The sequence below is a fragment of the Tenacibaculum sp. TB-53 genome (genome assembly GCF_059716285.2).
This window is the reverse complement of record NZ_CM202790.1, coordinates 1,904,899-2,020,241: the sequence shown is the minus strand read 5'-3', so window position 1 is coordinate 2,020,241 and position 115,343 is coordinate 1,904,899. Positions and strand designations below refer to the sequence as shown.

The following is a 115,343-nucleotide window of genomic DNA, read 5'->3' as shown; positions in this document are numbered from 1 at the left end:
AGAGGTAGATTATTTAAATGAAGAATATGGTTTAGGAATTCCTAAAGAAGAAGCTTATGAAACCTTAGGAGGTTTTATTTTAAACCATACAGAAACAATACCATTACAAGATGAGGTATTAGATATAGAAAACTTCCAAATCAAAATTTTAAAAGTAAGTGCAACTAAGATTGATGAAATTTATTTTAAAGTAATTTACAAAGAAGATTAAGCTAGCCTCTTTTACTTAGAACTCCCTCAAAAACAGCGTAAAAAAACATTGCATTATTTAATGTGAAATTGTATTTTCGCACACTGTTAATAAAATAAATTACGTATGGCAATTTTATCGAAAATTAGAGAACGTTCAATGTTCTTAATTCTTGTAATTGGTTTAGCACTTTTTGCTTTTGTATTAGACCCTTCTACAATATCAGATTTTTTCAGCGCAAGTAAAGTAAACGAAATAGGTGAAGTAAATGGAGAAGCCATTTCTCGTCAAGAGTTTGCTGAAGCACTAGAAGCTTACAAAGCGCAAACAGGAAATAGTATGTCTGAGATGCAAGCAGCAAAGGCAGTATGGAATAATTTAATCCGTCAAAAAATATACAAAAAACAATTAGAAGAAGCTGGAATTACTGTAGGAGATGTAGATATTTTAAATGCCTTATATGAAACTCCTGTAGTTCAAAATGATGCTAGATTCCAAACTTCAGGTATTTTCGATAAAAACAAGTTAAAAGAACATTTAGCTACTATAAAAGAAGAAAATGGACAAGAATGGGCTGCATGGCAAAATTACATGGCTTCTATTAAAAGTAACATAGAAAAAACAACATACGACAACTTAGTCGCTGCTGGTTTAGGAGCTTCTTTAAAAGAAGGGGAGTCTAGATATTTAACTGAAAACACAAAAGTATCTGGTAGGTATGTATATGTACCTTATACAACAATTGCAGATAGCTTAGTAACTTTAAAGAAAAGCGATATTCAAAATTATATAAACCAACATCAAGATGCTTTTCAAGTAGAAGCTTCAAGAGACATTAACTTTGTAAAATTTAATATCGAACCTTCAACAAAAGATGAAGAAGCTATTAAAGCTAATGTGGCCAAATTAATTGATGATTCTGTAGTAAATAACACTCCAGTTAAAGGGTTAAAAAATACTACTAACTACAATGAATTTTTAGAAGAAAATGATTCTGATTTAAGATTAGATAATAGTTATAAATTTAAAATACAAGTTCCTCAAGTAATTGCAGAAGAGGTTTTCAATGGAAATGAAGGTGATGTATTCGGACCATACAAAGATGCAGGATTCTTTAAGTTATCTAAAATTACTGAGGTAAAACAATTACCAGACTCTGCGAAAGCAAGTCATATTTTAATTCCTTTTGTTGGTTCTGCTAGTGCTGATGCTACTGTTGTTCAAACGGAAGAGGAAGCTAAGAAAACAGCAGATAGCTTATTAGCTGTTGTTAAAGCAGATAAATCTAAGTTTGCAGATTTAGCTAAAAAAATGTCATCTGATCAAGGTTCTGCTGAAAAAGGAGGATTTTACGATTGGTTTGCTTACAATAGAATGGTACCATCATTCAGAGATTTCGTTTTTGAAGGCAAAGAAGGAGATATGGGAGTTGTAAAGACTCAATTTGGGTTCCATGTAATTAAAATTGATGGGCAAAAGAATTTTCAACCAGTAGTGAAGTTAGCTACTTTTGGACGTAAGATAGAAGCTTCAGAAGAAACGGAGAATGCAGTATTCCAAAATGCAGAAACATTTGCTTTAGAATTAGCTAATGGAAAAGCTTTTGAAGAAGCTGTAAAAGAAAAAAACTTAACTTCACTACCAGCAGTAGGATTAAAATCTTTAGATGAAAACGTACCAGGAGTTGGTAACGAAAGACAAATTATTACTTGGGCTTTTGAACCAGAGACTGAAGAAGGAAGTTACAAGCGTTTTGATGTTGAAGGAGGATATATTGTAGCGGTACTAACAGCAAAAACAGCTAAAGGTTTAATGCCTGTTGATAAGGCAATTACTTCTGTTCGTCCTATATTAACAAACGAAAGAAAAGCCAAAATGATTGAAGATAAGATGAGCGGAGCTACTTTAGAAGAAATCGCAAAATCTGTGAATCAGTCAGTGAGAGCAGCAACCGATGTAAACTTACAATCACCAACAATTTCTGGTGTAGGATTTGAGCCTAAAGTAGTAGGAGCAATGATGAACGCTAAAGAGAACAAGGTGGTTAAAAATGTTGCAGGAGACAAAGGTGTATTTGCTTTTGTAGTAGAAAAGAGAGAAGATCCAACAGCATTACCTAACTACGACACATATAGAAAGCGTATTGTTGCTGAAAGACAGAATAAGACATTTCAAATGTATGAGGCGGTTAAAAAAGCGTCTGAAATTAAAGATAACATGAGTTCTTTTTACGGAATTCAATAAGAAATAACGTCATACCAATAAAAAAATCCCGAACTATTTAGTTCGGGATTTTTATTTGTTATTTTATCTTTAATTTCAAACTTAAATTTAAAACATCATTTTTCAACTTTTTGAGACTTTCTGTTCTACTTTTTTGAGTGTTGTAGTATGATATATTCGTTGGAGATTCATCGTTTAATAACAAGTCATTTTTTAAATTTTTAATCCAGCTTTTTCGAATACTTTTATTGTCAGTCTCAAATGAAAGTTCATTGATTAGAGATTTAGTTTCTTTTGAAAGTTCACTTTCGTTTACCATATTAATAAATCTTTCTAGCTCAATACTCAATTGATTGATTTCATCGTAATTAACCTCTTTATCTCTTAGATGTCTGTCACATTCGTTAGAAATATATTTTAAATATTTATGAATAGTTTCTAATATCAAATTTATTATAACTTTTAAAAGAATGATTCTTGTTTTTATATTAACGAAGTTAATTTAAGTAAAGTAAAAAAGCAACCTCATACGAGATTGCTTTTTAAAGTATGTTTAAAGCTTTTTTATTAAGCGTTTAATGGTTTACCATCCCAAGCTGCTTTCGCTGCTTCTTTTACAGCTTCAGAGTAGGTTGGATGTCCATGACAAATACGAGCTAAATCTTCCGCAGAAGCTCTGTATTCCATTGCTACAGCTGCTTCCATAATCAAGTCAGCAACACGAGCACCTACCATGTGAACTCCTAATACTTCATCAGTGTTTTTATCAGCCAATACTTTTACAAATCCGTCTAAATCTCCACTTGCACGAGAACGCCCTAATGCACGCATTGAGAATTTTCCAGACTTATAATCAACACCAGCATCTTTTAATTCTTGTTCAGTTTTACCAACAGCCGCTACTTCTGGCCAAGTGTAAACAATACCAGGAATTAAGTTATAGTCAATATGAGGTTTTTGTCCAGCTAAATATTCAGCAACCACAACACCTTCTTCTTCTGCTTTATGCGCTAACATAGCTCCACGAACTACATCTCCAATTGCATAAATGTTAGAAACATTAGTTTGTAAATGACCATTTACTTCAACCATTCCTCTTTCAGTAACTTTTACACCCGCTTTTTCTAAAGCTAATCCTTCAGTATACGGACGACGACCTACAGAAACTAAACAGTAATCTCCGGTGAAAGTAACCTCTTCACCTTTTTTATTAGTAGCTTTTACTACAACCTCGTCACCATTTCTTTCAACAGAAGTAACTCCATGGCTAGCATTAATTTTCATTCCTTGTTTCTTTAAAACTTTAGTCAGTTCTTTAGAAACATCTTTATCCATGGTTGGAGTAATTGTTGGAGCGTACTCGATAACAGTTACCTCAGCACCTAAACGCTTGTAAACAGAACCTAACTCTAAACCTATAACACCACCACCAATAACTAATAAGTGCTTAGGAACTTCAGGAAGTTTTAAAGCTTCTGTAGAAGTAATTACACGCTCTTTATCAATAGTAATAAATGGTAAAGAAGATGGTTTAGAACCAGTAGCTATAATAATGTTAGTACCTTCAATTACTTCTTCAGTACCATCATTTTTAGTGATTTTTACGTGCGTAGCATCTTCAAAAGATCCTAAACCTTCGTAAACTTCAATATTATTTTTATCCATTAAATATTTGATACCTCCAGTTGTAGTTTCTACTACATTTGCTTTACGAGCTACCATTTTTTCGAAGTCAAAAGAAGGTTTCTCTACAGAGATACCGTGCTCTTCGAAATGATTTACTGCATCATAGTAATGGTGCGAAGAATCTAATAAAGCTTTTGAAGGAATACATCCAACATTTAAACAAGTTCCACCTAAAGTTGAGTATTTTTCAATGATAGCAACTTTAGAACCTAATTGAGCGGCTCTGATAGCAGCGATATATCCTCCTGGACCAGAACCAATAACGATTAAATCGTATTTCATGAGTTGTGTTTTATAATTTCATCTATTTATATTGCACAATGTCCATTACTAATAGTTCAACTATTTGTGTTTATGTTAACCATTGTTTGCAATTGCCCATTTTGGGCTTTCGTAAAAATGAAGTACAAAAGTACAATTATTTGTCGATAAAATTAGTTTTCATATCTTTAAAACTTAAACGCATTGTATGAAAATTTTTAAAAAAATAATCATAGTTTTATTACTATTGTTAGTAATAGTACAATTTTTTCAACCAGAAAAAAATGAAGGAGAAATTACTTCTGTTCAGTGTTTTATAGAAGAAACCAAGCCAAATGATGCAGTGCATAAAATTTTAAAAACGGCTTGCTTTGATTGTCATAGTAACTCAACACGTTATCCTTGGTATAGCAGTATTACGCCTGTGAATTATTGGTTGGCAGATCATGTAAATCACGGAAAAGAAGAATTGAATTTTTCTGAATGGGCTACCTATTCTTTAAAAAGAAAGGAACACAAAATGAAAGAGGTTTGGGAAGAAGTTGAAAAAGGAAAAATGCCATTAGATTCATATACTTGGATGCATGCCGATGCTCGTTTGTCTAAAGAAGAAGTACAACAAATCACTGAGTGGGCAAAAAGCGTTCAAAATAACTACCAAACGCAATTAGCGAACTAAATTAATGCAACAACTTTTAATTATTGGGTATGTTTGGGTAGAAAAAACAACAGGAGCTGGTAACCGAATGCTACAGCTAATCAATGTTTTTAAAAACCATAATTATACCATTACTTTTGCCACACCAGCTCAAAAAACTGAAAACTCTTTAAACTTAGCTGAATTAGGAATTGAAGAAAAATCTATCGAATTGAATTCAAGTTCTTTTGATAATTTTATTACGGAACTTCAACCTGATGTTGTGTTGTTCGATCGTTTTATGATGGAAGAGCAATTCGGTTGGCGTGTTGCAGAATATTGCCCGAAAGCTTTACGAATTTTAGATACAGAAGATTTACACTTTTTACGTAAAACACGTCATCAACAATTAAAAAAAGGAAAACAATTTTCAACAGAAGCTTTGTTGAAATCGAATGAAGCAAAACGAGAAATAGCTGCTATTTTACGTTGCGATATGAGCCTGATTATTTCAGCTTATGAAATCCAGCTTTTGAAGGAAGTTTTTAAGATTGATAAAGCTTTGTTATATCATTTACCTTTTTTGTTGGATACAATAGATGCTGAAACTACTCAGAAATGGAAATCTTTTGAAGAACGAAAACATTTTGTGTTTATAGGTAACTTTTTTCATGCTCCAAATGTTGATGCTGTTTTGCAATTAAAAACAATATGGAAGCAGATCAGAAAACAACTACCCAAAGCAGAAGTACATATTTACGGAGCCTATGTTACGCAACAAATTCAACAATTGCATAAACCAAAAGAAGGATTTATAATTAAAGGTTTTGCAGAAGATGCGCTCGAAGTAGTTAAAAATGCTAGAGTCGTGTTAGCTCCCATTCGTTTTGGTGCGGGAATTAAAGGAAAGTTAACCGAAGCAATGGAATGTGGAACTCCAAGTGTTACTACTTCGATAGGAGCAGAAGGAATGTATGACAACTTACCTTGGAACGGATTTATAGAAGATAATTTTGAGAAGTTTGCTAACAAAGCTATAGAGTTATATACTTATGATATTCTTTGGAAAAAGTCTCAACAAAAAGGTATAGAAATAATTAATTCACTATATGATAAAGACAAGTTAGGTGTTTCTTTTATTAGGGGGATTAAAAAAATCCAAGAAAATTTTGAAATACATCGTACACAAAATTTTCTTGGAAGTTTGTTGCAACATCAAACCTTACAGACTACTAAGTTTATGAGCAAGTGGATTGAAGAGAAGAATAAAAAATAGAACTTATTCAATTTTAATATCTACAGAGGTTCTACTTTGCCATCCAGTAACATCAATTACAGAAATTTGACAATGGTAATCACCAGAATCAATATCAGTAGGAATTGTAATGTTTTGTGCTATTTCATATTCTTTACGATTATTATCAATTGTGTAATTTTCCATAAAAATTAAAGGAGAAACAGGATCTTTTATAGGAGATAATTCACAATTAGAACCTTGGTCATCGTGCGTGTGATGATCAAAATTATGGTGGATATCAATAGCATAAGTGGCCAAAGCTATGTTGTCAGACACTTTTACACGTATTGTGTACTCTTTTCCTTTTTCTAATACAGCACACGATTTAGGAAACCCTTCGTTGTAATTTATGGTAATAGTTGGTTTTTCAGTATCTGGCTCTTCAGAATCACTACTACAACTAAAGTTTACCAAAGTTAAGAAGAGTAAAGCGCTTGTTATTTTTAATAATTTCATGGTAGTTTATTATTTATAAAAGACTACTTGAGAAAATCAAGTAGTCTTTAATTAGTTATAATTATTTTATTTCAAGAGGAATAGACAGCTTTACTGTTTCACTTTCACCACTTTCTTTAGCGTAAATGTTTAACCAGTAGTTTCCTACAGGAGCTCCAGGAATTAAATCGTAGTGATAATGTATGTGTGGGTTTTTAACTCCTTCATATAAATTTTTAGGTAAAACAGTAATTACTTTGTCCCACTTTCCAACTTCAACATTCTGTCCTTCTCTCCATTCTTCGAACCAAAACTCATATTTAATTTCAGTAACAGTATTATTACCAGAAACATATTCAAACTCTGTGTGTAACTCATCTTTTCCAAAAGCGATTGAGTTGTTCTCACCAATTTCTAAGTCTTTAAATTTTTGAATGATATGTAACTTTTTAGTAATAGCACTTTTAGTTCCGTCTTCATGTTCAACAGTAATTTTGAATTTATAAATCCCTTCAGCAGGTGTAAAAGAAGGAGTGTACTTGTTCTCTTCATCAAAATATACATGGTAATGTATGTGAGGGTTTAATTGGCCTTCATATCGGTCAACAGGTACTAAATGGTTTTTTAACTCCCAAATTAGTTCACCGTTTTTAACTTTTGGAACATCGTAAGCTTCTACGTCAAAATAAATTTTAGAAACTTTGCTAGTACCCTCATAGCCAAATTCAATATGAACATCTATGTTCGATTGTGGTAAAACAAAATCAGAATTACCTAACTCCAAGCCTTTGAAATTTTCTGTATTAATATTTTCATCAAAAGTATCTGGGATGTTATCTTCATCACTACAAGAAATGATTAAAAGACTTACGAAAAATAAGATTGCTGATTTAAATGTGTTTTTCATGATTAAAAAAATTAAATAATTAAAATGTTTGTATAATTGTTATTGAAAAGTTTCTTCCAGGTTCAGGAACCTCTATCAGTCTGTAGAAGCTTGTATGGTCGAATACTTTGTTATTTAAAATATTATTGAGCCTACCTTGAATTTTAAGAGGCTGCTTTTTTGAGAAAAGATCTATACTAGTATGTAAACCGATGTTAAATAAAGAATACCCTCCTGTAGTTTTTTCAGGAGGAACAATATTGTTTTGATCCGAAACTAATCGTATACTAGAGAATATTTTAGTTTCTCCAAAAGTAGACCAAGGATTCAATGTGTATTCAAGCGAAACAACTCCTGTTAATGGAGGGGAAAAAGGAAGTGTGAAGTTTTTCTTTTTTCCACTTAACTGTCTTGCTTTTACATATTCTAAAGAACCTGTAATAGATAATTTATCAATAGGTTCATACTGCGCCATAATTTCGCCACCATATCTAAAAACACGACTTTGATTGTATTGATACTTCTGAAGTGTTTCGTAATACTCTGACGTTGGACTTAAATAAATATAATTATCAAAATAATTGACAAATGGCGTGATTTGAATAGATCCTCTACTAAAGTTAGCTTTAAACTCTCCATCTATTTGATAAGAACTTTCAGGTTCTAAGTCAAGACTTCCTTCTTCGTATCGATACATGTGATAGTTTACTCCGTCTGAAGCCAATTCGTTTGCCAGTGGAATTCTAAAACTCTTGCCTATATTTATTTTATATGATGTATTTTTAAGTCCATAACTTAATCCAGCTGAAGCACTAAAACTTCCAAAAGTTAAGCTCTTTCTTTTTGAACGCTGTAGTTGTTGCTGAGTAGTGTTTCCGTTTTCGTCAGTAACAGGAGATAAAAACCACTCGTAATATGGCTGTGTTTTTATTATACCATAATCGTAACGTACACCACCATCTAAATATAATTTGTCGTTGAGTTTTATTTGATCGTACACAAAAGCCCCAGCTGTAAAACGAGTATATTCAGGAATAAGAAATCCCCAGCCATCAATAGTATTATCTTGATACTCTAAGTTTATACCAGCGGTAACTTTATGTTCTTCAAAATAGTGTAATTGACTTTTTGCATTAAGACTGTAAGTGTTCTTCTTAAACAAGCGTTCCATTGTAGATGACGGCTTGGGCATATAACCATGCGGAACAGGTTCTGAGTGTTCTTCGCGATGATTATTTTGAAGCCCAAGCTCAACATCTAATGTGTAATTTGGAAACAGAAAACTGGTATTATTTGTTATTTTAAAATGATTGACCTTGTGGTGAGGTAAGTCAATATCTCTATGGTCAGCATCGTAATCTATTTTTGAGGTTCTCACCTCCAGACCATGTGCATTAGCGAAAAAACCATTTTTAGAATTTACATTACTAAATGAAGTTATAGAACTAATATTATCTGATACATAACCTATAGAAATCCCAACATTATGATTAAATCCTGCTGTGTTACGTAAGTAATTTTTATGCAAGTCAAAAATGTAATTATCGTAGGTAATCTTTTTGGTAGGAACTTTATAGTCGCCATAATCTTCATGAGTAATTCTAGCTTTATAATACCAATGATTATAACGTTGTTTAACTCCCAAAGAAACTCCATAAAAATCGTTGTTACTTCTGTTGGTGAGGTTTAGTTCACCTGAAAAAGAATTAACATCAGGTAGTAAGTTATTTTTCAAGCTAATTACCCCAGATATTGCATCAGAACCATAGAGTAGAGAAGCGGCTCCTTTAGTAACTTCTATATTGTCAATATTATATTGGTCTATTTCTAAACCATGATCGGCTCCCCATTGTTGAGCTTCGTGTTTTATACCGTTTTCAACAACAACAACTCTATTAAAACCTAAACCTCTAATGGTAGGTTTGGATTGACCAGAACCTATAGTTATTGTACTAACTCCTGGTATGTCTTTAAGAGTTTGCATTAAACTATTATCCCTGTTTTTCTCTAAAAAGTCAACATCAATCCTTTGTGTGTTGCTAGAGAACTTTGTTAGTGTTTTTTTAGGGTTTTGTGCAATAACCACCTCATTTAATACTGAATTGTCTTGTATTAGAGGAATAACTATTACTGAATTAGTAGGAGAAATACTTTCTTTATAAGTAACATACCCAACATGAGTAACAGTTAAGAGGTATTCTTTGTTTAAAAGTTTAAAAAAAGTACTACTTCCTCTAGTGTTTGTGTATGCGTGCTTTGAACCGATACTCACGTGAGCATTGGGTAACTCACTTTGTGTTGTTGCATCAATAACCTTAATAGTAACAGAATTAGTGTTCTGACCAAAAAGAATAGTATGAAACAATACACAAAATAAAGCACCTAAGCTTTGTTTTGTCATTGTAAATAGAATTAAACGAATTGTAGTAGTTGAACTGTAAGCGCTCAACTATTGATTAAATAATATAGAACAGATAGTTAACTAATAGAAAAAGTAAGTGGTAAATACAGTACAGACTTAGTAGGTTTATATGCATATATATTTACAACAATTCTTAATACAAGAAAGTTAAGTATGTTCTAAATTTAGTATGTTATGAGTAAGTTGGAGGTCCTCTAAGCTTTCTATTCAGACATTGGTAAGAAGGTAAGATAATTGACTTGTAATTATCTACTATCGTCTTGCTAGGAAGAATAGCTAAAGCTGGTGAGAAATTTTGTGTAGGTACATCAAAAGAAGCAAAAGAAAAATAACAAATATCACAATGGTCGTTTACCGATTCGTGTAAGTGAGTAGATTTTTCTTTACAGTTATGGTGGTGTGCTTCATTATCATGATGATGAGTAGCTTTTATAAGAATAGGAAGCATAAGAAGAACCACCAATGATAAAGAGGTGATTTTACGAAATATGCTATTTTTATATAAGCTCATTTTTTATAACTGATAAATGGCAAAAATAAATGCTTGTTGTATTTTTTTATATTAAATTATGTTAATTTTTATTAAAAAAAACAGCTTCTTCTTTCTAATAAGAGGAAGCTGTTTTTGTTAGATAAAGTAATAAAGAGATTTAGCTCATTAATCCAGCACGTCTTAATAAAGCATCAGGTTTTGGTTCTCTACCTCTAAAACGTTTGTATAACTCCATAGGCTCTTCTGTTCCGCCTTTAGATAATACATTGTTTTTAAATTTATCTGCAACTTCTTTATTAAAAATACCTTCCTCTTTAAAATATTCAAAAGCATCGGCATCTAAAACCTCTGCCCATTTATATGAATAATATCCAGCTGAGTATCCGCCTTGAAAAATATGAGAAAAGGAAGTACTCATACAATTTTCTGCTACATCAGGATATAATTTAGTCTCAGCAAAAGCATTCGTTTCAAACTCTTTTACATCAGTAATGGTTTCAGGAGAATCTCCAGAGTGCCAAGACATATCTAATAATCCGAAGCTTAATTGACGCAGGGTTTGCATTCCTTCATGGAAACTCGCAGATTCTTTGATTTTCTCAACGTATTCCATAGGAATAATTGCTCCAGTTTCGTAATGTTTTGCAAACAATTCCAAGGCTTCTTTTTCGTAACACCAGTTTTCTAAAACTTGACTTGGTAATTCCACAAAATCCCAAGAAACAGAAGTTCCTGATAAGCTTTTATAAGTAGTATTTGCCAACATTCCGTGTAAGGCGTGACCAAACTCGTGGAATAAGGTAGTAACCTCGTTAAAAGTTAATAAAGAAGGCTTGGTTTGTGTAGGTTTGGTAAAGTTACAAACGATAGAGACTTGTGGTCTTTCGTTTGTACCATTACTCCTATATTGTGATTTGTAAGAAGTCATCCACGCACCATTACGTTTTCCCGGTCTTGGATGAAAATCAGCATAAAAATAAGAAACAAAATTACCATCAGTATCTGTTACAGCATACGTCTTAACATCTTCATGATACTTATCAATAGTGTCAATTTCTTCAAACTGTAAGTTGTACAATTTGTTAGCCACAGTAAACACACCGTCAATTACATTTTCTAACTTAAAGTAAGGCTTTAATAACTCTTGATCTAAGTTAAACAACTCCTTTTTTAGTTTTTCAGAATAGTAAGCACCATCCCATTTTTGTAACTGGTCTATTCCGTCTAGTTTTTTAGCATAGGCCTCTAAATTATCAAATTCACGTTGTGCGGCAGGTTTCGCTTTTTCTAACAATTCATTTAAAAACTCCATAACCTTTTCAGGAGTTTCAGCCATACGCTCTTCTAATACAAAATGAGCGTGGGTTTTATACCCTAATAGGTTTGCACGTTTGTGGCGTAGGGTTACAATATCTTTTACAATTTGCTCATTGTTGTATTCATTTTGTTGAAATCCTTTTTTACCAAAAGCTATGGCTAACTTTTTTCTCAATTCTCTATTATCAGCATAGGTCATAAAAGGAATATAGCTTGGATAATCTAAGGTAATCATCCAACCCTCTTTACCTTTTGAGTTCGCAAGTTCTTTAGCAGCTTCTTTAGCGCTTTCAGGTAAGCCAGCTAAATCATCTTCATGGGTAATTAATAATTTAAAAGCATTGGTTTCAGCCAATACATGCTCCCCAAACTGTAACGATAATTTTGCTAACTCAGCATCAATTTTGCGAAGCTCAGCTTTGTCAGTTTCATTTAAATTCGCTCCATTACGTGCAAAACTTTTGTATTGTTTATCTAACAACATTTCTTGTTCAGGAGTCAAGTTTAAATCAGGTAATTGATCGTATACAGTTTTTACACGTTTAAACAACCCCTCATTTAAAATCATATCGTTTCTAAACTCACTTAACCAAGGAGAAATATCTTTCGCTATTTTTTGAATTTCTTCATTTGTTTCAGCAGAGTTTAAGTTGAAAAAGATAGAAGTAGCTCTATCTAACTTATTACCTGTATTGTCTAAAGCGACTGTAGTGTTTTCAAAAGTTGGAACTTCAGAGTTTTCTACAATAGCATCAATTTCGTCTTTAGCTATTTGTATAGCTTCTTTTATAGCGGGCTTATAATCTTCTTCTTTAATTTGAGAAAAAGGGGGCGTATTAAAATCTTGTAAAAGTGGATTTTTAGTCATGAAAATTTAGTTTAAAAAATTGAAGAAACCTCACAAATAAAAAATCTGTGAGGCCTTCAAGTTAATATTGTACTAAGGTACTTATTTTTTTACGCTTTCAGAAGCTTTTTCAACTTTCAGTTTTAAACCTTCTTTATAAGCGATAATTTTGTCTAACACACATTTGTCTGAAGCTCCAATAATTTGAGCAGCTAAGATTCCTGCATTTTTTGCTCCATCTAAAGCAACTGTAGCCACAGGGACCCCCCCTGGCATTTGAAGAATAGATAACACAGAATCCCAACCATCAATAGAGTTTCTACTTTTTACAGGAACTCCAATTACTGGTAGCGGACTCATACTGGCTACCATTCCAGGTAAATGAGCAGCACCTCCAGCACCAGCAACAATAACTTGTATACCACGCTTGTGTGCATTGTTAGCGTAATCGAATAATTTTTCAGGAGTTCTGTGTGCAGATACGATATCTACTTCTACTTGAATATCAAAACTCTCTAAAATATCAATTGCTTCTTGCATAATTGGAAGATCTGAATCGCTTCCCATGATAATTCCTACCATAATTTTATGTTTTTGTCATCTCGAGCATAGTCGAGAGGTTATTTTGCTATTACCTTAATGGTTTCTTTTACTTGTTGAGCGATTTTTCTCGCTTCATTTACATCTTCATTCACAATAGTTACGTGTCCCATTTTACGGAAAGGTTTGGTTGTCTTTTTTCCGTAGATGTGAGGAGTAACTCCGTCAATCTTTAAAATCTCTTCAATGTTTTCATATACGACATCACCAGTATAGCCTTCTGCACCTACTAAATTCACCATAATTCCAGCAACTTTACTTTCGGTATTTCCTAACGGAAGGTTTAAGATGCTACGTAAGTGTTGTTCAAATTGGCTAGTATAACTTGCTTCAATAGAATAATGCCCTGAATTGTGAGTTCTTGGAGCAGCTTCATTAACTAAAATTTCGTCATTTTCAGTTTGGAACATTTCCACAGCTAACAATCCAACGAAATCAAATGCATCTGCAACTTTTAAAGCAACCTCGCGCGCTTTTTTAGCAACTGCATCTTCAATTCTTGCAGGACAAATTACATATTCTACCTGATTTGCTTCTGGGTGAAATTCCATTTCAACTACAGGATAAGTTTTGGTTTCTCCGCTTGCATTTCTTGCAACAATAACAGCTAATTCATTTTTAAAAGGAACTAGTTTTTCAGAAATACACTCACCAGTAGGTAGGTTTTCTAAATCGCTGATGGCACGAACTATTTTTACTCCGTTACCATCGTATCCAAATCGAGCTGATTTCCATACAAAAGGATATGTAACAGCTTCATTACTTATAGCATGTTTTAATTCTTCTAAAGAAGTAAATCTAGAAAAATCAGCAGTAGGGATGTTATTATCGTGATAAAACACCTTTTGATGTGCTTTGTTTTGAATAGTTCTTAAGTTTTTAGGCTTTGGAAAAATGGTTAGTCCCTCAGCTTCTAAAGCATCTAAAGCATCAATATTTACGTTTTCAATTTCTATGGTTAACAAATCTACTTGCTTTCCAAAATTGTAAACAGTATCATAATCTAATAAATCTCCTTGATGGAATTCGTTACATATCTGAGCGCAAGGAGCATCAGCGTTTCCGTCTAAAATAACAGTATAAATGTCGAATTTTTGCGTTTCGGTAAGCAACATTCTTCCCAATTGGCCGCCTCCTAGAACACCCAATTTAAAGTCTGAAGAAAAGTAGTTTTTCACGATAAATGTGTTAATTGTGTTGTTGTTGCTGCAAAAATAAGAATCTAATTGTTAGTACAAATAGTATTAACGAGATATTCTTAACTGATTGTTACTAATAGGAGTAACAAAATACATTAATGCATTACAGCCCTCACCATCTAAAGGAGCTCCACCAGAAAGGTAGTTGTATTTTTTATCATCGCAAGGGCAGATAATCTCTACTCCGTTAAAAGTCATTAAAGAGTTACAGTTTTGTTCAGGACATTGTTGATCAAAAGCTCTGTAACCAGAAGTTCCTGTTCTAAAAATAAAAACATTTCGCCCTTGTATCACGTTTTGCGATTCTCCTCCAGGAACTAATAAACCACTAAACTCAGGAAGAGATAAATCAATAATAGCATTCATTTTTATTCCAGAAAAACAGTTGTTAATAGGAGTGTTATCACTACAGCTAAAACAAATTATAACAAGAAATAAATAAAATATTTTTTTCATTTTTTAGTATAGAAGTTGTTATTGTAACGCAACGAAGTTACAAATATTTTGTACATTTGTAAGACAATCTCATTCCTAACGGCGTGAGATTTTTAAATTTAACCCACAGGGTTATAGGAAGAAAAGTTATATGCTTCTTACAAAACGTTAAAGAAAGCGTATAAAAGTTTGTTGATTTTAAAAAGAGAGAAGAGATGAGTAATGTATCATATTATACGGAAGAAGGATTAAAGAAACTTAAAGAAGAATTAGCGCATTTAGAGCAAGTAGAAAGACCACGTGTTTCTCAAGAAATTGCAGATGCTCGTGATAAAGGAGATTTGAGTGAGAATGCAGAATACCACGCTGCAAAAGAAGAGCAATCGTTGTTAGAAACAAAAATTGCAAAATTAAAAAACGTAGTAGCTAACGCTCGTATTATTGATGAAAGTCAGTTGGATACCTCAAAAATTTTAATCCATTCAATAGTGAAGATTAAAAATACAGTTAATGGAATGGAGTTTACGTATACGCTGGTAGCAGATAGCGAAAGTGATGTTAGAAACGGAAAATTATCTGTTAACTCACCAATAGGTAAAGGATTGTTAGGTAAAAAAGTAGGTGATGTTGCCGAAATACAAGTGCCTAACGGAATTATGAAGTTTGAAGTAATGGAGATTTCTCGATAAGAGAAAAAACAAATACAAAAAGAGTAAAGATTTATTCGGGTTTTAGCTTCGCTAGAACCCGATTTCTTTTTTACTTTTACTGTAAAATTAAATTAATAAAGACATGGCAAGTATTTTTACAAAGATTATAAACGGAGAAATTCCATCGTATAAAATAGCTGAAGATGATAACTACTTTGCTTTTTTAGACATCAACCCAAATGCAAAAGGACATACGTTAGTAATTCCTAAACGTGAAGAAAATAAATTATTTGACTTATCGAAAGAAGAGTACGACGGATTAATGTCTTTCTCTTACAGAGTAGCCAAAGCGATTGAGAAAACTATTCCGTGTGAACGTGTAGGGATGAGCGTAATTGGTTTAGAAGTGCCTCATGTACATGTACACTTAATTCCGTTGCAAACGATGGAGGATATCCGATTTGTAAAGAAAGAAAAATTAACAAATGAAGAGTTTGTAGCAGTAGCAGAAGATATTGCTAAGAATTTTGAATAAATAAAAAAGAGCTATGAAAAAGTGGATAAAAGAGGGGATAGCCTGGGGAGTAATTATGTTTATAATAATGGTAATATTCTTTCCGTGGTATGATGGAGAAGAAATTACATTAAAAAGAATGCTTGTAGGAGCGCTTATATGGGGAGCAGGAGGCTTCTTTTACGGTTTTTTAATGAACAAACTAAAGAGAGACAGTTAAACCTTATTCAATAAGATTTCAAAAGTAGTTCCTTTTCCTAGTTCAGATTTTAACACATGTATTCTTCCGTTATGGTAATCTTCGATAATACGCTTAGAGAGCGATAAACCCAGACCCCAGCCACGTTTTTTTGTGGTAAATCCTGGGTTGAATATTTGTGAAAATTGTGTTTTAGGAATCCCTTTACCAGTATCTGAAATTAAGATTTTTACATTTTTAGAACTTTCACTAATGCTAACAGATAGACTTCCTTTGCCTTGCATAGCATCAATAGCGTTTTTAATTAAGTTCTCTATTACCCAACCATATAATTCGGTATTTATATTGATTCGGATTTCTTCAGTTTCGGTAGTAAAAGAAAAAGAAATTTGTTTAGAACTTCTATTTTCTAAGTAGTCATAAGCAGTTTTAGTAATCGATACAACGTTATTGGGTTTTAACTCAGGAAGAGACCCTATTTTAGAAAAACGATTTGCGATGGTATTTAAGCGTCGCACATCTTTTTCAATTTCATCAACATAATCGTTACTTACATTTTCAGCACGTAAAATAGTTATCCAGCCTAATAATGAAGAAAGTGGCGTTCCTATTTGGTGTGCCGTTTCTTTAGCCATTCCTGTCCACAACTTATTTTGTTCAGCTACTTTGTTAGACTTGTACACCATGTAAATGATGGTAAGAAACAACCCTAAAATTAGTACTAAGGCAAGTGGATAGTATTTGAGCTTGTATAAAAGGTCAGAATTTCTATAGTAGATATGTTCTTTAATTCCTAAGTATTCTATCGCAATTGGCTCATTTTGCTTTTTCATGATGCTCAATTGCTTTTGAAGGTATTTAGGATCCGTAGACTTTATAGAGTCTAAGTTATGAAACTGTTTTATTTCGCCATCTTTACCAACCAAAATAGAAGGAATGTTCTCTATGGTTTCATAAACTTTGTTTACTAAATTAAAGTTGCCATCAGAGTCAGGGTTTGAAGCTACCTCCTTAATTGCAGTAGCATAAATCTCCATTTTAGCGCGTTCATCTTTTTTAAATTTTTGAAAAAACACATAGGTATTCCATAAAATAAATAAAACGATAAGTAAGGAAATACTAATTGCAATTCGCTTTACCCAATAAGTGTTTGTAAAAAAAGCCATCAATCAAATATAAACTATTCTCTAGAATAACTAAATTTATAAATAGGTAGTATATTTACACTAAAATTATATAGAATGTTATCAATAAATCCTAAAGATATACCAACTTCTAAACTGCATGGATATTTATTAGGAGCTGTAGCTCCAAGACCTATTGCTTTTGCAAGTACTGTAGATGCAGATGGAAATCCAAATTTATCACCATTTAGTTTTTTTAATGTATTTGGGGCAAACCCACCAATTATGATTTTTTCTCCAGCACGTAGTGTAAGAGGAAATAAAACCAAACATACGTTAGACAATGCTGAAGCAACCAGAGAAGTGGTTATTAATATTGTAAATTACGATATTGTTCAGCAAATGTCGTTGAGTAGTACGATGTATCCTAAAGGAGTTAATGAATTTATAAAAGCTGGTTTTACAATGTTACCTTCAGATGAGGTAAAGCCGTTTAGAGTAGCAGAATCTCCTGTACAATTTGAGTGTAAAGTAAAAGACATTATTTATACAGGTGAAGAAGGCGGAGCAGGAAACTTAATTGTGTGTGAAGTAGTAAAACTACACGTAAACGAAAATGTGTTAGCAGAAGATGGTAGTATAGATCAACATAAAATAGATTTAGTAGCCAGAGCAGGAGGAAATTATTACAGTAGAGCCAGAGATGGCTTTTTTGAAATACCAAAACCACTAACTACCTTAGGAATTGGAGTAGACCAAATACCTGCTGAAATAAGAAACAGTAGTATATTAACAGGAAATAATTTAGGGATGTTAGGTAATGTAGAACAGCTACCTACAGAAGAAGCTGTTAATAACTTTGCAAAAGAACATTCACAATTTGTGGGTATTTCAACTGAAAAAAAACATACTTTTGCACAAGAGTATTTACAAAACAATGATGTAGAAAGTGCTTGGAAGGTACTTTTAATTAAATAGATAAGAAATGGAAGTAATAGGGAAAATCAAATTAATTAACGAAACGCAAACATTTGGATCTAACGGATTTAGAAAGCGTGAAATGGTTGTAACTACTGATGAGCAGTACCCACAAATGATAATGATTGAGTTTATTCAAGATAAATGTGATTTATTAAATAATTATCAAGTAGGGCAAGATGTAAAGGTTTCTATTAATTTAAGAGGAAGAGAATGGATTAACCCACAAGGAGAAGCAAAATACTTTAATTCTGTTCAAGGATGGAGAATTGAAAACTTAGCACAAGCAGCTCCTCAAAACATTCCACCTGCTGATCAATTTGAACCAGCTCCAGATTTATCTGCAAACGAACCAGATGACCTACCTTTCTAAGAATACTTAGAAAAAATATGAATACAACAAAAAAGAGCGCAAAATTTGCGCTCTTTTTATGTTTTTGCGGAAAACTACATATTTACTTACGGTTATCCCTTTTAATAAGTTGAAAATCAGTTATATATTTGTAGTATAATCATTCAATAAATAATTATTGATTGAAAAATTTAAGGGGAAATAAAAACCTTCTGATATTAAATCAGAAGGTTTTTTAATTATATAAGTGTTAGTGGTGTGGTTACTTTTTTGTTGGCTTTTTCTCAGGCATCGGACCTCTTAAATGAATAATTAATCCGTTTAAAAAGTTACGTAAAAACTGATCACCGCATTCCATATACTTAGGGTGATCTTCTTTTCTAAAAATAGCGTTGATTTCCGATTTAGAAACTTTAAAATCTACCAAAGAGCAGATGTCAATAATATCAGTATCTCTTAATTTATGTGCTACTCGTAGCTTTTTAAAAATATCGTTGTTAGTTAGTCCCATAATTATTTTAAGTTAATTTACTACTGAAAAAATAGCCCATGCATAAATAGCAAAACGAGCAAAACGAAATAAGCCTACAAAAACTACATTTTTAAAAGGATATTTAATCATACCAGCAGTTAAACAGCTAATGGCAAAGGGTAGTGGTAATAGTGCACCTACCAAAATTAAAAAACCTCCCCATTTACTTGTGTTTTTAAGGTTTTTAGCCATTTTAACCTCTAAATAATTTCTTACAGAGTCAATCTTTAAAGAAGCTCTTCCTATAAAATAAGCACACAAACCTCCTAAATAAGATAAGGTAGCTAACAAAGAAATATTTACAATAGGATCTTCAGTTTTCTTAGACCATGCGATGAAAATTTCTGGCGGAATTAATCCTAAAATTGTTTCAGAGATAAAAAAAGTAATTAAAACTCCTGTTCTAGAAAAGGTTTCGGTCATGGTTTGTAAACCATCGTTAATATTATAAACATACTTGTTAAATAATAATAACCCTACAATAACGCCTACAATTGGCCAGAAAGCTTTTTTTAAGCTTACCCATATAAACATATAAAAACCAGTGCGATTATAATAGTTGTGTAAACGTTTATAATGCGGTTTATCTATTTTCTTTTTGTTATTTTTTTTATTCTTTTTACTCATCGCTAAAAAAAGCATCTAATTTTTAGGAATAGCAAAAGTACGAGGTAATTAGAAATTACACTAACAAATAGTTGTTAATTATTACAGGTTTGTAATAGCAGCCTCAGCACAACGTTCACCGTCCATAGCAGCTGAAATAATACCACCGGCATAACCACCACCTTCACCACAAGGAAAGAGCCCATCAATTTGTGGATGTTCAAGGTTTTCTTTTCTAGGAATATTTACAGGCGATGAGGTTCTAGATTCCACCCCAACAATGTTTGCTTCCGCAGTATAATACCCGTGCATCTTTTGTCCGAAAGCCGCAAAACCTTTACGCAATCTGCTTCCAATTAATTTAGGAAGTAACGAATGTAGCGGAGAAGAATTTAATCCGGGTTGATACGAACAGTCATTTAAAGAAGAAGACAATCTACCTTCCACAAAATCGGTTAAACGTTGCGCTGGAGCAACTTGACTTCTTCCGCCTGCGTTAAACGCTAACTTTTCTAAATCTTTTTGATATTGTAAGCCTTTTAAAACTCCGTATTTTTCATACTTAGGTAAATCTTTATCAACATTAATTTCAACGACAATACCCGAGTTGGCAAACTTGTTATTACGACGCGAAGGCGACATTCCGTTTACCACCACTTCACCATTAGCAGTTGCCGCAGGAACAATGAATCCACCAGGACACATACAGAAAGAATACACTCCACGGTTTCCTACTTGGTGTACTAAACTATATGCAGCAGCAGGTAATAACTCATCACGTTTACCTGAACAACTATATTGAATTTGATCGATAATTTCTTGCGGATGTTCTACACGAACTCCCATCGCAAACGATTTCGCTTTTAGCAAAATGTCTTTTTTATGCAATAGTTCGTATATATCTCTTGCAGAATGCCCAGTAGCCAAAACAACAGCATTTACAGCCATTTCAGTCCCGTTTTGTAACTGTATAGCTTGTAGTTTATTGTTTTTAACGATAAAATCGGTCACACGGGTTTCAAAATGAACTTCACCCCCATGTTTTAAAATCGTTTCGCGGATATTTTGAATAATCTTCGGAAGTTTGTTCGTTCCTATGTGCGGATGTGCATCGACTAAAATTTGATCGGTAGCACCGTGATATACTAAATTTTCAAATATTTTACGAACATCACCACGCTTTAAACTACGGGTGTATAATTTTCCGTCAGAATACGTTCCTGCACCACCTTCACCAAAACAATAGTTAGAATCTGGGTTTACTTCATGAAATTGGTTAATAGCACGTAAATCTCTACGACGATCTTGTACATTTTTACCACGTTCAAGTACAATAGGTTTATAGCCTAACTCAATACAACGAAGTGCTGCATACATTCCCGCAGGACCAAAACCTACAATATGAATTTCTTTCGCATTCGATACGTCTTGATATTCAAAAATATAATCAGGAGTATCAGGTTGCGGTTCGTTAACGTATACCGCTACCTTATAGTTAAAAATAACTTCTTTTTTACGTGCATCAATCGATTTACGTAACACCTTTACGCTAGTAATATCAGCTATATTAATACCTAGCTTCTTAGCAGCTTTTAGCTGTAAAATATTGTCTTTGCGTTCTTCTACTAAATTAACACGTAATTGAAGTTCTTTTACCATATTGCAAAACTAGGTAAAAAACTATTTATTCTATTTGATTATTTTTAGCAAATCAAACTTTAAACAATGAAGATTACGCAGGTTATAGAAAATGTTTTTAAAAAATATTTACCCTCACCTTTTACCATCGCTATATTATTAACACTGGTAACTCTTTTATTAGCACTGTTTTTTACAAAACCAGCAGAAAGTTCAGTAGTAAACTATTCTTTAGAGGTGTTACAATTTTGGGAAAACGGAATTTGGTCTAACGGATTACTCGTTTTTGCCTATCAAATGATGTTGATTTTGGTATTAGGGCATGTGTTGGTGTTGAGTAAGCCTGTGAGTAATTTAATTTTAAAAGTAACAAAATTCTGTACCAACACAGCAAACAGTGCAGCTATTGTAAGTTGTACTACTATGTTGGTAGCTTTCTTTAATTGGGGGCTAGGACTCATTTTTGGTGCTTTGTTGGCACGTAAAGTAGCAGAACATGCTCAACAACACAATATCAAACTAAATTACCCAATTATTGGAGCGGCGGGTTATATGGGATTGATGGTTTGGCATGGTGGAATTTCTGGATCGGCACCGATAAAAATTAACGAAAGCGGACATATTAAAAGTATTATGCAATCGGTTTCTTCGGATGAGGTTTTAGCTCAAATACCTGATGTGATTGATTATTCTCAAACCATTTTTAGTTGGTGGAATTTGCTGATTTTTTCCGTGGTAGTAGCTGTGGTGTCGGCAACCTTTTATTTTTTAGGAAAGAAAGCAGCTCCAACGGCGATTAATTTACCAGAATATAAAATGCATACTGATGAAAAGGTTAGCACACAAGCAGAAAGATTGGATAGTTCTCAATGGTTAGCAATTGTTTTTGGTGTGCTGATTTTAGTAGCGTTTGGTTATCGTTATTGGGCAGATATTCAACAGTTAAAAATTACACCGAATCTCATAAACTTTTTTATGTTAGGGTTAGGAATTATCCTTCACGGAAGTTTTAAAAAGTTTACGAACGCTGTGGGAGAATCGATTAGTGATGTTTCCGGAATTTTAATTCAGTTTCCATTGTATTTTGGTATTATGGGGGTGATGAAAAGCACGGGAATGGTTACTTTAATTTCTGACTTTTTCGTGTCGATAGCAACTGCAACGACCTTACCCATATTTACGTTTTTTAGTGCAGGTTTGGTTAATGTTTTTGTGCCGAGTGGGGGAGGACAGTGGATTGTACAAGGACCTATTGTGGTAGAAAGTGCGTTAAAATTAGGGGTTCCGTTGCCTAAAGCAATTATGGCACTAGCATACGGAGACCAAATAACTAACATGTTACAGCCTTTTTGGGCATTACCTTTATTAGGAATTACAAAACTAAAAGCAAAAGAAATTTTACCCTACACGTTAATTGCAATGGTGGTAGGTAGCGTAATTTATTTGTTAGGACTTACCTTGTTTTAAGAGTTTATTGAGGAAACCTCAGCGCGTCACGCTAATGGTTCCGTTGTGTTGAGGAAACGTCAGCGCGTCACGCTGAAGGTTTCGTTGTGTTGAGGAAACGCCAGCGCGTCACGCTGATGGTTTCGTTGTGTTGAGGAAACGCCAGCGCGTCACGCTGATGATTCCGTTGTGTTGAGGAAACGCCAGCGCGTCACGCTGATGGCTCCGTTATGTTGAGGAAACGTCAGCGAGCTTCGCTGATGGTGACTATACTTTGTTTTATTGAATAGTCTCTTTTATTGATAAAACGTTGATGTTGAATTGGCGGATATAGTATTTTTGTAAAAAAGAATATAACGAATGATTTGGCTTTCTGAAAAAATAGAGTTTCCTCCGTATGAGTTGGCTACTGATGATGGTTTACTGGCTTTGGGCGGTGATTTATCGGCTGAACGATTGGTGTATGCCTACCAACATGGAATTTTTCCGTGGTTTAATGAAGGGGAGCCGATTGTTTGGTATTCTCCATGGGAGCGTATGGTGTTATTTCCTGAGGAAGTGAAGATTTCCAAATCAATGAAACAGGTATTACGAAAAGGTGGTTTTATGATAACGGAAAACAAGGCTTTTGACGAGGTGATTTTTAATTGCCGACACATCAATCGTTTTGATCAATTAGGTACTTGGATTACCGATGAAATGGAAGATGCTTATATTAATTTACACGATAAAGGCTATGCAAAATCTATTGAAGTATGGATAGATGACAAACTAGTTGCAGGTTTGTACGGAGTAGATTTAGGAAATGGGGTGTTTTGTGGCGAAAGTATGTTTAGCAAAGTAAGTAATATGAGTAAAGTAGCTTTTATCCATTTAGCACAAAAGGGAGGTTACAAACTCATCGATTGCCAAGTATATAACGACCATTTAGCAAGTTTAGGCGCGAGAGAAATTCCTAGAGAGGAGTTTTTGAGGTGGTTGTGAACGTGTTTGAAGTAACTAATTTAGTAAATACAAACCGAATAGAAAATCCGCTAGGATATTCGAAAGTGAGCCTTTAGTAGTAATGGATTATACACAGTGTTAGCTACTGGTTTTTTCGTTAAATGTATATTTTCCAAGCCTTAAAATACAGAAAAAAACTAATGTTACAGCCTGTAAATTATAATCTGAGAATTGTAGAAATGAATGAGCAATATTATTTCTCAAGTTCTTTCCTTTTTGAGTAAATGTAAATTTAAAAAGCTCTATGTCCTTTTCCGTAAAATATTTTTTCGTTGTATCGTTTTCCAAAAGTTCTTCAAGTAGTTGTTCCTTTATTTCTCCTCTTTTTGATGTTGATGTATTTCCTCCAGATAGTCTAATAAAATCTCTTAGCGCTCCTTCAAATTTTAATGTCAAAGAATCCATTGCTAAAATGAAGTTGTTGATTTTATTGGTGTTCATTAATACCGAAAGTTCAAATTGGGCTATAAGATTATGAATTCCAGGTGCAAGCATTGTTAACCAATTTGAATTTTGGTCAATTTCATTATCGGTCATACCTCTTTTGAATTTAGTGCCGTACCAAGTTTGTGATTCAAAAAAGTCGTAGATTTTATAATAGTTCAGTTTACCAGTTAAAATTCCATCAACGAAAACTTTCAGAAAAAGACTAAAGCATTTAACCCCATGAGAAATGGTATAGCTCTGAATAACTTCTTTATCAATTTTTTCTGAATCTTCTAAGTTCTTGAAGTTGCTATTTATATCAAAGACACTTGTGCTAAATAGACTACGTATAGAGTTTTTAATCGTTTTCTCAGCGTTTTTTAGATTTTCTTCAGGGTCAACAAGAATATCTTCGTTAATAGAGAAGAATGCAAGTACTCCTTCTGTTGGCATATCTAATATGACTTTTGATTTCATATCAAGATACTTGTTGAACATTTCAGTTTCCTTTTCCCCAAGTTGCCAACTTACTTTTCCAAGTTTTACGGTTTGCTTCAGTCTATTATACTCTTTAAGATTATCTTCAGCTTCCTCCAATTTGCCTGCCAGTCTTAAATATTTAGCTTTTGTTCCAATTGTTGTATACTTGACAAAGTCTGTGTCCTCCTGATGTTGTTCTAGAATTAAATCTTCATTTTTTGCTAGTAGTTCATATAGTTGATTAAGTGGAAGTTCTAGTAACTTATAAAGTTGTATTCCTGCTTCTAATTTTTGCTTATTTGCAAAATATGAAACTGGGTTTTCATCTTCAACCCAGCTTGGTACTTTTAAAGCAATATCATTTAATTCTTCTTTTGAAAAAATGTTATTTTCTAAGATAGAGTTTAAAATATTTGGCTTAAACCAATTTGGTAAATCATTAATGAGGGTAATAGCTACTTCTTTTGCGACCTCTAACTTCTTCTTTGTTTTCTTTGAAATAAACAAAATTGCTGAAAGAATAATTGGTAATTCTCGAGATTCTTCTGCCTTAATTCTATTAATTGTAGCAATATAATTATCAATGGCAACTTCAGCATATTTATTATGCCTTATTTCTTGCCAGAGTAAATGAGAATATCTTGATTTTAGCCAAGAATTTTGAGTGAAGTCTAGTCGCTCTTTCAGATATTCAATGTCTTCCTTTTCTAAACCAATACTTGTTATTTGTCCTTGTGAATCTGTGACTTGCACATTCGTAAGTAACTCTCCTTTATTTAGATTGTAATTCAGAGACTTTCTTTCTACAATAACTTTCTTTTTCCAATCTCCTTCTATTTTAGCTGTTACTTTCAGTTCTCGATGAATATTCCATATGGTCAATGAATTCAGGTTTTCAATTGAGTCATAAAAGTCTTTTAATTTATCTGGAATTTGATTCATAGGTTTAGGTTAAACTTGCAGCTAACAGTTTTCTATAAGTACTTTTCATCCAAATATAAAAAAATAAAAAGAGTACTAAGAGTTTAATTTAATAGGGTTAGTTAAATAAGCGTCTTTAAAACAGACGCTTATTTAATAGTATATATTTTAAACCCCACTAACAGCACTAGCAAGTGGAGTTTGAGCAGGTTTGGCAATTCCGTAAATCACTACAACACCAGAGCCTCCACCCCAAGTAGAATAAGCAGGGTCAGGTTTTGCTTCCATTACCGTTTGAGGTAGGTTCCAGTTATACATCGGTCAGCATTTGTATACTACCAGAATGAATGGTGTGAATCACCTCTCCTGTAGTAGCGTTAAAAAGTTCTAATAGGAGGGATTATCACCTAGTATTTTAAATTAAACTCAAAGATCAATTTTTGTGTCTAGATTTATATAAGATTGTTTTATCGTTTAAAAGTCTTCAACTTTAATTTCAATTTTTTTATTGGTATTGTAGTCTTTTCCGTAAAGAATAACCGATTTTATTTCAGTACTTAAACCAGTTCCATTAATATTTAAGAACATTCTGTCTAGGTATATTTTTGTTGTATTATGGTTTACAAAAATTTTGTAACGATTGTTTTTTTTCTCTAAATTAAAAACAAGTTTTGAAGAAGCAGCTAGCCTAAATTTAAAAGAATTATCATCTGCATTAAGCAATACCATACCATAAGCAAGCCTTTTTTGTGTTGGAGTTAGAGGCTTAACTTCAGCATTTTTGGTATATAGTATTCTGTATTCTTTGATAGGCTTTTTGGTGTTTAACTTAGAGTTTTTAAGATTAACATCGTATACATATGTGTTAAAATTATTGCTGTGTTGTATGTAAAAAAGGCTATTAGAGTTTTTAGGAGGAACAGGGTAATTCTCTTGTCCGTATGTTATAAAATGAAAGTTTAAAAAAAGAAGGAAAAAATATTTTTTAGGCACAGTTAGTTTTTTTGAGAATAAAATAATAATTTAATTGGCTAGTTTTAGTCCTACTATTCCAAATACAATTAATGATGCAGAAATAAGACGCCAAATGTTGGCTGAGTCTCCTAAAAATATAATACCAACAAGTAAAGTGCCTACAGCGCCTATACCTGTCCAAACAGCATAAGCTGTTCCCATAGGAATTGTTTTTTGAGCTAACCATAAAAAATATCCACTGGTAGCCATACAAATAATAGCCATACAAATGCCTAAGAATTTATATTGAACGTTTTGAGAAAGCTTTAAGCCTAAAGGCCATCCTATTTCAAAAATACCAGCTATAATTAAATAAATCCAGTTCATAAAATACATTATTATTTAAAGATAAAGGTACGTATTGTTATTTAGAGTTATAAATTCTAAAATAAAAAAACTCACAATACTTAAGTGTTGTGAGTTTTTAAATAGAAAAAAGTTTGTTGTTATTTTAACACTGTAAATTCTATACTAGAATCGGTAAATACTGAGTGTGTTTGTGTTTTAAAATCTTTTTCGTCTGCTTTGTAAATATTATCTACATAGGTTTGCGGATTCAAATCAATTAAAGGAAACCAAGTACTTTGTACTTGTATTTGCACTTTATGTCCTTTTTTAAACGTATGGAAAACATCTTGTAGTTTAATATTTACGGCTGTTTTCTTATTTGGTGTAAAAGGTTCTGGATTTGAAAAACTATTTCTAAAACGTCCACGCATTACTTCACTACGTACCATTAAGTGGTAGTTGCTTAGTTTTAAATGTGATTGCATTTCTTTGTTGTCGTTTTTTAAATCAGCAGGATGCACATCAACAACCTTCACAATCCAATCGGCTGCTGAACCTGTAGTAGCTACTTGTAGCTTTGCTAAAATATCACCAGCAAGGGTAAAATCTTCTGTTAATACCTCTGTTTCAAATACCAATACATCAGGTCTTCGAGCAGCAAAACGCTGATCATCTGTCATATATTTACGCGGAGTAAATACCGTTTTGATATCTTCTGAATAAGGCACAGGACGTTTAATATCACTTATAAAATTGACAGGCTTTATGTATTTTTTATGAGCTGGGGGAATGATTGATAAGTTTTGGTTTTCTGAAAGGAAAAATGTTTGTTTTTGAGCATTTTTTGGTGGCCATACATCGTATGATTTCCACGTTTTTTTACCTGTATCAAAAACATAGGCTTCTGGTAATCCTGAGTTTTTAGTACCATCACCTTTTAAGAAGTGATTAAAGAATTTTGTTTCTACTTCTTTTTGGAATTTTAAAGAGATGGAATCTCCAAAGTAGTAGTTACCAACTTTGTTAGCTACTTTATTTCTAGACCATCCGCCATGATCCCAAGGTCCAAAAACAATTGTATTATAGTTGTTTGGTTGATTTTTTTCAATGTTTTTGTAAGTTTCTAAAGGCCCGTATAAGTCCTCTGCATCAAATTCACCTCCAACAATCATTGTTGCTACTGTAGAAGGAACTTTATCTAAATGTTGAATGATTCCTTTGCTTTGCCATACCGAGTCGTAATTAGGGTGTTCTACAATTTCCTTCCAAAAGAAATCATCAATACGCTCTTTGTTATCGGCAACTTTGGTATCTAGCTTATCGTATTGAAAATATTCGTTTAAGTTTTTTAATGGCCCTTTATCTAAGAAAAACTGATATTGGTCTTGAGTTTTCATGTCAGGAAACGAGTACCAAGCAGAATCAGTTGGTTGATCTTTGTAAGTTCCGAATAAAGAAATAGCTTTGAAATAGCTTAATAAAAAAGCTCCGTTATGATGAAAATCGTCAAAAAAGAAATCACCAATACACGCTTGTGGTGAAGCAGCTTTTAAAGCAGGGTGTGCATCAATGGTTGAAACAGTAGCATAATGACCAGGGTATGAAATTCCCCATGTACCTACCTTACCATTATTGTTAGCTACATTGTTCACTAGCCAATCGATAGTGTCATAGGTATCGGTAGTTTCATCGGTTTGTTTTTCTGTTTTATTAGGAATGTAAGCACGCATATTGTCATACACTCCTTCACTCATCCAACGTCCGCGAACATCTTGATATACTATGATGTTTCCTTCTTTCATTAAAACTGGGTTTGGACCAATTTTCCTTCTAAATTTATCTTCTCCATAAGGTTGGCAACTATACGGAGTACGTTGTAGTAAAATAGGGTAGGTTTTACTAGTGTCTTTTGGTGAATAGATAGTGGCGTGTAGTTTTACACCATCTCTCATTGTAATTTTCACCTCTTTTTTAGTGTAATGGTCTTTAACGTAAGTGTTTTCTTTCTTTTCAGCTTTCTTTACTGTTGTTTTTTTAGTACAACTAGCAAATGAAATTGCAACTATAAAGAATAGAATTAAGTTTTTTTTCATTTGGTTTTGTTGATGTATAATAAAAGTATAAAAATAACAGCAATCTACTAGATTGCTGTTATGTAAGAAAAATTAGTTGTTTGGGTTTAGAATAGTGTCTATTCTATCTGCTGCATCTTGTAAGTGGTAACGGGTTATTGTGTTACGAGTAGAAGGAATACTACGTTTAATATCTTTTTGTAAACGTTTTAGCTCTCCTCTTACCACAGGTTTAATATCTGATTGATTAATAGTAACCGCTGTTTGTTTAAAATAGCCTCTATCACTTCTTGGTGCTTTTTGGTCTTTTGCTTTGTTTAGTAAAAAGTCCAATCTGTCTAAATGTGCACGTTGTAAATTTCTACGATACGGATCAATGGTTTTGTTAGCGTATACTTCACTCCAAATACCTTTACGTAAATCTCCCATCATTTCAATAAGAGAATATGCTTTAGTTCCGTTTAAAGTTTCATTCTCAATCATACGTGTTAATCTTCCAGTTTTTAAAACCCTATTTAAGGTTTGTACTTGTAAACCTCTAATACGCTCAATAATTCCTGAGTGTTGTGTTTTACTGATGATGTTTTCATCAATTAACCAAGTAGGAGTTTTAAACAATTCGTTATTTACAAATTGTAAAGCTCTTTTTTGATGCTCTTTTGGAACATGAATGTATACAGCACCGTCTTGATCGGCAGTTTTAAAGTATTCATATACACCACCAATATTAGAACTTACGTGTCCCATATATCTGTTAAACTGTCCAACTACTTGTCCGTACATAGTTTTTAACTCTTCGTAAGTTTCACCATCTTCAGTAGTCCACTCTTCTAAACGAGGTAAAATACGTTGTAAGTTTTTAATACCATAAGCACTTGCTTTCATGGCATCGTCACCTAAATCTTCTGTTTGAGAACTAGGGTCAATGATATTACGAACTTGTTGGTGTCCGAATCTATACACAGGATTTCCTGCTTTTTCTTTAATCCACTGATTTAAGATTGTTTTTTCATCTTCAGCTGATTTATCTAAGATTGGTCTGTATCCCCAGTTGATAGCATATTTATCGTAAGGTCCAATATTAGGCATTAAAGCAACTCCTTTGTCTTCTGGTTGTGCTACATAGTTAAAACGAGCATAATCCATGATTGAAGGAGCTGTTCCGTTCTTTTTAGTAAATTCAGCAGAACGTAAAGAATCTACAGGATATGCAACAGAACTTCCCATGTTATGAGGGAGTCCTAATGTATGTCCAACTTCATGAGAAGAAACAAAACGGATTAAACGCCCCATAACTTCATCTTTAAATTGATTTCCTCTTGCATCTGGATTGATTGCAGCTGTTTGTACAAAAAACCAGTTGTGTAATAAGGTCATTACATTATGATACCAGTTAATGTCAGATTCTAAAATTTCTCCTGAACGAGGGTCACTAACGTGAGGTCCATTCGCATTAGGAATTGGAGAAGCTAAATAACGAACTACAGAGTAACGTACATCTTCGGGGCTCCAATCAGGGTCTTCTTCTTTAGTAGGAGCATCTTTAGCGATGATGGCATTTTTAAATCCAGCTGCTTCAAAAGCAATTTGCCAATCTTCAATACCTTGTTTGATGTACTTACGCCATTTTTTTGGTGTAGCCCTGTCAATGTAGTATACGATTTGTTTCTTAGGCTCTACTAATTCACCTCTTTTAAACTTTTCTAAATCTTCGTCTTTTACTTCTAAACGCCATCTGTCTAAATAGGTAACTGATTTACTTTTTTGAACATCTAAACCATAATCTGTTTGAGAACTCGTAAACCATCCTACACGTTCGTCAAAATAACGTCTTTTCATAGGTGTTTTAGGAAGTAAAATCATAGAGTTACTCAATTCCATAGTTACAGAACCTACACTTGAGTTTGATGGAGGATTCCCAGCAATGTAAGTTTTTACATTTCTAACTTCTATGTTTTGAGGATAACTACTAATTCTGTCAATATAAGATCTTGTTTTATCCATTTTAGAAATCTTATAACGTTTTCTGCTTCTTTGTGGAAAAGTAATTGCTTTTACATCAGCTTCAAAAAGTGGACTAGCATCAATTACAGTAGCTGTTGAGTCTTTGCTAAATGCTTTGATTGGAAAAGCAAATAGGATAGGTTCAAAATTAGAGTTTACAACGGCTTCGTGTACCGGTAAAATGGTGTCTGCTACAACATTGTGAGAAACTACTTTTAGTAAAATTTGTTTCTTGTTTTTTACCCAACGCAACACTTGTGTATTTTGTTTTCCACCACCAAAACCAATACCGCTAGCTGTTTTGGCAATTCTAGTCACCATAAGCATTTCACGATTAAGAAGAGAATCTGGAATTTCAAATAAATAGTTAGCGTCTTTTGAGTGCACCTTAAACAAACCTTCGTCTGTTTTGTGTTTTTTGGTAACTACCTTTTCATAAGGTTGTATACCGCCTTTTTTAGGTTTGTCTTTTTTAGCGGGAGTCTCTTTTTTTGTGTTTTTTTTCTTCTTTCGTTGTGCTTCTGCATTCAAAGAAACTCCTAAAGCAAGAAATACCACTAAAATAGTTGAAAGTATTTTTTTAGTCATTGTAAAAATTAATTGAATAAATAAGTGCGGAATTTAGCAAAACTACTACCAGAATTATCTTAATTAATTGTTAAAGAGATGTTTTGATGTATAGTTTTTTCTTTATTTATGGCTAGTTTTCAGTTTTTTACTGTATTGTAGTGTAAATAAAACCCCGTACCTTTGCAGCGGCATGAGAATTAGACGACTTTCAGATTGGTTACCGACTACGAAAAAGGAGGTGAAGTTAAGAGGATGGGATGAATTAGACGTAATCCTATTCAGTGGAGATGCATATGTAGATCATCCATCATTTGGTCCTGCAGTAATTGGACGTATTTTAGAGAGTTATGGCTTGCGTGTGGCAATTGTTCCGCAACCAAGTGTACACGATAATTTACAAGATTTTGAAAAGCTAGGAACTCCAAGATTATTTTTTGCAGTTACCGGTGGTTGTATGGATCCCATGGTTAGTAATTACACGGCTAGTAAGCGCCGTCGTGATAAAGATGCTTACACTCCTAATGGAGATAAAGGATTTAGACCTGATTATGCGACTTCAGTATATTCTAAAATTTTAAAAGAAAAGTTCCCAGATGTTCCTGTATTAATTGGAGGAATTGAGGCTTCGTTACGTCGTGTTACGCATTACGATTATTGGTCTGATAAATTATTACCAACGATTTTAGAAACTTCTAAAGCCGATATGTTGGTCTACGGAATGGGAGAGCAGCCACTAAGAGAAATTGTTGAGTTGTTGCAAAAAGGTGTACCATTTTCGAGCTTAAAAACAATTAAGCAGACAGCAGTTTTATTAGATGGCAATGAAAAAACTCCGAAAAATAAGAACTGGGATGATGTAGAAATTAGCTCGCATGAAACTTGTTTGAAGGATAAGAAAGCCTATGCTTCTAATTTTAAAGTGATAGAGCAGGAGTCGAACAAACTATATGCACGTCGTATTTTTCAAAAGGTTGGGAATAAAAAGTTGATGATTAATCCGCCGTTTCCAACAATGACAGAGGAAGAAATTGATGCTTCGTTTGATTTGCCTTTTACACGATTACCGCATCCAAAGTATAACAAACGCGGACCTATTCCTGCGTTTGAAATGATTAAGTTTTCTATTAATATTCACCGTGGATGTTTTGGAGGGTGTAGTTTTTGTACTATTTCAGCACACCAAGGAAAGTTTATTGCGAGTAGGAGTCAAGAATCTGTTTTAAAAGAAGTAGATCAAGTTGCCCAAATGGATGATTTTAAAGGGTATTTATCTGATATTGGTGGGCCTTCTGCGAATATGTATAAAATGAAAGGTAAAGTACAATCGATTTGCGACAAATGTGTTGCTCCGTCGTGTATTTCACCCGTAATTTGTAGTAATTTAGATACCTCACACAAACCATTAACTGAATTATATCAAGCTGTTGATGCACATCCGAAGGTGAAAAAATCATTTATTGGTAGTGGTATTCGACACGATATGTTAGTGCCTGAGTTCAATAAAAATGCGGACCCTAAAGAGTTAGATGCGTATACAGAAGAGGTGATGACAAAACACGTTTCTGGGCGATTAAAAGTAGCACCAGAACACACTTCTGATCCTGTACTAAAGTTAATGCGTAAACCGTCGTTTAAGTATTTTCATTTATTTAAAGATAGGTTTGATCGTATTAATATTAAAAAGAAATTAAAACTTCAATTAATACCATATTTTATTTCGAGTCACCCAGCTTGTGAGGCAGAAGACATGGCAAACTTAGCTGCGGAGACTAAAGATATGGGCTTTCAGCTAGAACAGGTACAAGGATTTACGCCAACACCTATGACTGTGGCTACGGTAATTTATTACAGTGGATATCATCCGTATACTTTAAAAGAGGTAAAAACTCCGAAAACTAAAAAGGAGAAGGAAGATCAGCACAAGTTTTTCTTTTGGTATAAAAAGGAAAATAAGCAATGGATTAAAGATACGTTAAACAAAGTTGGACGTACAGATTTATTGAAAAAGTTACTTCCAGAAGACACTTCTTGGCGAAAAAATAAAGCAGGAAAAGCTAAAAATACCTTTGATGATACTGTAACGTATAAACCATCAAAGCCTTCTAGAAGAAAGAATAAAGGTTTTAAAAAGAAGAGACGATAAAAATAAAAATCCGCTGTTAGGCGGATTTTTTATTTATGCTTCGTTTTCTAAACGGTTTCGTTTCATTTCAAAAGCTTCGGTAGCTTGTTTTATAATATTTAAGGTGTCAGAAGCTCTTACCATTACTTTTTCGAGTTCTTTGTCTAAGTCTTTTGACTGGATATCGAATAGTTGAACTTCAACCACACCAATTTTTTCAATTAAACTTTTTTGCGTGTTTTTAATGTCTTCCATTTTAACTAAAACAGAGTTCATTGTATCGAGTCTTTTCTGTTCTTGATCTGTCATAAGTTTCTTTTTTAGTTGCAATTAAGATATGAAAAAATCAAGAATTAAGCAAATTAAGTAGTTTGTAAGGTGTTGGTATTTAGTGTTTTTAGTAGGTTTTTAAATAGCAAAAAAGCAGGAGTAAAATTCCTGCTTTTTGTTATTCTGAAAATTCTAATACGCTGTTTTTAGTACGGAGTCTTATTTCACTTAGTTTTTCATCAACTAACAATTTTCCGTCTTTAAAAACTTCTCGTAATTCGCCTTTTTGTTCTTCTTCCCAACTTATTTGATCGTGTAATTTATATTTTCCATCTTCTAGCGTTATTTTTAATAATCCTTTAGCAGATTTTTTAGTTCCGTCATCGGTAATTGGGTCTTTAAAAATTTCTCTTCCTTCTCCATCTACTTCTCCGTAAGTAGCTTTCATGGCAAATCCAAAGGTATCTCTGGTGTTGTATTGATAGGTAAAAGAACCAATTCCTAAGACTACGTTGGTAGAGGCAAACCCTTTTTGTTTTAAACGTTCACAAATTTGTGTGGCTCTTTCAAGGGTAATGCTATCGCCATAGATAGCTCCAATATGACTATCTAGTTCTTTATATCCTTTTGTGTTGGTTGTTCCTCCAAAAACTTCCCAAAGCAGTTGTATGACTCCTTTTTGTTCTTCTACTGTTTTACCGTTTTGATTTCCGCAAATAATATCTACTGGATCCCCGCTGTCTGGTCTTATGACTACTTTTCCATCTCTGGCTAAGACTTCTTCTTTTAGATTAGGTAAGTATTCGGTAAGAACTTTCCATAAATCCCACGTATCAGAAACAATAGAAACGATACCGTTTGGATATACCTCAGTAATTAATCTTTTAAAAGTATCTTCTTCACCACTATTGGTTCCCATACACATTACAGAGTGTTCAGTTGCTGCAACAGAACCACCAATCAATTCATTATCAGAATTTGCATTGTAATATTTTTCTAAAAAGTCTACAGCAGGAATTGTATCTGTACCAGTAAAACTTAATAAGTGACCAGCAGCACTCATTTCAGCAGCTTCTAAACCAGCCATTCCTCTCATAGAAAAGTCGTGTCCTTGCCAATCTACCATTTCAGGAACAGATGAGGTTTCTTGTGCGTATTTGTCTAATATTTTTCTGTACTGTTTTGCAATGGTTGCAGAATTACATGGTAACCAAACAGTGGTAGATAATAAAGTTTCAAAGTAATTGGTTAACCAAAAGAATTCTGGCAATGTATTATACATGGTAAACATGGGTACTCTGATTGGAACCTCAACACCCTCTGGTAATGCTTTAAAAACCATAGGAATGTATCCTAAATCGTGTAATGCAGCAATATGTTCTATACCTACAGAGTTTTCACCTAAATAATTATTGATTCTTCTACTGTATTGTTTGCAAATTTCTTCTTTTGGTTTGTTAAAGAAGTTGGTTTGAAATTCTTCAATAATATATTTTTTAATGAAGTATTGTAGTCCGAAAAAGACTACCTTTTCAACTCCTTGAATCCTACTTTTTCTTGGTGTCCAGTTTGAATATACTAAGGTAGTATTGTTAGGGTATTGTCTTCTGTGGTCTACTTTGTAACCGTCTGTATATAATAATGGATTCATAGTATGTTATTTTGTTTGTGTCAAAATTACGCAAATTAAAATTAACTGACAATTAAATCTTTTGAAATTTTAGTTTATTTCCTCTAAATATTGATTAAAACGAGAAGATATTTCTTTTATATATTGTTTCTCTTCAACATTCTCAATCATAAAGTCAGGAAGGCTTCCAATTCCATACAATCCTGAGTTAATTCCTGTTGTTATAGATGCTACAGAGTCAACATCACCTCCAAGAAAAATAGATTTCTTAAGAGCATCAAAAGCACTTGTACTATTTTTTAAGATATATAGAACACTGCCTGTGGTATATTTTGAATCTGATGGCATACCGTTAATCCCATTTAAAAAATATGGTTTTCTTATCGGTTGATGTCCGCACAATGTTTCGTAATTACCCTTAGTTAATATCTCATTTGATTTTATCTTATTAACGGAGGTAAGGTAATTTTTATATTCATCATTTAGATTTACTTTTTCTATACAGTATTTTATGAGGTTTTCTTTATTTCCTTTTTTTACAAGTAAGTACTCAGTAGCTCTTGCAATACATTGACTACTAAGTATGGCATTTATATTAGGATGTGTTGCGTTAGCATTAATCTTTGCATATTTATTAATGAGATTCGAAGGAATGAAACCTAATGGGACTGATCTCATGGCTGGAGCATTTCCAGGAGTTGACCTATTTCTTTGAAAGTTTTTAATTTCTTCAATTGTCATTTCTCCAGAGAAAAACCATCTCATTGACCCATGGCCATTTCTGCCGTGGCCTTTTTCATGTTTCCCTTTGTTGTATTCATCTTCCCATTTTTCTACTAATAAACTCTCATTAAACTCTTCTTTTGAATAGAGAGCTTTTATAAGTCCAATAGTCATTTCTGTATCATCTGTGTATTGCCAATCGTAATAATTTTCTGTAAAAGCACTTAACTTATCAGTTGAGACCTTAATTAAGTGGCGTACGTTGATGAACTTGGTAAAATCTACATTTTTTTGAATCCAATTTCTATCTTGAAATTCTAAACCGGCACCAAAAGCGTCTCCTATAGCTATACCCAATAAAACATTGTATAAATTCACAATTTTATGTTTAATTATATCCAAAATTTTATAATCAAATGCTTATGAATTTTTGTTTAATAAATCTCTAACTTCCATTAAGACATACCCTAATAAATTGTGCCCTTTCCATAACTCTGGATTAGTAACATTAGGGTTGTCAGCAGCCATTCCAATTCCCCATATAGAATCAACAGGGCTTGCTTCTACTATAATTCTATCTTTTGTATTTAATAAAAATTCTTTTAAGTCTTTATTTTGAGAAAATTTAGCATGATTGGCTTTTACGACGATTTCGAATTTGTGTTGATCCCATGCTTTTGGAGAAAAGTTCTTAACCTTCCTCCCTAGTTTTTTTACTTGATGAGGTGTACTAACAGAAAGGATTTCTTGTAAAGTTTCTTCATCATTAAACACTTTCGCTTTACTAGCCATCATATAATGCTCAGCAGTAGGGTAGGTAATACCATCGATTTCAAAAGAAGCTTTCCACCACTGGCTGAAACAGCTTTTACCGACGCTTCCATCCTTGTTGGGTTGATGCCCCCAAAAAAATAAGAAACTTAAGTTTTCATTATTGTTGTAACGTGCTATTATTGTTTTATTATTATATTTCAAAGTATTATTATTTAGATGAGTTTATAGAGAATTTTAATTTCTCCCTTTTTCATTTGGATACAAATTTTTTACTTGGTCACTTTGCCAAAACTCTTTGTTGTTGATATCCATAATTGTTAAACATCCTGTAAATGCAGCTCCTGTATCAATGTTCCATAAGTTTAAGGCGTTTATAGGTATTGATGAACTATAGCGTATAGTTGGGGTGTGACCAATGTATATTTCTGAGTAGTGTGTAAACCTTTCAGGATATAGTTCAGATTTTTCAGATAAGTTTTTATCAGTAGCCAACGCTGTTTCCCATAAGGTTCTATCAAAATGATAATTTAATTTAAATGTCTCTTTTTCAACTCCGTGCATAGAGGTAAATCCAGCATGAATAAACAAACGATTTTTACTATCGATATGGTAAGGTTTCATTTGTTGAAAAAATGCTAGATGTTCATTTTTTTGTTCTTCTGAATAAGATTCGTAACTCTTTTTGGTTTCTTCTCCACCATGTGCTAACCAAATGGTTTCACCTTCACCAGTTCTCAACCAATCTTCACACCACAAATCATGATTTCCTTTAATGAAAATACATTCATGCTTTTTGTTTAACTCTATTAAAAAATCAATGACTTGTGCAGATTCACTCCAGCCATCTACATAATCACCAAGAAAAATTAAGGTATCTTCTATAGTGATTTTGGCTTTTTTAAAAACTTGGGGTAAGGCTTTTAAGCCTCCATGAATATCACCAATGACAAATGTTTTCATACTATTATAAATCTAAAAAATCAATAAATTCAGCCGGGACAAGGTTAGTTAACCAAACTCCATTTTCAGATAAAAAGAACTCATAATTTTTTTTATGCATAGCACCTGACTGAACAGTCAAAATTATAGGTTTACCTCTTCTACTGCCTACTTTTTTAGCAGTTTCTACATCGGAACTCAAATGAACATGTTGCCTACTCATTTTTTGTAATCCGTTTTCTTTTATGGAAGGAATAAATTTAGCTACTGTTCCATGATATAAAAAGGGAGGAGGAGTCTTTGTTTCAGTTACTATGGTTACATTTTTTAAAGAGTGTCCTTGATTGGCTCTTATTTTTGTTTGATTTTCATTTAATGAAAATCGTTGTTTGTCATTGTTTTTTACGATAAACTCCAATTCATCTTTTGTAAAAGTAACTCCGTTGTTACTTGATTTGTTCAAAAGTTCTTCTATTGAAGCCCATCCGTTGATGTCTAATTTTAGCCCAATTTTTTCAGGCTGATGCCTTAATATCAGGCTTAAAAACTTACTTATTCTTTTTGTATTTCTCTCATTCATTTTTTTCAATTTTATTCAAAGTCATATACTGTAGTAGAAACAGAATTTTCAATGAGTTCTTTTATAATTAAGGGTTTTATTTTACCCCATTTTCCCCCAGCCAATCCACAGCCAATTCTTGGCATATGAACGGATGCGTTCAACTCTTTTGCTTTTTCATGTACTTTTTGTAATCCTTGTTGAATAGCTTTATAACGAATTGGAGGATTACCATTTTCATCTTTTCTAATTTTGTGTTGCCCTATAAGATTTGTTACCCATAAATCTTCTTCAACTTGTATAAATTGAACTTCTCCTAAACTAAAATTTTCTTTAGTTTTATACCAGTTACGATATTCTTTTTCAGGAGCTTTCCACCTTTTAGAAATTGCCATTACAAAACCCTTTCCCCAACCACCAATATCATTGCAAACATGAACAATAATTTTACTACCTTCTTGTTTTGGTAGGGTTGCGTCTCCTTTTATATAGTTGATATTACTCATCATTTAATATTTTTTTATATATCATGTAGCTTTCATTATCAAAACATACAAAAATTACTTCATCTAATATTGGAGTACTTTTTATTGTTGAAAGAGCTACTTCAGCTGCTACTTGTTTAGGAAAGCGATAAATCCCTGTACTAATGCAAGGAAAAGCGATGGAATGCAAATTGTTTTCTTTAGCAAGTAACAGGCTGTTTTTATAACAGTTGGCTAATAATTCTTTCTCGTTATTTTTTCCTTCTTGGTACACAGGGCCAACAGTATGTATAACTTTTTTAGCAGGAAGATTTCCTGCAGTTGTAATTACAGCTTCCCCAGTTTTACATTTACCTTGTTTGTTCCTAATTTGTTGGCATTCTTCTAAAATAGAAGAGCCGCCCGCTCTGTGTATAGCTCCATCGACACCACTTCCTCCTAATAAACTTGAATTAGCAGCATTAACTATAATGTCAACTCTTACTTTTGTAATATCTCCTTTTATAATTTTAATTGTCATAGTTGTATTTTTTAGCAAATTGTAGACTTAATTGAAGAATATCATCTTTTCTTACTAATGAATCTACCCATTCTTGAGATATATTATCTATTCCATAGTACATACCAGCAATAGCTCCAACTATAGTAGCTGTAGTATCAGTATCATCCCCTAAATTTACAGCTTTTAAAACTGCTTCACTATAATTAGAAGTGATAAGTAAACACCAAAGTGAAGCTTCTAATGTATGTAGAACATAGCCACTGGAATTTATATCTTCTTCTTTTAAACTAGATATATCTTGCTTTAAAATTCTAGAGAAATAATTTTGCTCGTAAGAAGAAATATTTCTTTCTGAAAAAAAGACAGTAATTTCCTTTTGCATCTTTTTATATGAATCTACAGTTGAAAATCCATTTAAAATATGTTCAGCTAATTTTAAATATATTAAACAAGAAATTGCCGATCTTATGTGGGGATGTGTTAGTGATGAAACATGCCAAATAATATTAAACTGGTCATTTATTTTTTTATCCTTTATGTAAAAGAGTAAAGGAACAATTCTCATTAATGAACCATTACCATTTGTATATTCATCATCAGAATATTTTAAAATTTCTAGTTCTTTATAGTCTTTTTTATTTATGATTTTTGAAAGTTGTTCAATCGCTTTTCGCGTTTGGATTCCGATATCAAAAACATTACCGTGTGGAGTCCATATCTCAGCATTCATCCATTGGATAAATTTATATGAAATATCCACTAAATCGTATCCTTGACATAAACTTTCAGCTAAACAAAATGTAAGAGAACTATCATCTGACCAAGTTCCTTTGGGTTGATGATGTGTTCCAAACTCTCTCATGTTTATTACAGGGTTTTGTTTTAACTCTTGCCTGTTTTTAAACTCCACAGGTACCCCTAGAGCATCAGCTACAGCCAATCCAATAAATGTTGACTTTATAATGTTATTTTTCATAGTAGTTTTTTATGATTTTTATAGCAATTTTCCCAATTCAATCTGTATGCAATTATCGTTTTCTATAGTTTTAAAACTATCTGTTGTAAAAATTTTGGTGAAGTGTTTTTCAAGTTCATCAAAACCTTTACTAAATATTCCGTGACTTATCGCTAAGTATAAGTTTCCTGCATTCTTAGCTTTTAGTTCTTTAGCTAGCCCTAGAAAAGTACCTCCACCATCACAAATATCATCTACTATCAAACAATCTTTTCCTTGTAAGTCATCAGTATATACTTTAAAACCTGTCAACTGACCTGTTTTTACGTTTCTGCTTTTTGAGCATTCAACTACTTCATAGTTTTGAAGGTAAGCAGCAACTTTGTATATCTTTTTTAAAGCACCACCATCAGGAGAGATTAATGTCAAATCTTCTGAAAGCTGTTGTGTAACTAGCTCTATAAATTTGTGATTATCGATAACCTTACAGTTATTCAATAGGGCAGGAGTTACCTCAGAATGTGGATCGAAAACAGTTACTGACTTAAAGTTTTGCGCATTTATAATATCTGCATATACTTTTACCGATAATGGTTCGCCTGATACCATTAATCTGTCTTGACGAGCGGCTGGAAAATAGGGAAGGACAACGTGTAACTTTGTAATCCCCGTGTTTTTTAATGCATTAGTAGCCAATAAAAGCGTACCGATATCATTAAAAGACTGAATGCGATGTGTAATGGTAACTTCTGACACATTTTCAAGTTCAGAAATGATTTTAATATGTGGTTCCCCTCCTGAAAAAGTAAAGAAATTATAGTCTACATTGTTTTCTGTTCCGTAAGGAGTAAAGCTTTTATCTAAGTTTAAAATCATATTGCGTAATTTTTACACAAATATAATGCGGTTTTTTAAAATAAAAAATGTTTTAGTGTTTTTTTTACGCAAACTTAATTTCGAAGTGGAATCCTTTCTTTTCTAGTTCTTTATACTTCTTAGCATTAAACTTAAAAAGTTTTGCAGGTCTACCACTAGAAGGCTGGTGTATTTTGTCGGTTTCGGTAAGTATTCCAAAGCTCATAATTTTTTTTCTGAAATTACGTCTATCAATTTTTTGATTAAGGATTGTTTGATATAAATTTTCTAAATCAGAAAAAGGAAATTCTTTTTTTAGTAATTCAAAACCAATAGGTTGGTAGTTTATTTTGTTTTGAAGTCTTTGTAAAGCTGTGGTTAAAATACGATTGTGATCAAATGCTAGTTTGGGGAGTTCATGAATAGGAAACCATTGTACTTCAGCGGCATCAGTATCAGCACTAATTTTAAAATGATTGGGACTTACCAAACCAAAATAGGTAACAGAAATAACTCTGTTTCTTGGGTCTCTTTTGGGAGTTCCGAATGTATATAGTTGTTCAAGATAATCGATAGTAACTCCTGTTTCTTCTAATAATTCTCTTTCAACTGCATGTTCTAGTGATTCGTTTTCTAAAACCAATCCACCAGGCAATGCCCAAGCTCCTTTAAAAGGCTCGATGCCTCTTTTTATTAATAAGACAGAAAGTTCTTTTTGTTGGTAGCCAAAAACAACAGCATCTACAGCAACTTTTATATTTTGTGATATCTTCATTTAGTGTTGAATTTACACAAAGTTACGAAAGTTTTAAAAATTATAGATTCATATTTTAAACAAGGTACTTTTTAATTGTTTTTTTAATGTAGCTTGTGCAATTTGAATAATAAAATCTACTTACAAACTTTACAATCTTCTTTGTCTTGAATTTCACCTACTAATTTTCCTTCTTCGTTAAGTGAAAATCCACAGCAATCCATAAAACCTTGAGCAATTAATTTACGAGCACGTTGAATTTGAGATTTAGTGGTTGGTAAATTTTGTTTTAAAATGTCAGCAACTTCTTGCTGTTTTAAGCCTTTTATATCTGATAAAAATAGTGGATCTCTATACTTTTTAGGCAAGCTTTGTAAGATTCCACGTAAGCAATCTTTCTCGGTATGCTCTTGTTCTTTTATGTCTGTTTGAACTTCAAAATTTTTAAATTCAATTGTTTGATTAGTATTCTTGAAGTAATCCATCATCGTATTCCGAGCAATCGTAAAAATCCAAGGTTTTAGTTTGGTGATATCGTTTAATGTATGAAGTTTAGTGTGAACTTTTATAAATGTTTCTTGTAAGAGGTCATCAGTCACAGTAGTGTCTTTCACCTTACTTAAAATAAAGTGTTTTATATCATCTGCGTATTTTTTCCAAACTTGTTGCGTTGTCATTCTATAAATTTACGAAAAATGCCACGTTGAATAAATAAACATTTGTTTTTCATTTTATTCAGCGTGACAAAACATTTAAAAATTGATTTAATTAACAGTTACAGTTGTTGCATGTGCAGTTTTCACATGTACAATTTGAGCAGTCATTTGTTTTACATCCTTCGCAAGTGCAGGTACATTGATTATTATTTTTCATGATATTATATGTTTTGTGTGTTTATATAATAGACTAGGAAAAGGGTAAAAAGATGCATTTATTTTTAAAAATATTTTTGAAGTTCTTTTCTAACAGGAATAGGTTTAATTGCAGATATGTTAGAGCCACCTGTGTTTCCTGTAGGTACCCAAATTAAAGTAAATAAAATAGAGGCTATAATTCTAAAAAGTTGGCCAATAATTTCTTTACTGCTGTTTGTTTTTATTCCGTAAACTAACATGTAATAATGAGATATAGAGTGTCTATAAACATGTTTTTGTCCTAATACATGAGCGTTTTCTAAATGATAAAAAGACACCTGAAAGCTTTTGCTTTTAAGTGCCTTTTTAGCTAAAGTTAACTGCTTGTAAAACTCCTGTTTTCGTTGTAGTTGTGTCATGATTTATTGATTTTGTAAATCAGACTATAACGAATAGAAAAAGATGCATTTTTAATTTACTTTTTCACCATTAATATAGGTTGCTAAAACTTTTGTATTCGGAATTTCTTTTCCGTCGATTTTCACGATGTCTTTGTCTAAAATGATAAAATCAGCTACTTTACCAACTTCTATACTTCCTTTTTCTTTTTCTTCAAAGTTTGCATAAGCATTCCAAATAGTCATTCCTTTTAAGGCATTTTTTCTAGATAAAGAGTTTTCCATTTGATAACCTTTTTCGGGATATCCTTTTAAATCTTTTCTGATGGTTGCTGCGTAAAATGTATATAATGGACTAACATGTTCAATAGGAAAGTCCGTTCCTAAGGCAACTTTTCCGTATTCTTTTAATAAATCATTATAAGCATAAGCGCCTTTAATTCTTTCAGTACCTACACGATTTTCAGCCCAATACATATCAGAAGTGGCATGTGTTGGTTGTATAGATGGAAGTACATTTTTGAATAGATTAAAATCCTTTACATCTACTATTTGAGCGTGCTCAATACGCCAACGTCTGTCAGTTTTGTTTTTTAATACTTCGTTATAGGTTTTTAACATCACATAATTGGCAGAGTCACCAATTGCATGGGTATTCATTTGATAGTTGGAGGCAGCAATTCTCTTAGCTAATTTTTGTAAGTTCTCATAAGAGTTTACCAAAGCACCATAATGTCCTTTTTTATCAGAATACTCGTCTTTAAGAGCAGCTCCTCGAGAACCTAGAGCTCCGTCAGAATAAACTTTTACTGAACGAACGTTTAATCTATCCGTTTTAATGATGCCATTGTTGAGGTAGTAATCAAGGTTTTTTTGATTGTTAGAAATCATAGCGTATATACGCATTTTTAAATCCCCCGATTTTTGTAAACTATCAATTAACTCAATAACTTCTTTATCTAAACCAGCATCGTCAACGGTAGTTAATCCTAAATCAAAACAGATTTTTTCAGCATCTTTTAAAGCTTGAATTTGCTCCTTTTTTGATGGTTTTGGATTATTAATAAAATTCATCGCATTGTCAATAAGCACTCCTGTTAGCTTGCCGTCTTTTTTTATAAATTCTCCTCCGTTAATTTTTGAGTCAAGAGTTATTCCAGCTAAATCAATAGCAGCTTGATTGACTAACATTGCATGACCATCAATTCTACGAATAGCAACAGGTGTGTTTGGAAATATACTATCCAATTTTTCTTTGGTAGGAAACTCTTTTACTTCCCAATCATTTTGATCCCAACCACGACCTGTGATGTAGGTTGTATTCTTTTCTTTTTGAAAATCAATTAATCGTTGTAATACTTCATCATAACTTTCAGTTCCTACCAAATCTACTTTTTGCTGTTGTAAACCTAATCCGAAAAAATGACAGTGTGCATCGATAAATCCGGGGTAAACAGGTTTATTTTTAGCATCGATAAGATTAGTTGCTGTGTATTTTTCTTGTATTTCTTTATTGTTTCCTATGGCTATAAATTTTCCATCTTTAATAGCAAAACTTTCAGCGGTGTCAAAATTAGAGTTTACCGTGTATGTATAGGAATTAATAACAATAGTATCTACTTTTTCTTTTTGTTTACAAGAAAGTAGGAAACTAAAAACAAGTAGAGGGAGTAGTGTTTTTTTCATTAGTGTGTGTAAATTAAATAGGCAATATATAATAACAAAAACTGAAGAGGCACTCTTATAATGGCTATTTTCCTAGATCCAATTGCAGGTTTTTCTCTAAAAACATCCCAAATGTGAATAGGTAAGAAAATTAACATTAATAAAAACATTGCTAAGGCTGCTTGTTTGGTAGTTTGATTAATTAGTAATCCAATACCAATAAGCAGTTCTAATAAACCAGCTATGTAGTTTACAACTAATTTGGGAAGGAAATCAGGAATAAAGCGATTGAAAATCTTAGGTTTTACAATGTGCATAATACCCGCAAAGGCGAAAAATATTCCGAAAATAATTTTTAATACTACGGTAAAAGTATCCATGAATTAAGGTTTTAAAGCTTCTTCATTATATAAATATTTATCCATTAAATATACAATACTAGCCATAGAAGCACTTCCTAACTCAAGTTCACGTTTATTTACTTTATCAAATGTATCTGTAGCTGCATGATGATAATCAAAATAGCGTTGTGAATCTGGTCGGTAGCCTACTAAGGTAACATGGTCGTCTTTTAAAGGTCCGATGTCAGCACCGCCACCTCCAGCAGTAATATCATGTAATCCGTAAGGTGCTAAAAGCTTTTTCCAGCTTTGAACTAATTGCAAGTTTCTTTCATTAGCATCGATAGAGAAACCTCTTGGAGTATGCCCACCGGCATCAGATTCTAAAGCTCCAATATGTAATTCGTTATTTTCCTTTGCTAAACGAGCATATTCAGTAGCGCCACGTAAACCATTTTCCTCATTCATAAAAAATACAATACGGATTGTGTTTTTAGGTTTAATATTGTTCTTTTTAAACAAATAAGCAACTTCTAACGATTGTACAATTCCGGTTCCGTCATCATGTGCGCCTTCCCCTAAATCCCAAGAATCTAAATGTCCGCCAACAACCATAATTTTATTAGGGTATTCACTTCCTTTAATTTCTCCTACGACATTGTGTGAAGGGGCATCAGGTAAGTTTTCGCAACTTTGTTTAAAATAAAACTGTAAGTTAGGGTTTTCTTTTAAATGCTTGCTTAAGTTTTCAGCAGCACGAGAACTAATAGCAGCTGCAGGAATGTATTCTTCTTTTGGAATATCACCGTACCCCATAGAACCTGTGTGTGGATAATCATCAATTCCATTAGTCATAGAGCGAACAATGACTGCTTTTGCTCCAAATTTTCCAACTATGGCAGCTCCTCCATAGCGTTGTCCTACACAACCTCCATAAGCTTGAAAGGTATTAATAAGAGTGTTGTCAAAAGCACCATTGAAAAATACAATTTTACCATTGGCTTTATCACCTAAGTTTTTAGCTTCTTCAATATTTTTTACTTCGATAACTTTTGCTATAATTCCGTTAGAAGGTGTTGCAATTGAGCCTCCTAAAGCACAAATAGGGACATTTATTTTTTCTCCGTTAAATTCATAATTAGCAACTTCTTTTTCTCCACGAACCCAATGAGGCACCATAATGGGTTGTAGCCAAACAGAATCTAAACCAACTTCTTTCATGAGTTTTTCTCCCCAAACAACTGATTTAGCTGCACCTTCTGAACCAGATAAACGGCTTCCAATATTTTGTGTTAAATCATGTAGCCATTCATATGATTTACCTTGGGTAAGTGCAGTGTTGAATAGTTTTTTTACTTGTGTTGAATCTTGTTTGTAGTTTGCTTCTGTGTAGGTGTTTGAAGCTGTTGTAGGTTGTTTTTGTTCTGTTTTACAAGCAAAAAAAGTAATACTTGTAAGTAATAAAAAAGTTAGTTTTTTCATTTAGGGTATTAGTTTTAACACCCTAAATGTAAGTTATATATTTTAATTTTTAGAACAGTGTATCAAACTTCCAGGTTAAGCCGCCCATTGCTTGAAATCCTTGTACATTAAAGTTGTTGAATCGTTGATAGCTGTTGTTTAAAACATTGTTTAAGTTTAAGAAAACAGAGAACGAATCATCAAAATGATACCCACCATTAAAGTTTACATCAAAATAACTTTTTAAGTCTACTGAAGTAAAGGTCTCAGCAGGTAAAGTGTCATAAATTCTTCCTTTACGATTTCCTACGAAGTATAAGTTAGCACCAGCAAACCATTTATTGGTTTTGTAGGTTCCAAAAACTTCTCCTTTTATTTTAGGCGTGTTCCAAGCTTCTTCTTCATTGGTTAAGGTAAATTTATTGAACTGAGCATTCGCTCCAATAGTAAGATTTTTAATGCCATCAAAGGCAACTTCACCAAAGAAGGTCATTAACTTAATATCATCATAAATTACTTTAAAAGAGTTCCCATATTCATATCCATAGAATGTAAATCCATTAGTTCCAGCAATGTTATCACCCTCCGATTTTGATTGATTCAGTACAAAAAATGGATTATTTTCTATGTCAGCATAACTTACTTTTGCATTATAACTGAATTGATGATTTAGTTTACCTCTAATTCCTCCGAAAGCATCAAACTTTTTATTAGTTTGTCTCATGTCAAGAGTAGGAGATAAATATGGGTTATCATCTGTAAAAGATTGATACATATTTGTGGTTAAATCACCAGATGCGCCAACAAATACATTTGCTAGTTCTTTAACGATAGGATATGAAATTTCTACATCAGGATAGATGAAAAAGTTGTTTTCACTATTTTCTGTATCCATTGAAAAGTAACTTTTTGCTCCTAATTGAATTGCTAAATCTTGTACATTGAATTTGTAAGTAGGATGTACTCCAAGTGTAATGAAGTTATAATCTATCGGAGTAATTGCATCGTATGCGTAAGCATAAGAACCTCCTAAGTAATTAATAGTGGTATTTATATACAAATCGTTTAATTGGCGATGAAAATTATCTAAAGGAAAACGAAATTGTGCATTACCATCAACTAAAAATTCAGCACTTTCAAACGAGTCAGAGAAAAAAGCGATTGACCCATTAGCTTCATCTAAAAAAGAGTCATCTGGTTTTATTTGACCAAATATTTTTATGTGATTGTAACTTTGTGCTTCTTCAATAGCACTTAAAGTAGTTTCTGTAAACGTAATATTTGTAGGTAAACCGTACCAGTTGTATTTGTCTTTTTCAGCACTGATACCTGCTGACCATTGAAAATAACGTTCTTGTTGGGTGTAGTTTATGTTTAGGTCAATATTATAAAAAGTACTGCTTAATTCTGTGTTAGCTACAGGGTCAGATGATAATAGGAACTTTAGATGTGCTGTTAATTCACTATTATAACTTTCATTTCGTCTTACATATGCTTCTAAAAAAGGTGAAAGGACGTTTCCGAAACCAACCGATACATAGTTAGGATATAACTTTTCTCTTTTACCCAAGTCAACTTTTTTCATTGTTCCACTTTTGGGGATAAAAGTAGAGGCAACAGGAACCGAATATATTTGATATTCTAAAGCTTTTTTCTGAGTTTCTTTTGTGTGTTCAATCACAGGTTTTTGCTTTATTTTAAAAGCATCAGTAATTTTAGGAACATATGAAGTTACAACATTTACAACTTCGGTTTTTATAATAGTGTCTTTAGCTTTATTAGTGGTGTTTTTTTCTTGTGCATTTGTGTATGCTACTACAAATAAAACAAGTAAACTTAAGTGCTTTTTCATCGATCTAGTCATTTAACTTTCGTTTGTTATTAACAAATTTTAGTTTTGGGTAGTTACTGATTCGTTTGTTTTTGCTTCTTTATTTTTAATGGTACGAAGCTCGTTTTTTGCTTCTTCAATTACATCTTTATACTGTGTAAAGTTTTTGATGATGTTCTCCAGGATGTATGTTGCTTGATATGCATCTTTCAAAGCATAATAGTTTTTAGCCATTATTATATAACTTTTAACTCCCCAGTACTTATATGATGAGTAGTTGGCAATTAAATCTTGTACAGCTTTGGTAGATGCTTCATATTCTTTATTCTCATGCAAAAAGAAAGCATTGTAGTATAAACATTCGGCTTTCAGTTCACCAGTAGCTTTTTTACTAGCTTCGTTAAAATATTCTTCAGCAGTTAAAAAGTCATTGTTTTTGAAAGAGGAGCGTGCTAAAATTATTTTAGCATCCTCAGCAATATTAGTATCTACCTTTCCTTTGAGTAACACTTTTTCAGCATAAGTAATAGCATTGGTGTAATCATCTTTTTTATAGTACCCTTTCATTAAATTACTTTGAGCAAAAATGATGTTTTGTGGGTAGTTAGCTTCCTTTTCTAGTTGTTGGAGTACTACAATACCGTTGCTCCAATCTTCTTTTTGTAAATAAATATTAGCTAACTTCGTTAAAGATTCTTCTGTAAACTCGCTTTTTGTTTGTTTGTTTACATAGGTGTAGTGAGGGATAGCTTTATCAAATAACTTTGTGTTGTTATACGCTTGAGCTAAGTAAAAATGAGCTTTTAAGACATTAATCCCGTTAGGAAATTGTTGTAAGTATTTATTGAATCCTTCAATAGCCTTAGTGTTGTCGTTCTCTAGGAATTTATTTTCAGCAGATTGATAGGTTGCGTTATCTAATTCTGCATTGCTAACATTAGCAAAAGATATGTTTTTAACCCAAGTAGCATATTCATCTACTTTACCTATATCGATATATACATTTTTAACGTTGGTTACTGCTTGTTTTGCTTCGTTTGAATTAGGATGCTTCGCAACAACTTCTTTATATTTTTCGATAGCTTTTCTGTTGTTGTTGTTGCTATAATATAATAATCCTTGGCGTAATAATACATTTGGAACGTAGTTGCTTTTTGGATGATTCTTTAATAAACGTTCGTAAGTTTTTTGCGCTTTTGAAACGTTATTCATGGTTGTGTAAGTGGTTGCTAATTGAAATAAAGCATCATCTTTTAATTGAGAACCATCGTAATCACTAATTAAAGTTTCTAGATCTTGGACTTTAGCATCATTTTTTCCCAAAAAGCCATTACTCATAGCGGTTTGATATTGTGCATAATCAGATCCTACACCGCCTTCTTGAATTACCTTATTATATGCCTTAATAGCATTTGTGTAGCTTTTTGAAGCATAAAAAGAATCTCCTAGGCGATTGGAAGCATCATCGTTTAAATCGTTATCATCAAGATTCTGTTCTAAAAATTGCTGAAAGTATTTTGCAGCATTTGGATAACTTTTTAATTTGAAGTTTGTGTACCCAATTTGGTAATTAAGCATCTTAGCCTCGTTAATATCCTTATCAGTAACAGATAAGAAGTGTTTAAGGGCACTTTGATAATTTCCTAAAGAATATTCGGTTTCAGCCAACCAGTAAGCTGCTTTGTTACTCACAGTAGGGTTCTCTGACTGAGTTGCATTTACAAAGTATGGTTTGGCTTCTGTTATTTTAGTTTCGTTATATAATTGAATTCCCCTGTATAAAGAAACTTCATTAATAATACTTTTACTTTCTGGAGTCTCTGAAGTATTTAAAAAGTCCAAAGCACCTTGATAATCTTGTTGATGCAAGTATGAAGTCACTAACAAATTGCTAATTTCAGCAGCGTATGGAGATGTTGGGTATTTAGCTAAAAAGCCTTTTAAAACATCAGGAACACTTTCATACGGGTTTCCTTCCTCGTAACTTAACTTCGCATAATTTAAAGAAGAACTTTGAGTAATTTGAGCATCAAAATCCATTTCACTTGCATTTTTAAATGCGTTTAAAGCTTCCGTTTTTTTATCTAATTCTAAATAACACTCTCCTAAATGATAGTAAGCATTTTGCGCTACTTTGTTATTTCCACCAATAATTTTATTAAAATTACTAACAGCAGTTTCATAATCTTTTTGTTGATAATAAGCATAGCCTAAATAATAGTAATCGGTATTTGTCCAACGACCATTTTTTCCTTTGTAGGCTTTTAAAAACGGAATAGCTTTTTCGTATTTTTTAAGGTTGAAATAACTTTCACCAACAATTTTAGAAATTTCAGAAATCTCTTTTTGATCTTTCGTAGTTTTTAGTAATTGTTCTCCAATTTGAATTGATTTATCGAACCTTCCAGCTTTAAAACTGATGTCTAATATATAGTAATTTGCTTTTGCTTGGTAAGTAGCATCATTAGCTAGTTGACTTAAATTGTCTTCTGCTTCTCCAAAGTTTTCTTCTTTATAGGCTATGTATCCGTAATAGTAACGAGCGTCGTTACCATAAATAGGATTTCCTAACAGAGTTTGAAAACGAGATTTAGCATCTTTTAAATAGTTAGAAACTAATAATGCATAGCCCATTTTATAATTGAGTTCATTTTTTTCTTCTGGACTCAATAGTTTTTCATTTACTTTTTGATACCATTTTAGGGCGTGAGCAGCTTTTCTGTTGGCGAAATAATAATTACCAACATTTAAAAATGCTTTTTCTTTTTTATTGTTGTAAGGGTAGTTTTCAACAAACTGATTAACTCTATAGTCAGCATCATCTTGTTGTAATTTTATTGCACACATAGCATCATAATAGTCAGCATCAGCTTTTAAGTTATGATGTTTTTCAGAATTTAGTGAAACTTCACGAAAAACTTCTTGAGAAGCAGCGTATGCTTTATTATTATACAAGCGCATTGCTTTATGAAAATTGGCATTTACATCAGTATTTATAGCTGATTCTTGCGCTATTACCGCTGTTGTAATGGTTAAAAAAACAAATAAGTAGCAGCTTTTTTTGAAACAGTTAAATCTCATATTTTTTAGTTATCTAGAAACTATAACGTTAGTTTTTTATTTTTGTTGGGAGACTTTTTATCAAAAGTAAGAAATGTTAGAGAATTACGTTATAAAATTTTAGATTTGTAAAAAACTACACTCCATGGAAAATCCTGTTTTACACCTAGAAAACGCAGATATTTATCAACAAGACAATTTAGTGTTATCAAAAGTAAACTTTACTTTAAATAAAGGTGATTTTTATTATTTAATTGGTAAAACTGGAAGTGGGAAAAGTAGTTTGTTAAAAACCTTGTATGGTGATTTACGTTTGCAACGTGGTTTAGGAAGCATCGTTGATTTTGATTTAAAGAAAATGAAAGAAAAAGATATTCCTTTTTTAAGAAGAAAATTAGGTATCGTTTTTCAGGATTTTAAACTATTAAACGATAGAAACGTATTTGAAAATTTAGAGTTTGTATTAAAGGCAACTGGGTGGAAAGATAAAACTGAAATGAAAGATAAAATTCATGAAGTTTTAGATAAGGTAGGAATGAAGGAAAAGTACTATAAAAAAACTTTTGAATTGTCTGGAGGAGAGCAACAACGCGTAGCAATTGCAAGAGCATTATTAAATAATCCTGAATTAATTTTAGCAGACGAACCTACGGGGAACTTAGATCCAAAAACTTCACTAGAGGTGATGGAGTTATTGAATGAAATTCACCAAAGTGGAAAAACGATTCTTATGGCTACGCACGATTATCAATTGATTGTAAAGTTTAAACAAAAAGTAATTAAATGCGAAGGTGGAGAATTGTTTGAAGTAGTACAGCAAGCAGTTTAATTTTTTATAAAAAAAAACAAACCCACTTCAAGAATGAAGTGGGAAAATTGCTATGAAAAACTATGAAAAGAAACACTACTAATGCTTCTCCATAATAAAGACGTTCAGATTAGCAGAATCTTACACCACTATTTGAATTTTAACAAAAAATTATAAAAAAAAGTCCTGAGTAAATTCATTACTCAGGACTTTTAGATTCTACGTTTTTAACTTCCTAGAAAGTTAAAGTAGTGTTGTTGTTTTTAACAGCTTCAGCAGAAGAAGTTAAAGCAGCTTTTTCTTCTTCGCTTAAGTTAATTTCAACGATTTTTTCAATTCCGTTTTTACCTAATACTACTGGTACACCAATACATAAATCAGATAAACCATATTCTCCCTCTAATAAAGCAGAACAAGGGAATATTTTCTTTTGGTCACAAGCAATTGCTTGTACTAAACCAGATACAGCAGCACCTGGAGCATACCAAGCAGAAGTACCTAATAAACCAGTTAGGGTAGCACCACCAACTTTAGTATCTTGTTTTACTTGCTCTAATCTTTCTTCTGATAAGAATTCAGATACAGGAACAGAGTTACGAGTAGCTAAACGAGTTAACGGTACCATTCCTTTGTCAGAGTGTCCACCAATAACCATTCCGTCAACATCAGAAATAGGAGCTTCTAAAGCTTCAGCTAAACGATATTTAAAACGAGCAGAGTCTAATGCTCCACCCATACCAATGATTCTATTTTTAGGTAATCCAGTCGCTTTGTGTACTAAATATGTCATAGTATCCATTGGGTTAGATACTACGATAATGATTGTATTAGGAGATTGCTCAACTAAACTAGCAGCTACTGATTTTACGATACCAGCATTGATTCCTAATAACTCATCGCGAGACATTCCTGGTTTACGAGCAATACCTGAAGTAATTACACAGATGTCTGATCCAGCAGTTTTGCTATAATCTCCTGTTGTTCCTGTAATTTTAGTATCAAAACCATTTAAAGAAGCAGTTTGCATTAAATCCATTGCTTTACCTTCAGCAAAACCTTCTTTAATATCAACTAAAACAACTTCAGAAGCGAAATTCTTAATAGCAATGTACTCAGCACAACTAGCACCTACAGCACCTGCTCCTACAACCGTTACTTTCATTTTATATATGTTTTTTGTAATTAATTATGTTTATAAGTGCGGAATCCGCACAAGATGCACAAAAATAGCGATTTGGCTATGGATATAAAAGAAAAACCCGTTGATATTTCAACGGGTTTTATATTGTTAGTTGTAGCTAAATATTTTTAAGTCTTTTCCTTTAGAAAAATAAATCTTTTTAGCGGGCTTGTCAATTTTGTATTTTGGTTTATCTACACCAAACTCATATGTTTCAACAGTGTCACCAGAATCTTTGTTAACTTGCACTAAAACTTTTTTACCTCCTTTGTTTGCATAGAAGAAGGCATTATTTTTAGTGGCTTTAAAAGCATTGTGACGGTCTCCATCCCATAATAACTCTCCTATTTCAGAAATCGTTGTTCCGTCGTTAAATTGAGATACGCCTTTGTTAGCATGTTTTATACCGCGATTTATTGTGTTTTGTTTACCTACAAAAGCTCCTGATCCAACTAGTGCTGATCCATATGTGGCGTTAGCGTATCCAAGTCCTTGCATTCCAAAACCAGTAAAACCTAATGCATAAGAACCAAAATTCTTTAAATGTCTAAACCCTTCGCCAGGTTGTTTAAAGTATTCATTCTTTATTACATTACCTTTGAAGTCTGTAATTACATATTCCCAGTTGCTGTTGATGAAATAACCATTGTCTCTTATTTCAACAGAGGTTATTTTACTAGCATCATTAAAATCAATCTTTTTTACTTGGTCTTTTCCAAGTTCTTTGTCAGGGTTTAAAATGTATAGTTTTTTACCACTTAATAAAATTAAAGAGTTGTTTTTCTCATGATAGGTTAGTTTATCATTTTTTTCATCTAATTTAATTTTGTATACTCTTTTCTCTTCTCCGTTTTGGAAATATTCTATTCTGTATGGGGTTACAAAAATAGTACCTTTATCATAAGAGAAAGTAGTGAATTCTTCTTCGTCGTCTACTTCAAAATCTACATTTTTAATAACCTTTTGAGGTTTTTTCCAAACTTTTTTACCAGTATTATCTACCAAATGCTTTTTGTTTTTGTAATAAACAATATAACCTTCTGAAGTTTTTTCAACACCTTTAACTTTTTTTCTTTTGAATTCTTTTTTCCAAGCATCTTCACCAGTATGATAGTCAAATAATTTAGCTCCGTCTTCGTGGATTAAAAATAATTTTCCATCCTCAAATTGATAGTCTACAAACCCCTCATCTAGTTTAATAGGTTTTTTCCAAGTTTCTTTACCTGAATTTACATCAAAAGCAATAAGCTCTTTACCAATTACTTTTTTCCCTATTAGGGATAATCCCATGGTAAAACCAGCTTTAATAGCTCCCCCAACTAAAGAACTACTTTTGTTTTCAACAGCGATTAAAGACTTATTATCTTCTGTAAAAAACAATTTACCAGCATCGTATTTTTCTGATAATATAACTTTACCATCAGATTTGTTGATTAAAAAAACAGTTTTACCAGCTGTAAAAGCAATTTTATCTTCGTTTTGGATAAAGTTATAAGCACCTGCACCTCCTAATAATAAGCTTCCTAATTTCTTATTGGTTTTTATAGAGCTTTCCCAAATGATGTTATCATTTTCAATGCTAGTTAAAAATAGTTTAGCTTCAGTTTTATCAGTTTTTGCAAAAAATAAAATAGCATTTTTACCAAAAACAAACTTGTCATCAAAAATTCCTTTGTATCCATTGGTCTTTTCGTCTAAAATTTTATGACCTGTTTTGATGTTGAAAATTGTTTGATTAAATTTTCCGAATGGAGATAATGCTACTTCACTAAAAGAAGAGCCTCCATCTTGACCAAGAGCATTAAGATTTTTAATAAACCCACTTTCTTTGAACTCCCATATTTTTTGACCTGTTTCACCATTAACTCCATATACGGCACCGTCTGTTGTAATCACGGGAATCCCTGTTAGGTTGTGTAGGTAAACGTCACTAATTTTACTATCGAGAGTAAGTGTGTGATCAGGGGCCTTTTGGGCAGATACTAATATAGAGATTAATAGAAGTAATAAGAATAATTTTGTTTTCATAACACTTAAAAATTAAGAGGTTAAAATTTTGTTAAAGTAAAAAAATTAGTTGCGAATATAGAGAATAAAAAAAACCTATTTTTACAAAATAGGTTTTTTTTATTATTGGTTTATAAAGTGAGTTTTATCTAAAACTAAAAGCAATACCTGCATTAACAGAGTTATACTCTTGTAAGGTATAACTTCCGAAGATTTTAAAGAAACCTAAACTTAAACGAGCACCTAATGTGGTGTTAAAGCTACCCGTATTAGTCTTTAAAGATAAAGGGTCAGTAACTCTTTCTTCATCTACTGGAATATTATTGAATTCGTATCTAAGAATGTAGGTTCCAAGCATATTTAGTCTGGTATTACCTCCATTATATCCTACACCTCCGTAAATATTAATAACAGGAAAGTTTAAAGATGCGATTGCTTGTACAGTATATGAATTTAGTTTAAATTCTGCAGAAGCATTTTCGGTTGATACATCACCAGAAACATCACCTATTGTATAATCAACATTCATATTGGTGTAGGCAGCTAGTAAAGAAACATGCAATGGTGTTTTATCCATAGGACCAAACCAATTGGTAATTTCTTTTTTTACTCCTATTCCAAACAATCCTCCTTTTACATCATCAGAGCCTACTTTTGGTACATATCTAACCATTGCTTCAAATTTATAAGGAAGTCCTAATCCAATTTGAACAGAAGGAGCTGGTACGGCATTAGCAGGTAGATCATCTTTAACGCCTTCAGGCATTGTAAAGTTAGCTTCAACTTCTTGTCCATTAACGGTTGTTCTATATGTTAATTCTGCAGGAGTTAGGGAATTGCTTCCAGTAACTGTTGGTGTAGTATTTTGGTTATAGGTAGTATTACTAGATAATCCTATTTTTGTTAGATTAAATATTTCATCTTCAGAAGGTACAAAAGAAGCATTAGCACCAATAGTGATATCAAAGCCAAATTTTTTGTGAACTTTAGCAGTATGATACCAGCCATTGTTCATGCTATAAATAAAACCTTTCATAGCAGGATCTAAATAAGCATTTGTTAGTTTGCTAGCGTCTTCTTTTGCTAATAAAATAGTTTCTAATTCCTGAGCTTTAACACTAAAGCTTACCATTAAAGTTAAAAGTGGTAAAAGAATTTTTTTCATAATTATGAGGATGTTGTTTTAAGCGGTAAAAATATAAAATAAAAAAAGCTCAATAATTTTATTGAGCTTTTTTGTCGTTAAGAAATTGTTTTATGCATCAATATTCGCATATTTTGCATTCTTTTCTATGAAATCTCTACGTGGAGGAACTTCATCACCCATTAGCATAGAGAATATTCTATCAGCTTCAGTTAAGTTGTCAATAGTAACTTGTCGTAGTGTTCTAAACTCAGGATTCATGGTAGTGTCCCATAATTGTTCTGCGTTCATCTCTCCAAGACCTTTATAACGTTGAATTGTTACTGATCCACCCATTTTTTGAGCAATTAAATCACGTTGATTGTCATCCCATGCATACTCGCGTTTTTGCCCTTTTTTAACTAAATATAAAGGAGGAGTAGCAATGTAAATATATCCTTGTTCAACCATTTCACGCATGTAACGGAAGAAGAATGTTAAGATTAAAGTAGCAATGTGAGAACCATCCACATCGGCATCACACATAATAACTACTTTATGGTAACGTAATTTGGTTAAGTTTAATTCACGAGGGTCGTCTTCTGTTCCAATAGTAACTCCTAATGCAGTAAACATGTTTTTGATTTCTTCATTTTCAAAAACTTTATGTTGCATAGCTTTTTCTACATTTAAGATTTTACCTCTTAAAGGAAGAATGGCTTGGAAGTTACGATCACGACCTTGTTTTGCAGTACCACCTGCCGAGTCTCCCTCAACAAGGAATATTTCACATTGAGCAGGGTCAGTTTCAGAACAGTCTGATAATTTACCAGGTAAACCACCAATACTCATTACTGTTTTACGCTGTACCATTTCACGAGCTTTGCGTGCTGCGTGACGTGCTTGTGCAGCTAAAATAACCTTTTGAACAATGGTTTTAGCGTCGTTTGGATTTTCTTCTAAGTAATCTGTTAACATTTCAGATACCGCTTGTGATACAGCAGCGCTTACTTCACGGTTACCTAATTTTGTTTTTGTTTGACCCTCAAATTGAGGTTCTGCTACTTTTACAGATACAATTGCTGTCAATCCTTCACGGAAGTCATCACCAGCAATTTCGAATTTTACATTTTTAAGTAAACCAGACTCATCAGCATACTTTTTTAATGTGTGCGTTAAACCACGACGGAAACCTGATAGGTGTGTACCTCCTTCGTGTGTATTAATGTTATTTACGTATGAGTGTAAATTCTCAGCATACGAATCATTGTACACCATAGCAACTTCTACAGGAATTCCATTCTTTTCACCTTCCATAGAAATTACATCTTGAATAATCTGTGTTCTTGTCCCGTCTAAGAATTTCACAAATTCAGATAAACCTTCCTCAGAATGAAATGTTTCAGAAATATTATTTCCTTCATCATCCTGATTACGTTTGTCAGTTAACGTAATGGTGATACCTTTATTTAAGTATGCCAATTCGCGCATACGTGTAGCTAAGGTATCGTAGTTGTATTCTGTTGTTTGTTGAAAGATTGATTTATCTGGCAAGAAGCTAACAATAGTTCCAGTAAAATCTGTATCTCCAATAGTTTTTACAGGGTATAAAGTTTTACCTCTTTCATATTCTTGTTGCCAAATTTTACCTTCTTTATGTACAGTTGCAGTTAAATGATCAGAAAGTGCATTCACACAAGAGACTCCAACACCATGTAGTCCACCAGATACCTTGTATGAATCTTTATCAAATTTACCACCAGCACCAATCTTGGTCATTACAACCTGTAGGGCAGAAACTCCTTCTTTTTTATGAATTCCAACAGGAATACCACGACCATTATCTTTTACTGTAATAGAGTTATCTTCATTAATATCTACTGATATTTCATCACAGTGACCAGCTAAGGCTTCGTCAATAGAGTTATCTACAACCTCATATACTAAATGGTGTAATCCTCGTACTCCAACATCTCCAATATACATGGAAGGACGCATGCGTACGTGCTCCATTCCTTCTAGCGCCTGGATACTATCGGCAGAATAATTATGTTTTTTTTCTTCGCTCATTATAAAGAGAATTAAATTAAAGTCTTTATCATAAAAAAATCGCTCGGGAGCGATTATTGTTACATTACAAATTTACGATTTTATAAACTTTAAATAAAGTTTTTAAGAGGTTTTTGTGATGTTTTATCAACAATTGCTTAAGAAATAAAGAAGCCCTTAAAACGGCTAAAAACACTTTTAAATTAGAATTTGAAGATAAATGGATAGTTTGGTTTAATCTTTTTTTATAAAAATAGCTTATTTGGCTTTAAAAATGTTTTATAAAAGTAAAGTTATAAAATTGTTTGTTTGGTGTTAAATAAATGAATTTAAATTAGTGTTTAATGGTTTTTTGTTTGTGCTTTTGTAAAAAATTAACATTTTTTAAGGTTTTTGTTGTGTTTTTTGTTAATATTGAAGCTAGTATTAATAAATTAAATTTTTTTTAAAATGAAAACCCCCCGAATTTTATTAGGAGCTTTATTGGCTTCTATGTTGTTTATTGGCTGTAACAATTCTGAAGAATTAGTTACTGGTTCAGAAAGTTTGACAGAAGAGCAAATTTCTAGTTTAACAAATAAGAAAGAAGCTACTTTTCAATTTATTGATTTGATGAAGAATCAAAGCTTTAAAGAAAAGACTCTTGAGTTATTGAATAATCAGCAACCAAGTGTAGCGATGTCTAAAATTTTAAACCAAACTTCTGAGTTTGTAAGTGATGAAGAGTCATATAAAATGTTAATGTCTAAAACCACTATGTTAGAAAGTAAGGCGTCTAAAGAAGCCGCTCCTGAAAAGATAGAGATTTTGGAAGTTTGGATGCACAATGGAGAGAGAATAGAAGATTTTTCTAATGTATTATTTTCTTTTGCTCCTGAAGGAGATGAGAAAACTTGGGAGAGAGTTGAAGCGTATACAATAGATAAAGAAGTTGTTTATCTTGATCCTAAAGAAGCACCAAGTCAAACAGTTATTGTTATTGAAACTGATGGTTTTGAAGCCTTGAAGAGAGAGGTAATTTATATGAATGAGTATCTTCAAGAAAATGGAGTTCAAAACAACAGGTTTTTAAAGTCTTCATTAGATTTAAGTACTAAATCTGCAAGAAACACTGGATTAGAAACTACGAAGTTAGATAAAATAAGATTAAATGACGATGAAGAGCCTTGGATAAGTGGTGCTGCTGAGGTATATGCAATAACATCTGGTATTAAAGATGATAAAAATAACCCTGAAATTAAGATAATACCTATGTATTATTTAGATCATGACGATACTGATTATTACCCGAATCAAATATTATTGTTTTGGGATGATTATCAATATCAAGCAGCAAATATTCAGTTATTTGAAAAAGATGACAATACAAATTATAAAGACTTAGTTTCTGCTATTGTAAATGGAGTTTTTCAAATTATAGGAACAGTTTCAACACAACCTTGGGTTAATGTTTTGGGTCAGGTTGCTGGAGCAATAATTCAAGCGATGCCTGATAGCTGGTATGCCAATAATGATGATTATGTAGATTCGTTTTATACAATTGAAAAAAATAAGAGTTACTATAATTATTATGGAGCTAGAAGAAATGCAAAGGTGAACTTATCTCCTTTTTATGTAGCTCCAAATTAAAAAATAAATTTAAAGGAATAACAAAAACCTCGCCAATAAGCGAGGTTTTCTTTACAACTAAAATTTGAAAAAAAAACTAAGAATTTTTCTTAGTAAGCGTCTTCATGTACAGCTTTGATAGCTCTACCAGAAGGTTCGTTTTGGTTTTGAAAACTTTTATCCCAAGCCAGTGCGGTAGGGGTGCTACAAGCAATTGAAGGCACAGACGGAACTGTTAAAGCAGCAGTTTCACTTGGAAAATGCTCTTCAAATATTGAACGATAATAGTATTCTTCTTTAGCTCTTGGTGTTTGTGTAGGAAAGCGATGTGGAGCATTTGCCATCATTTCGTCAGTAATAGCAGCTTCTACAACTTCCTTTAAGGTGTCAATCCAGTTGTAGCCAACTCCGTCAGAAAATTGTTCTTTTTGTCTCCAAGCTACTTCTTTTGGTAAATAGCTCTCAAAAGCTTTACGTAACACCCATTTTTCCATACGTTCACCATTAATCATTTTGTCTTCTGGGTTAATACGCATTGCTACATCCATAAATTCTTTATCTAAAAATGGTACACGACCTTCAATTCCCCAAGCCATTAAGCTTTTATTGGCGCGTAAACAATCGTATTGATACAATTTATCTAATTTTCGTACAGTTTCTTTATGGAATTCTTCTGCATTAGGGGCTTTATGGAAGTATAAATATCCTCCAAAAAGTTCATCAGCACCTTCGCCAGATAAGACCATTTTTATTCCCATAGATTTAATAACACGTGCCATTAAATACATTGGAGTAGAGGCACGAACTGTTGTAATATCGTAAGTTTCCAGGTTGTAAATAACATCTTTTATTGCGTCTAAGCCTTCTTGAATAGTAAAGGTTATTTCATGATGAATAGTATCAATATATTCCGATACTTTTTTAGCTGCAGCTAAATCAGGTGAACCTTCTAAACCAATAGAAAATGAATGTAATTGCGGATACCAAGCAGCATCTTTATCACCAGATTCTACGCGTTTAGCAGCATATTTTTTTGCAATAGCAGAGGTGATGGAAGAATCCAATCCACCTGAAAGTAATACTCCATAAGGTACATCACTCATTAGTTGCCTATGAACAGCGGCTTCTAAAGCATCGCGAACTTCATCTATGGAGGTCTTATTGTCTTTCACAGCTTCGTATTCCATCCAATCACGAGAATACCATTTTTGTAATCCGTCTTCACGCGTATAATAGTGTCCTGGAGGAAAAATTTCGATTTTGTTACAAACTCCTTCTAGCGCTTTTAACTCAGAGGCCACATAAAAAGTTCCGTGTTTATCCCATCCCATGTATAAAGGAATAATTCCCATATGGTCACGAGCTACTAAATATTCATCTGTAATTGAATCGTACACAGCAAAACCAAAAATCCCGTTTAAATCATCTAAAAACTCAACTCCCTTTTCTTTGTATAAAGCTAAGATAACCTCACAATCAGATTTAGTTAAAAACTCATGTTTTTCCTTAAGTTGTTTTCTTATTTCTTTATGATTATATATTTCTCCATTAGCAGCTAAGACAAATCTACGGTCATGGCTAAATAGAGGTTGTTGTCCAGAGGCAGGATCAACAATTGCTAGTCGCTCATGTGCCATAATTGTTTTTTCATCGCTATAAATTCCACTCCAGTCTGGACCTCTATGGCGAACTTTCTTAGCCATTTCTAATAATTGAGGTCTTAATTTATCTGAAGATTGTTTTAAATCAAACGCACATACAATTCCACACATAATTTTAATTTTATTGTTTATTATAATGCAAATAACTGAATGATGTTTTTGTTTTTAAACAATTATGCTTTTTTTGGTTATATATTGTAACTTTAAAAGTTGAAAAACATATTTTAATTAACTTTAATTTGCGTTTTAAGCTATTATTATTCTACTTTTTAATTATTCTTATAACAATTATGAGAGTTTACTTTTATCGAAAAAGAAGGAAGTATAATTTTAACAGTAAAATTAGTGTTTCTTTCCTACGACTAAAATATATTTGCCGCGGTTTTTCTTTATTGTAAAGAAAATTAAAAGGGAATTAGGTGAGAATCCTAAACTGTACCCGCAACTGTAAACTTAGTCTATTAAAATTATAGATACTTGTTATTTCTTACGCCACTGTTTTTACGGGAAGGTAGTAGCAAGATGTTAGTCAGGAGACCTGCCAAAATTTAATTCATTGCTTTTCTTTCGGGTTAAAAGAAGAAGCAGTAAAGAACATTTGAAATATAATGTTTGTATTTTTTTGTTTTCAGAAACTTTAAATTTAATTATAATAATGATACGTAATTATAGTATTGTATTGGTATGTTTAATATCAGTTTTTTTTTCATGTTCAAGTGATTCAACGAAACAAGAACCAACTCCAATTTATGATAATTCTTTTATACTAAGTTATGAGGGGGACAAAACAGTGGTAGGGCATTTAGATGAAAGTCAAGTTTTTACCCTAAATGTATATGAGTCTCTAAATAAAAATTCAATATCTTTTACAAACTTTGAAAATAGTTTATTCATAGTGTCTCAAGACGGACCTAATTTTGTTACAAAATTAAACTTAAAAGATCTTGCAGAAGAAGTAACAGTGACTACATCTAAGGTAAGTAGCCCTTCGTACTTGGCCATGTACTCAGAAACTGATGGAGTAATCATTTCTACTGGTGGAAGAGGAAGACGAAGAACATATGATTTATCGTTTTTTAATGTAAGTGAAGGAGTTAAAGATAAAATTGATGGAGTTTCTTCAAAAGTATTGTTTTCAAAATCAGGAGTATTGGTAGATGGAGAAAACATATTGATTGCTGACGATAAAGAGTTGAAAGTATTAAATATCAAAGATAAGTCAATAAAAACCACAGTAATATTTGATGATGTAATTTCAGGAATCTTAAAAGATAAAAACAATAAAATTTGGATAGGAACTGAGAAAAGAATTGGAGATGCTAAGTTTGTAAGTTTGACAACTGATTATGGTATTGATGAAATGGTTACATTAACAGGAGTGAATTTATATAAGAATAGTATGCTTTCTGTAAGTGAGTCAGGTAGTAATGTTTATTGGTCAGAAGTGTCAACAGGAGTGATTCACCGTTTTAACACAGAAACAAAAAAAGCAGAAGAATTTATTAATCCAACTACAGAAGGAATAATGCTTACAACTGTTATAAGAGAGCATCCTATTACAGAAAAAGTATATGTTTTAGGCGCAGAAGATTTTTTTGATACGGAAAAAAGTATACTTACTATATATAATGAAGATAAATCTGTTTTTAAAACTGTAAAAGGAATAGGTAACTCGCCAATAGATATTTTCTTCTCTAAAGAAGATTTTTCTGTAAATTAAGTATTGTTTATTTATTTTTAATACAAAAAAGTTTGTAAAATCAAAATCACTTTATACATTTGTAGCATAATGATAAAACAACAATTAAATAACTGGTGGTGGAAAACTCATAACTTACGTTAGTGAGACCATCTTGTTATATCTATAATACAACGAAAAGGCTTATCTCATGATAAGCCTTTTTTGTTTTTTACATATTAAATAAAATGAAAAAAATTACCTTTAAAACAATAGCAAAAAAACAATTGGCAGATATGATAACGCCAGTTAGCTTGTATTTAAGAACAAGAGACAAGTATGCGAATAGTTTGCTGTTAGAAAGTTCAGATTATCATAGTAAAGAAAATAGTTATTCGTTTTTGTGTATAGAACCTTTGATAACCATCAAGGCAGAAAATGATGAATTGTTATTGTCGTATCGAAAAGAAGAATTAGAAAGAGAGCCTATTCAAAGAAATTTTTATAAGAAGTTTGATGCGTATAGCAATGTTATTTCGATAAATTGTTCAGAGGAAATAAAATCATTTAATGGATTGTATGGTTATACAACTTTTGATGCGGTTCAATACTTTGAAACAATTCAGTTAAAATCAGATAAAGCACCTTCTGAAATTCCAGTATTACAGTATAGCTTTTTCCGATTTATTGTAGCAATCAATCATTTTAAAAATGAAATGATTTTGATAGAAAATATACCAGAAGGAGAAGAATCTCGATTATCAGAAATAGAAAACTTAGTAAACTCTCAATCTTTTGCTAAATATGACTTCGTTTTTGAAGGAGAAGAAACTTCGAATATCACGGATGAGGAATTTAAGCAAAGTGTAACAAAAGCAAAGGAACACTGTAAAAGAGGAGATGTTTTTCAGTTGGTTTTATCACGTCAATTTCAACAAAAATTTAAAGGAGATGAATTTAATGTGTACAGAGCATTACGCTCTATAAACCCTTCTCCATATTTATTTTATTTTGACTACGGAAGCTTTAAATTGATGGGGTCTTCGCCAGAAGCACAAATTAAGATAAATGAAGGTCAGGCTATTATTAATCCAATTGCAGGAACCTTTAGAAGAACAGGTGATGATGAAAAAGATAGGGAGTTGGCGAAAGAGTTAGCAAATGACCCGAAAGAAAATGCAGAACATGTAATGTTGGTTGATTTAGCGAGAAATGATTTAAGTAAACATGCAACCAATGTAACAGTTGAAACCTACAAAGAGGTTCAATATTTTAGTCATGTAATTCACTTGGTATCAACAGTAACAGGTAAAATTACAGGAAACCCAATAGAAATTGTTGGAGATACATTTCCAGCAGGAACATTAAGTGGAGCACCAAAATACAAAGCCATGGAATTGATAGATACATACGAAAATCAAACTCGTGGATTTTATGGAGGATGTGTTGGTTTTATTGGACTGAACGGAAATGTAAATCAAGCCATAGCAATTCGTTCTTTTGTAAGTAAAAATAATACTTTGTTTTACCAAGCAGGTGCAGGAATTGTAATTAATTCTAAAGAAGAAAACGAACTACAAGAAGTAAATAATAAGTTAGCAGCACTTAAAAAAGCATTGGTGTTAGCAGAAGAAATATAAAATTAGAATTGAGATGTTTGTATTTACATGTAGGATATACATGTTTTATTATTACTCAAACCTCAATACTCAATACTATAAATATGAAGATATTAATATTAGATAATTACGACTCATTTACCTATAATTTGGTACATTATGTGGAGGATATAACAGGAAAGTTGCCAGATGTGTATCGTAACGATGAAATTTCAGTAGATGAAATTAAAAAATACGATGCTATTATTCTGTCACCAGGACCAGGTATTCCTGATGAAGCAGGTATTTTAAAGGAAACTATAAAAACCTATGCAGGTAAAATTCCAATTTTTGGAGTGTGTTTGGGTTTGCAAGCAATAACGGAAGTTTTTGGAGGTAAGTTAGAAAACTTGAACGATGTATTTCATGGAGTAGCTACTGAAATGAAAGTGACTAAAAATAATGCAATTACCTTTAAAGATATTTCAGAAACTTTTGAAGCTGCACGTTATCACTCTTGGATTGCTTCACACAACAACTTTCCTGAGGAACTAGAAATAACAGCAGTTGATGAAGAAGGAAGCATTATGGCATTACGCCATAAAGAATTTGCTATTGAAGCAGTACAGTTTCACCCAGAAAGTATTTTAACTCCAGACGGAAAAAAAATGATTCAGAATTTTATTGCTTTTGCCGAAAGCCAAAAGCCAAAAGCTTAAAGCTATTGATATGAAAAAAATACTAAACACCCTATTTGAACAAAAACGATTGACCAAGGAACAATCGAAAGAAGTTTTGATAAATATTGCACAAGAAAAATACAATGCTTCACAAATAGCTGCATTCATTACCGTGTTTTTAATGCGACCAGTTTCGGTTGATGAATTATCAGGGTTTAGAGAAGCTTTATTAGAATTAGCGATAAAGGTAGATTTATCAGATTTTAATACGATTGATTTATGCGGAACAGGGGGAGATGGAAAAAATACGTTCAACATTTCAACATTAACCTCATTTATTGTGGCGGGAACAGGACATAAAGTTGCAAAACATGGAAATTATGGTGTGTCTTCTGCATCAGGTTCTTCTAATATGTTAGAGTTTTTAGGATACAATTTCACAAATGATGAGACTACGTTAAAGCGTCAGTTAGAAGAAGCAAATATTTGTTTTTTACACGCACCGTTATTTCATCCGGCGATGAAAGTTGTAGCACCTATTCGAAGAGAATTAGGAGTAAAAACATTTTTTAACATGTTGGGGCCATTGGTAAATCCAAGTCGTCCACAAAATCAATTGGTGGGCGTATTTAATTTAGAGGTTGCCAGAGTGTACAATTATATGTTGCAACAATCTGAAGTAAATTATGGTGTGGTACATGCATTAGATGGGTACGACGAAATATCGCTAACAGGAGATTTTAAATTATTTACAAAAGAGGCAGAGCAACAAGTTTCTCCATCTGATTTAGGACAAAAACAAATTGCTCCATCGGCTATTTTTGGAGGCAATACCGTTAAAGAGGCTGCAGATATATTTGTAGATATTATTAATGGAAAAGGAACAGAAGCTCAAAATAATGTGGTATTAACCAACGCGGCATTTGCCTTAAAAACTTTTAATAAAAATAAGCGTTTTGAAACCGCATTTGAAGAAGCAAAAGATTCGTTATTAGGGTTAAAAGCAAAACAATCGTTAGAAAAATTAGTAAATTAAAATAAAAAAACGTCATTCCGAACGGACACTGAGCGTAGTCGAAGTGGTAGTGAAGGAATCTTTCTGTAAAGAAAATAATTTAGATTACTTCATTTTGTTCGCAATAACAAAAAGAATATAAGATGACTATTTTAGATAAAATAATAGCCTTTAAAAAACAGGAAGTAGCAAAAATAAAAGCTGAAGTAGCTGTTAAAAAATTGGTAGAAAGCCCGAATTTTAAAAGACAACCAATTTCTTTGAAAAAATCATTATTGGAGCCTTATTCAACAGGAATTATAGCAGAGTTTAAACGTCAATCGCCTTCTAAAGGAATTATCAATGACAAAGCAACGATTACTGAAGTAACGAATGGATATTTAGATGCTAATGTAGCAGCACAATCAATCTTAACCGATACTTCTTTTTTTGGAGGTACCATGGCAGATTTGATGGAAGCACGAGTAATTAATCAACAAAAACCCATTTTAAGAAAAGATTTTATTGTTGATGGGTTTCAAATAGTAGAAGCTAAAGCAATTGGTGCTGATGTGGTGTTGTTAATAGCTACTTGTTTGACAGCTGAACAATTGAAGAATTACGGTCAATTAGCAACAGATTTAGGATTAGAAGTCTTATATGAAATCCATACCCAAGAAGACTTAGATAAAATTGGAGATTTGGATAATAAAATTATAGGAATTAACAACAGAAACTTAAAGACGTTTGAAGTTGATTTAGAACACTCAATAAATTTAGCAAGTCAAATTCCAGATACAGTTGTAAAAGTTTCAGAAAGTGGAATTTCAGATCCAAGGATTATAACAGGATTAAAAGAACATGGTTTTCATGGTTTTTTAATAGGGGAAAACTTTATGAAAACAGAAAATCCAGGTCAAGCATGTCAAGAGTTTATCGATCAAATTAGATAATGTCAGTTCGAGTGAATTTATGAGGAACGAATAAATTAGTATCGAGAACAAGTACTTCTCGATACAATTTTCTCACAAAGTCGAAAATTACTCGAAGTGACGAAATATAAATAATATGAAACTAAAAGTTTGTGGAATGAAGTTTATAGAAAATATTCAGCAAGTAGCTGAATTACAACCTGATTATTTAGGGTTTATTTTCTATGAAAAATCATCAAGAAATTTTGAAGGCATCATTCCGAAACTACCTAAAGGAATCAAAAAAGTAGGTGTTTTTGTAAATGAGTATTTGGAGATTGTAGTTTCTTTAGTTGAAGAATATCAGCTGGATTCGGTTCAGTTGCATGGAGATGAACCTGTTGAATATATTCAAAAATTAAAGGAACATTTACCAAAACTAGAAATTATTAAGGTGTTTGGAATCAAAGACAAATTTAATTTTGAGATATTAAAACCTTATGAAGAGGTAATAGATTATTTTTTGTTTGATACCAAAGGTAAAGAGCGCGGAGGAAACGGAGTAACTTTTAACTGGCAGGTTTTGAGAGATTACAATTCAACCAAACCTTACTTTTTAAGCGGAGGAATAGGCTTAGAAGAGGTAGGAGAATTACAATCCTTTCTTAAAAGAAAAGAATCACAATACTGCTTTGCCATTGATGTGAATAGCAAGTTTGAAACCAAGCCAGGAGTAAAATCAGTAGAAAAAATAAAAAAGTTTAAAAAGCTAACGGCTAACAGCTAAAACAAATTATATGAAATTTCAACCAGACAATAACGGATATTACGGACAATTTGGAGGAGCATTTATACCAGAATTGTTATACCCAAACGTAAAAGAATTAGAAGATAATTATATAAAAATTATAGAATCTGAAGAATTTCAAGAGGAATATAAAGATTTATTAAAACACTATGTTGGTCGTCCAAGTCCACTGTATTTAGCAAAAAGGTTATCAGAAAAGTATGGAGCAGCTATTTATTTAAAAAGAGAAGATTTAAATCATACAGGCGCGCATAAAGTAAACAATACCATTGGTCAAATTCTAATCGCAAAACATTTAGGAAAAACTAAAATTTTAGCAGAAACAGGTGCAGGGCAACATGGAGTGGCTACAGCTACAGTATGTGCCTTAATGGGATTAGAATGCGTTGTTTTCATGGGAGAAACTGATATTCAACGTCAAGCGCCGAATGTAGCCCGTATGAAAATGTTGGGGGCTAAAGTAATGCCAGCAACTAGTGGAAGCAAAACCTTGAAAGATGCTACGAATGAAGCCATCCGTTATTGGATTCAGCATCCAGATACCTATTATTTAATAGGCTCTGTGGTAGGTCCGCATCCGTATCCAGATATGGTAGCGCGATTACAAGCAGTGATTTCAGAAGAAATGAAAATACAGCTAAAAGAACAAACAGGGAAAGAAAATCCTGATACTATTATAGCTTGTGTAGGTGGAGGAAGTAATGCAGCAGGTGCTTTTTATCATTATTTAGAAGATAAAGAAGTGGAACTAATCGCAGTTGAAGCGGCAGGATTAGGAGTGAGTTCTGGAGAAAGTGCAGCAACGTCACAATTAGGAGAAGTAGGAGTTATTCATGGGAGTAAAACCATTTTAATGCAAGATGAATACGGACAAATTGTAGAACCATATTCTATTTCGGCAGGGTTAGATTATCCAGGAGTGGGACCGTTACATGCTTATTTGCATGAAACAAAACGAGCAACATTTATGAATGCTACGGATAAAGAAGCATTAGAAGCTGCTTACGAACTAACAAAAATAGAAGGAATTATTCCGGCATTAGAAAGTGCACACGCATTAGCAGTATTACCAAAAATGGATTTACAAAAAGATCAGGTGATTGTGGTGAATTTATCAGGTAGAGGTGATAAAGATTTAGAAACGTATATAAAACATTTAAGCTAATAGTTAAAAAGAATGTCACATCGAGTGAATTTGAGGGGAACGAATAAATTTGTATCGAGATGTAATAAGTTCTCGATACGATTTTCTCCTAAAGTCGAAAATCACTCGAACTGACAAAACCATAGAAAATGAACTCAATTCAACATATATTCAATAAAAAGGAAAACAATTTATTATCAATTTTTTTTACCGCAGGTTTTCCAAAACTAGAAGATACTACAAAAGTTATTGCTAAGTTAAGTAATAGTGGAGTAGATTTTATAGAAGTAGGTTTGCCATATTCTGACCCACTTGCAGATGGACCAACTATTCAGCATAGTAGTGATGTAGCGTTGAGAAACGGTATGAATCTCGACGTGGTTTTTGAACAGTTGTCTTCTATAAAAAAAACGAATAAAACGCCATTAGTAGTGATGGGATACTTGAATCAGATTATTAAATATGGAGAAGATAAATTCTGTCAAAAAGTAAAGGACTGTGGCATTGATACGGTAATTATTCCAGATTTACCAATGGTTGAATACGAAAATCACTATCAGCAGTTATTTGAAAAATACGGAATTACAAACGTGTTTTTAATCACTCCACATACTTCAGATGAACGTATTCGTAAGATAGACTCTTTAACAAATGCTTTTATTTATGTAGTTGCTTCGGCATCTATTACGGGAGCCAAAGGTGAAGTTTCATCAGCACAAATAAATTACTTTAAAAGAATTCAAGCGATGAATTTGCAAAGTAAGTTAATTGTTGGTTTTGGTATTTCAGATAACAAAACTTTTACTACAGCTTGCGAGTACATGAATGGAGCTATTATAGGTTCAGCTTTTATTAAAGAATTAGAAAAAAATGGGATTGAAGAGATAAGTAATTTTGTGAGAACTGTTAAGAACTGTTAATATATTCCTAATTTTAAGAGAATTTTAGTCATAATAAAGTAATTTGGTGATTTAAAATCAAATAACATGACTAAAAAGATATTCTTAGGGGTGGCCTTATTAGCAAGTAATCTTTTATTTGCACAGCATACGTTAATTCGTAAGCCTATGATAAGCCCTGATGCTTCTCAAATGGCATTTAGTTATTATGGCGATATTTGGCTATATAACTTTAACAATCAGCAAACAAAAAGATTGACCATTCATAAAGGTTACGAAAGTAACCCTGTTTGGAGCACAGATGGAACTGAAATTGCATTTTCATCCAATAGAAAAGGAAATGATAATGTATTTGTAACTTCTATAAAAGGAGGAGTTCCTAAACAGTTAACATACTACCCTACAGCCAATATTCCTACAGATTGGACAAAAGAAGGAGATATTGTTTTTACGACTGGTCGTGTGTTAAGAGGTCCAGAGTGGGATAAACAAATGTATGTAGTTAATGAAAAGGGAGAAACACCTCGTCGATTATTAACTGCTTATGGTGAAATGGCTTCGGTATCTCCTAACGGAAAATTAATTGCTTTTACCAAAGGAGCATGCCGTATTGCTCGTGAAGATTACTCAGGTTCTGCGCAACGTGATATTTGGGTTTATAATACTGAAACAAATGAGTATCATCAAATAACGACGAGCAACAAGAATGATCACTCTCCTGTTTGGGATGCCGTAGGGAATTTATACTACATCGGAGCAAAAAGTGGACGTTATAATATTTATAAACAAGCAATTTCTGCAAATGGAACTGCTAATGGTATAGCTACTCAATTAACAAATCAAACAAAAGACGGTGTACAAACATTTTCAGTAAGTAATAATGGAACGATTGTATATACTAGTGGAGCAGATACTTTCAAGTTAGAAAATGGAAAAACTCAAAAAATTAACTTAGATATTGTTTCAGATAATCGTTTTGAAGAAGAAGAAACTAAAACAGTTTCAGGAGACATTGGTAATTATGCAGTTTCACCTAATGGAAAAAACGTAGCATTAGAAATTAATGGAGAAATCTTTGTAAAGGAGAATAATAAAGAAAAGAAGCGCTCAAACAATGTGAGCAAGCATCCGTATAGAGATATTAATCCACAGTGGTTAGATGATAAAACGGTTGTTTTTTCTTCAGATAGAGACGGAGTTTATCAATTGTACAGTGCAGTTTCTACAGATACTTTAGTGGGGCTACACCGTAGTTTAAAAACAAAAGTTTCTAAACTAACAAATAGCAAAGAAGATATTGAATATTCCTTAGTTTCTCCTGATGGAAAGAAGATAGCTTATCAGGTGGGAAGAGGAATTTTAATGATTGCTGATATTAAAAAAGGAAAAATAACAAATGCTAAAGAGTACTCTAATTCTTGGGCAGCAGCTGAAGGAGTTTCGTGGAGTCCAGACAGTAAGTATATAGCGTATTCTCAAGAGGACTTAAATTTTGATAGCGAAATTTTTATTCAATCTGTAGAGAATCCTTCTACTAAAATGAATGTATCGATGCATCCTAGAAGTGACCGCAATCCAGTTTGGAGTGCTGACGGAAAAAAGTTAGCATTTTTATCAAACAGAAGCGGAATCAATTACGATGTTTGGATGGTTTGGTTGGAAAAATCTGATTGGGAAAAGTCAAAACTAGATCACGAAGAAGGAGCTTATTATCCTGAGAAGAAAGAAGAGCCTTCTAAAGATAAAGACGCAAAAAAAGGCAAAAAAAAGAAGAAAAAGGTAGTTGTAAAAATAGATGAAGATAAAATTTACGACCGTTTAGTACAGGTTACTTCTTTACAAGATGATGAGTATAGTCCTGTGTTTAGTGCAGGTAGTGATTTCATTTATTTTTCAGCAACCAACCCTGCTACAGAAAAAAGAAGTACATATAAAGTTAAATGGGATGGTAGCAAGCCAAAATTAGTAAAAGGAGTTGCTAATGCACGAAACTTTACTGAAAACAAAGGGAAAATTTATTTTACTTCAAGAGGAAAATTAGCTGAATTAAATACAAAATCAGATAAAGTAACAAGATTGCCTCACAGTGCGACGTACACAACAAATAGAAAAGAAGTGTATCAACAGGTTTTTGAAGAAGGAATTCGTGCATTAACAGCTGGTTTTTACGATCCAGAATTTCATGGGTATGATTGGAATGCTTTAGTAAAGAAGTACAAGCCTTGGATATTGTCAGCAACCACACACGAAGATTACACTTATATGTTTAACTTACTTTTAGGACAGTTAAATGCGAGTCATATGGGCTACCGAGGAAGTGCTCCTAGAAATGCAAGCGATAAAGTTGGCGTATTAGGTTTAGAAGTAGAAAATACTAAAAAAGGTGTAAAAGTTTCTTATGTATTACCAAATTCAGTAGCAGATAAATCAACGAGTAAGTTAAAAGTGGGGGATATTATTACTGCTGTTAACGGACAAGAAATTAAAAAGAATACGAATTTTTATAGTTTACTAAAGAATACTCAAACTAAGGAGATTTTGTTGAGTTTAGGTAACGGTAAAGAGGTAGTATTACGCCCAGAAAGGTCGTTAAGAAGTTTACAATATGAGGAATGGGTAAACTCTAGAAAGAAATTGGTAGATGAATATTCTAACGGTCAGTTAGGGTATATTCATATTCAAGGAATGAACATGCCAAGTTTCGAGCGTTTTGAACGTGAACTAAAAGCAAGTGGTTATGGTAAAAAAGGAATCGTAATTGATGTTCGTTACAATGGTGGTGGATGGACTACTGATAGATTAATGGCAGTTTTAAATGTAGATCAACATGCATATACAATTCCAAGAGGAGCAGCAAAGAGTTTAAAAAATCATCAAAAATTTGCAGATAACTATCCGTTTAATGAACGTGCTATTTTATCGGTAAACACAAAACCAGTGGTAGCATTATGTAATGAAAATAGTTATTCAAATGCTGAAATTTTCTCACATGCCTTCAAGAGCTTAGGGTTAGGGAAGTTAGTTGGTCAGCCAACTTTTGGAGCTGTTGTATCTACAGGAGGTAAACGATTAGCTAACGGAATGATTCGTATGCCTTTTAGAGCATGGTTTGTAAAGAAAACAGGAGAGAACATGGAGAACGAAGCACCGGCAGTACCAGATTATTTAGTGAAAAATGCACCAGGATGGAAAGATAGAGGAGAAGATGCTCAGTTAAAAAAAGCAGTGGAGGTGCTGTTACAAGATATTAAGTAACATGGATAAGTTAAAACAAAACCTGAGTTTTTATTCAGGTTTTGTTTAATAGTTTACAGTAGTAATGAGTTTAATGTCTAATAACTTCAATAACTCCATGGGCACCTCTAGAGCCGTATTTTGCTGCTTCAGGTCCTTTGAGGATTCTTATTGATATTATATTTGAAGGTACAATGTCTGAAAAAACAGATTGGTCAACAGCATTATTATTTATTACAAATAAAGGAGTAGAGTTTCCGTTAACTGTATTGTAGCCTCTTATTAAAATCGTATTGTCAGCACCAACAAGAACACCAGGAACCTTTCCCCTTATATAATCGTAAATATTTCTATATTGAGAAGTACTTATGTTTTTTACATTTGTATTTCCTACTAAGGTTAAGTCATTTTTTTCATCTATAGTTATTGTAATTTCCTTTTCATTATTATACTTAATCTTTTTTATTCCTACTTTAGGAGAGAAAGCACTTATTTCTTTAGGAGCTTCAGAGATTTTTATTTTGAAAACTCCTTTAGAGTTTGTCCAGCTTTTTTGTCTCACATTATCAAAAAGAATAATGGCTCCAGGTATAGGCTGACTTTTGTTGTTTACAACATTGATTGTTAGTTTTTTTGTTTGTGAACTAATAGAAAAACAAAAAACGAGAGAAGTAATAAGTAAGAGTATTTTTGTATACATGTAATCTATTTTTATTATCACAATATAAAAAAATAAATTACTTGTTTCTAATGTTTTATTGTGTCTTTTTCAAGAGGTAGTCAGTGGTCGAGTATAATCTTGATGCTTTTTTATTCCTATTTTTGCCAAATGATGCAGATTACAGAACAAGAATTGTTAGAAAAATTAAAGGTAAATTTTGGATACGATAGTTTTCGTTTAGAGCAACAAGCTATTATCGAAAATATTTTAGCAAAAAAAGATACGTTGGTTATTATGCCAACAGGAGGAGGAAAGTCTATTTGTTACCAATTACCGGCATTATTTTTTGAAGGTGTTACGTTGGTGATTTCTCCATTAATTGCTTTGATGAAAGATCAAGTAGATAGCTTAAAAGCAAACGGAATTCCTGCTACTTTTTTTAACAGTAGTCAATCAACTGAAGAGCAGCAACAAGTATTTGATGCAATGGCTTCAAAAAGTATAAAATTATTGTACGTCGCACCAGAAAGTTTATCATTGCTTCAAAATGTATTGAACCAATCTTATATAAGTTGCATAGCGGTTGATGAGGCGCACTGTATTTCTGCATGGGGGCACGATTTTCGTCCTTCTTATAAACAACTAGCATTTTTAAAAAAATCGTTACCAGATGTTCCTATTGTAGCGTTAACGGCTACGGCTGACAAAGCAACGCAACAGGATATTTTAGAGCAATTAACAATACCTAATGCTACACAATTTATAAGTTCTTTTAACAGAGAAAATATTGCTTTAGAAGTGCGTCCTGCAAATGATAGAGTGCAACAAATTATTAAGTTTATCCAAAGAAGGCCTAATGAAGCAGGAATTATTTATTGTTTAAGTAGAAAAGCTACAGAACAATTAGCTAGTAAACTGCAACAAAACAATATTGATGCAAAGGCATATCACGCAGGATTATCTTTTGAAGAAAGAGCTAAGACTCAAGAGGCTTTTATTAAAGATGATTGTGAAGTAATTTGCGCAACTATTGCTTTTGGAATGGGAATTGACAAATCGAACGTTCGTTGGGTAATACACTACAATATGCCTAAAAACATTGAAGGCTATTATCAAGAAATTGGACGTTCTGGTCGTGATGGATTACCAGCAAATGCTTTACTTTTTCATAGTTATGCGGATGTTATTCAGTTGCGTCAGTTTATAGAAAACACAGGAAATAAAGAAGTTCAAGAGGCAAAATTAGAACGTATGAAGCAATTTGCGGAAGCTACGGTTTGCCGAAGAAAAATATTACTCAGTTATTTTGGAGAACTAATTGAAGAAAACTGCGGAAATTGTGATGTGTGTAAGAATCCTCCACAATTTTTTGATGGAACTGTTATTGCGCAAAAAGGACTCTCAGCTATTTATCGATTACAAGGAAAAGAAGCTATGGGAACTGTAATTGATGTACTTAGAGGAGCCAAAAATGCCACGGTTTTAGATAAAAGCTACGATAGATTGAAAACCTACGGTGTTGGTAACGATATTTCTTGGAGAGATTGGCAACATTATTTAATTCAGTTAACCAATCAAGGATATTGTCAAATAGCTTTTCATTTAAACAACAGTTTACAGCTTACCGAGTTTTCGAATAAAGTGCTTTTTGAAGGAGAAAAAGTACAATTAACAACTCCAGTAGCGTTTACAAAGGAAGTAAAAACGGTAACAAAAGAGAAAAAGAAAAAAGCAGTTAAAGACACGTTATTTGAGCGTTTGAGAAAACTGCGTTATCGCATTGCCCAAGAAGAAGATATTGCAGCATATTTAGTTTTTAATGATGCTACACTTAAAGAAATAGAGAATGAAAGACCACAATCTGACGAAGAATTTCTAGCAATAAGTGGAGTGGGACAGCGAAAATTAGAAGTGTATGGAGCTGAGTTTATGGAAGAAATCAAAACTTTTTTAAACGAAAAGAAGAAAACTAAAAAAGATACCACTTTAGAAACGTTTAAGTTATATAAAGAAGGATTTACGGTTGAAGAAATAGCAGAGAGCCGAGGGTTAAAACCTACCACTATTTTTTCTCATTTATCTAAGTTATACCTAGAAGGAAAAGATGTGAGCTTGGATGAGTTTATAGAGGCAGATACATTAGCTTTGGTAGCTAATGCAAAAAAAGTATTGAAAAATGAGACAGCTTTAAAACCTTATTTTGAGTTTTTAGGAGAGAAAGTTCCGTATGAAAAAATACGAGTAGGATTGACCATTTTACAAAGGAAAGAATAGTGTATTATGAACGAGAACTGTTTTCCTGTCGATGCTAATTCAGACGCTATTTTAAACTTAGAAGAGAGAATTAAAGCGTTAAAAGGTAAGATTGAAGCAATTGAAACCAAGCTGTTTCCTTTTGAACAATCGTTACGAAATTCAATTGCTGATTTGTTAATAGAAGAACGAGAGTTAACCATTTTATACAAAGCACAAAAGAAAGCTAAAAAGGAAAAAAGGTTAGTACAAAAGCGAAAAGGTAAAAATTACAAAGAATCTACAGGTATTGTGCCTGTTTCGAAAAAAGAAGAAGTAGAGAAAGTCAATCAAAAAGAGAAGAAGAGATTATATAAAGAAGCAATGTTGTATGTGCATCCTGATAAATTTTCGATGCAAGAAAATGAGCAACAAAAAGCATTAGAAACAACAACAAAGCTGATTGAAATATATCAAAACGGAAGCTTGGAAGAGTTAGAGGCTTTTCACGCATATATTTTTGGAGGTAATACAGCGTTGAATTTTAATAAAGACATAACATTAGTTAAAAAAACAACTAGCAACACTACTTATTTAACAAATGAGGTGGAACGTTTAGAAAAGCAATTAACCATTTTGTTAGATAGTTATACCTACAAAGTTTTAACAACTTATAAAAATCCTATGTCATTTGTAGCCGAATTGAAATCCTATTACGATGATAGAATTTTTAAACTTCGTAAACGAACAAGAACAAAAAAATAACCCAGAATTATAAAAGAATAATTCTGGGTTATGATTAATTAAGAGGTTTTTAATTCTTCCATTTCTTTAATAATATCGTCTAGTTTTGATATAAGACTGTGGTATAAAATTCGAGTAGAGATGTTGTATACCACGAAACCAATAACTCCAGTCACAATTGCTACGATGAGTCCAACTCCTATAATGTCTAAGAATGAAGAGTCACTAGAAATATAGTTAGATAAAAAACTTTTCTCTTTCACACCGTAAGCCAGAGCAAAAATTGATACAATAGCTAGTGGAATTACAAAAACAAATAACTTTTTTGTGGCTATAGATACCGAGTTAATTACACTTCTGTAGTTCTTTAAATATGTTAAGTTGTCAGATTTAACATCAATAGTCTTAAATCTTTTTAATAATCTTGTATTAAAGAAGTACAAGCTTAGGATTAAAAAAGCACCGTATGCACCAATAATAGTTTCAGATAAAAGAATCCCACCGATAACTACAATTCCTGCCATAGGAAGTAATCCTTTATTGTCAAACTCGTAGGTTCTTCTAATTTTATTAATAACCGATTTAGATTTCTGGTTGTATATATCGTTAATTTTTGGAGCTATTAATGATTGTTCATTTATGAAAGCTTCATTCCATCTTTTTTCAATTGATTTTTCCATCTAATATTATTTTTAATTGTTTTTTAATTCTGTTAATACGTACTGCAATATTGTTAGCGCTAGTTCCAATAATTGCAGCAATTTCTTTGTAAGGATTTTCTTCTAAATGCAGTAAAATTATCGCTCTGTCGACTTCAGATAATTTTTTAATAGCATCATATAACAAGTTTAAATCTTCGTTTTGAAAAGCTTTATTATCCTCCGATAAATTGGGAGTTTTCTCTAAAGAATATTCTTTTTTAGCATTTCTCTTCGCTAAGGTTAAACAAACATTTAGCGTAATTCTGTATATCCAAGTAGACCATTTCGATTTGTTTTGGAAAGCATCTCTGCTTTTCCATATTTGTAAACAAGCTTCTTGATAAAAGTCTTCAAAGTCTTCCTGAGAGTCCGTATAAGCTCTACATATTTTAATAATAATACCAGCATGTGGTAAAATGGATGTTATATAAAAATCGTTACTCAAAATTTGGTTTTCTTGATAGGTATTCTGAAAAGTAAAATTATTACAAGAAAGTTTCATTTTTTTGAAAATAAAAAACCTTACAAAATTAATTGTAAGGATAATAAAATGTTTTTTGTGTAATAATAGAGTTTAAAAATTGGTAATAGGAAATCTTTTTATACGAAGTGGATTGCCTATTGGACCTTTAACTCCCGATTGAAAATTATCGTTAAGTACAATTTGGTTGTTCATTTTTAATTGAATTTGGGCAGTACCGAACCATCCCCAATCATCACAATCAATAGATACAGTTAACTGTCCCATTGAAGGATTTAGGTCTATCAATTCTATAATCCCCCAATCAGTAAAGTTATTTGGGTTATTAGAAACTAATTCTAGACTATGTTGTTTCGTTCCGAAATGTTTTATGTTTTTTACAGGATCTTTTAAATGTTTACCAAAGGCCATTCCGTTTAATTGGATAGTCATTTTACCAGATGTAATAAAATACAATTGTGTACTCATATTTATGTTGTTTGATTAGAAAATAGTAAAGTATGCTATGTTTATTATTCGTTTTCAAGGAAAAAGACCGTTTTTAGTTAGGTTAAAACCTTTGTTTTTTTATTTTCAATAATTATTGAAAATTTAATAAAATGTTGTATGTTTGTAGTATGAAATTAGAAGATGCAAAATTAAAATACATTCATACTTGGGGTAGTTTAGCCACTAATTGGGGAATTAATAAAACCATGGCGCAAGTACATGCTTTATTATTGGTTTCAACCAAACCACTTTCAGCCGATGAAATTATGGAAACTCTAAAAATTTCTAGAGGTAATGTAAACATGAATGTTCGTGCTTTGATTGATTGGGGAATTGTAAGTAAAGAGTTTGTAGTTGGAGAACGAAAAGAATTTTTTGTGGCGGACAAGGATATCTGGGAACTATTTAAACAGGTAACGAAAGAGCGTAAGAAAAGGGAAATTGAACCTGTTTTAAAAGTGTTAGATGAGTTACAAGAGGATGTTAAAGAGAACTCTGAAGAAGCAGAAGCCTTTAAAAAAGTAATGAATGATTTATCATCTGTTACCAAAACTGTAAATGGAATTTTAGAAAAAGCAATCAAGGCTGATGAACATTGGTTGTTATCTAACTTTACCAAAATGATAAAAAAGTAAAAAAATTTAAATAGTAACTTTCAAAAATTTCTGAAAATACAAAATGAATGAAAATTACTTACACACAATATTGATATATCTAATTGCTTGCGTTTGGTTGATTAATGGACTCTTTTGTAAAATTTTTAATCTAGTTCCAAGGCATCAGCAAATAGTAGGAGAAATTGTAAGTAATGACTATTCAAGAGAATTAACCTTTATAATAGGGATGTTAGAAATTGCAATGGTTGTGTGGATCCTATCAAATTATAAGTCAAAGTTAAATGCAATAACACAGATTGTAATTGTTTCAATAATGAATGTAATTGAATTTATGATTACTTCAGACATATTACTCTGGGGTAAGCTTAATATAGTTTTTGCTACTTTGTTTGTATTTATAGTTTATGTAAATGAATTTAAGTTAAGTCCTAAAAATATTGTAGCATGAAGGAGATACTAAAAAATCATCCATTTGCTGTTGAAGCATTTTTTGAAACTTCAATTGTTACAACTTTTGCAGTACCAAAGGAACATTTAGAAGACTTTATTCCTGAATGTTTGAATTTAGATACTTTTAATAATCAGTGGGCTTTTTTAGCAGTAGCTATGGTGCAAACTAAAAATTTGAGACCAAAAGGGTTTCCGAAAATTTTAGGGAATGACTTCTTTTTAATTGGCTATCGCATTTTTGTGAGATATACCAATTCAAAAGGAAGAAAATTAAGAGGGCTTTATATTTTAAAATCGGAAACGAGTAGTAAAAGAATGGAGATAGCTGGCAATTTATTTACTCATTATAACTACACAACTTCTGATATTAAGCAGACTAAACTAGATAGTAAAATAAGTATTAGCTCAAAAGAATCAGATTTTAAAATAGTGTTTAAGGATAAAGGGAGTGATGTGTCATTACCGAAACTTTCGCCTTTTTCTGATTGGAAAGAAGCAAGACGCTTTGCGGGGCCTTTACCATTTACTTTTACGTATAATAAACCTAAAAAAGAAGTATTAATTATTGAGGGTGTAAGAAATAATTGGAAACCCGAGCCTATTGAAATTGTCGATTATAAATTTTCATTTATAAAAGACCTTGGATTAAAAAATGTGAGAGTTGCTAACTCATTTATTATTAAAAATGTTCCATACTACTGGAAAAAAGGGAAAATTGAATTATGGAAATAAGAAGAAGAAAGTTTCAAGGAGTATTAAATATACTTAGCTTCAATAGGCATTTTTATTACATTGGCTTAATAGCTTTGTTAGTGGTTGTTTTGGGGCATTATTTATTTAGCTACAATAATTACTTAAAGTGGTTTTTAGTTGTAATTATTATATACGGATTGTTAACTCCTTTGCTAGTCTCTGCTTATGTATATGATTTTTCGAAATACTATGATTTTAAGTGGGTAGATAATATTAACTTAAAAGTTAGTAATAACCTCGTGAATATTAATGCAGGTTTTGATGAGACAAGTTTCATTCTAAAAAACAAGTTTCAATCATCAAATTTACAAGTTTTTGATTTTTACGATCAAACAAGGCATACTGAAGAGGCTATAAAAAGAGCAAGAAAAGTGAGTAGGGTGTATCCAGGTACTAAATCAATTAGTACGGGTAAAATACCGCTAAAAGATTCATCTATTGACATTTTATTTTTACTCTCGGCGGCTCATGAAGTGAGGTCTAGTGAGGAGAAAGAGCTTCTTTTTAATGAGTGTTCTAGAGTTTTAAAAAAACAAGGAAAGGTTTTGGTTGTAGAGCACTTGAGAGATTTACCTAATTTTTTAGCTTTTTCAATAGGATTTATGCATTTCTTTTCAAAAAAAACTTGGAAAAGTGTATTTGATAAAGCTAATTTGAAACTAGAAGAAGAGATAAAATTTACACCGTTTATGTCGGTTTTTGTTCTTGAAAAATTTAATAAAAATTAGAAATAGTTATGGAGGTTCACTTAAAGATTATAGGGTGTTTGTTAATGCTTTTGGCTTTAATACATGTTATTTTTCCAAAATATTTTAATTGGAAAGATGAGTTAAAAGGTCTTAGTTTAATGAATAGGCAAATGATGATGGTTCATACTTTTTTTATAGCACTAACAGTGTTTTTAATGGGAAGTATTTTAGTGTTAGAAAGTAAAGAATTGATAGAAACAAACCTTGGAAGAAAAATTATATTAGGCTTTGCTATTTTTTGGTCTATTAGATTGTTTATGCAGTTATTTGTGTATTCACCTAAATTGTGGAGAGGAAAAAAGGTCGAAACAGTTATTCACGTTTTTTTTACATGTTTTTGGATATATATCAGTATAGTAACTTGGAGTATATATATTAACTAAAAATAAAATTATATGAGTTTTTTAAAAGCAGAATGGCGAAAATTGGTCATGGTAAATTATGAGGTGAATCCAGAAGTGCTAAAAGAGTATATACCTAAAGGTACTAAGTTAGATTTTTATGAAAATAAATGCTATACAAGTGTTGTAGGATTTATGTTCTTAAATACAAACTTATTAGGTGTAAGAGTTCCTTTTCATGTAAATTTTGAAGAAGTAAATCTTCGATTTTATGTAAAAAGAAAAGATAAGAGAGGGGTAGTTTTTATAAAAGAAATAGTACTCAAGCCAGCTATAACCTTTGTAGCGAATACTATTTATAAAGAAAACTATCAAACATTACCCATGAAACATAGTTGGGTAGAGAAAGATAATAAGTTAAAAATATCGTATCAATGGAAAATAAATAAGAAATGGAATTCAATATCAGTTGAAAGCTTATCAAAATCAATAGCTATTGAACCGAATACAGAAATTGAATTTATAGCAGAGCATTATTGGGGATATGCTAAGAGTGAAAGTAAAACTACTGAATACGAAGTGAAGCACCCTACTTGGAGTTATTATCTAGTGACAGATTATAAAATAGATGTTGATTTTACTGCTACTTATGGAGCGCATTTTTCTTTTTTACAGAGTCAAAAACCTAGCTCTGTATTTTTGCTAGAAGGTTCTGAAATAAGTGTTGAAAACAAAACAGTTTTACGTACTGAAAGAGTTTTATAAAAAATAAGTAGAGATAAAACTATTTCTACTTATTTACTTAGTTAAAATTTTTAATAGTAAGTTATCTATTTATCACATCAGAGGTAATTAGTGTTTTTCTTCTTTCTGCATGTTCAAGTACATATCTCATTCGTTTAATTTGTCCTTTAGTGAATACATTCATACATCTATCATCAGTAAGATTCATATAGTTGTTTACAGGAGCAGGTTGTCCGTCACAGGCTTTTGGAATTGTCCCATCACAACTATTAATAGAACCACTTACAGGTGGTGTGTCTTCAATAAAATCGTCATGATCATAACAGGGTTTTCCTTCAAGAGCAGCTCCCCAAATATGCAATAAACCTAAGAAATGTCCCATTTCGTGGGTTAATGTTTTACCAAGATTGAGACCTCCAGAAACATCGGATTTTCCAAAGTGATGAACATTAATTAAAATACCATCACCTATGGTTTTTAACTCATCTTTTATTCCAGGTAAGTTAGTAGTAGGAAAAGAAGCTGCACCAGCAAATGTATTAGGGGCATATCCGCCATATACCCAAATGTTGATATATTTATTAGGGTTCCAATATTCAAACTCAGGAAGCCAATCAAATCTGTCTTTATCACCTCTTACGGGAGTGTTGTCGTAATAATTAATACGGTTAATTCCGTTAGTTGGGTTCCCGTTAGGGTCTATTTCTGCAAGTTTAAATTGAATAAAAGAGTCACTACTAAGCGGGGAATTGTTTTCTCCTAAAGTGCCTGCTACTCTTCTAAAGTCGTGATTTAAAGATTGAATTTGTTCTTTAATACGTTCGGTAGCTAGGTTAAAGCCTTCGCCTATACTTTCTCCGCCATGTATTATGTGTACGACTACGGGTAAGGTGTAGACTTCTAAGTTATCTAAAGGAGGTTCTGGATTTTCTGGTAAATCAATTTTAGTTTCGCTACTGCAAGCAAATAGTAAAGAGAAAAGAGTAGTTATTAAAAAGGTTTTTTTCATAGAATTAATGGAGTTGTATCAAATTATTATTGATTAGACGCTACAGAAATAGAAAGGTTGCGTGTAATTTTTTTATTTAACATTTTATTATTTTAAAACAAAAGTTTAAGGAATAGAAACTCTTTAATAAAGAAGATATTTAAAAGTATAAAAAGCCTCACTTAAATTTAAGTGAGGCTTTAAATATTTATTTAAAGGCATTGCCTTTTACATGTTTCGTCTGTATTGACCACCAACTTCAAATAAAGCAGAAGTAATTTGACCTAACGAACAAACTTTAGTAGCATCCATTAATTTTTCAAAAAGATTTTGATTGTTAATAGCAGCCGATTGCATTTCAGATAAAAGCTGTTCTATTTTATCTTCATGTGCTTTGTTTAAGTTTTCTTTCGTTTTGATTTGGAATTGTTTTTCCTCCTCCGTAGCACGAATCACCTCTTGTGGAGTAACCGTTGGAGAACCTTTAGAACTTAAGAAGGTGTTTACTCCAATAATTGGGAATTCACCTGTATGTTTTAAGGTTTCGTAGTATAAACTCTCTTCTTGAATTTTAGAACGTTGGTACATCGTTTCCATTGCTCCTAAAACACCACCACGCTCCGTAATTCTATCGAATTCAGTTAACACAGCTTCCTCTACTAAATCAGTCAACTCTTCAATAATAAATGAGCCTTGAATTGGATTTTCATTCTTAGCTAATCCTAATTCTTTATTGATGATTAACTGAATTGCCATCGCACGACGTACAGATTCTTCTGTAGGCGTTGTAATTGCCTCATCATAAGCATTTGTATGTAACGAGTTACAGTTGTCGTAAATCGCATATAACGCTTGTAGTGTTGTACGAATATCATTAAAATCAATTTCTTGAGCGTGTAATGAACGTCCAGAAGTTTGAATATGATATTTTAGCATTTGAGCTCTAGGGTTCGCTCCGTATTTATGTTTTAAAGCTTTTGCCCATATTTTACGTGCCACACGACCAATCACGGCATATTCAGGATCAATACCATTAGAGAAGAAGAACGATAAGTTTGGTCCAAACTTATTGATATCCATTCCTCTTGATAAGTAGTATTCTACGTAAGTGAATCCATTCGCTAAGGTTAAGGCTAACTGTGTAATTGGATTCGCACCAGCTTCTGCAATATGATATCCAGAGATAGATACTGAGTAGAAATTACGGACATTTTTCTCAATAAAATATTCTTGTACATCACCCATTAAACGTAATGCAAATTCCGTAGAGAAAATACACGTGTTTTGTGCTTGGTCTTCTTTTAAAATATCTGCCTGAACCGTACCACGTACTTGTGCTAAGGTATTTGCTTTAATTTCAGCGTATACATCCGCAGGTAAAATTTGATCACCAGTAACACCTAAAAGTAGTAATCCTAATCCGTCATTACCTTCTGGTAAATCACCATTATATTTAGGACGTTCTATACCTTTATCGTCATATAATTCTTTAAGTTTTGCTTCAACCTTTTTCTCTAGTTTGTGCTCCTTGATGTATTTTTCACAATTCTGATCGATTGCAGCATTCATAAAGAATCCTAATAACATTGGTGCAGGACCATTAATGGTCATAGAAACCGAAGTCATAGCATGACTTAAATCGAAACCAGAGTATAATTTTTTAGCATCGTCTAAACAACAAATAGATACCCCAGCATTTCCAATTTTACCGTAAATATCAGGTCTGTGTCCTGGGTCGTTACCATATAGTGTAACCGAGTCAAATGCAGTAGATAAACGCTTTGCAGGCATTCCCAAACTTACATAGTGGAAACGACGATTGGTACGTTCTGGTCCACCTTCACCAGCAAACATACGTGTAGGATCTTCTCCAGTACGTTTAAATGGGTATAATCCTGAAGCATAAGGAAATTCTCCTGGAACATTTTCTTGTAAATTCCAACGTAATAAATCACCCCAAGCTTGGTATTTTGGTAACGCTACTTTCGGAATTTGGGTGTGTGAAAGTGATTCTGTGTGTGTTTCTATTTTAATTTCCTTATCACGTACTTTAAACGAGTAAATAGGATCTTTATATTTTTTTACTTTGTCTTGCCAGTTTAAAATAATTTCCCAGTTATGTGGGTCAAGATTTAGTTTTACTTTATCGAATTGAGCAAATAATAACTTTACAAATGGTTGCTCTTCCTCCTGAACTTGTTTCTGAATAGCATCTTGGTCAATTCCGTTTTTAGTAAGGAAAGATTCCGTCACTTCGTTTGGAATGACAGATAAGATGGTTTGATAGATTCCGTATAATTTCTGAGCTACTTTTTCTTGCTCATCAACTTTTTTGTCGTAAGCGCGGTTGTTTTCTGAAATCTCAGATAAATAACGCGTTCTACTTGGTGGAATTACAAATATCTTTTCAGACATTTCTTTCGTAATTTCAAAAGTAGATTGTAAATCGGCTCCAGTTTTTTCAACCAATTTATCCATAATCGCTTTATACAACGAATTCATTCCTGGATCGTTAAATTGAGAAGCAATCGTTCCAAATACAGGCATGTCATCCATGTGAACATCCCATAAATTGTTGTTACGCATGTATTGTTTTTTCACATCGCGTAAAGCATCTAAAGCGCCTCTTTTATCAAATTTATTGATGGCTACTAAATCAGCAAAATCAAGCATGTCGATTTTTTCTAGCTGAGTTGCAGCACCAAATTCAGGAGTCATTACATACAAAGAAGTATCAGAATGTTCGATAATCTCTGTATCTGATTGTCCAATACCTGAAGTTTCTAAAATAATTAAATCAAACTCAGCAGCTTTTAAAACTTCTACCGCTTCGTTTACATATTTAGATAAGGCTAAGTTGGATTGACGTGTTGCTAACGAACGCATGTATACTCGTTCGTTGTTAATAGCATTCATACGAATACGGTCACCTAATAAAGCACCGCCCGTTTTTCTTTTCGATGGATCTACAGAGATTAATCCGATAGTTTTGTTTGGAAAATCAATTAAGAAACGACGAACTAATTCGTCAACTAAACTCGATTTACCAGCACCACCCGTACCCGTGATACCTAATACTGGAGTTTTGGAGTTTTTATTTTTTTTATGAATGGTTTCTAAAGCTTCTTTAGCAACTTCGGGGAAGTTCTCTGCAGCAGAAATTACACGAGCAATACTGCCAACTTCTTTATCGGCTAATTTATCTACTTCTCCATTTAATGCATCTCCAATGGCAAAGTCTGATTGTTGAACTAAATCATTAATCATTCCTTGTAATCCCAATTCACGACCATCATCAGGAGAGTAAATACGAGTAATTCCATAGTCCATCAATTCTTTGATTTCCTCTGGTAGAATTACTCCGCCACCACCTCCGAATATTTTAATATGTCCAGCTCCTTTTTCTTGCAATAAATCGTACATGTACTTAAAGTACTCGTTGTGTCCACCTTGGTACGAAGTCATAGCAATTGCATTTGCGTCTTCTTGAATAGCACAGTTTACTACTTCTTCAACGCTTCTATCATGTCCTAAGTGAATTACTTCAACCCCAGTAGATTGAATAATTCGGCGCATAATATTAATGGCAGCGTCGTGTCCATCAAATAAAGAAGCCGCAGTTACAATTCGTACTTTGTGTTTAGGTTTATAGGGAGTTATTTGTTCCATTCGTAAATTGTCTTAATTTTCGGGTACGCAATTTACGGAAATCTTAAAAAATAGACGGATGTTTTAACAATTATAAATAAGAAAGGAATGCCCATCTCTTTCGAGTAGAGATATATTCTAAATTATGTTCATTTTGATAGGCCTCTCGTTCAAAACTTAGGTTTTTATAAGCTAATGATGTTTTTCGATAAATTAATAGCTTAATAAGCCATTCTAAAAAATAGAAAAGATAAAAGAAGACAATTAGTAACTCTAATTGCTGTTTTAAGTGTATTTTTTCATGATTTATTAAAACAGGATCACCTTTTAAATCTTCTCTTTTTAAGAATATAAAAGGGTATAATGTCATTCCAGAAAATCCTTTTGGTATTATATGTTTTGAAATAAATATCATAAACTTGTTCATGCAATAAACTTACCAAAGGTACAATTTATTGTTAGGACAAGAGTAAAAATACAAGAAGAAGAAAAAATTATACTTTTTAAAGATGCTGTTTTTAACTGTATAGACTTATATTTGTGCAAACTTCAAAGAAATGGATTTTTTAACTCTAAAATATAAAAAGAGGATTGAAGCTCAGTATCACAGAGCCGATATCCGTTATCCATAGTTTCTTCATTTTTACGATTATAAACAGATTTAAAATTAATAAGTTTTCATTTTTTAATTGGAAACGATAAACCGTATAAAATGACTTTTAAAGAACAAATAAAACAAGGAATACCTACTACATTACCTCCAAAAAAGGAGTATGACACCACCATAAATCACGCACCAAAACGTAAAGAAATTTTAACTGATGAAGAGAAGAAATTGGCTTTACGTAATGCATTGCGTTATTTTGATAAAAAACATCATTCAGCATTATTACCAGAATTTGCTGAAGAATTAGAGAGGTACGGACGAATTTATATGTATCGTTTCCGTCCTGATTATAAGATGTATGCGCGTCCTATTGAAGAGTATCCAGGGAAATCAGAGCAAGCAAAAGCGATTATGGTAATGATTCAAAATAATTTGGATTATGCAGTAGCACAGCATCCTCACGAATTAATTACTTATGGTGGTAATGGAGCAGTATTTTCTAATTGGGCACAGTATTTATTAACCATGAAGTACTTATCTGAAATGACCAATAAACAAACTTTGGTAATGTATTCAGGACACCCAATGGGATTATTCCCATCACATAAAGATGCACCAAGAGTAGTGGTTACCAATGGTATGATGATTCCGAATTATTCAAAACCAGATGATTGGGAAAAGTTTAATGCGTTAGGAGTAACTCAATATGGGCAAATGACAGCAGGAAGTTACATGTATATAGGTCCACAAGGAATTGTACATGGAACAACAATTACTGTGTTAAACGGATTCAGAAAAATAGGAAAGTCTCCAAAAGGTAATTTATTTGTTACTGCTGGTTTAGGAGGAATGAGTGGTGCGCAACCAAAAGCAGGAAATATAGCAGGTTGTATTACAGTGTGTGCTGAGGTGAATCCGAAAATAACGCAGGTTCGTTTAGATCAAGGTTGGATTGATGAAAAAATCACCGATTTAGATGAATTGGTAGTACGTGTTCGTAAAGCAAAGGAAAACGAAGAAGTTGTTTCGTTAGCATATTTAGGAAACATCGTGGATGTTTGGGAAAAGTTTGCTGAAGAAAATGTGTATATTGATTTAGGTTCAGATCAAACATCGTTGCACAATCCATGGGCAGGAGGTTATTATCCAGTAGATATGTCGTTTGAAGAATCAAATGAAATGATGGCGAATAATCCAGAGTTGTTTAAAGAAAAAGTACAAGAAACCTTACGTCGTCACGCAAAAGCGATTAATAAACATACAGAAAAAGGAACGTATTTCTTTGATTACGGGAATGCCTTTTTATTGGAAGCGAGTAGAGCAGGAGCTGATGTAATGAACCCAAATCCGACGTTGGGAAGAGAGTTCAAGTATCCTAGTTATGTACAAGATATTATGGGGCCTATGTGTTTTGATTATGGTTTTGGGCCTTTCCGTTGGGTATGTACTTCAGGAAAACCAGAAGATTTAGCCAAAACGGATGCGATTGCTTGTAAGGTATTGGAGAAAATTATGAAAAAATCTCCAGAAGAAATCCAACAACAAATGGCAGATAATATTCAGTGGATTAAAGGAGCGCAAGAAAATAAGTTAGTTGTAGGTTCACAAGCACGTATTTTATATGCAGACGCTGAAGGACGTATGAAAATAGCAGAAGCGTTTAACAAAGCAATTAAGAAAGGAAAAATTGGTCCAGTAGTCTTAGGTCGTGATCATCATGATGTATCTGGAACTGATTCACCTTACCGTGAAACTTCTAATATTTATGATGGTTCGCGCTTTACAGCAGATATGGCAATTCATAATGTAATAGGAGATAGTTTTAGAGGAGCTACTTGGGTTTCTATTCACAATGGAGGTGGAGTAGGTTGGGGAGAAGTAATTAATGGAGGGTTTGGCATGCTTCTTGATGGTTCTAAAGATGCATCAAGGCGCTTAAAATCAATGCTTTTCTGGGATGTGAATAACGGAATAGCAAGACGTAGTTGGGCACGAAATAATGAAGCTGTTTTTGCTATTAAACGTGCCATGGAAGTTGAAAAGAAACTAAAAGTTACACTTCCAAACTTAGTGGACGATGCGTTATTAGAAAACATGTAAACTCTTAGAAAATGAAAAATTTAAAATTACTTTTTTTGCCAATTGTAGCTTTACTAATTACTTCATGTAGTTCAGTAAGAGTAGTAACGGATTATGATACACAAACAGATTTTAATAAATACAAAACGTTTGCGTTTTACAAAACAGGTATAGACAAAGCTCCAATCTCTGATTTAGATAAAAAACGTATTATGCGTGCTATTGAAGCAGAGTTGACGGCGAAAGGGATGACAAAATCAGCTACCCCAGATGTTTTAGTGAGTTTGTTTACAAAGTCTCGTGAGCGTATTAATGTGAATGATAATTTCTATGGAGGATTTTACTATCCATGGTATTATGGACCAAGTCCAGTAACTGTTTCTCAATATACCGAAGGTACGTTGTTTATTGATTTGTTAGATGCTGACAAAAAAGAGTTAGTATGGCAAGGAATAGGAACGGGAGCTTTGAGTACAAGTAGTGTAGAAAGAAAGGAAGCTCGTATTAAAGAATTTGTGGCTGAGATTATGGCGGAGTATCCACCTAACGCTAAAAAGTAAGATTTAAATTTTTTAAGATATACAAATACGTTAAGCAGAATTATAAAGTCTGTTTAACGTATTTTTTTATGATATTTGTAGTATGAGAAATAAGATATTAAAACCCACTCCTGATGAGTATTATACTAATGAGCAAGGGTATAGGGTTTTTAAAGAAGCGTATCATTTACGACGAGGATATTGTTGTAAAAGTGGTTGTAAACACTGTCCGTATGGATATGATAAAAATACCGATAGTTTCAAATAAATGTGACAATAATTAGTTTATTGTTTCTAATAGATAAAATCAAACAAGTAAACATGAAAAAAATTACAGTATTCTTTATTGCACTTACTTTTATGGGATGTGCAGAATTACAAAAAGTAGTAAATCAATTACCACAAGGAGGGGTGTTAACACAAGAACAGATTGGTAATGGTTTGCGTCAAGCTTTAGATAACGGAATTCAGCATCAAGTAACTAAATTAACTTCAAAAGATGGTTTTTATAGAAATGACTTGGTAAAAATTTTATTACCAGAGGAATTACAAGTAGTAGACAAGGGTTTGAGAAAGATAGGTTTAGGTAATTTAGCTGATGAAGGATTAAAAGCAATTAATAGAACTGCTGAGGATGCTGTAAAAACAGCAACTCCAATTTTTGTGAACGCCGTTAAGGAAATTACGTTTACAGATGCAAAAAATATTTTATTAGGAGCTGATAACGCAGCGACTTCTTATTTAGAAGGAAAAACAACTTCTGCGTTATATGCTGAGTTTAATCCAGTAATTAAAAACTCATTTTCGAAAGTAGGAGCTGATAAAATTTGGTCAAACTTAATCACGAAATACAATAGTATTCCGTTTGTTAAAAAAGTGAATCCAGACTTAACAGACTATGTAACAACTGAAGCGTTAGATGGTGTGTTTACTATGATTGCGGTTGAAGAAAAAGGTATACGTAATAAAGTAGGATTACGTAATACAGCATTATTACGTCAGGTATTTGCGTTACAGGATAGTAAATAGAATTAAAAAGCTCTTGAGAAATCAAGAGCTTTTTTGTTATTAGTAATATTAAAAATAGGGGTTTTCCCCATTTTATATTTAATTGTTTTTTTATATTGTTGTAAATCAAATAAATATGTATATTTATAATCCGTGTTAACCCAATTATAAATGTCAAGAATTAATCAATTACGTAGATACAGAAAACATCTTGAAGAGAGATATCTAAGGTTGGTTGAGACAGCTAATGATTATAAATATGAAGATGAGTGCAAAAGTGATCGCTCAGCATTCAAAGCGATGAAGATATTGGAAAAACTAAATAGAATAAAATATTTAGATGAAGATATGTCAAGCCCTGTTGTGTAACTCCTTAAAGTAATCAAAAGCTTTTAACAGTCTACTACCGTACCAAGAAAAGTATTCACCGTCAACCAATATAGGAGTCAGGTTGTTAGTGTGTTCTATAATCTCAAGAATGTGTTTTTCTTTGAAAGGAAAAGGTTCAGAAGAAAGTAAAATTAATTCTGGTTTTTTCTTATTGATATTTTTTATGTCAACTTCTGGATACCTTTTTTCGTTAGCATAAACATTTTCAAATTTGTTTAATTCTAGTAGGTGATTTATAAACGTATTACTTGCTGCAACCATCCAAGGATTTCTCCAAATAAAATAAGCAACTTTTCTACTTTTTTTATTTTTAATAAACTTTTTAAAATCAATTATTTTTGACTCTAATTTATTAGTTATTTTTTTAGCTTCAATTTGCTTCTCAAAAAAACTTCCGTACAAAGAAATTAACTCTATAGAGTCTGTAAGTGTAAAAACATCAGAAACATGGGTAAACGCTACTTGCTGGCAGGCTTCTACTATTTCTTTGGTGTTTTCTTCTCTGTTACAAAGAATAATGTCTGGTTGAAGCTCTTTAATTTTATCTATTTTTATGTTTTTGGTGCCACCAACAATAGTTTTTGTTTTAGTTAAATGTGTTGGGTGAACGCAAAATTTTGTTATTCCTAATATATTGTCTTCGAGACCTAAATCAACTAAAAGTTCTGTTTGACTAGGAACTAAAGAAATAATTCTTTTATATTTTTTGTTAGTGTTCATTAAACAAAATTAATGATTCAAAAGAAAGGATTTTTATTTAACCCCCATAAGTTCTTGAAAATCTTTTTTATAGCTTTTACTTACTCTAAAAGTTTTGTTATCGTTAATTTTTACATCTGTCTCACCATAATTGGAAGTGATGATCTCATCAATAAAATTAGAGTTGATTATAGTAGATCTGTGAATTCTAACAAAAAAATTAGAGTTTAACCTTTTAATTATGCTTGATAAAGATTCACGTAGTAGATACTTTTTATTATCAGTAGTGAAAATTTCTACATAATAACCTGAAGCGGATATATACTTAATAGCGTTTCGTTCTAAGAAAATTATTTTGTTTCCCGATTTAATATTAATCTTGGTTCCTTTTACAGGCATTTCAATAGGAGTCTTCTCTTTTACTAGATCTATGATGTTATCTAAATCAGAAAGTTTTTCTATTTTCTTATAATCAATAACCTTTTTAATAGAAGCATAAAAACGATCTTCTTTTAATGGTTTTAAAAGATAATCAAAAGCAAAGTAGTCAAAAGCTTTCACAGCATGTTCGTTAGAAGAAGCTGTGAAAATAAAAATAGGCTTTTTAGGTAGAGTTATTTTTTCGATAATATCAAACCCAGTCATATCGTTTATTTTGGTGTCAAGATATACAACATCTGGGTTTAAAGTGTTGATTTTCTTTATAGCGTCTAAGCCATTAGAAGATTCATCAACAGTTTCTATAAAACTGTAATCGCTCACTAAGTTTTTAAACCGAAGTCTAGCAGAATTTTCTTCGTCAACGATTAGAATTGATATTTTCATTTTCATTTTATTTTCTAGGAGCTGTAACAGTTGAAGTTATAGAATACCCTAATTTCATAGTTGTTTAACAATTGTTGAAATTTAATAATTATACTTCCAAATTAGTAATTAAAGGAACTTACTATTTGAATACAATTTGTGGCAAAAATAAAGAAGAACTCCTTTAAAAGCTAGTAAAAATAGTAGGCTTTTAATATTTTAACATTAATTAACAGGTGGCTTTTTTTAATGAGCATGTTGTTAACTTCTTAAAATTGTTTTTTCACATCAAATTAAAAGGTGTTAACTTCAAAAAGGTGTTAACAAAAACTTATAGCCTTTAGATTTACAACTGTTAATTAATAAAAATTTAATAATTTATGAATCTACATTTGAAAAATGTAATCTGTGTATTTTTATTCTTCAGTTTTTTACTGAATATGAGCGCACAGGAGAAAAAAATCACTGGAGTGGTATCTGATAGTGCAGGACCTTTACCTGGTGTGAATGTAATTTTAAAAGGTACGACCATGGGTACTGAAACAGACTTTGATGGTAAGTATTCATTAAACGCAAAAACAGGAGATGTTTTAGTTTTTAGTTTCGTTGGAATGCAAGTAACTGAGAGAACAGTGGGAGCAGGATCAGAACTAAATGTTTTAATGAAAGAAGATGCTAACATATTAGATGAAATAGTAGTTGTTGGTTATGGAACAACAACTAAACAATCTTTTACAGGTACAGCAAAAGTTGTTAAAACAGAAAATTTAGAAGCAAAAAGTGTTTCTAATGTGTCTCAGGCTTTAGCAGGAGAAATAGCAGGGGTTAATGTAATTAATACATCAGGACAACCAGGAACAGCTGCTACTATTCGTATTCGTGGTTTTGGTTCTGTTAATGGAAACAGAGATCCTTTATATGTAGTAGATGGTGTGCCTTTTTCTGGTTCTATTAACTCAATAAACCCATCAGATATTGAATCTACAACTGTTTTAAAGGATGCGTCAGCAACAGCTATTTACGGTTCTAGAGGAGCAAATGGTGTGATTATGATTACTACTAAAACTGGAAAATCAGGAAAAACGTCAGTTGAAGTTGATTTAAAAACAGGGGTTAACTTTCAGTTATTACCAAGATATGATGTAATAAAATCACCAGATGAGTATATAGAGTTGTCATGGCACGCAATGGCTAACCAAGGTTTGTTTGATGGAAAAACAAATGATGGAGCAGCTTATGCAAACCAAAATTTGTTTTCAAGAGGAGGTATAAGAGATGTTTTTAATTATTTCTCAACAAATGATGTTTCTCAAATAATTGACCCAGTAACAGGAAAAGTAAGACCTGGGGTGTCTAGAAAGTACACTCCAGAAGAATGGTCAGATTATGCTTTTCAATCATCAATCAGAACTGAAGCAAATGTTAAGATGAGTGGAGGGAGTGAAAATACTAAATATTTTAGTTCTTTTGGATATCTAGACGATAAAGGATATTCGATTAACTCAGGTTATAAAAGGTATGCATCAAGATTAAATATTACACATAAACCAGCAGAATGGTTAACAGCTAAGGCTAATGTTGGATATACATTAGGAAGAACAACACAAAATGGGCAGTCGGAAGATTCAGGTAGTGTTTTCTGGTTTGTAGATAATATCCCTTCGATTTATCCTTTATTCGAACGTGACGCAGAAGGTAATCCTATAAAAGATACAAAATATGGAGGAAATAAATACGATTATAGAGACCGAGGTTTTGGTGGAGGTACAAATGCTTTAGGTAATGCTCAACATAATTTTATTGGTTCTGATCGTCACTCATTAAATGGTAATTTTTCATTTAAAGTATCTCTTTTAGAAGGGTTAGAATTTGAAACACAATATGGGGCTCAATATTATAGTAGAATCTATAATGAAGTTCAAAACCCATTTTATGGTTTTGCTGTTCAGCAAAGAGGAACTTTATTTAAAAGAAACTCTAGTGCTCTAACACAAAACTTTTTAAATATTTTTAGATTTAATAAAAAATTTGGAAACCATAGTTTTTCTGCTTTAGCAGCACACGAAACAAACCAAAGTGAGTATGAAACAAGTACTTTGAGTAAAAATAAGGTAGTTAATTTACAAAATGGATTAAAAGATCCTCATAACTATGTGGTAGTGTCAGCTCCTCCAACAGGGTATAGAACTAAGTCAGCTTTAGAAAGTTATTTCGGGCAAGTATCATATAACTACAAAAGAAAGTATTATTTCTCAGGAGCTATAAGACGTGATGGTTCTTCAAGGTTTGCAAAAGATAAATGGGGTACTTTTGGTTCAGTAGGTGCTTCATGGGTTTTATCTGAAGAAAATTTCATTTCAAATATAGATTTTATTGATTTTTTAAAGTTTAAAGCAAGTTATGGTATTTTAGGTGATCAAGCCGGAGTTGATATATACTCAGGGAGAAATACATATACTATTGGTAACTTAGGAGGTGAAATTTCATTAAGACCAAATGATTTACAAAACCCGTATTTAACTTGGGAAACTTCTAAGATGTTTCAAACTGGTTTAGAGTTTACTATTTTTAATAATAAGTTAGAAGGTGCTTTTGATTATTATGTTAAGAACACAGAGGACTTAATCTTTGAAAGAGGTGTAGCTCCATCTACAGGTAATGAAATTTTAGACGTAAATGATGGTACGCTAAGAAACTCTGGATTTGAATTTGATTTAACTGCACATTTATTAGATAAAGAAAATTATAAATTAGATTTTGGTATTAATGGAGAGATGTTTAACAGTAAGTTAACAGAAATGCCTATTGATCCATCTACAGGAGAAAGAAAGGTTTTAGATATTTCAGGAGGTTATGGTAGAGCTAAAGATAAAGGAATTTATGATTATTATTTAAGAGAATGGGCTGGGGTAGATACACAAACAGGGAACCCTCTTTGGAATCAATACTACCATGATGCTAATAATAATGGAACAGTAGATGCTGGTGAAGGTATTAAAAGTTTAACTGAATATAAAAGACAATTTCCAAATAACGCAATTAGCAAAACTACAACAAATGAGTACAGTGATGCTACTCAAAAGTTTATAGGAAAATCTATTATTCCTAAAGTTAGAGGAGCGTTCAGATTGAATGCTAAAATACATGACTTTACAATAAACACTTTATTCGGTTATAGTTTAGGAGGATACTCATATGATAATGTATATGCAGGTTTAATGGATAATAGTCAAGTAGGGTCAGATAACTGGCATACTGATATTCGAAATAGCTGGAAAAACCCAGGAGATGTTACTAACGTACCAAGATTAATAAGTGATAGAAATTTACAAGTAAACTCTGTATCGTCTCGCTTTATAACGTCAACAGACTATTTAGCTTTAAGTAATGTAAGATTAGGATATACAGTTCCTAGTAGTTTTATTGAAAACTCAGGAGTAAAATCTTTAAATCTATGGATAGCGGGTGATAACTTATTTTTATTAAGTGCAAGAGAAGGTTTTAATCCTATGACTTCTGAGACAGGTTCATCAAGTGTATATCGCTATCAGCCATTATCTACAATAACTTTTGGTGTAAGAGCTAAATTTTAAATTTTAAAAACATATGAAAAAATATATAAAACCAATATTATTAGGAGCAATTACAGCTTTTTCAGTAAGCTGTAGTGATGATTTTCTTGAAGAAAGCCCTACAGAAAATGTGACTGTTAACGATGTGGCTGAAACAGGAAAGATTTACCCAGATATTTTAGATGGAACTTTAAGAGGTATATATGAAACTATGTTTCAGGTAGAAACAGGAGGGACTGAAGACCATGAAGATTATGGACAAAAAGGCTACGACCTTATAAGTGATATTTTGTCTGGTGACATTGCATTAGCTCAAAATATCTATAATAGATATAGTAATGTAGCCCAATTAACTTCTACTAATGATTTCACGTTTACGACTCCAAATTTTATAGCTTGGAGATATTATTATAGAATAATTAATTCTAGTAATTTAGTAATAAAATCATTAGGAGGTAATGATGCTGCAATTACTGATGCTAATAGAGAGCAAATGGGACAAGCTAAAGCTTTAAGAGCCTATGGTTATTTTTACCTAACTCAGTTATATATTCCAGAATACACACCTACATCTAAGGTTTTACCTATATATACTGAAGCTAATTCTGAAGCTCAACCACAAAGTACAACAGAAGAAGTGTATAAGTTAATGATAAAAGATTTAGAGGAGTCAATTTCTCTTCTAGATTCATACAGTAGAAGTAATTTATACCAAATAAATAAACATGTAGCAAAAGGTCTCTTAGCTTATGTTTATGCGTCAAGAGGTTTAAATGATGACAATGTCAAAGCTAAAGAATTAGCAGAAGAGGTTATAACTGAAGGAGGTTTTCCTTTGACTTCTAAAAAGAAAGTTACAGGAGGTTTTAATAATGTAGCTGAAAATCCAAGTTGGATGTGGGGAGTTGATCTTACTATTGACAACGGACTAGATTTAGTGTCTTGGTGGGGACAAATGGATTACTATACATTCAGTTACCAGTCGTTTGGAGATTTAAAACAAATAGATTTAGGTTTATATAACTCTATAAAAGATAAGGATGTTAGAAAAACTCAGTTTGATGGTGATACAGACTCAGGAAGTTATTTAATGCCAATTAATAAGTTTTATCACCCAGCAAAAAAGTTTAGAGGTCAACGAAATGTAGATACTGATTATATTTATATGAGAGTTGATGAAATGTATTTATTATCTGCTGAAATGTCTGCCAAAGAAGGTTTAGAGGGAGATGCTAAAAATCGTTTAAAAGATTTATTAGCAGAAAGATACGATGACGTAGCTGATTATGCATACGTTGATGGTTTATCAGGACAAGCTTTGCAAGATGAAATTTATTTACAAACAAGAATTGAGTTTTGGGGTGAAGGAAAAAGTTACTTAGCACTAAAAAGAAATAAAGCAACTTTAACTAGAGGTTCAAATCATTTATATTTAGCAGGTGATTCTATGAATTATAATGATGATAGATTAGTTCTTGAAATTCCACAAGCAGAAGTTCAGAATAATCCATTTATAAATTAATTTTTTTAGTAAATTGGTTTACTAAAAAATAAGCATTCCCCTAAAAAAAATGGGCAGAGAATTAATTCTCTGCCCATTTTATAGTATAGTAATAGTTTTTCAATTCAAATAAAAGGTAATTCAAATCAAAGTTATAATAATGAAAAGTTAAGCTTAATACATTTGCTGTAACTTATACCAACTTTGTTTTCATTGGTGTAATTATTTGAATTAATTATTATAAAGCTAAGGAGTCATTAACCTTAGCTTTTTCTTTTCCAGTTGTTCTACAAGCTTCTTTTCTTTGTTTAATATTATTGTTGTTTAATCCCTTTAAGTATTTTTTGCTCTATACTAGTAGTTTTAGAGCTTTTAAGTTTCTAATTTGTGTTTGAGTAATGTAATCAAGCTCCAAGTCAGAAAATGTGTAGCTGTAACACAAGAGTTTAAGTTGACAAATGAGCAGCAAAAAGAATTTGAACGAGCAATGGAAGTTATTTGCAAGATATCAATTAAGACTATGGAATATTTTGAAATTCCAAACTTTATTGAAGCTAAGTTTAATATCAGTAAAGACAGGTGTTTTTTTAAATGTGAACAATTAAAACAGTAGTATGAAAAAGACAATGAATAAAAAAAGCGGATTGAAGTCCGCTCTTTTACTTAACAATCGTGAATTTCCCAATGACAATTTAGATCAGGTTCAGTACTTGTTGGATTATCTTCTGAAGTAACTACACCGTCACATACACGTACTTTCTTATAGCATGAACTCCCCCCATTAATAGATTGTTGTTCTGAATTGTTTAAGACTGTTCCTAATTTTGAAATGTTCTTTAACATAATTTAAATTTTAAAAGTTTCTCAAACTTATGCAAATAAAAATAAAAAAATAAAAGAAAAAACGTAAAAAAAGTAAGGTAAGTTCATATTTAACTAAAATTAACAAGCCATAAAAACAGTAAAATTTTAAGACAAGATGAACAAAATAAAAGAATATGACTGAAAAAATGTGAAGTTTTTTAAACGGTAAAGAATTAGATTCGAATTTTGAAACTGAAGAGCTGCAACAGATTGTGTAAGCTTCCCCAGATTAGAACTGCTTAGTTTTCCAAAATTATATTTTTATTTTGTTTTTTAACACCTCTTGTGCTAGCACAAGAGGTGTTAAGTCTTGCATATTTTACTGGCGGGATTTTACCTAGACTATCGTGTGGTCTTTTATGGTTGTAATCGTCCATCCATATTTTAGTTTGCTCTCGAACTTGATTTAAGTTTTCAAAAATATACTTGTTTAAAACTCCACGCCTGTAAGAACCATTGAAACGTTCAATAAAAGCATTTTGAGTTGGTTTTCCAGGTTGTATATATTTAAATTCTATATGATGCATCTCACTCCATTCTTTTGTGATATTTGCAATAAACTCAGGACCGTTGTCCATTCGTATCTTTTGCGGTTTCCCTTTTTTATTAATTAAATGATTGAGCACCCAAACAATACGATTACTCGTTAATGAATAGTCTATTTCGATATGTAATACCTCTCTATTAAAATCATCAATTACATTAAATGCTCTAAAGCGTTTTTTGTTTTCTATGACGTCGGTTACAAAATCCATACTCCAAGTATGGTTTAATATATTTGGAACTTCTAGAGGTTCTTTAATTCTTGCAGGCAGGCGTTTCTTCACCTTCCTTCTTAAGGGAAGTCCTAAGGCTACATAAACACGATGTACATGCTTGTGATTCCAAGGCTTTCCTTCTTCACGTAAGCGATCAAAAGCTTTCCAAAATCCTCTTCTGAATGGTTTTTAGCTTTTTGTTGTAATGCTTTTTCTATAACCTTATCATCTTTAGGCTGTGACTCATAGTAATACACACTTTTACTCATATTTAACACACGGCACGCCCTATTGATGCCGTAATGAATAAGTTCTTTAGTAATACTTCGTTTACGACAGGGCTTTAGAGCTTTTTTTCTATAATCTCTTTAGCCAGCTGGTGATCTAGAGCTAAACTAGCATACATTTGTTTTAACCTATAATTTTCTTGTTCTAGTTCTTTGAGTCGTTTTAATTCTTTAGAATTCATCCCAGCATATTTTGAACGCCATTTGTAAAATGCAGCAGCACTTACGCCGTGATCACGGCTTATCTGGTCAACACTCTTGCCCTTGTCGAACTCTTTTAAAATCTTTGCAATCTGTTGCGGTGAAAATTTACTTTTTCTCATACATACTGTCTAAAGTTAAGATTATTATTCTAATTTTAAACAGTTCGGTTTTTGGGGAAGCTTACAATTGAGGTTGTAATTTCAGATTACAAGAAACCCCTTACGGAATTAAACCTAATACCAGAATAGCATTATCTAACTAATTTTAATAAAAACGCTACAAAATGAGAACACAAGAAGAAAAACAGCTAGCAATTAATACACTTGAAACTCAAAAGAAAAGTTTGTCGCCATTCTCAATGTTTGGTGACCCTAACCAGCAAACTATAGAAGCTCAAATAAAGGTAATTAATGAGGGAATGGATGAAGAGGGTATAGTAGAATTATGGGGAGAAGGTTTTGGATATACAGATAAAATTCGTTGGGATGAAGGGATAGACCATGGAGCCAATGGAGGTTCGGGAGCTTCAGCAGTACTTTACCAAGGAGCTTATCAAATAGAAAAACCTTCTTTAAATGATGACTGGATTTTTAAAATTCCTCAAGCAGAGATAAATGCCAATCCAAACATATCACCAAGTGATCAAAACTAAAAGAGTTGTGAATAGAATAAGAAGCTAATTACATTAAATTTTTGTTTTCATTTAATGTAGTTATTTGAATTAATTTTAAGCCAAGGAGTCATTAACCTTGGCTTTCTTTTATTTTAAAATATTTTCCATTTGTTGTTGTAACTCTTTAGCTTTAGCAGCAGCAGCCTCAGCAAAATCACTCTCGTTAGAAGCATAAATAACTCCACGAGAAGAATTAATTAATAAGCCTACAGTGTTCTTAGTCATCCCGTATTTACAAACTTTTTCTAAACTACCTCCTTGGGCACCAACCCCAGGAACTAATAAAAAGCTTTCAGGAATAATTTTTCTGATATCAGCTAAATATTCAGCCTTCGTAGCGCCAACTACGTACATTAAATTCTGTGAGTTTTTCCAAGATTTAGAAGTTTCAATTACTTGTTTGTATAACTCTTTACCATCAACAGTTTTTGTTTGGAAGTCAAAAGCGCCTTGGTTAGAAGTTAAAGCCAACATAATAGTATGTTTATCTTCAAAAGCTAAAAAAGGTTCAACAGAATCTTTTCCCATGTATGGAGCAACCGTTACCGAGTCAAAAGCTAAGTCTTCAAAAAAAGCTTTTGCATACATGGTACTAGTATTACCAATATCACCACGCTTAGCATCAGCAATGGTAAAAATTTCAGGGTGTTTTTCGTTTAAGTAATTAATCGTTCTTTCAAGAGATTTCCAGCCTTTAATTCCATAAGCTTCATAAAAAGCAGTATTAGGTTTGTAAGCTACACAAAGATGGTGAGTAGCATCAATAATAGCTTTATTAAAGGCAAAAATAGGATCTTCCTCTTGAAGTAAATGTGCTGGAATTTTGTTTAAATCAACATCTAATCCAATACATAAAAATGATTTCTTTTTTTGAATTTCAGATACAAGTTGTTGTGTTGTCATGTGTTGTTGTAAAAGTTAGGCAAAAGTACATAAATTTAGCAGTTTCTGTTATCTTTGTTATATATGTTTCAATATATCGTTAACAAAATTTTTTACGGATTCTTAACACTGTTTGGGGTAGTTACTGTAATATTCTTACTGTTTAATATCTTACCTGGTGATCCAGCTCGTATGATGTTAGATCAGAGAGAAGACACCGAACAACTACAAAATATTCGAAAAAAATACGGATTTGATAAACCTGTATTCACACAATATTTGTATTATTTGAATGATGTTTCTCCGTTGTCGTTTCATAGTAAAAACACAGATGATTATACCTTTTTATTAGAAGAAAAATACAATGCGCAACACTTATTTTCTATAGGAAATACAGAGGCGGTTGTAAAAACGCCGTATTTACGTCAATCATTTCAAAAAAACGGAAAAAATGTTTCCGAAGTAATTAAAGAAACGTTACCCAATACAGCAATTCTAGCGGTGGTAGCCATAACCATTGCTTTAATTTTAGGAATTATTTTAGGAGTCTTTTCGGCCTTATTTAAAGATACATTTTTTGATAGAATCATAGCAGTCATTAGTACTTTAGGAATGAGTGTTCCTTCTTTCTTTTCGGCAATTTTATTTGCTTGGTTATTCGGTTTTGTATTACATAAGTACACAAGTTTAGAAATGACTGGAAGTTTGTACGAAGTAGATGATTTTGGAGAAGGAATGCATATTCAATGGAAAAATTTAATGCTACCAGCAATAGTGTTAGGTATTCGCCCGTTAGCAGTGGTAATTCAGTTAATGCGAAACTCGTTGTTAGAAACGCTGAGTCAAGATTACATACGAACTGCAAAATCAAAAGGGTTAACGATGTATCAAGTAATAAAAAAGCACGCCTTAAAAAACTCATTAAACCCAGTAATAACAGCAATTTCTGGATGGTTTTCATCTATGTTAGCAGGCGCGGTTTTTGTAGAGTATATTTTTAACTGGAACGGATTAGGAAAAGAAATAGTAAACTCGCTAAATACTCTTGATTTACCCGTAATTATGGGAGCTGTTTTAGTAGTGGCTACGTTATTTATAATCATAAATATTATAGTAGATATTTTATATAGCTGGTTAGACCCTCGAATAAGATTACAATAAATGAGAACATTTTTTTTATTAACAATCATAGTTTTTTTATCAAGTTGCGCTGTTTTTCAGCCAAAACATTTTACTGAAACATCTTTGAATGAAGAATTACTAACTTTAGAAAGAGAGTCAATTTCATTTAAGGAAGTCTTAAAGCGAAATAAAGGCAAAAAGATATTTGTACAAATATTTGCAACCTATTGTCCCTATAGTCAAAAGAGCTTTAAAGATGTGCTTTCATTTCAAAAGAAAAACTCACAATTTGAATATGTGTTTTTATCGGTAGACCATTCGTACCATGATTGGAAAAGAGGTTTAGAAAGTATTCCTGTTAAAGGACAGCACTATTACATTCAGAAGAAAGGTAAAGGTGAACTTGGAAAGTTTTTAAAACTAAAAACAATTCCACGATTTTTAATTGTTGATGAAGAAGGAAGTATTGAGATATTTAAATCGTCAAAGGTGTCGGATAAATTAATTCGTTAAAGCCTAGAAAAAATGTAATTTTGCAAACATAAAATCAATAACCAGAAAAAATAACACACGTGAGACAAAAAATAGTTGCAGGTAACTGGAAGATGAATAAAAACCTTGATGAAGCAAAAGAATTAATTGAGGGAATAAAGGAAGAAGTAAAAACTGGTTTAGAAGAAGGTACTAGAGTGATAGTTGCTCCTAGTTTTGTAAACCTAGAGTCAGCAGTAAAAAACACTGAAGAATCACTTGTAGAAGTTGCCGCACAAAACATGCATCAATCTAAAAGTGGAGCGTTCACAGGAGAGGTTTCAGCAGATATGCTAACAAATTTAGGTGTTAGCATAGTAATTTTGGGGCATTCTGAACGTAGAGAATACTTTGGTGAAACGGATGAGTTATTAGCTCAAAAGGTAGATGCTGCTTTGGTGAACGGATTAGAAGTAATTTTTTGTTTTGGAGAATTATTAGAAGATAGAAAGTCAGGAAATCATTTTGGGGTGGTTGAAAGTCAGGTTAAAAAAGCATTGTTCCACTTAAAAGAAGAAGCTTTTAAGAATATTATTTTAGCCTATGAGCCAGTTTGGGCTATTGGAACAGGAGAAACAGCTTCACCAGAGCAAGCACAAGAAATGCATGCTTTTGTAAGAGAAATTTTTGCTAAAGAGTATGGAAAAGAAATAGCAGATACCATTTCAATTTTGTATGGAGGAAGTGTAAAACCAGCCAATGCTAAAGAAATTTTTTCTAAGCCAGATGTTGATGGAGGTTTAATAGGTGGAGCGGCATTAAAAGTTGAAGATTTTGCAGCAATAATTAAATCAATTTAATGGACAATATTTATATAGAATATACTTTTGAAGTAACACCAAAAGAACCAACTACAGAAATTCTAATCGCTGAGTTAGGTGCCTTAGGGTTTGAAAGTTTTGTTGAAAATGAAAATGGAGTTATAGCATATATCCAAAAAGAAGATTGGAATAAAGATATTTTAAATGATGTTTTTGTTTTAAACTCAGAAGAGTTTTCAATTGACTATAAACACAAAGAGATAGAACAAACGAATTGGAATGAAGAATGGGAAAAGAATTTTAATCCTATTCAAGTAGACGATTTGGTTAGTATCCGAGCTCCATTTCATGAAAACCCTAACTTGAAGTACGATATCGTTATTGAGCCAAAAATGAGTTTTGGTACAGGACATCATGAAACTACATACATGATGGTACAACATTTGATTAATTTAGATGTAACGAGTAAAAAAGTACTAGATATGGGGTGTGGTACAGGGATTTTAGCAATTTTTGCAGAAATGAAAGGAGCACAACCTATTGATGCTATAGATATTGACGTTTGGTGTTATGAGAATTCATTAGAGAATGTAGAAAGAAATAACTGTAAACATATTTCGGTTTATGAAGGAGATGCATCTTTATTAAAAGGGAAAAAATATGATGTTATTATAGCGAATATCAACCGAAATATTTTGTTAAATGATATGGAAACCTACACGAGTTGCTTAACTGAAAAAGGAGTTTTATTATTAAGTGGATTTTATAGTGAAGATATTCCAGTGATTGATAATGAGGTTTCTAAGTACAGTTTAACATTAAAAGATACCATAAAAAGAAATAATTGGGTAGCTTTGCAGTATCAAAAATAAAACAAATGAGTACGATAGAAAAAATTCAAGAAGAGCTTGATGTTTTATTAAATGAAACAAGAAAGCATGAAATTGTTTTGCATAACGATGATGTAAATACTTTTGATTTTGTAATTGATAGCCTTGTAACTGTATGTGATCATACATTAGAGCAGGCAGAACAATGTACTATCTTAGTACATTATAAAGGTAAGTGTTCGGTTAAAACAGGAGAGTATAAAGATTTAGAACCAAGATGCTCTAAATTATTAGAATTAGGTTTATCAGCAGAGATAATATAAGAATGGAGAACATTTTTAGGTATTACGAATTTTCAGGTTTTTTAAAAGATAACTCAGGAACGTTTCAAGAAAACGAAATAAGTTTTTCGGAACTGAACAAAGAACATTTTTTAATTTTTGAAAAAAAAGATTCACAATATAACTTGTACGTATCAAAATACAGCTCAAAAAAGAGTATAGGGAAGGAGCCACCAGAAATACTGGAGCTATTGATAGAAAATTACGATAAGTCTATACCAGAGCACAGAATAGTACTTAGAAAATATTTATATTAAAAACTCAAAATTTATTTTGAGTTTTTTTTATGTTTTAGGTGACCAAATTAAAAATATAGTGTCATAATAATGTAAGCAAAATAAAAGAATATAATTTTTTAAAAGATATTACCTCTTAAATGCATAACTTCTCTTTTTTGCCTAAAGCTTGTAAAGGGAAGTTATTTAATTTTTAAAAATAGTAGTAGTTAGTTTTTATACTAAGTTTGGTTAGACGAAGAGGCCTTAAACTATAAGTTTAAGGTCTTTTTATTATTGTTTTTTTAACTAAAAAAAATAAAGATAAAGTAAAAAAGAATGAAAAATAATGTATCTTTATATAGATAAATAAACGCTTATGTAATATCATTTTCTTTAACACCACGAGCAAAGCTAAAGAGTAGCTTTTGCTAAAAGAAGCTTGGACTTGTTGTGGTTAATATCCAAGGAAAAAGTTTAATAACTATAATTTTAAAGAAAATGAGAAATATTATAATAAAAACAGTTTTTATTTTATTTGTGGGAGCAAGTTTATCTTTTACTACAAAACAATATAAATTTACAAACCCTATTAAAACTTTAGCAACTTTTCAAGGCTATGATGAATATGGTTTTACTTTTTCGTTTATAAACGAAGAAGGAGATGAAGATGTAGTAACTTTTGAAACTATATCAGATAAAATATTAAAAATGTATAATTTAAAAGATAATAAGTTTTTAGAGGAAGAATTTGAAATCATATATGAGTATAAAAAATCAGATGATGATATTGAAGAACCTATATTACAATCAATAAAAAAAGTAAAATAATTATGAGTATTGTAGATTTATATGAATCAAGCAAACATAGAAATAATGTAGCGCATTTTAATGCTATTTTTAATTTAGCCATTGTTGATGGAGATTTAAATGAAGATGAAGAAAAATTAATAAATCGTTTTGCTAGGAAACTAGATATAACAGAAGATGAGTATAATGAAATAATAAAAAACTCACAAAAACACCCTGTAATGCCCCAAGCAAAAACTGATGATAGGTTAGAACGTTTGTTAGATTTATTTAAAATAATTTACTCAGACCATCAAATTGATGAAGCAGAATTAAAATTAATTTTAAGATATGCTATTCAACTCGGTTTTTCACAAGAAAAAGCAGAAGAAATTATTTCTAAAACTATAAAAATTTTTAGTGGTAAAATTGATTTAGATCAGTATAAATTGATATTAAACATTCTATAAAAAGTAAAATCCCATTCTAAACAGAATGGGATTTGTTTTTTAAAGTAACTGTAATTTTTCTAACTTAAAAATTACAAGATCTTCATCGTCTACATCATCAAAAATTTCTTTGTACGTAATTTCAAAACTTTTGTTTTTATAATTAGATGATTTCAAGTCTAAATGTTCAAGATTCTTTTTGTTGATTTGTTCAAAATCAATAATATCTCCATTTTCTAATTCAAAAACATAATAGCCGTTTGTATATCCTTGATAAACGCCGACTAATGTAACTGTTTGTTGTGAGTTATAATAAGCCATGGTTTAAATACAGTTTACTATTTATTCATTATCAAAGTCATCAGCTATTTCAATTTCATCAAAGGTATCGTCATTTTCTTCATCGTCGGTTTCATGGTCTTCCATTGACTGTTGTAACTGAGAACTTATTTTTACTAAAAAAAGAGTATCTTCGGTATTTACTTCTACCGCTTTTATTGTTTCTCCTTTACTATTTTTAAAGGAAATAATATCTGAATGATCATATCCATCAGGATATCTTTCTACCAATAAATCTAGAATATCAGTAGTTAACTTGGCATAGTCTACAATAACTCTCTTCATAAGGCTACATTTTTAATAAATAGGCAAATATTAATGGAGCAACGATAGTTGCATCACTTTCTATAATAAACTTAGGTGTATCGATGTCTAATTTCCCCCAAGTAATCTTTTCGTTAGGAACAGCTCCTGAGTAAGAACCATAGCTAGTCGTTGAATCTGAAATTTGACAGAAATAACTCCAGAAAGGGGTGTCTTCTCTTTCTAAATCTTGATATAGCATTGGTACTACACAAATAGGGAAATCTCCAGCGATTCCACCACCAATTTGGAAAAACCCGATACCGTTTTCTGAGTTTTCAGTATACCAATCAGCTAAGAAGGTCATATATTCAATACCAGACTTCATAGTTGATGCTTTTAGCTCTCCTTTTACTACATAAGAGGCAAAAATATTTCCCATAGTACTGTCTTCCCATCCAGGAACAACAATTGGTAAGTTCTTTTCTGCTGCTGCATACATCCACGAATCTTTTAAATCGATTTCATAATATTCCTCTAAAACTCCAGATAATAATAGTTTATACATATATTCATGAGGAAGATAACGTTCGCCAGCTTCTTCTGCATCTTTCCAAATTTTAAAAATATGTTTTTGTAGGCGTCTAAAAGCTTCTTCTTCAGGAATACAAGTGTCTGTAACACGATTTAATCCTTTTAATAATAAATCCCACTCATCTTGTGGAGTTAAATCACGGTAGTTAGGAACTCTTTTATAATGAGAGTGCGCTACTAAATTCATGATGTCTTCTTCAAGGTTGGCTCCTGTACAAGAAATGATGTGTACTTTGTCTTGACGAATCATTTCTGCAAAAATTTTTCCTAATTCTGCAGTACTCATGGCTCCTGCTAGAGATACTAACATTTTAGAGCCTTGTTCTAATTGTGCTTCGTACCCTTTGGCAGCATCTACCAGTGCAGCTGCATTAAAGTGTAAAAAGTATTTTTCTATAAAATTTGTTATAGGTTTGTTCATTTTATTATTTTTTTAAGCTTATAAAATTGCTTCTTTAATGCTAGAAGTGATAACTTTATAAGCCCTTGTGTTTTTTAAATTAGCTTTTCAATAATTACCTGTACTACTTCAAAAAGAATTAGAAGAATGATAATCCATTCTAGCATGCTACTGTACTTATGTTGTAGTATATCGTTGAATAAATCTAAATTTTCTTTAATTACGTTTAAACTATTTTCTATTCCTTGATGACGTTTTAAAATATCTAATTCATCTTTTAGTTTATAATCTAAATCAGACAAGTCTTTGTTATTCCAAGCAACATCTGGTGAGTCAAAAACAAATAAATTTTCAGCAATGTTGTTTTTTAAATTTAAGGTTTTACCAATAAATTTTCGCATTTGAATTTTAGAAAGTTTAAAACTTCCTGTCTTTTCTAATTGCTTTGAATACACTAATGTTTTATCGTGCAAATCAGATGTTTTGTTTACATAGTTCATCAATGCTACCGATTGTGCTAGGTTAAGCATAATGATATGTGCTACATCATCATTTAATTCTTTAATTTGAATAGTTCCGAAATCAACTTCTATAGTATCAGAAAAAGTGATGTTGTATTTTTCTGAGGGCAAGTTGTTGATATTTGAATTTTCTTTATTAATTAAAAAACTAACAATTTGATTAATTAAATCATTTGTACAGTTCATAAAAACAACACTTCCATAATCTTTTATATAGATGTATGAATTGTTTGTGATTTTATATAGTAAAAAAGAATGTTCTCTTTTTACTAACTCATACGATTCAAACTGAGAGCGAATAGCACTAAGTGCTATTCGTCTTTCAAGATGATATGCAATTGTTTGTAAGTGCATTTTAGTAATCGTCGTCGTCGTTTTTAAACTTCGCTAATTTGTTAAATGGAGAGCTTTCGTCATCATCGTAATCTTCTTCATCTTCCATAGTAGAAGAAAACTTATAGCTCAGCATTTTATAATATAACTTAGCCGCTAAAAAGTCTGATGATTTTTCATTTTCGTTAGGGCATAACTCCACAATATCAAAGCCAACAACGTTTCTTTCAGTAAACACTCTTTTTAAAAACTCTAAGGTTTCATAGTAAAATAATCCTCCTGGTTCTGGTGTTCCTGTACTTGGTAATAGCGACGGATCAATAGCATCTAAATCAAAAGTGATAAAAACATTACCTGTTAATTGATCAATAACTTCATCCATCCAGTATTCATTTACAGCCATATCGTGTGCAAAAAAGACTTTATCCATATTCATAGATGACTTTTCTGATATGTCCATACTGCGAATACCTACTTGTACTAAGTTAGTTGTTTGACTCGCTTCGTATACAGCGCAAGCGTGATTACAAGAACTACCTTCATATTCCTTACGTAAATCGGCATGTGCATCAATATGTAAAACGGTAAGATTGTTAAAACATTCGTTAAAAGCACGGATTGTTCCTATAGAAATTGAATGTTCTCCACCAAAAAGTGTTACAAACTTATTTTTATTAATAAATTTTTTAGTCGTTGCATGCACAGCTTCCACCATAGCTTCTGGAGAAGAATTTTCTGTAACAGCATCCGCTAAATAAACACCTTCTTTATATACTTCACTATCAGTTTCTATATCGTATAATTCCATGTTTTCTGAAGCATCTAAAAAAGCTTCAGGACCTTTGTCAGCTCCTTTTTGCCAAGTACTAGTTCCGTCATAAGGAACAGGGATAAGTACAACCTTAGCGTTCTCCAATTTTGCGTATTGATCAGGTATTCCTGCGTAATTTCTTTTTTTCATCTTAATATTTTTACTAGTATCCTAAAATTGATAATAGTTCTTCACTCTTTTGTTGTTCTTTAAATAGTTTGGTGGTTAAATCACCGTTTTCGTTTCTATTAATTAATATATGTTTTGGAGTTGGGATTAAACAGTGTTGTAATCCTCCAAAACCACCAATAGTTTCTTGGTATGCTCCCGTATTGAAAAAGCCTACGTACAGAGGACTTTCTTTTTCATATACAGGTAGGTATATTCCGTTTACGTGTTGTTCAGAGTTGTAATAATCATCGCTGTCACAAGTTAAACCACCTAATAAAACACGTTCGTATCTATGATTCCATTTATTTAAGGGAAGCATGATAAACCGTTTATTAATGGCCCAAGAATCTGGTAAAGTAGTAATGAAAGATGAGTTAATCATATTCCATTTTTCACGATCGTTTTGTTTCTTTTGGTATAATACTTCGTAAATAGCACCTCCAGCTTCTCCAACAGTAAAACTTCCAAATTCTGTAAAAATATTAGGAACATTTACACCTGCCTCTTTACAAGCGACATTAATTTGGTTTATAATTTCGTCTACCATATACTCATAGTCGTAATCAAAAGCCAATGAGTTTTTTATAGGGAAACCTCCACCTATATTTAAACTGTCTAAGGTTGGGCAAACTTTTTTAAGCTTGATGTACACATTTAAACATTTCATTAATTCGTTCCAATAGTATGCGTTGTCTCTAATACCTGTGTTGATAAAGAAGTGTAACATCTTTAATTCAACTTGAGGGTTATTAGCGATTTCACGCTCGTAAAAAGATACGATATTTTTGTATCCAATACCTAAACGGCTAGTATAAAATTCAAACTTGGGTTCTTCTTCAGAAGCTATACGAATTCCTACTTTAAATTTACTTTTAGTTTCTTCTAAAAGTAAATTTAGCTCTTCATAGTTATCTATGATTGGAATACAGTTTGTATGCCCTCCATCAATTAGACTAACAATATTAGCGATGTATTGATCGCGTTTAAAACCATTACACAACACAAAAGCATCATCACTTAGCTTTCCTTCTTTTTTTAGTGACTTTACAATGTCAATATCAAAAGCAGATGATGTTTCGATGTGAATATCATTTTTTAAAGCTTCATCTAATACGTATTTAAAATGAGAACTCTTAGTACAGTAGCTGTAATTGTAGTTTCCTTTGTAATTGTGTTTTTCAATAGCATTATGAAACCAAGCTTTAGCTTTATTTATATTTTCTGATATTTTTGGTAAATAAGTGAACTTTAAGGGCGCACCATATTGCTTGACTAATTGCATTAAGTCAATGTCATGAAAAAATAAGTTGTTGTTTTCTGTGTGAAACTCCTCTTGAGGAAAATCAAACGTTTGTTCTATTAAGTCTTTATATTTAGTATTCATTATTATTTTTAGTTGTATCTGTTTTTTGAGTACAGATAGATAATTCAAAAAGCAGTTAAGGCATGCGCCAAAACTTTTTTAAATAAATTGTATAACAAGTATCATTGTTGTTGTTATAACAAACAAGATTGTTAAACTAAAATAATATGAATAGTTAGATTCTTAAAGCTAAGCAATCACCGCACTGTTTATAAAAATTCAGTGGTAGAGAGTATTCAGGAATGGAAGAATCCTTAATTTTTTCGTTGTGTTTCCAAAACACTAAATAACCCTTAATCTTCCCGTAAAAGTTATTACCGAAATAAGTAAAACGTAACATTCGACTTATATAATAAGATGCCGTAAATGTAAACTATTTTTTAATACAACAAACTTTTTTTTATTTTTTTTAAATATTTGTTGTGTAGTGTGTTAAGTGTTGTTTTGCCTTTTTATTAACTCAATTCCTTTGTAAAGAATAATAGTATTAGGGATAGTTATTTCTCTCTTTTCTTCTGGCATGTATAAAAGAACGTAAAAACCTGTAATGTTTTTTACCACACCTTGTAAATCGAAGTCTTTATCAATAATTTTTATAGTATCACCTATACGCATTGGATGATAAAAAAATAAGATGATACTAGCTGTTAGGTTTGATAAGATAGACCATTGGGCAAAGAAACCAACCCCAAGTACAGCAAGTATTGAAGATGCAAAAACAATTACTTCTTTAAAATTAATACCAAAAATAATTAAAGAAATAAAGAGAGCTAATGTGTAATATAAAAAGTAACTTAGGTTTAGTATCAGTTTTCTCCTATGAGGTTCAATAGCATTTTTTACAATGTAAGATCTAGTTAACTTTTTTGTTACATGAATTAAAAAAAATAATGAAGCTGTCAAAAGCAAGAATTGTAAAAAAGGATTGTATATAGATAACTCTAGAAAGCGATTTTTCATTATTATATTTTTATACAAATATACTTCTGGTTTTTTAAATATAATCTCAAAATAAAAAATTATATTTGATTGAAAACCATAATTATATATCGTTATGAAGAATGTTTTAATACCCTATAATTTTTCAGAAGCAGCTATTAATGCTTTAAATTACACAAAACAACTGTTTAAAGATGTTGAGGTAACTATTTATTTATTAGATGTGTATGTAAGTCAACCGTCAGAATTATTGAGCGACGAAGAAAATGAAAAATGGTTTAATGAAATGGATAATGAAATTGAAGATGAATTAAAATACCTAATTGAAGTCTTAAGAAGAGAGAATACCAGTTTTAATTATGAGTATGTTGTAGCATCAAACTCATTAACAAAAGCGGTTACTAAAACAATTGAAGAGAGGAATATTGATGTAGTAATTACGGGTACAAAAGGAGCAAAAAGTTTAGCAGAAACATTTATTGGTACAAATACCATGAAAATGATTAATGTAGTTAACAAATGTCCAATACTTGTGGTTCCTATGAATTATAAGTATAAACCATTACATCAAATTGTATTTTCAACAAACTACAAAAGGTTGTTTACAGTGAAAGAATTACAATTTTTAATTAATTTAATCACAATTAAAAAATGTATGTTAGAAGTTGTGAATCTTTCAGAGGAAAGTTTTTTATCAGAAAATCAGCAAAGGAATAAAGTGAAATTGAGAGAATTATTCCATGAATTAAATGTTGAATATAAAAAAATAGATTGGAAAGACTCTGAGACATTAACTTTAGAAAATCATATAGAAGAAACAGAAAGCGAGTTATTGGTTTTAATAAACCATAAGTATAATTTTTTTAACCGATTGTTAGAAGAAAATGTAATAAAAAAATCAGCATTCAATAGTAAAATTCCTATATTAATACTACCAGAAATAACTTAATTATGAAATTTACGGAAGAGTTTTATAAATGTATAGCTAACCTGTTCTATGCAGTTTCTATGGCCGATAAGAATATGACTGTAGAAGAAAAAAGAAGCATTGTTAAAAGAGTAGAAATAAATTGGTCTACTTCAGAAAATAAATCCGATAGCGAACTAATTTATGAGACTATAAGAGGATTAATTAAAGAAAAAATAACTTCTGAAGAAGCCTATGAAAACTTTAAGGCTTACTATTTGGCACATAAAAAAGAATTTTCAAAAAAAGTAATTCATGATCTTTTAGCGGCGTCACACGAAATTTCTGATGCCTATGCTGGAAAAAATAAGTCAGAACTCATAATTTTGGCAAAGTTGCATAAACTATTAAAACTTGCTTAAAAATAAATTATGACTCGATTTATAATAAAACAAAAAAACACAAAACATGTAATTCCTGGAAGTCCAGTTTTTGTAGGCAGTCAAAAAGAAGAAAATACAAGAATACGATTAATAGGGTATGATGAAACTGAGTTTATAGAAGTTGAGTTAAAAACAATAAATGAATTAGAAAATTATATAAATAAATACAAGAGACTTTGGATTAATATAGATGGCTTACATGACGTGGATTTAATAGGAGAGGTTGGGGAGTTGTTTGACATCCATACACTTGTTTTGGAAGATGTAGTAAATACCGATCAAAGACCAAGAGTAGATATAGAGGATTATTATATTTTTACGAGCATCAAAATGATGTTTTTGAATAAAGAGAAGCATCAGTTAGAGGCAGAACAGGTTTCTATGTATTTATTGAAAAATATACTTATTACTTTTCAAGAGCGAAAGGGAGATGTTTTTGAGCCGGTAAGAGAAAGGTTGCGTAATAAAA

Annotated in this window: 109 protein-coding genes, 3 pseudogenes and 1 riboswitch (2 of these 113 only partly in view); of the genes and pseudogenes, 50 read left to right on the top strand and 62 right to left on the bottom strand. The window is 32.0% G+C overall.

Annotated elements, in window-relative coordinates; all coding sequences use genetic code 11:
• Together AC3VJB_RS09195 and AC3VJB_RS09190 are read left to right on the top strand one after the other, a co-directional pair.
• Positions 1–211: the end of a hemolysin family protein gene (locus tag AC3VJB_RS09195; protein ID WP_047788679.1), read on the top strand. The gene continues 1,022 nt to the left of window position 1, outside the view; only the last 211 of its 1,233 coding nucleotides appear in the window; its start codon lies off the left edge, out of view; it ends in the stop codon at positions 209–211.
• A gap of 105 nt (positions 212–316) precedes the next feature.
• Positions 317–2,434, top strand: a complete 2,118-nt coding sequence (locus AC3VJB_RS09190; RefSeq protein ID WP_281979764.1) for a peptidylprolyl isomerase — start codon at positions 317–319, stop codon at positions 2,432–2,434.
• A 58-nt stretch (positions 2,435–2,492) separates the two neighbouring features.
• On the opposite strand, the gene AC3VJB_RS09185 is transcribed toward AC3VJB_RS09190, so the two are convergent.
• Together AC3VJB_RS09185 and lpdA are read right to left on the bottom strand one after the other, a co-directional pair.
• Positions 2,493–2,861, bottom strand: a complete 369-nt coding sequence (locus AC3VJB_RS09185) for a hypothetical protein (protein WP_497667057.1) — start codon at positions 2,859–2,861, stop codon at positions 2,493–2,495.
• Between the two features lie 119 nt (positions 2,862–2,980).
• Positions 2,981–4,381, bottom strand: coding sequence for a dihydrolipoyl dehydrogenase (lpdA, locus tag AC3VJB_RS09180; protein ID WP_437823106.1), 1,401 nt, complete (start codon positions 4,379–4,381; stop codon positions 2,981–2,983).
• A 187-nt stretch (positions 4,382–4,568) separates the two neighbouring features.
• On the opposite strand from lpdA, the gene AC3VJB_RS09175 reads away from it, so the two are divergent.
• The gene (locus AC3VJB_RS09175) at positions 4,569–5,039 is read left to right on the top strand and encodes a heme-binding domain-containing protein (protein WP_497667056.1); all 471 of its coding nucleotides are present in this window, start codon (positions 4,569–4,571) and stop codon (positions 5,037–5,039) included.
• A gap of 4 nt (positions 5,040–5,043) precedes the next feature.
• On the top strand, positions 5,044–6,273 hold the full coding sequence (locus AC3VJB_RS09170) for a glycosyltransferase (RefSeq protein WP_159489772.1): 1,230 nt from the start codon (positions 5,044–5,046) through the stop codon (positions 6,271–6,273).
• Between the two features lie 3 nt (positions 6,274–6,276).
• Here the strand turns inward: AC3VJB_RS09170 and AC3VJB_RS09165 are convergent, their stop codons facing one another.
• From AC3VJB_RS09165 to AC3VJB_RS09130, 8 genes are all read right to left on the bottom strand, one after another.
• Positions 6,277–6,750, bottom strand: coding sequence for a DUF4625 domain-containing protein (locus tag AC3VJB_RS09165; protein WP_497667055.1), 474 nt, complete (start codon positions 6,748–6,750; stop codon positions 6,277–6,279).
• A gap of 61 nt (positions 6,751–6,811) precedes the next feature.
• A complete protein-coding gene (locus AC3VJB_RS09160; protein ID WP_047788518.1) occupies positions 6,812–7,636 on the bottom strand; it encodes a hypothetical protein in 825 nt (274 codons plus the stop codon).
• A 19-nt stretch (positions 7,637–7,655) separates the two neighbouring features.
• Complete coding sequence (locus AC3VJB_RS09155) at positions 7,656–10,016, bottom strand: TonB-dependent receptor (RefSeq protein ID WP_497667054.1); 2,361 nt, start codon at positions 10,014–10,016, stop codon at positions 7,656–7,658.
• A 193-nt stretch (positions 10,017–10,209) separates the two neighbouring features.
• Positions 10,210–10,548: a hypothetical protein gene (locus AC3VJB_RS09150; RefSeq protein WP_047788517.1), complete on the bottom strand. Its 339-nt coding sequence runs from the start codon at positions 10,546–10,548 to the stop codon at positions 10,210–10,212.
• A 139-nt stretch (positions 10,549–10,687) separates the two neighbouring features.
• Positions 10,688–12,715: a M3 family metallopeptidase gene (locus AC3VJB_RS09145; protein WP_437823101.1), complete on the bottom strand. Its 2,028-nt coding sequence runs from the start codon at positions 12,713–12,715 to the stop codon at positions 10,688–10,690.
• A gap of 81 nt (positions 12,716–12,796) precedes the next feature.
• Positions 12,797–13,276: a 5-(carboxyamino)imidazole ribonucleotide mutase gene (purE, locus tag AC3VJB_RS09140; RefSeq protein ID WP_047788515.1), complete on the bottom strand. Its 480-nt coding sequence runs from the start codon at positions 13,274–13,276 to the stop codon at positions 12,797–12,799.
• Between the two features lie 38 nt (positions 13,277–13,314).
• Positions 13,315–14,472 carry a 5-(carboxyamino)imidazole ribonucleotide synthase gene (locus AC3VJB_RS09135; RefSeq protein ID WP_437823098.1) on the bottom strand — a complete coding sequence of 386 codons (1,158 nt, stop codon included), beginning with the start codon at positions 14,470–14,472 and terminating at the stop codon, positions 13,315–13,317.
• 66 nt (positions 14,473–14,538) lie between these two features.
• The gene (locus AC3VJB_RS09130) at positions 14,539–14,949 is read right to left on the bottom strand and encodes a Rieske (2Fe-2S) protein (RefSeq protein ID WP_437823096.1); all 411 of its coding nucleotides are present in this window, start codon (positions 14,947–14,949) and stop codon (positions 14,539–14,541) included.
• Positions 14,950–15,143: 194 nt separating this feature from the next.
• Between AC3VJB_RS09130 and greA the strand changes: the two genes are divergently transcribed.
• From greA to AC3VJB_RS09115, 3 genes are all read left to right on the top strand, one after another.
• Entirely contained in the window at positions 15,144–15,617 is a 474-nt protein-coding gene (gene greA / locus AC3VJB_RS09125) for a transcription elongation factor GreA (RefSeq protein ID WP_047788513.1), read from the top strand.
• 103 nt (positions 15,618–15,720) lie between these two features.
• Complete coding sequence (locus AC3VJB_RS09120) at positions 15,721–16,113, top strand: HIT family protein (protein ID WP_159489784.1); 393 nt, start codon at positions 15,721–15,723, stop codon at positions 16,111–16,113.
• 13 nt (positions 16,114–16,126) lie between these two features.
• Positions 16,127–16,312 carry a hypothetical protein gene (locus AC3VJB_RS09115; RefSeq protein ID WP_159489786.1) on the top strand — a complete coding sequence of 62 codons (186 nt, stop codon included), beginning with the start codon at positions 16,127–16,129 and terminating at the stop codon, positions 16,310–16,312.
• On the opposite strand, the gene AC3VJB_RS09110 is transcribed toward AC3VJB_RS09115, so the two are convergent.
• Positions 16,309–17,457: a sensor histidine kinase gene (locus AC3VJB_RS09110; protein WP_497667053.1), complete on the bottom strand. Its 1,149-nt coding sequence runs from the start codon at positions 17,455–17,457 to the stop codon at positions 16,309–16,311. The genes AC3VJB_RS09115 and AC3VJB_RS09110 overlap by 4 nt on opposite strands.
• Before the next feature lie 75 nt (positions 17,458–17,532).
• On the opposite strand from AC3VJB_RS09110, the gene AC3VJB_RS09105 reads away from it, so the two are divergent.
• Both AC3VJB_RS09105 and AC3VJB_RS09100 read left to right on the top strand, forming a co-directional pair.
• A complete protein-coding gene (locus tag AC3VJB_RS09105) occupies positions 17,533–18,393 on the top strand; it encodes a flavin reductase family protein (protein WP_167713211.1) in 861 nt (286 codons plus the stop codon).
• Between the two features lie 7 nt (positions 18,394–18,400).
• Complete coding sequence (locus tag AC3VJB_RS09100) at positions 18,401–18,766, top strand: DUF3127 domain-containing protein (RefSeq protein ID WP_047788508.1); 366 nt, start codon at positions 18,401–18,403, stop codon at positions 18,764–18,766.
• Positions 18,767–19,007: 241 nt separating this feature from the next.
• Here the strand turns inward: AC3VJB_RS09100 and AC3VJB_RS09095 are convergent, their stop codons facing one another.
• From AC3VJB_RS09095 to AC3VJB_RS09085, 3 genes are all read right to left on the bottom strand, one after another.
• Positions 19,008–19,256, bottom strand: a complete 249-nt coding sequence (locus AC3VJB_RS09095; protein WP_073181707.1) for a DUF1456 family protein — start codon at positions 19,254–19,256, stop codon at positions 19,008–19,010.
• Between the two features lie 12 nt (positions 19,257–19,268).
• Entirely contained in the window at positions 19,269–19,904 is a 636-nt protein-coding gene (locus AC3VJB_RS09090; RefSeq protein WP_047788676.1) for a YqaA family protein, read from the bottom strand.
• A gap of 81 nt (positions 19,905–19,985) precedes the next feature.
• Positions 19,986–21,542, bottom strand: a complete 1,557-nt coding sequence (locus AC3VJB_RS09085; RefSeq protein WP_497667052.1) for an NAD(P)/FAD-dependent oxidoreductase — start codon at positions 21,540–21,542, stop codon at positions 19,986–19,988.
• 66 nt (positions 21,543–21,608) lie between these two features.
• On the opposite strand from AC3VJB_RS09085, the gene AC3VJB_RS09080 reads away from it, so the two are divergent.
• Positions 21,609–22,988: a short-chain fatty acid transporter gene (locus AC3VJB_RS09080; protein WP_497667051.1), complete on the top strand. Its 1,380-nt coding sequence runs from the start codon at positions 21,609–21,611 to the stop codon at positions 22,986–22,988.
• A 339-nt stretch (positions 22,989–23,327) separates the two neighbouring features.
• Positions 23,328–23,951 (top strand): leucyl/phenylalanyl-tRNA--protein transferase, encoded by a 624-nt coding sequence (gene aat, locus AC3VJB_RS09075; protein ID WP_281979752.1) that lies wholly within the window; start codon positions 23,328–23,330, stop codon positions 23,949–23,951.
• Positions 23,952–24,050: 99 nt separating this feature from the next.
• Here aat and AC3VJB_RS09070 read toward each other — a convergent pair whose 3' ends face one another.
• The 6 genes from AC3VJB_RS09070 to AC3VJB_RS09045 all read right to left on the bottom strand — a co-directional run bounded on the left by AC3VJB_RS09070 (position 24,051) and on the right by AC3VJB_RS09045 (position 31,765).
• On the bottom strand, positions 24,051–25,820 hold the full coding sequence (locus AC3VJB_RS09070; protein ID WP_159613494.1) for a DUF7380 domain-containing protein: 1,770 nt from the start codon (positions 25,818–25,820) through the stop codon (positions 24,051–24,053).
• A 147-nt stretch (positions 25,821–25,967) separates the two neighbouring features.
• Entirely contained in the window at positions 25,968–26,117 is a 150-nt protein-coding gene (locus AC3VJB_RS09065; RefSeq protein WP_497667050.1) for a hypothetical protein, read from the bottom strand.
• Positions 26,118–26,273: 156 nt separating this feature from the next.
• The gene (locus AC3VJB_RS09060) at positions 26,274–26,792 is read right to left on the bottom strand and encodes a DUF4833 domain-containing protein (protein ID WP_159489801.1); all 519 of its coding nucleotides are present in this window, start codon (positions 26,790–26,792) and stop codon (positions 26,274–26,276) included.
• A gap of 30 nt (positions 26,793–26,822) precedes the next feature.
• Positions 26,823–27,140, bottom strand: coding sequence for a DMT family transporter (locus tag AC3VJB_RS09055; RefSeq protein ID WP_159489803.1), 318 nt, complete (start codon positions 27,138–27,140; stop codon positions 26,823–26,825).
• A 119-nt stretch (positions 27,141–27,259) separates the two neighbouring features.
• On the bottom strand, positions 27,260–29,194 hold the full coding sequence (locus tag AC3VJB_RS09050) for a CocE/NonD family hydrolase (RefSeq protein ID WP_437823080.1): 1,935 nt from the start codon (positions 29,192–29,194) through the stop codon (positions 27,260–27,262).
• Positions 29,195–29,266: 72 nt separating this feature from the next.
• Complete coding sequence (locus AC3VJB_RS09045; protein WP_437823078.1) at positions 29,267–31,765, bottom strand: zinc-dependent metalloprotease; 2,499 nt, start codon at positions 31,763–31,765, stop codon at positions 29,267–29,269.
• 172 nt (positions 31,766–31,937) lie between these two features.
• Here AC3VJB_RS09045 and AC3VJB_RS09040 point away from each other — a divergent pair, with 172 nt between their 5' ends.
• Positions 31,938–33,890 carry a YgiQ family radical SAM protein gene (locus tag AC3VJB_RS09040; protein WP_394420640.1) on the top strand — a complete coding sequence of 651 codons (1,953 nt, stop codon included), beginning with the start codon at positions 31,938–31,940 and terminating at the stop codon, positions 33,888–33,890.
• 33 nt (positions 33,891–33,923) lie between these two features.
• On the opposite strand, the gene AC3VJB_RS09035 is transcribed toward AC3VJB_RS09040, so the two are convergent.
• The 18 genes from AC3VJB_RS09035 to AC3VJB_RS08950 form a co-directional block, all read right to left on the bottom strand.
• A complete protein-coding gene (locus tag AC3VJB_RS09035; RefSeq protein ID WP_047788492.1) occupies positions 33,924–34,178 on the bottom strand; it encodes a hypothetical protein in 255 nt (84 codons plus the stop codon).
• 139 nt (positions 34,179–34,317) lie between these two features.
• Positions 34,318–35,790: a nicotinate phosphoribosyltransferase gene (locus AC3VJB_RS09030; protein ID WP_437823075.1), complete on the bottom strand. Its 1,473-nt coding sequence runs from the start codon at positions 35,788–35,790 to the stop codon at positions 34,318–34,320.
• 69 nt (positions 35,791–35,859) lie between these two features.
• Positions 35,860–36,870, bottom strand: coding sequence for an ADP-ribosylglycohydrolase family protein (locus AC3VJB_RS09025; RefSeq protein ID WP_437823073.1), 1,011 nt, complete (start codon positions 36,868–36,870; stop codon positions 35,860–35,862).
• Positions 36,871–36,912: 42 nt separating this feature from the next.
• Positions 36,913–37,467 carry a riboflavin biosynthesis intermediates N-glycosidase gene (ybiA, locus tag AC3VJB_RS09020; protein ID WP_437823071.1) on the bottom strand — a complete coding sequence of 185 codons (555 nt, stop codon included), beginning with the start codon at positions 37,465–37,467 and terminating at the stop codon, positions 36,913–36,915.
• 33 nt (positions 37,468–37,500) lie between these two features.
• A complete protein-coding gene (locus AC3VJB_RS09015; protein ID WP_437823069.1) occupies positions 37,501–38,226 on the bottom strand; it encodes a metallophosphoesterase in 726 nt (241 codons plus the stop codon).
• Between the two features lie 4 nt (positions 38,227–38,230).
• Entirely contained in the window at positions 38,231–38,785 is a 555-nt protein-coding gene (locus tag AC3VJB_RS09010; protein WP_437823067.1) for an RNA 2'-phosphotransferase, read from the bottom strand.
• Between the two features lie 11 nt (positions 38,786–38,796).
• Positions 38,797–39,270: a macro domain-containing protein gene (locus AC3VJB_RS09005; RefSeq protein ID WP_437825048.1), complete on the bottom strand. Its 474-nt coding sequence runs from the start codon at positions 39,268–39,270 to the stop codon at positions 38,797–38,799.
• Positions 39,263–39,769: an O-acetyl-ADP-ribose deacetylase gene (locus AC3VJB_RS09000; RefSeq protein ID WP_073181659.1), complete on the bottom strand. Its 507-nt coding sequence runs from the start codon at positions 39,767–39,769 to the stop codon at positions 39,263–39,265. Before AC3VJB_RS09000 ends, AC3VJB_RS09005 begins: the two co-directional genes overlap by 8 nt.
• Entirely contained in the window at positions 39,759–40,727 is a 969-nt protein-coding gene (locus tag AC3VJB_RS08995) for an ADP-ribosylglycohydrolase family protein (protein WP_497667049.1), read from the bottom strand. The genes AC3VJB_RS09000 and AC3VJB_RS08995 overlap by 11 nt, the downstream gene beginning before the upstream one ends.
• A gap of 18 nt (positions 40,728–40,745) precedes the next feature.
• On the bottom strand, positions 40,746–41,582 hold the full coding sequence (gene prs, locus AC3VJB_RS08990; protein ID WP_437823065.1) for a ribose-phosphate diphosphokinase: 837 nt from the start codon (positions 41,580–41,582) through the stop codon (positions 40,746–40,748).
• Between the two features lie 64 nt (positions 41,583–41,646).
• Positions 41,647–42,336, bottom strand: coding sequence for an NUDIX domain-containing protein (locus AC3VJB_RS08985; RefSeq protein WP_073181655.1), 690 nt, complete (start codon positions 42,334–42,336; stop codon positions 41,647–41,649).
• A 116-nt stretch (positions 42,337–42,452) separates the two neighbouring features.
• Entirely contained in the window at positions 42,453–42,992 is a 540-nt protein-coding gene (locus AC3VJB_RS08980; protein ID WP_047788485.1) for a sigma-70 family RNA polymerase sigma factor, read from the bottom strand.
• Positions 42,993–43,252: 260 nt separating this feature from the next.
• On the bottom strand, positions 43,253–43,588 hold the full coding sequence (locus AC3VJB_RS08975) for a DUF3703 domain-containing protein (RefSeq protein WP_047788484.1): 336 nt from the start codon (positions 43,586–43,588) through the stop codon (positions 43,253–43,255).
• Between the two features lie 51 nt (positions 43,589–43,639).
• Positions 43,640–45,253 (bottom strand): amidohydrolase, encoded by a 1,614-nt coding sequence (locus AC3VJB_RS08970; protein ID WP_073181653.1) that lies wholly within the window; start codon positions 45,251–45,253, stop codon positions 43,640–43,642.
• The gene (locus AC3VJB_RS08965; protein WP_073181651.1) at positions 45,253–45,612 is read right to left on the bottom strand and encodes a DoxX-related protein; all 360 of its coding nucleotides are present in this window, start codon (positions 45,610–45,612) and stop codon (positions 45,253–45,255) included. Before AC3VJB_RS08965 ends, AC3VJB_RS08970 begins: the two co-directional genes overlap by 1 nt.
• Positions 45,613–45,615: 3 nt before the next feature.
• Complete coding sequence (locus AC3VJB_RS08960; protein WP_497667048.1) at positions 45,616–47,055, bottom strand: M20/M25/M40 family metallo-hydrolase; 1,440 nt, start codon at positions 47,053–47,055, stop codon at positions 45,616–45,618.
• A 49-nt stretch (positions 47,056–47,104) separates the two neighbouring features.
• Complete coding sequence (locus tag AC3VJB_RS08955; RefSeq protein ID WP_159489843.1) at positions 47,105–48,886, bottom strand: TonB-dependent receptor; 1,782 nt, start codon at positions 48,884–48,886, stop codon at positions 47,105–47,107.
• A gap of 39 nt (positions 48,887–48,925) precedes the next feature.
• Complete coding sequence (locus AC3VJB_RS08950; RefSeq protein WP_497667047.1) at positions 48,926–51,946, bottom strand: tetratricopeptide repeat protein; 3,021 nt, start codon at positions 51,944–51,946, stop codon at positions 48,926–48,928.
• A gap of 124 nt (positions 51,947–52,070) precedes the next feature.
• On the opposite strand from AC3VJB_RS08950, the pseudogene AC3VJB_RS08945 reads away from it, so the two are divergent.
• A pseudogene (locus AC3VJB_RS08945) lies at positions 52,071–52,593 on the top strand (cell division ATP-binding protein FtsE); the annotation flags it as partial.
• Positions 52,594–52,968: 375 nt separating this feature from the next.
• Here AC3VJB_RS08945 and mdh read toward each other — a convergent pair.
• The 4 genes from mdh to gyrB form a co-directional block, all read right to left on the bottom strand.
• On the bottom strand, positions 52,969–53,895 hold the full coding sequence (gene mdh, locus AC3VJB_RS08940; protein ID WP_073181642.1) for a malate dehydrogenase: 927 nt from the start codon (positions 53,893–53,895) through the stop codon (positions 52,969–52,971).
• 126 nt (positions 53,896–54,021) lie between these two features.
• Positions 54,022–55,941: a BamB-related PQQ repeat family beta-propellar protein gene (locus tag AC3VJB_RS08935; RefSeq protein ID WP_047788476.1), complete on the bottom strand. Its 1,920-nt coding sequence runs from the start codon at positions 55,939–55,941 to the stop codon at positions 54,022–54,024.
• 124 nt (positions 55,942–56,065) lie between these two features.
• Positions 56,066–57,085 (bottom strand): DUF6588 family protein, encoded by a 1,020-nt coding sequence (locus AC3VJB_RS08930; RefSeq protein ID WP_073181637.1) that lies wholly within the window; start codon positions 57,083–57,085, stop codon positions 56,066–56,068.
• Between the two features lie 90 nt (positions 57,086–57,175).
• A complete protein-coding gene (gene gyrB / locus AC3VJB_RS08925) occupies positions 57,176–59,113 on the bottom strand; it encodes a DNA topoisomerase (ATP-hydrolyzing) subunit B (protein WP_047788474.1) in 1,938 nt (645 codons plus the stop codon).
• Positions 59,114–59,542: 429 nt separating this feature from the next.
• On the opposite strand from gyrB, the gene AC3VJB_RS08920 reads away from it, so the two are divergent.
• Positions 59,543–60,721 carry a DUF3103 family protein gene (locus AC3VJB_RS08920; protein ID WP_437823049.1) on the top strand — a complete coding sequence of 393 codons (1,179 nt, stop codon included), beginning with the start codon at positions 59,543–59,545 and terminating at the stop codon, positions 60,719–60,721.
• An 89-nt stretch (positions 60,722–60,810) separates the two neighbouring features.
• Here AC3VJB_RS08920 and asnB read toward each other — a convergent pair whose 3' ends face one another.
• Positions 60,811–62,472 (bottom strand): asparagine synthase B, encoded by a 1,662-nt coding sequence (gene asnB / locus AC3VJB_RS08915; protein ID WP_349264466.1) that lies wholly within the window; start codon positions 62,470–62,472, stop codon positions 60,811–60,813.
• 251 nt (positions 62,473–62,723) lie between these two features.
• A riboswitch (cobalamin riboswitch) is annotated at positions 62,724–62,921 on the top strand.
• Between the two features lie 95 nt (positions 62,922–63,016).
• On the opposite strand from asnB, the gene AC3VJB_RS08910 reads away from it, so the two are divergent.
• The 9 genes from AC3VJB_RS08910 to AC3VJB_RS08870 all read left to right on the top strand — a co-directional run bounded on the left by AC3VJB_RS08910 (position 63,017) and on the right by AC3VJB_RS08870 (position 74,328).
• Positions 63,017–64,081, top strand: a complete 1,065-nt coding sequence (locus AC3VJB_RS08910; RefSeq protein ID WP_437823047.1) for an NHL repeat-containing protein — start codon at positions 63,017–63,019, stop codon at positions 64,079–64,081.
• Positions 64,082–64,287: 206 nt separating this feature from the next.
• Positions 64,288–65,679, top strand: a complete 1,392-nt coding sequence (locus AC3VJB_RS08905; protein WP_167713260.1) for an anthranilate synthase component I family protein — start codon at positions 64,288–64,290, stop codon at positions 65,677–65,679.
• A gap of 83 nt (positions 65,680–65,762) precedes the next feature.
• A complete protein-coding gene (locus AC3VJB_RS08900) occupies positions 65,763–66,356 on the top strand; it encodes an anthranilate synthase component II (RefSeq protein WP_047788470.1) in 594 nt (197 codons plus the stop codon).
• Between the two features lie 10 nt (positions 66,357–66,366).
• Positions 66,367–67,353 (top strand): anthranilate phosphoribosyltransferase, encoded by a 987-nt coding sequence (gene trpD, locus AC3VJB_RS08895; protein WP_047788671.1) that lies wholly within the window; start codon positions 66,367–66,369, stop codon positions 67,351–67,353.
• 122 nt (positions 67,354–67,475) lie between these two features.
• On the top strand, positions 67,476–68,264 hold the full coding sequence (trpC, locus tag AC3VJB_RS08890; protein WP_047788469.1) for an indole-3-glycerol phosphate synthase TrpC: 789 nt from the start codon (positions 67,476–67,478) through the stop codon (positions 68,262–68,264).
• Between the two features lie 115 nt (positions 68,265–68,379).
• Complete coding sequence (locus AC3VJB_RS08885) at positions 68,380–69,009, top strand: phosphoribosylanthranilate isomerase (protein ID WP_281979737.1); 630 nt, start codon at positions 68,380–68,382, stop codon at positions 69,007–69,009.
• A 10-nt stretch (positions 69,010–69,019) separates the two neighbouring features.
• Positions 69,020–70,195 (top strand): tryptophan synthase subunit beta, encoded by a 1,176-nt coding sequence (trpB, locus tag AC3VJB_RS08880; RefSeq protein WP_437823042.1) that lies wholly within the window; start codon positions 69,020–69,022, stop codon positions 70,193–70,195.
• A gap of 128 nt (positions 70,196–70,323) precedes the next feature.
• Entirely contained in the window at positions 70,324–71,094 is a 771-nt protein-coding gene (trpA, locus tag AC3VJB_RS08875) for a tryptophan synthase subunit alpha (protein WP_253679728.1), read from the top strand.
• A gap of 66 nt (positions 71,095–71,160) precedes the next feature.
• The gene (locus AC3VJB_RS08870; protein ID WP_497667046.1) at positions 71,161–74,328 is read left to right on the top strand and encodes a S41 family peptidase; all 3,168 of its coding nucleotides are present in this window, start codon (positions 71,161–71,163) and stop codon (positions 74,326–74,328) included.
• Positions 74,329–74,398: 70 nt separating this feature from the next.
• On the opposite strand, the gene AC3VJB_RS08865 is transcribed toward AC3VJB_RS08870, so the two are convergent.
• On the bottom strand, positions 74,399–75,007 hold the full coding sequence (locus AC3VJB_RS08865; RefSeq protein WP_073181619.1) for a TonB-dependent receptor plug domain-containing protein: 609 nt from the start codon (positions 75,005–75,007) through the stop codon (positions 74,399–74,401).
• A gap of 129 nt (positions 75,008–75,136) precedes the next feature.
• Here AC3VJB_RS08865 and recQ point away from each other — a divergent pair, with 129 nt between their 5' ends.
• The gene (recQ, locus tag AC3VJB_RS08860) at positions 75,137–77,242 is read left to right on the top strand and encodes a DNA helicase RecQ (protein ID WP_497667045.1); all 2,106 of its coding nucleotides are present in this window, start codon (positions 75,137–75,139) and stop codon (positions 77,240–77,242) included.
• Positions 77,243–77,248: 6 nt separating this feature from the next.
• The gene (locus tag AC3VJB_RS08855) at positions 77,249–77,965 is read left to right on the top strand and encodes a hypothetical protein (protein ID WP_253679734.1); all 717 of its coding nucleotides are present in this window, start codon (positions 77,249–77,251) and stop codon (positions 77,963–77,965) included.
• Between the two features lie 38 nt (positions 77,966–78,003).
• Here AC3VJB_RS08855 and AC3VJB_RS08850 read toward each other — a convergent pair whose 3' ends face one another.
• The 3 genes from AC3VJB_RS08850 to AC3VJB_RS08840 form a co-directional block, all read right to left on the bottom strand.
• Positions 78,004–78,624, bottom strand: coding sequence for a hypothetical protein (locus tag AC3VJB_RS08850; protein WP_253679736.1), 621 nt, complete (start codon positions 78,622–78,624; stop codon positions 78,004–78,006).
• The gene (locus tag AC3VJB_RS08845; protein WP_047788669.1) at positions 78,608–79,090 is read right to left on the bottom strand and encodes an RNA polymerase sigma factor; all 483 of its coding nucleotides are present in this window, start codon (positions 79,088–79,090) and stop codon (positions 78,608–78,610) included. Before AC3VJB_RS08845 ends, AC3VJB_RS08850 begins: the two co-directional genes overlap by 17 nt.
• A 129-nt stretch (positions 79,091–79,219) precedes the next feature.
• On the bottom strand, positions 79,220–79,594 hold the full coding sequence (locus AC3VJB_RS08840; RefSeq protein WP_253679738.1) for a hypothetical protein: 375 nt from the start codon (positions 79,592–79,594) through the stop codon (positions 79,220–79,222).
• Positions 79,595–79,743: 149 nt separating this feature from the next.
• Here AC3VJB_RS08840 and AC3VJB_RS08835 point away from each other — a divergent pair, with 149 nt between their 5' ends.
• The 6 genes from AC3VJB_RS08835 (at position 79,744) to AC3VJB_RS08810 (ending at position 83,290) form a co-directional block, all read left to right on the top strand.
• Complete coding sequence (locus AC3VJB_RS08835; RefSeq protein WP_253679740.1) at positions 79,744–80,250, top strand: GbsR/MarR family transcriptional regulator; 507 nt, start codon at positions 79,744–79,746, stop codon at positions 80,248–80,250.
• Positions 80,251–80,320: 70 nt separating this feature from the next.
• Positions 80,321–80,680, top strand: coding sequence for a DoxX-like family protein (locus AC3VJB_RS08830; RefSeq protein WP_497667044.1), 360 nt, complete (start codon positions 80,321–80,323; stop codon positions 80,678–80,680).
• Positions 80,677–81,414, top strand: a complete 738-nt coding sequence (locus AC3VJB_RS08825; RefSeq protein WP_047788459.1) for a DUF2071 domain-containing protein — start codon at positions 80,677–80,679, stop codon at positions 81,412–81,414. The genes AC3VJB_RS08830 and AC3VJB_RS08825 overlap by 4 nt, the downstream gene beginning before the upstream one ends.
• On the top strand, positions 81,405–82,163 hold the full coding sequence (locus tag AC3VJB_RS08820) for a methyltransferase domain-containing protein (protein WP_047788458.1): 759 nt from the start codon (positions 81,405–81,407) through the stop codon (positions 82,161–82,163). The genes AC3VJB_RS08825 and AC3VJB_RS08820 overlap by 10 nt, the downstream gene beginning before the upstream one ends.
• 8 nt (positions 82,164–82,171) lie before the next feature.
• Positions 82,172–82,567 carry a hypothetical protein gene (locus AC3VJB_RS08815; RefSeq protein ID WP_167713280.1) on the top strand — a complete coding sequence of 132 codons (396 nt, stop codon included), beginning with the start codon at positions 82,172–82,174 and terminating at the stop codon, positions 82,565–82,567.
• Positions 82,568–82,579: 12 nt separating this feature from the next.
• Positions 82,580–83,290 (top strand): YqjF family protein, encoded by a 711-nt coding sequence (locus AC3VJB_RS08810; protein ID WP_497667043.1) that lies wholly within the window; start codon positions 82,580–82,582, stop codon positions 83,288–83,290.
• Between the two features lie 61 nt (positions 83,291–83,351).
• On the opposite strand, the gene AC3VJB_RS08805 is transcribed toward AC3VJB_RS08810, so the two are convergent.
• The 3 genes from AC3VJB_RS08805 to AC3VJB_RS08795 all read right to left on the bottom strand — a co-directional run bounded on the left by AC3VJB_RS08805 (position 83,352) and on the right by AC3VJB_RS08795 (position 88,320).
• Positions 83,352–84,278, bottom strand: a complete 927-nt coding sequence (locus AC3VJB_RS08805; protein WP_497667042.1) for a M43 family zinc metalloprotease — start codon at positions 84,276–84,278, stop codon at positions 83,352–83,354.
• A gap of 207 nt (positions 84,279–84,485) precedes the next feature.
• Entirely contained in the window at positions 84,486–87,926 is a 3,441-nt protein-coding gene (locus AC3VJB_RS08800; RefSeq protein WP_497667041.1) for a methylmalonyl-CoA mutase family protein, read from the bottom strand.
• A 70-nt stretch (positions 87,927–87,996) separates the two neighbouring features.
• Positions 87,997–88,320, bottom strand: coding sequence for a hypothetical protein (locus AC3VJB_RS08795; RefSeq protein ID WP_047788453.1), 324 nt, complete (start codon positions 88,318–88,320; stop codon positions 87,997–87,999).
• Positions 88,321–88,617: 297 nt separating this feature from the next.
• On the opposite strand from AC3VJB_RS08795, the gene hutU reads away from it, so the two are divergent.
• From hutU to AC3VJB_RS08770, 5 genes are all read left to right on the top strand, one after another.
• Positions 88,618–90,612: a urocanate hydratase gene (gene hutU, locus AC3VJB_RS08790; RefSeq protein WP_497667040.1), complete on the top strand. Its 1,995-nt coding sequence runs from the start codon at positions 88,618–88,620 to the stop codon at positions 90,610–90,612.
• A gap of 11 nt (positions 90,613–90,623) precedes the next feature.
• Entirely contained in the window at positions 90,624–91,151 is a 528-nt protein-coding gene (locus AC3VJB_RS08785; RefSeq protein ID WP_073181605.1) for a DUF4136 domain-containing protein, read from the top strand.
• An 82-nt stretch (positions 91,152–91,233) separates the two neighbouring features.
• A complete protein-coding gene (locus AC3VJB_RS08780; RefSeq protein ID WP_159432107.1) occupies positions 91,234–91,398 on the top strand; it encodes a C1orf53 family protein in 165 nt (54 codons plus the stop codon).
• A 53-nt stretch (positions 91,399–91,451) separates the two neighbouring features.
• Positions 91,452–92,159 (top strand): DUF4197 domain-containing protein, encoded by a 708-nt coding sequence (locus tag AC3VJB_RS08775; RefSeq protein WP_159489887.1) that lies wholly within the window; start codon positions 91,452–91,454, stop codon positions 92,157–92,159.
• 150 nt (positions 92,160–92,309) lie between these two features.
• A complete protein-coding gene (locus tag AC3VJB_RS08770) occupies positions 92,310–92,507 on the top strand; it encodes a hypothetical protein (RefSeq protein WP_047788449.1) in 198 nt (65 codons plus the stop codon).
• On the opposite strand, the gene AC3VJB_RS08765 is transcribed toward AC3VJB_RS08770, so the two are convergent.
• Together AC3VJB_RS08765 and AC3VJB_RS08760 are read right to left on the bottom strand one after the other, a co-directional pair.
• A complete protein-coding gene (locus AC3VJB_RS08765) occupies positions 92,490–93,248 on the bottom strand; it encodes an ABC transporter substrate-binding protein (protein WP_159489889.1) in 759 nt (252 codons plus the stop codon). The two genes, AC3VJB_RS08770 and AC3VJB_RS08765, sit on opposite strands and share 18 nt — an antisense overlap.
• A 33-nt stretch (positions 93,249–93,281) precedes the next feature.
• Positions 93,282–94,052 carry a LytR/AlgR family response regulator transcription factor gene (locus tag AC3VJB_RS08760; RefSeq protein WP_073182666.1) on the bottom strand — a complete coding sequence of 257 codons (771 nt, stop codon included), beginning with the start codon at positions 94,050–94,052 and terminating at the stop codon, positions 93,282–93,284.
• A gap of 419 nt (positions 94,053–94,471) precedes the next feature.
• Here AC3VJB_RS08760 and AC3VJB_RS08755 point away from each other — a divergent pair, with 419 nt between their 5' ends.
• Both AC3VJB_RS08755 and AC3VJB_RS08750 read left to right on the top strand, forming a co-directional pair.
• Complete coding sequence (locus AC3VJB_RS08755) at positions 94,472–97,624, top strand: SusC/RagA family TonB-linked outer membrane protein (protein WP_231128381.1); 3,153 nt, start codon at positions 94,472–94,474, stop codon at positions 97,622–97,624.
• A gap of 13 nt (positions 97,625–97,637) precedes the next feature.
• Positions 97,638–99,125, top strand: a complete 1,488-nt coding sequence (locus AC3VJB_RS08750) for a RagB/SusD family nutrient uptake outer membrane protein (RefSeq protein WP_159489893.1) — start codon at positions 97,638–97,640, stop codon at positions 99,123–99,125.
• Between the two features lie 642 nt (positions 99,126–99,767).
• Here AC3VJB_RS08750 and AC3VJB_RS08745 read toward each other — a convergent pair.
• The gene (locus AC3VJB_RS08745; protein ID WP_167713292.1) at positions 99,768–99,947 is read right to left on the bottom strand and encodes a hypothetical protein; all 180 of its coding nucleotides are present in this window, start codon (positions 99,945–99,947) and stop codon (positions 99,768–99,770) included.
• 260 nt (positions 99,948–100,207) lie between these two features.
• Positions 100,208–101,336, bottom strand: a pseudogene (locus tag AC3VJB_RS08740) (IS3 family transposase).
• A 317-nt stretch (positions 101,337–101,653) separates the two neighbouring features.
• On the opposite strand from AC3VJB_RS08740, the pseudogene AC3VJB_RS08735 reads away from it, so the two are divergent.
• Positions 101,654–101,869: pseudogene (locus tag AC3VJB_RS08735) on the top strand (RagB/SusD family nutrient uptake outer membrane protein); the annotation flags it as partial.
• 108 nt (positions 101,870–101,977) lie between these two features.
• On the opposite strand, the gene pyrF reads toward AC3VJB_RS08735, so the two are convergent.
• Complete coding sequence (gene pyrF, locus AC3VJB_RS08730) at positions 101,978–102,793, bottom strand: orotidine-5'-phosphate decarboxylase (RefSeq protein WP_281979724.1); 816 nt, start codon at positions 102,791–102,793, stop codon at positions 101,978–101,980.
• A 63-nt stretch (positions 102,794–102,856) separates the two neighbouring features.
• Between pyrF and AC3VJB_RS08725 the strand changes: the two genes are divergently transcribed.
• The 8 genes from AC3VJB_RS08725 to AC3VJB_RS08690 all read left to right on the top strand — a co-directional run bounded on the left by AC3VJB_RS08725 (position 102,857) and on the right by AC3VJB_RS08690 (position 107,831).
• Positions 102,857–103,933 (top strand): ABC transporter permease, encoded by a 1,077-nt coding sequence (locus tag AC3VJB_RS08725; RefSeq protein ID WP_497667039.1) that lies wholly within the window; start codon positions 102,857–102,859, stop codon positions 103,931–103,933.
• Complete coding sequence (locus AC3VJB_RS08720) at positions 103,934–104,407, top strand: TlpA family protein disulfide reductase (RefSeq protein WP_159489905.1); 474 nt, start codon at positions 103,934–103,936, stop codon at positions 104,405–104,407.
• Positions 104,408–104,466: 59 nt separating this feature from the next.
• On the top strand, positions 104,467–105,225 hold the full coding sequence (tpiA, locus tag AC3VJB_RS08715; RefSeq protein WP_073181586.1) for a triose-phosphate isomerase: 759 nt from the start codon (positions 104,467–104,469) through the stop codon (positions 105,223–105,225).
• Positions 105,225–106,058 (top strand): 50S ribosomal protein L11 methyltransferase, encoded by an 834-nt coding sequence (prmA, locus tag AC3VJB_RS08710; protein WP_173359866.1) that lies wholly within the window; start codon positions 105,225–105,227, stop codon positions 106,056–106,058. The genes tpiA and prmA overlap by 1 nt, the downstream gene beginning before the upstream one ends.
• Before the next feature lie 5 nt (positions 106,059–106,063).
• Positions 106,064–106,339, top strand: a complete 276-nt coding sequence (locus AC3VJB_RS08705; RefSeq protein WP_047788437.1) for an ATP-dependent Clp protease adaptor ClpS — start codon at positions 106,064–106,066, stop codon at positions 106,337–106,339.
• Between the two features lie 2 nt (positions 106,340–106,341).
• A complete protein-coding gene (locus AC3VJB_RS08700) occupies positions 106,342–106,614 on the top strand; it encodes a hypothetical protein (protein WP_047788436.1) in 273 nt (90 codons plus the stop codon).
• A gap of 459 nt (positions 106,615–107,073) precedes the next feature.
• Positions 107,074–107,403, top strand: coding sequence for a hypothetical protein (locus AC3VJB_RS08695; protein ID WP_156166988.1), 330 nt, complete (start codon positions 107,074–107,076; stop codon positions 107,401–107,403).
• Between the two features lie 2 nt (positions 107,404–107,405).
• A complete protein-coding gene (locus AC3VJB_RS08690; RefSeq protein ID WP_047788434.1) occupies positions 107,406–107,831 on the top strand; it encodes a tellurite resistance TerB family protein in 426 nt (141 codons plus the stop codon).
• 39 nt (positions 107,832–107,870) lie between these two features.
• Here the strand turns inward: AC3VJB_RS08690 and AC3VJB_RS08685 are convergent, their stop codons facing one another.
• The 7 genes from AC3VJB_RS08685 to AC3VJB_RS08655 all read right to left on the bottom strand — a co-directional run bounded on the left by AC3VJB_RS08685 (position 107,871) and on the right by AC3VJB_RS08655 (position 113,545).
• On the bottom strand, positions 107,871–108,131 hold the full coding sequence (locus AC3VJB_RS08685) for a hypothetical protein (RefSeq protein ID WP_047788433.1): 261 nt from the start codon (positions 108,129–108,131) through the stop codon (positions 107,871–107,873).
• Between the two features lie 21 nt (positions 108,132–108,152).
• The gene (locus tag AC3VJB_RS08680; RefSeq protein ID WP_047788432.1) at positions 108,153–108,434 is read right to left on the bottom strand and encodes a hypothetical protein; all 282 of its coding nucleotides are present in this window, start codon (positions 108,432–108,434) and stop codon (positions 108,153–108,155) included.
• Between the two features lie 4 nt (positions 108,435–108,438).
• A complete protein-coding gene (locus AC3VJB_RS08675) occupies positions 108,439–109,407 on the bottom strand; it encodes a deoxyhypusine synthase family protein (RefSeq protein ID WP_047788431.1) in 969 nt (322 codons plus the stop codon).
• A 74-nt stretch (positions 109,408–109,481) separates the two neighbouring features.
• Complete coding sequence (locus AC3VJB_RS08670) at positions 109,482–110,261, bottom strand: RMD1 family protein (RefSeq protein ID WP_053056642.1); 780 nt, start codon at positions 110,259–110,261, stop codon at positions 109,482–109,484.
• A 1-nt stretch (position 110,262) separates the two neighbouring features.
• Complete coding sequence (speB, locus tag AC3VJB_RS08665) at positions 110,263–111,201, bottom strand: agmatinase (RefSeq protein WP_047788430.1); 939 nt, start codon at positions 111,199–111,201, stop codon at positions 110,263–110,265.
• Between the two features lie 13 nt (positions 111,202–111,214).
• Positions 111,215–112,606, bottom strand: a complete 1,392-nt coding sequence (locus tag AC3VJB_RS08660; protein ID WP_167713308.1) for a type III PLP-dependent enzyme domain-containing protein — start codon at positions 112,604–112,606, stop codon at positions 111,215–111,217.
• A gap of 411 nt (positions 112,607–113,017) precedes the next feature.
• The gene (locus AC3VJB_RS08655; RefSeq protein WP_047788428.1) at positions 113,018–113,545 is read right to left on the bottom strand and encodes a mechanosensitive ion channel domain-containing protein; all 528 of its coding nucleotides are present in this window, start codon (positions 113,543–113,545) and stop codon (positions 113,018–113,020) included.
• A 94-nt stretch (positions 113,546–113,639) separates the two neighbouring features.
• On the opposite strand from AC3VJB_RS08655, the gene AC3VJB_RS08650 reads away from it, so the two are divergent.
• The 3 genes in view from AC3VJB_RS08650 to corA are tightly spaced (at most 9 nt apart) and all read left to right on the top strand, a layout consistent with a single transcriptional unit that may run on beyond the window.
• Positions 113,640–114,473, top strand: a complete 834-nt coding sequence (locus tag AC3VJB_RS08650) for a universal stress protein (protein WP_437823003.1) — start codon at positions 113,640–113,642, stop codon at positions 114,471–114,473.
• A 2-nt stretch (positions 114,474–114,475) separates the two neighbouring features.
• A complete protein-coding gene (locus tag AC3VJB_RS08645; RefSeq protein ID WP_047788426.1) occupies positions 114,476–114,853 on the top strand; it encodes a hypothetical protein in 378 nt (125 codons plus the stop codon).
• A gap of 9 nt (positions 114,854–114,862) precedes the next feature.
• On the top strand, positions 114,863–115,343 hold the 5' end (the start) of the coding sequence (gene corA / locus AC3VJB_RS08640) for a magnesium/cobalt transporter CorA (RefSeq protein WP_073181574.1). Its footprint extends 584 nt past the window's final position; only the first 481 of its 1,065 coding nucleotides appear in the window; it begins with the start codon at positions 114,863–114,865; its stop codon lies beyond the right edge, outside the window.

What these genes read in the sequence shown, in the direction of transcription:
- AC3VJB_RS08815 (WP_167713280.1), top strand. Translation starts at nt 82,172, where the DNA reads ATGGAGGTTCACTTAAAGATTATAGGGTGTTTGTTAATGCTTTTGGCT.
- aat (WP_281979752.1), top strand. Translation starts at nt 23,328, where the DNA reads ATGATTTGGCTTTCTGAAAAAATAGAGTTTCCTCCGTATGAGTTGGCT.
- AC3VJB_RS08770 (WP_047788449.1), top strand. Translation starts at nt 92,310, where the DNA reads ATGTCAAGAATTAATCAATTACGTAGATACAGAAAACATCTTGAAGAG.
- AC3VJB_RS09155 (WP_497667054.1), bottom strand. Translation starts at nt 10,016, where the DNA reads ATGACAAAACAAAGCTTAGGTGCTTTATTTTGTGTATTGTTTCATACT.
- AC3VJB_RS09080 (WP_497667051.1), top strand. Translation starts at nt 21,609, where the DNA reads ATGAAGATTACGCAGGTTATAGAAAATGTTTTTAAAAAATATTTACCC.
- AC3VJB_RS09130 (WP_437823096.1), bottom strand. Translation starts at nt 14,949, where the DNA reads ATGAAAAAAATATTTTATTTATTTCTTGTTATAATTTGTTTTAGCTGT.
- AC3VJB_RS08700 (WP_047788436.1), top strand. Translation starts at nt 106,342, where the DNA reads ATGGAGAACATTTTTAGGTATTACGAATTTTCAGGTTTTTTAAAAGAT.
- AC3VJB_RS08760 (WP_073182666.1), bottom strand. Translation starts at nt 94,052, where the DNA reads ATGAAAATATCAATTCTAATCGTTGACGAAGAAAATTCTGCTAGACTT.
- AC3VJB_RS08995 (WP_497667049.1), bottom strand. Translation starts at nt 40,727, where the DNA reads ATGAAAAATAACATTATAAAGTCAACATTTATTGGATTGGCTGTAGCT.
- AC3VJB_RS09105 (WP_167713211.1), top strand. Translation starts at nt 17,533, where the DNA reads ATGTTATCAATAAATCCTAAAGATATACCAACTTCTAAACTGCATGGA.
- AC3VJB_RS09100 (WP_047788508.1), top strand. Translation starts at nt 18,401, where the DNA reads ATGGAAGTAATAGGGAAAATCAAATTAATTAACGAAACGCAAACATTT.
- AC3VJB_RS09090 (WP_047788676.1), bottom strand. Translation starts at nt 19,904, where the DNA reads ATGAGTAAAAAGAATAAAAAAAATAACAAAAAGAAAATAGATAAACCG.
- AC3VJB_RS08745 (WP_167713292.1), bottom strand. Translation starts at nt 99,947, where the DNA reads ATGTTAAAGAACATTTCAAAATTAGGAACAGTCTTAAACAATTCAGAA.
- AC3VJB_RS08905 (WP_167713260.1), top strand. Translation starts at nt 64,288, where the DNA reads ATGAAAAAAATTACCTTTAAAACAATAGCAAAAAAACAATTGGCAGAT.
- AC3VJB_RS08670 (WP_053056642.1), bottom strand. Translation starts at nt 110,261, where the DNA reads ATGCACTTACAAACAATTGCATATCATCTTGAAAGACGAATAGCACTT.
- AC3VJB_RS08685 (WP_047788433.1), bottom strand. Translation starts at nt 108,131, where the DNA reads ATGGCTTATTATAACTCACAACAAACAGTTACATTAGTCGGCGTTTAT.
- asnB (WP_349264466.1), bottom strand. Translation starts at nt 62,472, where the DNA reads ATGTGTGGAATTGTATGTGCGTTTGATTTAAAACAATCTTCAGATAAA.
- AC3VJB_RS09145 (WP_437823101.1), bottom strand. Translation starts at nt 12,715, where the DNA reads ATGACTAAAAATCCACTTTTACAAGATTTTAATACGCCCCCTTTTTCT.
- greA (WP_047788513.1), top strand. Translation starts at nt 15,144, where the DNA reads ATGAGTAATGTATCATATTATACGGAAGAAGGATTAAAGAAACTTAAA.
- AC3VJB_RS09190 (WP_281979764.1), top strand. Translation starts at nt 317, where the DNA reads ATGGCAATTTTATCGAAAATTAGAGAACGTTCAATGTTCTTAATTCTT.
- mdh (WP_073181642.1), bottom strand. Translation starts at nt 53,895, where the DNA reads ATGAAAGTAACGGTTGTAGGAGCAGGTGCTGTAGGTGCTAGTTGTGCT.
- AC3VJB_RS08950 (WP_497667047.1), bottom strand. Translation starts at nt 51,946, where the DNA reads ATGAGATTTAACTGTTTCAAAAAAAGCTGCTACTTATTTGTTTTTTTA.
- AC3VJB_RS09110 (WP_497667053.1), bottom strand. Translation starts at nt 17,457, where the DNA reads ATGGCTTTTTTTACAAACACTTATTGGGTAAAGCGAATTGCAATTAGT.
- AC3VJB_RS08980 (WP_047788485.1), bottom strand. Translation starts at nt 42,992, where the DNA reads ATGACAACGCAACAAGTTTGGAAAAAATACGCAGATGATATAAAACAC.
- trpB (WP_437823042.1), top strand. Translation starts at nt 69,020, where the DNA reads ATGAAATTTCAACCAGACAATAACGGATATTACGGACAATTTGGAGGA.
- AC3VJB_RS08750 (WP_159489893.1), top strand. Translation starts at nt 97,638, where the DNA reads ATGAAAAAATATATAAAACCAATATTATTAGGAGCAATTACAGCTTTT.
- AC3VJB_RS08825 (WP_047788459.1), top strand. Translation starts at nt 80,677, where the DNA reads ATGAAGGAGATACTAAAAAATCATCCATTTGCTGTTGAAGCATTTTTT.
- AC3VJB_RS08800 (WP_497667041.1), bottom strand. Translation starts at nt 87,926, where the DNA reads ATGGAACAAATAACTCCCTATAAACCTAAACACAAAGTACGAATTGTA.
- AC3VJB_RS09150 (WP_047788517.1), bottom strand. Translation starts at nt 10,548, where the DNA reads ATGAGCTTATATAAAAATAGCATATTTCGTAAAATCACCTCTTTATCA.
- AC3VJB_RS08705 (WP_047788437.1), top strand. Translation starts at nt 106,064, where the DNA reads ATGAGTACGATAGAAAAAATTCAAGAAGAGCTTGATGTTTTATTAAAT.
- AC3VJB_RS08835 (WP_253679740.1), top strand. Translation starts at nt 79,744, where the DNA reads ATGAAATTAGAAGATGCAAAATTAAAATACATTCATACTTGGGGTAGT.
- gyrB (WP_047788474.1), bottom strand. Translation starts at nt 59,113, where the DNA reads ATGAGCGAAGAAAAAAAACATAATTATTCTGCCGATAGTATCCAGGCG.
- trpC (WP_047788469.1), top strand. Translation starts at nt 67,476, where the DNA reads ATGACTATTTTAGATAAAATAATAGCCTTTAAAAAACAGGAAGTAGCA.
- AC3VJB_RS08720 (WP_159489905.1), top strand. Translation starts at nt 103,934, where the DNA reads ATGAGAACATTTTTTTTATTAACAATCATAGTTTTTTTATCAAGTTGC.
- purE (WP_047788515.1), bottom strand. Translation starts at nt 13,276, where the DNA reads ATGGTAGGAATTATCATGGGAAGCGATTCAGATCTTCCAATTATGCAA.
- AC3VJB_RS09170 (WP_159489772.1), top strand. Translation starts at nt 5,044, where the DNA reads ATGCAACAACTTTTAATTATTGGGTATGTTTGGGTAGAAAAAACAACA.
- AC3VJB_RS09160 (WP_047788518.1), bottom strand. Translation starts at nt 7,636, where the DNA reads ATGAAAAACACATTTAAATCAGCAATCTTATTTTTCGTAAGTCTTTTA.
- AC3VJB_RS08850 (WP_253679736.1), bottom strand. Translation starts at nt 78,624, where the DNA reads ATGGAAAAATCAATTGAAAAAAGATGGAATGAAGCTTTCATAAATGAA.
- AC3VJB_RS08675 (WP_047788431.1), bottom strand. Translation starts at nt 109,407, where the DNA reads ATGAACAAACCTATAACAAATTTTATAGAAAAATACTTTTTACACTTT.
- AC3VJB_RS09115 (WP_159489786.1), top strand. Translation starts at nt 16,127, where the DNA reads ATGAAAAAGTGGATAAAAGAGGGGATAGCCTGGGGAGTAATTATGTTT.
- AC3VJB_RS09120 (WP_159489784.1), top strand. Translation starts at nt 15,721, where the DNA reads ATGGCAAGTATTTTTACAAAGATTATAAACGGAGAAATTCCATCGTAT.
- AC3VJB_RS08840 (WP_253679738.1), bottom strand. Translation starts at nt 79,594, where the DNA reads ATGAGTACACAATTGTATTTTATTACATCTGGTAAAATGACTATCCAA.
- AC3VJB_RS08680 (WP_047788432.1), bottom strand. Translation starts at nt 108,434, where the DNA reads ATGAAGAGAGTTATTGTAGACTATGCCAAGTTAACTACTGATATTCTA.
- trpA (WP_253679728.1), top strand. Translation starts at nt 70,324, where the DNA reads ATGAACTCAATTCAACATATATTCAATAAAAAGGAAAACAATTTATTA.
- AC3VJB_RS08955 (WP_159489843.1), bottom strand. Translation starts at nt 48,886, where the DNA reads ATGAAAAAGCACTTAAGTTTACTTGTTTTATTTGTAGTAGCATACACA.
- AC3VJB_RS08885 (WP_281979737.1), top strand. Translation starts at nt 68,380, where the DNA reads ATGAAACTAAAAGTTTGTGGAATGAAGTTTATAGAAAATATTCAGCAA.
- AC3VJB_RS09050 (WP_437823080.1), bottom strand. Translation starts at nt 29,194, where the DNA reads ATGAAAAAAAACTTAATTCTATTCTTTATAGTTGCAATTTCATTTGCT.
- AC3VJB_RS08645 (WP_047788426.1), top strand. Translation starts at nt 114,476, where the DNA reads ATGAAATTTACGGAAGAGTTTTATAAATGTATAGCTAACCTGTTCTAT.
- recQ (WP_497667045.1), top strand. Translation starts at nt 75,137, where the DNA reads ATGATGCAGATTACAGAACAAGAATTGTTAGAAAAATTAAAGGTAAAT.
- AC3VJB_RS09030 (WP_437823075.1), bottom strand. Translation starts at nt 35,790, where the DNA reads ATGAATCCATTATTATATACAGACGGTTACAAAGTAGACCACAGAAGA.
- AC3VJB_RS08695 (WP_156166988.1), top strand. Translation starts at nt 107,074, where the DNA reads ATGAGAAATATTATAATAAAAACAGTTTTTATTTTATTTGTGGGAGCA.
- AC3VJB_RS09055 (WP_159489803.1), bottom strand. Translation starts at nt 27,140, where the DNA reads ATGAACTGGATTTATTTAATTATAGCTGGTATTTTTGAAATAGGATGG.
- AC3VJB_RS08655 (WP_047788428.1), bottom strand. Translation starts at nt 113,545, where the DNA reads ATGAAAAATCGCTTTCTAGAGTTATCTATATACAATCCTTTTTTACAA.
- AC3VJB_RS09015 (WP_437823069.1), bottom strand. Translation starts at nt 38,226, where the DNA reads ATGAAAACATTTGTCATTGGTGATATTCATGGAGGCTTAAAAGCCTTA.
- AC3VJB_RS08785 (WP_073181605.1), top strand. Translation starts at nt 90,624, where the DNA reads ATGAAAAATTTAAAATTACTTTTTTTGCCAATTGTAGCTTTACTAATT.
- AC3VJB_RS08970 (WP_073181653.1), bottom strand. Translation starts at nt 45,253, where the DNA reads ATGAAAAAAACACTACTCCCTCTACTTGTTTTTAGTTTCCTACTTTCT.
- AC3VJB_RS09005 (WP_437825048.1), bottom strand. Translation starts at nt 39,270, where the DNA reads ATGAGTAATATCAACTATATAAAAGGAGACGCAACCCTACCAAAACAA.
- AC3VJB_RS08985 (WP_073181655.1), bottom strand. Translation starts at nt 42,336, where the DNA reads ATGAAGATATCACAAAATATAAAAGTTGCTGTAGATGCTGTTGTTTTT.
- trpD (WP_047788671.1), top strand. Translation starts at nt 66,367, where the DNA reads ATGAAAAAAATACTAAACACCCTATTTGAACAAAAACGATTGACCAAG.
- AC3VJB_RS09040 (WP_394420640.1), top strand. Translation starts at nt 31,938, where the DNA reads ATGAGAATTAGACGACTTTCAGATTGGTTACCGACTACGAAAAAGGAG.
- AC3VJB_RS08870 (WP_497667046.1), top strand. Translation starts at nt 71,161, where the DNA reads ATGACTAAAAAGATATTCTTAGGGGTGGCCTTATTAGCAAGTAATCTT.
- prs (WP_437823065.1), bottom strand. Translation starts at nt 41,582, where the DNA reads ATGATTTTAAACTTAGATAAAAGCTTTACTCCTTACGGAACAGAAAAC.
- AC3VJB_RS08765 (WP_159489889.1), bottom strand. Translation starts at nt 93,248, where the DNA reads ATGAACACTAACAAAAAATATAAAAGAATTATTTCTTTAGTTCCTAGT.
- AC3VJB_RS09035 (WP_047788492.1), bottom strand. Translation starts at nt 34,178, where the DNA reads ATGACAGATCAAGAACAGAAAAGACTCGATACAATGAACTCTGTTTTA.
- AC3VJB_RS08865 (WP_073181619.1), bottom strand. Translation starts at nt 75,007, where the DNA reads ATGTATACAAAAATACTCTTACTTATTACTTCTCTCGTTTTTTGTTTT.
- prmA (WP_173359866.1), top strand. Translation starts at nt 105,225, where the DNA reads ATGGACAATATTTATATAGAATATACTTTTGAAGTAACACCAAAAGAA.
- AC3VJB_RS08935 (WP_047788476.1), bottom strand. Translation starts at nt 55,941, where the DNA reads ATGAAAACAAAATTATTCTTATTACTTCTATTAATCTCTATATTAGTA.
- AC3VJB_RS08650 (WP_437823003.1), top strand. Translation starts at nt 113,640, where the DNA reads ATGAAGAATGTTTTAATACCCTATAATTTTTCAGAAGCAGCTATTAAT.
- AC3VJB_RS08805 (WP_497667042.1), bottom strand. Translation starts at nt 84,278, where the DNA reads ATGAAAAAAACCTTTTTAATAACTACTCTTTTCTCTTTACTATTTGCT.
- AC3VJB_RS08820 (WP_047788458.1), top strand. Translation starts at nt 81,405, where the DNA reads ATGGAAATAAGAAGAAGAAAGTTTCAAGGAGTATTAAATATACTTAGC.
- AC3VJB_RS08920 (WP_437823049.1), top strand. Translation starts at nt 59,543, where the DNA reads ATGAAAACCCCCCGAATTTTATTAGGAGCTTTATTGGCTTCTATGTTG.
- hutU (WP_497667040.1), top strand. Translation starts at nt 88,618, where the DNA reads ATGACTTTTAAAGAACAAATAAAACAAGGAATACCTACTACATTACCT.
- AC3VJB_RS09095 (WP_073181707.1), bottom strand. Translation starts at nt 19,256, where the DNA reads ATGGGACTAACTAACAACGATATTTTTAAAAAGCTACGAGTAGCACAT.
- AC3VJB_RS08810 (WP_497667043.1), top strand. Translation starts at nt 82,580, where the DNA reads ATGAGTTTTTTAAAAGCAGAATGGCGAAAATTGGTCATGGTAAATTAT.
- speB (WP_047788430.1), bottom strand. Translation starts at nt 111,201, where the DNA reads ATGAAAAAAAGAAATTACGCAGGAATACCTGATCAATACGCAAAATTG.
- pyrF (WP_281979724.1), bottom strand. Translation starts at nt 102,793, where the DNA reads ATGACAACACAACAACTTGTATCTGAAATTCAAAAAAAGAAATCATTT.
- AC3VJB_RS08775 (WP_159489887.1), top strand. Translation starts at nt 91,452, where the DNA reads ATGAAAAAAATTACAGTATTCTTTATTGCACTTACTTTTATGGGATGT.
- AC3VJB_RS08975 (WP_047788484.1), bottom strand. Translation starts at nt 43,588, where the DNA reads ATGACACAACTACAACGAAAACAGGAGTTTTACAAGCAGTTAACTTTA.
- AC3VJB_RS08960 (WP_497667048.1), bottom strand. Translation starts at nt 47,055, where the DNA reads ATGAAAAAACTAACTTTTTTATTACTTACAAGTATTACTTTTTTTGCT.
- AC3VJB_RS08725 (WP_497667039.1), top strand. Translation starts at nt 102,857, where the DNA reads ATGTTTCAATATATCGTTAACAAAATTTTTTACGGATTCTTAACACTG.
- AC3VJB_RS09085 (WP_497667052.1), bottom strand. Translation starts at nt 21,542, where the DNA reads ATGGTAAAAGAACTTCAATTACGTGTTAATTTAGTAGAAGAACGCAAA.
- AC3VJB_RS08795 (WP_047788453.1), bottom strand. Translation starts at nt 88,320, where the DNA reads ATGATATTTATTTCAAAACATATAATACCAAAAGGATTTTCTGGAATG.
- AC3VJB_RS08690 (WP_047788434.1), top strand. Translation starts at nt 107,406, where the DNA reads ATGAGTATTGTAGATTTATATGAATCAAGCAAACATAGAAATAATGTA.
- AC3VJB_RS09045 (WP_437823078.1), bottom strand. Translation starts at nt 31,765, where the DNA reads ATGACTAAAAAAATACTTTCAACTATTTTAGTGGTATTTCTTGCTTTA.
- AC3VJB_RS09000 (WP_073181659.1), bottom strand. Translation starts at nt 39,769, where the DNA reads ATGACAATTAAAATTATAAAAGGAGATATTACAAAAGTAAGAGTTGAC.
- AC3VJB_RS08780 (WP_159432107.1), top strand. Translation starts at nt 91,234, where the DNA reads ATGAGAAATAAGATATTAAAACCCACTCCTGATGAGTATTATACTAAT.
- AC3VJB_RS09010 (WP_437823067.1), bottom strand. Translation starts at nt 38,785, where the DNA reads ATGAATGAGAGAAATACAAAAAGAATAAGTAAGTTTTTAAGCCTGATA.
- AC3VJB_RS08930 (WP_073181637.1), bottom strand. Translation starts at nt 57,085, where the DNA reads ATGAAAAAAATTCTTTTACCACTTTTAACTTTAATGGTAAGCTTTAGT.
- AC3VJB_RS08900 (WP_047788470.1), top strand. Translation starts at nt 65,763, where the DNA reads ATGAAGATATTAATATTAGATAATTACGACTCATTTACCTATAATTTG.
- AC3VJB_RS08660 (WP_167713308.1), bottom strand. Translation starts at nt 112,606, where the DNA reads ATGAATACTAAATATAAAGACTTAATAGAACAAACGTTTGATTTTCCT.
- AC3VJB_RS08910 (WP_437823047.1), top strand. Translation starts at nt 63,017, where the DNA reads ATGATACGTAATTATAGTATTGTATTGGTATGTTTAATATCAGTTTTT.
- lpdA (WP_437823106.1), bottom strand. Translation starts at nt 4,381, where the DNA reads ATGAAATACGATTTAATCGTTATTGGTTCTGGTCCAGGAGGATATATC.
- AC3VJB_RS08855 (WP_253679734.1), top strand. Translation starts at nt 77,249, where the DNA reads ATGAACGAGAACTGTTTTCCTGTCGATGCTAATTCAGACGCTATTTTA.
- AC3VJB_RS09070 (WP_159613494.1), bottom strand. Translation starts at nt 25,820, where the DNA reads ATGAATCAAATTCCAGATAAATTAAAAGACTTTTATGACTCAATTGAA.
- AC3VJB_RS09165 (WP_497667055.1), bottom strand. Translation starts at nt 6,750, where the DNA reads ATGAAATTATTAAAAATAACAAGCGCTTTACTCTTCTTAACTTTGGTA.
- AC3VJB_RS09065 (WP_497667050.1), bottom strand. Translation starts at nt 26,117, where the DNA reads ATGTATAACTGGAACCTACCTCAAACGGTAATGGAAGCAAAACCTGAC.
- AC3VJB_RS08755 (WP_231128381.1), top strand. Translation starts at nt 94,472, where the DNA reads ATGAGCGCACAGGAGAAAAAAATCACTGGAGTGGTATCTGATAGTGCA.
- AC3VJB_RS09175 (WP_497667056.1), top strand. Translation starts at nt 4,569, where the DNA reads ATGAAAATTTTTAAAAAAATAATCATAGTTTTATTACTATTGTTAGTA.
- AC3VJB_RS08965 (WP_073181651.1), bottom strand. Translation starts at nt 45,612, where the DNA reads ATGGATACTTTTACCGTAGTATTAAAAATTATTTTCGGAATATTTTTC.